Source organism: Micromonospora sp. NPDC049004, from assembly GCF_040649315.1.
Classification (GTDB): domain Bacteria; phylum Actinomycetota; class Actinomycetes; order Mycobacteriales; family Micromonosporaceae; genus Micromonospora.
In genome coordinates, this window is record NZ_JBEZFG010000010.1 from 213,434 (window position 1) to 326,494 (window position 113,061).

General features: G+C 73.0%; 109 protein-coding genes and 1 riboswitch (1 of these 110 running past the window's edge). Of the genes, 86 read left to right on the plus strand and 23 right to left on the minus strand.

Going from position 1 to position 113,061, the window contains the following annotated elements:
* Positions 1–101: 101 nt before the first annotated feature.
* Positions 102–617: a PaaI family thioesterase gene (locus AB0B97_RS27435; RefSeq protein WP_234583493.1), complete on the minus strand. Its 516-nt coding sequence runs from the start codon at positions 615–617 to the stop codon at positions 102–104.
* A gap of 55 nt (positions 618–672) precedes the next feature.
* Between AB0B97_RS27435 and AB0B97_RS27440 the strand changes: the two genes are divergently transcribed.
* Both AB0B97_RS27440 and AB0B97_RS27445 read left to right on the plus strand, forming a co-directional pair.
* The gene (locus AB0B97_RS27440) at positions 673–1,149 is read left to right on the plus strand and encodes a helix-turn-helix domain-containing protein (protein ID WP_357497650.1); all 477 of its coding nucleotides are present in this window, start codon (positions 673–675) and stop codon (positions 1,147–1,149) included.
* 392 nt (positions 1,150–1,541) lie between these two features.
* Positions 1,542–2,585 (plus strand): S1 family peptidase, encoded by a 1,044-nt coding sequence (locus AB0B97_RS27445; protein WP_357497652.1) that lies wholly within the window; start codon positions 1,542–1,544, stop codon positions 2,583–2,585.
* Between the two features lie 89 nt (positions 2,586–2,674).
* Here the strand turns inward: AB0B97_RS27445 and AB0B97_RS27450 are convergent, their stop codons facing one another.
* Positions 2,675–3,394, minus strand: a complete 720-nt coding sequence (locus AB0B97_RS27450) for a DUF998 domain-containing protein (protein ID WP_357497654.1) — start codon at positions 3,392–3,394, stop codon at positions 2,675–2,677.
* A 185-nt stretch (positions 3,395–3,579) separates the two neighbouring features.
* Between AB0B97_RS27450 and aspS the strand changes: the two genes are divergently transcribed.
* The 4 genes from aspS to AB0B97_RS27470 all read left to right on the plus strand — a co-directional run bounded on the left by aspS (position 3,580) and on the right by AB0B97_RS27470 (position 8,438).
* Positions 3,580–5,385, plus strand: a complete 1,806-nt coding sequence (gene aspS, locus AB0B97_RS27455; RefSeq protein WP_357497656.1) for an aspartate--tRNA ligase — start codon at positions 3,580–3,582, stop codon at positions 5,383–5,385.
* Between the two features lie 104 nt (positions 5,386–5,489).
* Complete coding sequence (locus AB0B97_RS27460; RefSeq protein WP_357497658.1) at positions 5,490–6,299, plus strand: sugar nucleotide-binding protein; 810 nt, start codon at positions 5,490–5,492, stop codon at positions 6,297–6,299.
* Between the two features lie 64 nt (positions 6,300–6,363).
* On the plus strand, positions 6,364–6,981 hold the full coding sequence (locus AB0B97_RS27465; protein ID WP_357497660.1) for a helix-turn-helix domain-containing protein: 618 nt from the start codon (positions 6,364–6,366) through the stop codon (positions 6,979–6,981).
* A gap of 173 nt (positions 6,982–7,154) precedes the next feature.
* Positions 7,155–8,438, plus strand: coding sequence for an MFS transporter (locus tag AB0B97_RS27470; RefSeq protein WP_357497662.1), 1,284 nt, complete (start codon positions 7,155–7,157; stop codon positions 8,436–8,438).
* A 92-nt stretch (positions 8,439–8,530) separates the two neighbouring features.
* Here AB0B97_RS27470 and AB0B97_RS27475 read toward each other — a convergent pair whose 3' ends face one another.
* Complete coding sequence (locus tag AB0B97_RS27475; RefSeq protein WP_357497664.1) at positions 8,531–9,271, minus strand: GNAT family N-acetyltransferase; 741 nt, start codon at positions 9,269–9,271, stop codon at positions 8,531–8,533.
* A gap of 140 nt (positions 9,272–9,411) precedes the next feature.
* Here AB0B97_RS27475 and AB0B97_RS27480 point away from each other — a divergent pair, with 140 nt between their 5' ends.
* The 8 genes from AB0B97_RS27480 to mltG all read left to right on the plus strand — a co-directional run bounded on the left by AB0B97_RS27480 (position 9,412) and on the right by mltG (position 19,636).
* The gene (locus tag AB0B97_RS27480; protein ID WP_007458297.1) at positions 9,412–9,624 is read left to right on the plus strand and encodes a hypothetical protein; all 213 of its coding nucleotides are present in this window, start codon (positions 9,412–9,414) and stop codon (positions 9,622–9,624) included.
* 75 nt (positions 9,625–9,699) lie between these two features.
* Positions 9,700–11,283, plus strand: a complete 1,584-nt coding sequence (locus AB0B97_RS27485) for a replication-associated recombination protein A (protein WP_357497666.1) — start codon at positions 9,700–9,702, stop codon at positions 11,281–11,283.
* A 2,306-nt stretch (positions 11,284–13,589) separates the two neighbouring features.
* The gene (locus AB0B97_RS27490) at positions 13,590–14,282 is read left to right on the plus strand and encodes a hypothetical protein (RefSeq protein WP_234588149.1); all 693 of its coding nucleotides are present in this window, start codon (positions 13,590–13,592) and stop codon (positions 14,280–14,282) included.
* 148 nt (positions 14,283–14,430) lie between these two features.
* Positions 14,431–14,895, plus strand: a complete 465-nt coding sequence (locus AB0B97_RS27495) for a DUF948 domain-containing protein (RefSeq protein ID WP_357497668.1) — start codon at positions 14,431–14,433, stop codon at positions 14,893–14,895.
* Positions 14,896–14,924: 29 nt separating this feature from the next.
* Positions 14,925–15,230 (plus strand): hypothetical protein, encoded by a 306-nt coding sequence (locus tag AB0B97_RS27500; protein WP_357497670.1) that lies wholly within the window; start codon positions 14,925–14,927, stop codon positions 15,228–15,230.
* Positions 15,227–17,905: an alanine--tRNA ligase gene (gene alaS / locus AB0B97_RS27505; RefSeq protein WP_357497672.1), complete on the plus strand. Its 2,679-nt coding sequence runs from the start codon at positions 15,227–15,229 to the stop codon at positions 17,903–17,905. The genes AB0B97_RS27500 and alaS overlap by 4 nt, the downstream gene beginning before the upstream one ends.
* Positions 17,906–17,978: 73 nt before the next feature.
* Positions 17,979–18,437, plus strand: a complete 459-nt coding sequence (gene ruvX / locus AB0B97_RS27510; protein ID WP_234588107.1) for a Holliday junction resolvase RuvX — start codon at positions 17,979–17,981, stop codon at positions 18,435–18,437.
* Positions 18,437–19,636, plus strand: a complete 1,200-nt coding sequence (mltG, locus tag AB0B97_RS27515) for an endolytic transglycosylase MltG (protein ID WP_357497674.1) — start codon at positions 18,437–18,439, stop codon at positions 19,634–19,636. Before ruvX ends, mltG begins: the two co-directional genes overlap by 1 nt.
* An 88-nt stretch (positions 19,637–19,724) precedes the next feature.
* Here mltG and AB0B97_RS27520 read toward each other — a convergent pair whose 3' ends face one another.
* A complete protein-coding gene (locus AB0B97_RS27520; RefSeq protein WP_234588109.1) occupies positions 19,725–20,216 on the minus strand; it encodes a peptidoglycan-binding domain-containing protein in 492 nt (163 codons plus the stop codon).
* Between the two features lie 155 nt (positions 20,217–20,371).
* Here AB0B97_RS27520 and AB0B97_RS27525 point away from each other — a divergent pair, with 155 nt between their 5' ends.
* The 14 genes from AB0B97_RS27525 (at position 20,372) to AB0B97_RS27590 (ending at position 36,632) form a co-directional block, all read left to right on the plus strand.
* The gene (locus AB0B97_RS27525) at positions 20,372–21,220 is read left to right on the plus strand and encodes a shikimate dehydrogenase (protein ID WP_357497677.1); all 849 of its coding nucleotides are present in this window, start codon (positions 20,372–20,374) and stop codon (positions 21,218–21,220) included.
* Between the two features lie 98 nt (positions 21,221–21,318).
* Complete coding sequence (locus AB0B97_RS27530; RefSeq protein WP_357497679.1) at positions 21,319–23,022, plus strand: glycosyl hydrolase; 1,704 nt, start codon at positions 21,319–21,321, stop codon at positions 23,020–23,022.
* A 224-nt stretch (positions 23,023–23,246) separates the two neighbouring features.
* Positions 23,247–25,184, plus strand: a complete 1,938-nt coding sequence (locus tag AB0B97_RS27535) for a hypothetical protein (RefSeq protein ID WP_357497681.1) — start codon at positions 23,247–23,249, stop codon at positions 25,182–25,184.
* Positions 25,185–25,279: 95 nt separating this feature from the next.
* A complete protein-coding gene (locus AB0B97_RS27540) occupies positions 25,280–25,831 on the plus strand; it encodes a DapH/DapD/GlmU-related protein (RefSeq protein ID WP_357497683.1) in 552 nt (183 codons plus the stop codon).
* Positions 25,832–25,916: 85 nt separating this feature from the next.
* Positions 25,917–27,422 carry a lipopolysaccharide biosynthesis protein gene (locus tag AB0B97_RS27545; RefSeq protein WP_357497815.1) on the plus strand — a complete coding sequence of 502 codons (1,506 nt, stop codon included), beginning with the start codon at positions 25,917–25,919 and terminating at the stop codon, positions 27,420–27,422.
* Positions 27,423–27,491: 69 nt separating this feature from the next.
* Positions 27,492–28,787, plus strand: coding sequence for an O-antigen ligase family protein (locus AB0B97_RS27550; RefSeq protein WP_357497817.1), 1,296 nt, complete (start codon positions 27,492–27,494; stop codon positions 28,785–28,787).
* Positions 28,784–30,433: a lipopolysaccharide biosynthesis protein gene (locus AB0B97_RS27555; protein WP_357497685.1), complete on the plus strand. Its 1,650-nt coding sequence runs from the start codon at positions 28,784–28,786 to the stop codon at positions 30,431–30,433. The genes AB0B97_RS27550 and AB0B97_RS27555 overlap by 4 nt, the downstream gene beginning before the upstream one ends.
* Positions 30,417–31,319, plus strand: a complete 903-nt coding sequence (locus AB0B97_RS27560; RefSeq protein WP_357497819.1) for a sulfotransferase domain-containing protein — start codon at positions 30,417–30,419, stop codon at positions 31,317–31,319. The genes AB0B97_RS27555 and AB0B97_RS27560 overlap by 17 nt, the downstream gene beginning before the upstream one ends.
* Entirely contained in the window at positions 31,316–32,578 is a 1,263-nt protein-coding gene (locus tag AB0B97_RS27565; protein WP_357497687.1) for a hypothetical protein, read from the plus strand. Before AB0B97_RS27560 ends, AB0B97_RS27565 begins: the two co-directional genes overlap by 4 nt.
* Positions 32,579–32,794: 216 nt before the next feature.
* Positions 32,795–33,271: a UDP-N-acetylglucosamine--LPS N-acetylglucosamine transferase gene (locus AB0B97_RS27570; protein ID WP_357497689.1), complete on the plus strand. Its 477-nt coding sequence runs from the start codon at positions 32,795–32,797 to the stop codon at positions 33,269–33,271.
* Between the two features lie 92 nt (positions 33,272–33,363).
* Complete coding sequence (locus AB0B97_RS27575; RefSeq protein ID WP_357497821.1) at positions 33,364–33,930, plus strand: glycosyltransferase; 567 nt, start codon at positions 33,364–33,366, stop codon at positions 33,928–33,930.
* Positions 33,927–34,847 carry a glycosyltransferase family 2 protein gene (locus AB0B97_RS27580; protein WP_357497691.1) on the plus strand — a complete coding sequence of 307 codons (921 nt, stop codon included), beginning with the start codon at positions 33,927–33,929 and terminating at the stop codon, positions 34,845–34,847. The genes AB0B97_RS27575 and AB0B97_RS27580 overlap by 4 nt, the downstream gene beginning before the upstream one ends.
* A 103-nt stretch (positions 34,848–34,950) precedes the next feature.
* Positions 34,951–36,129, plus strand: a complete 1,179-nt coding sequence (gene aroC / locus AB0B97_RS27585) for a chorismate synthase (protein WP_234588121.1) — start codon at positions 34,951–34,953, stop codon at positions 36,127–36,129.
* A complete protein-coding gene (locus tag AB0B97_RS27590) occupies positions 36,129–36,632 on the plus strand; it encodes a shikimate kinase (protein ID WP_357497693.1) in 504 nt (167 codons plus the stop codon). Before aroC ends, AB0B97_RS27590 begins: the two co-directional genes overlap by 1 nt.
* 57 nt (positions 36,633–36,689) lie before the next feature.
* Here the strand turns inward: AB0B97_RS27590 and AB0B97_RS27595 are convergent, their stop codons facing one another.
* Positions 36,690–37,418, minus strand: a complete 729-nt coding sequence (locus AB0B97_RS27595; protein ID WP_357497695.1) for an alpha/beta hydrolase — start codon at positions 37,416–37,418, stop codon at positions 36,690–36,692.
* A gap of 79 nt (positions 37,419–37,497) precedes the next feature.
* Here AB0B97_RS27595 and AB0B97_RS27600 point away from each other — a divergent pair, with 79 nt between their 5' ends.
* The 5 genes from AB0B97_RS27600 to nusB all read left to right on the plus strand — a co-directional run bounded on the left by AB0B97_RS27600 (position 37,498) and on the right by nusB (position 41,405).
* Positions 37,498–38,496, plus strand: coding sequence for a YafY family protein (locus tag AB0B97_RS27600; protein WP_357497697.1), 999 nt, complete (start codon positions 37,498–37,500; stop codon positions 38,494–38,496).
* A 10-nt stretch (positions 38,497–38,506) separates the two neighbouring features.
* Complete coding sequence (gene aroB / locus AB0B97_RS27605; RefSeq protein WP_357497699.1) at positions 38,507–39,583, plus strand: 3-dehydroquinate synthase; 1,077 nt, start codon at positions 38,507–38,509, stop codon at positions 39,581–39,583.
* On the plus strand, positions 39,583–40,014 hold the full coding sequence (gene aroQ, locus AB0B97_RS27610) for a type II 3-dehydroquinate dehydratase (protein WP_234588131.1): 432 nt from the start codon (positions 39,583–39,585) through the stop codon (positions 40,012–40,014). Before aroB ends, aroQ begins: the two co-directional genes overlap by 1 nt.
* A 399-nt stretch (positions 40,015–40,413) precedes the next feature.
* Positions 40,414–40,971: an elongation factor P gene (efp, locus tag AB0B97_RS27615; RefSeq protein WP_007458344.1), complete on the plus strand. Its 558-nt coding sequence runs from the start codon at positions 40,414–40,416 to the stop codon at positions 40,969–40,971.
* 23 nt (positions 40,972–40,994) lie between these two features.
* On the plus strand, positions 40,995–41,405 hold the full coding sequence (gene nusB, locus AB0B97_RS27620) for a transcription antitermination factor NusB (protein ID WP_193376622.1): 411 nt from the start codon (positions 40,995–40,997) through the stop codon (positions 41,403–41,405).
* Positions 41,406–41,479: 74 nt separating this feature from the next.
* On the opposite strand, the gene AB0B97_RS27625 is transcribed toward nusB, so the two are convergent.
* A complete protein-coding gene (locus AB0B97_RS27625) occupies positions 41,480–41,968 on the minus strand; it encodes a transcriptional regulator (RefSeq protein WP_007458348.1) in 489 nt (162 codons plus the stop codon).
* A 288-nt stretch (positions 41,969–42,256) separates the two neighbouring features.
* Here AB0B97_RS27625 and pyrR point away from each other — a divergent pair, with 288 nt between their 5' ends.
* The 15 genes from pyrR (at position 42,257) to AB0B97_RS27700 (ending at position 60,270) form a co-directional block, all read left to right on the plus strand.
* On the plus strand, positions 42,257–42,841 hold the full coding sequence (pyrR, locus tag AB0B97_RS27630) for a bifunctional pyr operon transcriptional regulator/uracil phosphoribosyltransferase PyrR (RefSeq protein ID WP_234588133.1): 585 nt from the start codon (positions 42,257–42,259) through the stop codon (positions 42,839–42,841).
* Positions 42,838–43,764 (plus strand): aspartate carbamoyltransferase catalytic subunit, encoded by a 927-nt coding sequence (locus AB0B97_RS27635; RefSeq protein ID WP_007458351.1) that lies wholly within the window; start codon positions 42,838–42,840, stop codon positions 43,762–43,764. The genes pyrR and AB0B97_RS27635 overlap by 4 nt, the downstream gene beginning before the upstream one ends.
* Positions 43,761–45,038 (plus strand): dihydroorotase, encoded by a 1,278-nt coding sequence (locus AB0B97_RS27640; RefSeq protein WP_357497702.1) that lies wholly within the window; start codon positions 43,761–43,763, stop codon positions 45,036–45,038. The genes AB0B97_RS27635 and AB0B97_RS27640 overlap by 4 nt, the downstream gene beginning before the upstream one ends.
* Entirely contained in the window at positions 45,038–46,249 is a 1,212-nt protein-coding gene (gene carA / locus AB0B97_RS27645) for a glutamine-hydrolyzing carbamoyl-phosphate synthase small subunit (RefSeq protein ID WP_357497704.1), read from the plus strand. The genes AB0B97_RS27640 and carA overlap by 1 nt, the downstream gene beginning before the upstream one ends.
* The gene (carB, locus tag AB0B97_RS27650; RefSeq protein ID WP_357497706.1) at positions 46,242–49,589 is read left to right on the plus strand and encodes a carbamoyl-phosphate synthase large subunit; all 3,348 of its coding nucleotides are present in this window, start codon (positions 46,242–46,244) and stop codon (positions 49,587–49,589) included. The genes carA and carB overlap by 8 nt, the downstream gene beginning before the upstream one ends.
* On the plus strand, positions 49,586–50,632 hold the full coding sequence (locus AB0B97_RS27655; protein WP_357497708.1) for a quinone-dependent dihydroorotate dehydrogenase: 1,047 nt from the start codon (positions 49,586–49,588) through the stop codon (positions 50,630–50,632). The genes carB and AB0B97_RS27655 overlap by 4 nt, the downstream gene beginning before the upstream one ends.
* A gap of 238 nt (positions 50,633–50,870) precedes the next feature.
* Entirely contained in the window at positions 50,871–52,145 is a 1,275-nt protein-coding gene (locus AB0B97_RS27660) for an adenosylmethionine--8-amino-7-oxononanoate transaminase (protein ID WP_357497710.1), read from the plus strand.
* 68 nt (positions 52,146–52,213) lie between these two features.
* Positions 52,214–53,050 carry an orotidine-5'-phosphate decarboxylase gene (pyrF, locus tag AB0B97_RS27665; RefSeq protein ID WP_357497712.1) on the plus strand — a complete coding sequence of 279 codons (837 nt, stop codon included), beginning with the start codon at positions 52,214–52,216 and terminating at the stop codon, positions 53,048–53,050.
* 178 nt (positions 53,051–53,228) lie between these two features.
* Positions 53,229–53,546, plus strand: a complete 318-nt coding sequence (mihF, locus tag AB0B97_RS27670) for an integration host factor, actinobacterial type (RefSeq protein ID WP_007458370.1) — start codon at positions 53,229–53,231, stop codon at positions 53,544–53,546.
* Between the two features lie 25 nt (positions 53,547–53,571).
* Positions 53,572–54,105 (plus strand): guanylate kinase, encoded by a 534-nt coding sequence (locus AB0B97_RS27675; protein ID WP_357497714.1) that lies wholly within the window; start codon positions 53,572–53,574, stop codon positions 54,103–54,105.
* A 64-nt stretch (positions 54,106–54,169) separates the two neighbouring features.
* Positions 54,170–54,433: a DNA-directed RNA polymerase subunit omega gene (rpoZ, locus tag AB0B97_RS27680; protein ID WP_007075826.1), complete on the plus strand. Its 264-nt coding sequence runs from the start codon at positions 54,170–54,172 to the stop codon at positions 54,431–54,433.
* 14 nt (positions 54,434–54,447) lie between these two features.
* Complete coding sequence (gene coaBC, locus AB0B97_RS27685; RefSeq protein WP_357497716.1) at positions 54,448–55,656, plus strand: bifunctional phosphopantothenoylcysteine decarboxylase/phosphopantothenate--cysteine ligase CoaBC; 1,209 nt, start codon at positions 54,448–54,450, stop codon at positions 55,654–55,656.
* A gap of 87 nt (positions 55,657–55,743) precedes the next feature.
* Complete coding sequence (gene metK, locus AB0B97_RS27690; protein WP_234588148.1) at positions 55,744–56,937, plus strand: methionine adenosyltransferase; 1,194 nt, start codon at positions 55,744–55,746, stop codon at positions 56,935–56,937.
* A 59-nt stretch (positions 56,938–56,996) separates the two neighbouring features.
* On the plus strand, positions 56,997–59,051 hold the full coding sequence (locus tag AB0B97_RS27695; protein WP_357497718.1) for a primosomal protein N': 2,055 nt from the start codon (positions 56,997–56,999) through the stop codon (positions 59,049–59,051).
* A gap of 235 nt (positions 59,052–59,286) precedes the next feature.
* Positions 59,287–60,270 carry an AAA family ATPase gene (locus AB0B97_RS27700; protein ID WP_234589692.1) on the plus strand — a complete coding sequence of 328 codons (984 nt, stop codon included), beginning with the start codon at positions 59,287–59,289 and terminating at the stop codon, positions 60,268–60,270.
* Between the two features lie 79 nt (positions 60,271–60,349).
* On the opposite strand, the gene AB0B97_RS27705 is transcribed toward AB0B97_RS27700, so the two are convergent.
* Positions 60,350–61,630 (minus strand): hypothetical protein, encoded by a 1,281-nt coding sequence (locus AB0B97_RS27705; RefSeq protein ID WP_357497721.1) that lies wholly within the window; start codon positions 61,628–61,630, stop codon positions 60,350–60,352.
* Positions 61,631–61,877: 247 nt separating this feature from the next.
* Between AB0B97_RS27705 and AB0B97_RS27710 the strand changes: the two genes are divergently transcribed.
* The 5 genes from AB0B97_RS27710 to AB0B97_RS27730 all read left to right on the plus strand — a co-directional run bounded on the left by AB0B97_RS27710 (position 61,878) and on the right by AB0B97_RS27730 (position 68,684).
* Entirely contained in the window at positions 61,878–64,361 is a 2,484-nt protein-coding gene (locus AB0B97_RS27710; RefSeq protein ID WP_357497723.1) for a tetratricopeptide repeat protein, read from the plus strand.
* An 83-nt stretch (positions 64,362–64,444) separates the two neighbouring features.
* Positions 64,445–65,713: a cytochrome P450 gene (locus AB0B97_RS27715; protein ID WP_357497725.1), complete on the plus strand. Its 1,269-nt coding sequence runs from the start codon at positions 64,445–64,447 to the stop codon at positions 65,711–65,713.
* Between the two features lie 45 nt (positions 65,714–65,758).
* Positions 65,759–66,319 carry a peptide deformylase gene (def, locus tag AB0B97_RS27720; protein WP_266249922.1) on the plus strand — a complete coding sequence of 187 codons (561 nt, stop codon included), beginning with the start codon at positions 65,759–65,761 and terminating at the stop codon, positions 66,317–66,319.
* Between the two features lie 5 nt (positions 66,320–66,324).
* The gene (gene fmt / locus AB0B97_RS27725; protein WP_357497727.1) at positions 66,325–67,251 is read left to right on the plus strand and encodes a methionyl-tRNA formyltransferase; all 927 of its coding nucleotides are present in this window, start codon (positions 66,325–66,327) and stop codon (positions 67,249–67,251) included.
* On the plus strand, positions 67,248–68,684 hold the full coding sequence (locus AB0B97_RS27730) for a transcription antitermination factor NusB (RefSeq protein ID WP_357497729.1): 1,437 nt from the start codon (positions 67,248–67,250) through the stop codon (positions 68,682–68,684). The genes fmt and AB0B97_RS27730 overlap by 4 nt, the downstream gene beginning before the upstream one ends.
* 117 nt (positions 68,685–68,801) lie before the next feature.
* On the opposite strand, the gene AB0B97_RS27735 is transcribed toward AB0B97_RS27730, so the two are convergent.
* Both AB0B97_RS27735 and AB0B97_RS27740 read right to left on the minus strand, forming a co-directional pair.
* Positions 68,802–69,692, minus strand: coding sequence for a septum formation family protein (locus tag AB0B97_RS27735; protein ID WP_234589718.1), 891 nt, complete (start codon positions 69,690–69,692; stop codon positions 68,802–68,804).
* Positions 69,693–69,776: 84 nt separating this feature from the next.
* Positions 69,777–70,667, minus strand: a complete 891-nt coding sequence (locus tag AB0B97_RS27740) for a septum formation family protein (RefSeq protein ID WP_357497731.1) — start codon at positions 70,665–70,667, stop codon at positions 69,777–69,779.
* 253 nt (positions 70,668–70,920) lie between these two features.
* Between AB0B97_RS27740 and rpe the strand changes: the two genes are divergently transcribed.
* The 7 genes from rpe to ribH all read left to right on the plus strand — a co-directional run bounded on the left by rpe (position 70,921) and on the right by ribH (position 77,125).
* On the plus strand, positions 70,921–71,601 hold the full coding sequence (gene rpe, locus AB0B97_RS27745) for a ribulose-phosphate 3-epimerase (protein WP_357497733.1): 681 nt from the start codon (positions 70,921–70,923) through the stop codon (positions 71,599–71,601).
* Position 71,602: 1 nt separating this feature from the next.
* Positions 71,603–72,559: a response regulator gene (locus AB0B97_RS27750; protein WP_357497735.1), complete on the plus strand. Its 957-nt coding sequence runs from the start codon at positions 71,603–71,605 to the stop codon at positions 72,557–72,559.
* A gap of 78 nt (positions 72,560–72,637) precedes the next feature.
* Positions 72,638–72,808: riboswitch (FMN riboswitch) on the plus strand.
* Between the two features lie 161 nt (positions 72,809–72,969).
* On the plus strand, positions 72,970–74,031 hold the full coding sequence (ribD, locus tag AB0B97_RS27755) for a bifunctional diaminohydroxyphosphoribosylaminopyrimidine deaminase/5-amino-6-(5-phosphoribosylamino)uracil reductase RibD (protein ID WP_234589740.1): 1,062 nt from the start codon (positions 72,970–72,972) through the stop codon (positions 74,029–74,031).
* Between the two features lies 1 nt (position 74,032).
* The gene (locus AB0B97_RS27760; protein ID WP_357497737.1) at positions 74,033–74,671 is read left to right on the plus strand and encodes a riboflavin synthase; all 639 of its coding nucleotides are present in this window, start codon (positions 74,033–74,035) and stop codon (positions 74,669–74,671) included.
* Positions 74,671–75,360: a nicotinamide riboside transporter PnuC gene (gene pnuC / locus AB0B97_RS27765; protein WP_234589744.1), complete on the plus strand. Its 690-nt coding sequence runs from the start codon at positions 74,671–74,673 to the stop codon at positions 75,358–75,360. The genes AB0B97_RS27760 and pnuC overlap by 1 nt, the downstream gene beginning before the upstream one ends.
* On the plus strand, positions 75,357–76,622 hold the full coding sequence (locus tag AB0B97_RS27770; protein ID WP_357497740.1) for a bifunctional 3,4-dihydroxy-2-butanone-4-phosphate synthase/GTP cyclohydrolase II: 1,266 nt from the start codon (positions 75,357–75,359) through the stop codon (positions 76,620–76,622). The genes pnuC and AB0B97_RS27770 overlap by 4 nt, the downstream gene beginning before the upstream one ends.
* A gap of 2 nt (positions 76,623–76,624) precedes the next feature.
* Positions 76,625–77,125 carry a 6,7-dimethyl-8-ribityllumazine synthase gene (gene ribH, locus AB0B97_RS27775; RefSeq protein ID WP_234589790.1) on the plus strand — a complete coding sequence of 167 codons (501 nt, stop codon included), beginning with the start codon at positions 76,625–76,627 and terminating at the stop codon, positions 77,123–77,125.
* 27 nt (positions 77,126–77,152) lie between these two features.
* On the opposite strand, the gene AB0B97_RS27780 is transcribed toward ribH, so the two are convergent.
* From AB0B97_RS27780 to AB0B97_RS27790, 3 genes are read right to left on the minus strand one after another with little or no spacing between them, the layout of a single operon-like run.
* Positions 77,153–77,896, minus strand: a complete 744-nt coding sequence (locus AB0B97_RS27780; protein ID WP_357497742.1) for an amino acid ABC transporter ATP-binding protein — start codon at positions 77,894–77,896, stop codon at positions 77,153–77,155.
* A gap of 2 nt (positions 77,897–77,898) precedes the next feature.
* Positions 77,899–78,744: an amino acid ABC transporter permease gene (locus AB0B97_RS27785; RefSeq protein ID WP_234589748.1), complete on the minus strand. Its 846-nt coding sequence runs from the start codon at positions 78,742–78,744 to the stop codon at positions 77,899–77,901.
* A complete protein-coding gene (locus AB0B97_RS27790; RefSeq protein ID WP_357497744.1) occupies positions 78,741–79,601 on the minus strand; it encodes an ABC transporter substrate-binding protein in 861 nt (286 codons plus the stop codon). Before AB0B97_RS27790 ends, AB0B97_RS27785 begins: the two co-directional genes overlap by 4 nt.
* Positions 79,602–79,734: 133 nt before the next feature.
* On the opposite strand from AB0B97_RS27790, the gene AB0B97_RS27795 reads away from it, so the two are divergent.
* The 10 genes from AB0B97_RS27795 to AB0B97_RS27840 all read left to right on the plus strand — a co-directional run bounded on the left by AB0B97_RS27795 (position 79,735) and on the right by AB0B97_RS27840 (position 88,893).
* A complete protein-coding gene (locus tag AB0B97_RS27795; RefSeq protein WP_234589761.1) occupies positions 79,735–79,998 on the plus strand; it encodes a phosphoribosyl-ATP diphosphatase in 264 nt (87 codons plus the stop codon).
* A gap of 45 nt (positions 79,999–80,043) precedes the next feature.
* The gene (gene hisG / locus AB0B97_RS27800; protein ID WP_234589783.1) at positions 80,044–80,889 is read left to right on the plus strand and encodes an ATP phosphoribosyltransferase; all 846 of its coding nucleotides are present in this window, start codon (positions 80,044–80,046) and stop codon (positions 80,887–80,889) included.
* Between the two features lie 170 nt (positions 80,890–81,059).
* Positions 81,060–81,533, plus strand: coding sequence for a PH domain-containing protein (locus AB0B97_RS27805; protein ID WP_355136426.1), 474 nt, complete (start codon positions 81,060–81,062; stop codon positions 81,531–81,533).
* A 390-nt stretch (positions 81,534–81,923) separates the two neighbouring features.
* The gene (gene infC / locus AB0B97_RS27810) at positions 81,924–82,571 is read left to right on the plus strand and encodes a translation initiation factor IF-3 (protein WP_357497747.1); all 648 of its coding nucleotides are present in this window, start codon (positions 81,924–81,926) and stop codon (positions 82,569–82,571) included.
* A 20-nt stretch (positions 82,572–82,591) separates the two neighbouring features.
* Positions 82,592–82,786, plus strand: coding sequence for a 50S ribosomal protein L35 (gene rpmI, locus AB0B97_RS27815; RefSeq protein WP_007458415.1), 195 nt, complete (start codon positions 82,592–82,594; stop codon positions 82,784–82,786).
* Between the two features lie 32 nt (positions 82,787–82,818).
* Complete coding sequence (gene rplT / locus AB0B97_RS27820; RefSeq protein ID WP_091087503.1) at positions 82,819–83,211, plus strand: 50S ribosomal protein L20; 393 nt, start codon at positions 82,819–82,821, stop codon at positions 83,209–83,211.
* 83 nt (positions 83,212–83,294) lie between these two features.
* Complete coding sequence (locus AB0B97_RS27825; protein ID WP_357497749.1) at positions 83,295–84,092, plus strand: RNA methyltransferase; 798 nt, start codon at positions 83,295–83,297, stop codon at positions 84,090–84,092.
* A 217-nt stretch (positions 84,093–84,309) separates the two neighbouring features.
* Positions 84,310–85,377: a phenylalanine--tRNA ligase subunit alpha gene (pheS, locus tag AB0B97_RS27830; RefSeq protein WP_357497751.1), complete on the plus strand. Its 1,068-nt coding sequence runs from the start codon at positions 84,310–84,312 to the stop codon at positions 85,375–85,377.
* A gap of 40 nt (positions 85,378–85,417) precedes the next feature.
* Complete coding sequence (gene pheT / locus AB0B97_RS27835; protein ID WP_357497753.1) at positions 85,418–87,967, plus strand: phenylalanine--tRNA ligase subunit beta; 2,550 nt, start codon at positions 85,418–85,420, stop codon at positions 87,965–87,967.
* A gap of 269 nt (positions 87,968–88,236) precedes the next feature.
* On the plus strand, positions 88,237–88,893 hold the full coding sequence (locus AB0B97_RS27840; RefSeq protein WP_357497755.1) for an NAD(P)H-dependent oxidoreductase: 657 nt from the start codon (positions 88,237–88,239) through the stop codon (positions 88,891–88,893).
* On the opposite strand, the gene AB0B97_RS27845 is transcribed toward AB0B97_RS27840, so the two are convergent.
* Genes AB0B97_RS27845 through AB0B97_RS27870 form a run of 6 tightly spaced genes read right to left on the minus strand, consistent with a single transcriptional unit; the run spans position 88,836 to position 93,959 of the window.
* Positions 88,836–89,372, minus strand: coding sequence for a hypothetical protein (locus tag AB0B97_RS27845; protein ID WP_357497757.1), 537 nt, complete (start codon positions 89,370–89,372; stop codon positions 88,836–88,838). The two genes, AB0B97_RS27840 and AB0B97_RS27845, sit on opposite strands and share 58 nt — an antisense overlap.
* Positions 89,362–89,754: a carboxymuconolactone decarboxylase family protein gene (locus tag AB0B97_RS27850; protein WP_357497759.1), complete on the minus strand. Its 393-nt coding sequence runs from the start codon at positions 89,752–89,754 to the stop codon at positions 89,362–89,364. Before AB0B97_RS27850 ends, AB0B97_RS27845 begins: the two co-directional genes overlap by 11 nt.
* 3 nt (positions 89,755–89,757) lie before the next feature.
* The gene (locus AB0B97_RS27855; RefSeq protein WP_357497761.1) at positions 89,758–90,963 is read right to left on the minus strand and encodes an MFS transporter; all 1,206 of its coding nucleotides are present in this window, start codon (positions 90,961–90,963) and stop codon (positions 89,758–89,760) included.
* Positions 90,964–90,970: 7 nt separating this feature from the next.
* The gene (locus AB0B97_RS27860) at positions 90,971–91,480 is read right to left on the minus strand and encodes an aromatic-ring-hydroxylating dioxygenase subunit beta (protein ID WP_357497763.1); all 510 of its coding nucleotides are present in this window, start codon (positions 91,478–91,480) and stop codon (positions 90,971–90,973) included.
* Entirely contained in the window at positions 91,477–92,796 is a 1,320-nt protein-coding gene (locus tag AB0B97_RS27865) for an aromatic ring-hydroxylating dioxygenase subunit alpha (protein WP_357497765.1), read from the minus strand. Before AB0B97_RS27865 ends, AB0B97_RS27860 begins: the two co-directional genes overlap by 4 nt.
* Positions 92,793–93,959, minus strand: coding sequence for a glycosyltransferase (locus AB0B97_RS27870; RefSeq protein WP_357497767.1), 1,167 nt, complete (start codon positions 93,957–93,959; stop codon positions 92,793–92,795). Before AB0B97_RS27870 ends, AB0B97_RS27865 begins: the two co-directional genes overlap by 4 nt.
* 650 nt (positions 93,960–94,609) lie before the next feature.
* On the opposite strand from AB0B97_RS27870, the gene argC reads away from it, so the two are divergent.
* Genes argC through argH form a run of 8 tightly spaced genes read left to right on the plus strand, consistent with a single transcriptional unit; the run spans position 94,610 to position 103,097 of the window.
* Positions 94,610–95,611, plus strand: coding sequence for an N-acetyl-gamma-glutamyl-phosphate reductase (argC, locus tag AB0B97_RS27875; protein ID WP_357497769.1), 1,002 nt, complete (start codon positions 94,610–94,612; stop codon positions 95,609–95,611).
* Between the two features lie 40 nt (positions 95,612–95,651).
* A complete protein-coding gene (argJ, locus tag AB0B97_RS27880; protein WP_357497771.1) occupies positions 95,652–96,824 on the plus strand; it encodes a bifunctional glutamate N-acetyltransferase/amino-acid acetyltransferase ArgJ in 1,173 nt (390 codons plus the stop codon).
* Complete coding sequence (gene argB, locus AB0B97_RS27885) at positions 96,821–97,726, plus strand: acetylglutamate kinase (RefSeq protein WP_357497773.1); 906 nt, start codon at positions 96,821–96,823, stop codon at positions 97,724–97,726. The genes argJ and argB overlap by 4 nt, the downstream gene beginning before the upstream one ends.
* The gene (locus AB0B97_RS27890) at positions 97,723–98,973 is read left to right on the plus strand and encodes an acetylornithine transaminase (protein WP_357497775.1); all 1,251 of its coding nucleotides are present in this window, start codon (positions 97,723–97,725) and stop codon (positions 98,971–98,973) included. The genes argB and AB0B97_RS27890 overlap by 4 nt, the downstream gene beginning before the upstream one ends.
* A complete protein-coding gene (argF, locus tag AB0B97_RS27895; RefSeq protein WP_357497777.1) occupies positions 98,970–99,905 on the plus strand; it encodes an ornithine carbamoyltransferase in 936 nt (311 codons plus the stop codon). The genes AB0B97_RS27890 and argF overlap by 4 nt, the downstream gene beginning before the upstream one ends.
* Positions 99,902–100,417: an arginine repressor gene (locus AB0B97_RS27900; protein WP_234588813.1), complete on the plus strand. Its 516-nt coding sequence runs from the start codon at positions 99,902–99,904 to the stop codon at positions 100,415–100,417. Before argF ends, AB0B97_RS27900 begins: the two co-directional genes overlap by 4 nt.
* A complete protein-coding gene (locus AB0B97_RS27905) occupies positions 100,414–101,616 on the plus strand; it encodes an argininosuccinate synthase (RefSeq protein WP_357497779.1) in 1,203 nt (400 codons plus the stop codon). The genes AB0B97_RS27900 and AB0B97_RS27905 overlap by 4 nt, the downstream gene beginning before the upstream one ends.
* 17 nt (positions 101,617–101,633) lie before the next feature.
* The gene (argH, locus tag AB0B97_RS27910) at positions 101,634–103,097 is read left to right on the plus strand and encodes an argininosuccinate lyase (protein ID WP_357497824.1); all 1,464 of its coding nucleotides are present in this window, start codon (positions 101,634–101,636) and stop codon (positions 103,095–103,097) included.
* Positions 103,098–103,140: 43 nt separating this feature from the next.
* Here argH and AB0B97_RS27915 read toward each other — a convergent pair whose 3' ends face one another.
* Together AB0B97_RS27915 and AB0B97_RS27920 are read right to left on the minus strand one after the other, a co-directional pair.
* Positions 103,141–103,494, minus strand: coding sequence for an MmcQ/YjbR family DNA-binding protein (locus AB0B97_RS27915; protein WP_234588815.1), 354 nt, complete (start codon positions 103,492–103,494; stop codon positions 103,141–103,143).
* A gap of 193 nt (positions 103,495–103,687) precedes the next feature.
* Positions 103,688–104,161, minus strand: a complete 474-nt coding sequence (locus AB0B97_RS27920) for a DNA-binding protein (protein WP_357497781.1) — start codon at positions 104,159–104,161, stop codon at positions 103,688–103,690.
* Positions 104,162–104,254: 93 nt separating this feature from the next.
* Between AB0B97_RS27920 and AB0B97_RS27925 the strand changes: the two genes are divergently transcribed.
* From AB0B97_RS27925 to AB0B97_RS27945, 5 genes are all read left to right on the plus strand, one after another.
* Positions 104,255–104,896 carry a DNA-3-methyladenine glycosylase gene (locus AB0B97_RS27925; protein WP_357497783.1) on the plus strand — a complete coding sequence of 214 codons (642 nt, stop codon included), beginning with the start codon at positions 104,255–104,257 and terminating at the stop codon, positions 104,894–104,896.
* Between the two features lie 89 nt (positions 104,897–104,985).
* Entirely contained in the window at positions 104,986–106,071 is a 1,086-nt protein-coding gene (locus tag AB0B97_RS27930; protein ID WP_357497785.1) for an exo-alpha-sialidase, read from the plus strand.
* Positions 106,072–106,347: a ubiquitin-like small modifier protein 1 gene (locus tag AB0B97_RS27935; RefSeq protein WP_357497787.1), complete on the plus strand. Its 276-nt coding sequence runs from the start codon at positions 106,072–106,074 to the stop codon at positions 106,345–106,347.
* 123 nt (positions 106,348–106,470) lie between these two features.
* Positions 106,471–107,613 (plus strand): LLM class flavin-dependent oxidoreductase, encoded by a 1,143-nt coding sequence (locus tag AB0B97_RS27940; RefSeq protein WP_357497789.1) that lies wholly within the window; start codon positions 106,471–106,473, stop codon positions 107,611–107,613.
* Entirely contained in the window at positions 107,610–108,308 is a 699-nt protein-coding gene (locus AB0B97_RS27945) for an FMN reductase (protein WP_357497791.1), read from the plus strand. The genes AB0B97_RS27940 and AB0B97_RS27945 overlap by 4 nt, the downstream gene beginning before the upstream one ends.
* Here AB0B97_RS27945 and AB0B97_RS27950 read toward each other — a convergent pair.
* Both AB0B97_RS27950 and AB0B97_RS27955 read right to left on the minus strand, forming a co-directional pair.
* Positions 108,238–109,119 (minus strand): universal stress protein, encoded by an 882-nt coding sequence (locus AB0B97_RS27950; protein WP_357497793.1) that lies wholly within the window; start codon positions 109,117–109,119, stop codon positions 108,238–108,240. The genes AB0B97_RS27945 and AB0B97_RS27950 overlap by 71 nt on opposite strands.
* A gap of 72 nt (positions 109,120–109,191) precedes the next feature.
* Complete coding sequence (locus tag AB0B97_RS27955; RefSeq protein WP_357497795.1) at positions 109,192–110,088, minus strand: universal stress protein; 897 nt, start codon at positions 110,086–110,088, stop codon at positions 109,192–109,194.
* A gap of 159 nt (positions 110,089–110,247) precedes the next feature.
* On the opposite strand from AB0B97_RS27955, the gene AB0B97_RS27960 reads away from it, so the two are divergent.
* The 3 genes from AB0B97_RS27960 (at position 110,248) to AB0B97_RS27970 (ending at position 112,870) form a co-directional block, all read left to right on the plus strand.
* Entirely contained in the window at positions 110,248–110,748 is a 501-nt protein-coding gene (locus AB0B97_RS27960; RefSeq protein ID WP_234588824.1) for a GNAT family N-acetyltransferase, read from the plus strand.
* A 9-nt stretch (positions 110,749–110,757) separates the two neighbouring features.
* On the plus strand, positions 110,758–111,399 hold the full coding sequence (locus tag AB0B97_RS27965) for a YgjV family protein (protein WP_234588825.1): 642 nt from the start codon (positions 110,758–110,760) through the stop codon (positions 111,397–111,399).
* Between the two features lie 127 nt (positions 111,400–111,526).
* Positions 111,527–112,870: a hemolysin family protein gene (locus tag AB0B97_RS27970; RefSeq protein ID WP_357497796.1), complete on the plus strand. Its 1,344-nt coding sequence runs from the start codon at positions 111,527–111,529 to the stop codon at positions 112,868–112,870.
* Between the two features lie 96 nt (positions 112,871–112,966).
* On the opposite strand, the gene AB0B97_RS27975 is transcribed toward AB0B97_RS27970, so the two are convergent.
* On the minus strand, positions 112,967–113,061 hold the 3' end of the coding sequence (locus AB0B97_RS27975; RefSeq protein WP_234588831.1) for a PaaI family thioesterase. Its footprint extends 289 nt past the window's final position; only the last 95 of its 384 coding nucleotides appear in the window; its start codon lies off the right edge, out of view — the gene reads right to left on this strand; it ends in the stop codon at positions 112,967–112,969.

The following is a 113,061-nucleotide window of genomic DNA, read 5'->3' on the forward strand; positions in this document are numbered from 1 at the left end:
AACCCCCTGTTGATAATTATTTTTTTGCCGCCACCCGCGGGGGTGGCGGGCAATAACTTCATGATCAACCGCCGAGAGGCCGCCGGAGAGCCCGGGGGTCTTCAGGGGGTTGGGGGGAGGGGGAAGAGGAGGCAGGTGCTTGTGGCGTGGGCTATCAGGCGGGCGTTCGCGTCGGTGAGGCGGGCTTCGGCCAGGGCCGTGCGGCGACCGCGTTGCAGTACCGTGCCCTCGCAGCGCAGCGTGCCGCTGTCGACGGTGACCGGGCGCAGGAACTTCACGTTCAGGTCCAGCGAGGTGTAGCCGATCCCGGCGGGCAGTGTGGTGTGCACGGCGCAGGCGGCGGCGGTGTCCAGCAGGGTCGAGATGACGCCACCGTGGACGGTGCCCAGCGGGTTGTAGTGGAACTCCTGCGGGACCAGCTCGACGGCGACTCGACCCTCGTCGGCCTCCATCCGCGCCATGTCGATCAGGTGCATCACCGGGGGCGCGGCCAGCTCTCCGGCGATCATCGCGCGGAGCAGGTCGAGGCCGCTGCGCCGACCGACCTGCGCGGCGTTGGCCGCCGGGTCGGACCAGGTGAAGGTACGGCTGCGCGCCGGCTCCTGGGTCTGAGTCATGGACGCAGCGTGGCAGGACGTTGCTGAGTCTGTCAATGAGACCTAGCCTGGTCGGATGAGACCCGCGGCACTGGACTGGTCGGTGGAGAACTGCACCATCGCCCGCGCGATGGAGATCCTCGGCGAGCGGTGGACCATGGTGGTGCTGCGCGAGGTGTTCAGCGGCGTGCGGCGCTTCGACGACATGCGGGTCCGCACCGGTGTTCCGCGCCAGGTTCTCACCAACCGGCTGGCCGTGCTCGTCGAGCGGGGGGTGCTACGTCGTGAGCCGTACCGGGAGCCCGGCAGTCGGCTGCGCCACGAGTACCGGCTGACGGAGAAGGGTCTGGCCCTCTGGCCGGTGCTGGTCGCCGTGCTCGGGTGGGGTGACCGGTACCTGGCCGACGCCGAGGGCCCGCCGTTGAGCGTGGAGCACCGCGACTGCGGCGCCCCGGTACGCGTCGAGCTGCGCTGCGCCGAGGGGCACCCGCTGGATGATCCCCGCGACGTCCTGCCCCGCCCAGGTCCGGGCGCGCGCCGCCGTACCCCCTGACGCCGTCCGCTCGTCCGCGTCGCCGTCCGCTCGTCTGCCGTCCGCGTCGCCGCCGTACGCCGGCCCCCCGCCGTGCTGCCCGATCCCGTGGTGATGCCGGCGTCGGGGCGCGGCGGGGGTTGTGGCGGCAACGGCGTCGGTCGGCAAGTGATGTCCGAAACGGATCCGGCGGTCCTCAGGGGTGTGACGGCAGGTGCCCCCGAGCGTGTCCACGGTGTTGCGGAGGTGTGACCGGAGCGGGTCGACGAATTCGGGCGAAACCAGGTCTTGTCAATGATCTTAAGTATGTGAATACTTCAGTTCACTCGGCCGGTTTTCGCAGATCGGCCGGGTCGCCCTCGGGTCAGCCACCCCCGGCCGGACCCGTCTCCCCCGCCCAGGAGGTTTGTTACATGCGACCCACGAGGTCCTCATTCCGCGTTGCGGCGACTGTTGCCGTGAGCGGAACCCTGGTCGTCGGCTCGCTCATCGGCGCACCCGCCCAGGCCGCCCCCGCCGCCTCGCCCGACGCCGCCGCAGCCCTCTCCGCTCAGCTCGGCGACCGCTCCGCCGGCTCGTACATCGACGCCAGCGGCAAGACCGTCGTCACGGTGACCGACGCCGCCGCCGCCCGCACGGTCAGCAAGGCCGGAGCGAGCGTCCGGTACGTCACCCGCGGCGCCGCGGAGCTCAACCGGGCCACCGCCGAGCTGGAGCGCTCGGCGAAGATCCCGGGCACCGCCTGGTGGAGCGACCCGATCACCAACCAGGTGGTCGTCTCCGTCGACAGCACCGTCACCGGCGCCAAGCTGGAGCGGGTCAAGGCCGCTGCCGCGAAGGCCAACGGCGCGGTCCGCGTCGAGGCCGAGGCCGGCGTGCTCAGCACCCGGATCTCGGGTGGCCAGGCCATCTACACCGGCGGCTACCGCTGCTCGCTCGGCTTCAACGTGCGCAGCGGCAGCACCTACTACTTCCTGACCGCCGGGCACTGCACCAACCTCGGCACCAACTGGTACTCGAACTCCAGCCAGACCACCCTGCTGGGCACCCGTACCGGCACCAGCTTCCCGGGCAACGACTACGGCATCGTGCGGCACAGCAACTCCGCGAACGCCGCCGGCAACGTCTACCTCTACAACGGCAGCTACCGGGACATCACCGGCTCCGGCAACGCGTCGGTCGGCCAGTCGGTGCAGCGCTCGGGCAGCACCACCGGCCTGCGCAGCGGCACGGTGTCCGCGACCAACGCCACGGTGAACTACGCCGAGGGTTCGGTCTCCGGCCTGATCCGCACCAACGTCTGCGCCGAGGGTGGCGACAGTGGCGGCTCGCTCTTCTCCGGCGGCACCGCGCTCGGCCTGACCTCCGGCGGCAGCGGTAACTGCAGCAGTGGCGGGACGACCTACTTCCAGCCCGTCACCGAGGCCCTGAGCCGCTACGGCGTCAGCGTCTTCTGATCGATTCACCGCCCGCGGGTCGCCGGAATCCTCCGGCGGCCCGCGCCGCGCGTCCGGGGCCTGCCGTCCGCCCCGCCGCCCGCGCCGCCTCAGGCGAGGCGATCCGGTCCGTCCGTGGGGAACAGGGGATCCGGCGGTACGACACCTGTCGCCGCCACGGCGGGCCCGAGCGGCGTGGCGCCGTCGCCGGCCCAGGCGAGGTGTGCCCGTCGGGCGGAGAGGACCGCCAGCAGCGGCCAGAGTGACACGCCCACGGCTGTCACCCGTTCGGCCAGGCCGGTCCGGGATCCGCTGGTCACCTCGAACGCGAACCAGCCGAAGAGGGCGAGCAGCACGATCGTGGCGCTCAGCGCCACGCCCCGCCGAAACGCCCAGGGCGGCTGCGGGGCGCCCGGATGTGCCGCGTCCGGACCACGCGGCAACCGCAGCGCCGACCCGGCCGGCCAGAGCGCCAACGCCAGGACGGCGATGGTGGCCGCGATGCCGTGGCTGAGCGATCCGCCGACCGCCGGCCGGGGAAAGGCGACAAGCGCGATGGTGGCCACGCCGCCGACGGCGAGCAGGAAGCGGCTGGGCAGCCCGGCCGCGTGCAGCACGACGGCGATCGCCAGGTAGCAGCAGCCCAGCAGCAGCAGCGCAGTGATCATGATCCACGAGTCGGTGGCGTCGTGCCCCGCCAGCTCGCTGATGGTGTCGCGGACCGGGTCGTACCCGGCCGGCTGCCGGGCGCCCGCGACCGTCCACCCGCCCACCAGCAGCACCGGCGCGGCCACCGCCGTGGCGACGCCCCAGTTTGGTACGGCGCGCATTCGGCCACGTTAACCGGCGCGACGGCCCGGCGAGCCGGGTTCGCCAGGCTGCCCACCGGCGAAGCGCGCGGCCCGCCGCCTGCTCACCTGCGAATCGTGCCGGCCTGCCGGGTGCCCCCGAGCGGGGCCGGCCACCCCTGACAGAATGCGGGTGAGGACTGTTCCACGATGAGGAGTTGCCAGCCGTGATCCGTACCCACAATGCCGGAAGCCTGCGCGCCGCGGACGCCGGCTCGACGGTGACGCTCGCCGGGTGGGTGGCCCGCCGGCGTGACCACGGCGGCGTCATCTTCGTCGACCTGCGCGACGGCTCCGGCGTGGTCCAGGTGGTGTTCCGCGAGGAGGACGCGCACGCGCTGCGCAACGAGTTCTGCGTGAAGGTCACCGGCGAGGTGACCCGCCGGCCGGCCGGCAACGAGAACCCGGAGCTGCCCACCGGCGAGGTCGAGGTGACGGCCGTCGAGCTGGAGGTGCTCTCCGAGGCCGCGCCGCTCCCGCTCCCGGTGGACGACCAGGTCGAGGCCGGTGACGACCTCCGCCTGCGGTACCGCTACCTGGACCTGCGCCGCAGCGGCCCGGCGAACGCGCTGCGGCTGCGCTCGCGCGCGAGCCACCTCGCCCGGGGCGTGCTGCACGAGCGGGACTTCCTGGAGATCGAGACGCCGACGCTGACCCGATCGACCCCCGAGGGCGCCCGCGACTTCCTGGTGCCCGTGCGGCTCCAGCCCGGCAGCTGGTACGCGTTGCCGCAGTCCCCGCAGCTGTTCAAGCAGCTGCTGATGGTCGGCGGCATGGAGCGGTATTACCAGATCGCCCGCTGCTACCGCGACGAGGACTTCCGCGCCGACCGGCAGCCCGAGTTCACCCAGCTCGACATCGAGATGTCGTTCGTCACCGAGGACGACGTGATCGACCTCGGCGAGGCGATCGTCTCGGCGCTGTGGAAGGACCTGGCCGGGCACGAGATCAACCGGCCGATCCCGCGGATCACGTGGCACGACGCGATGGCCCGGTACGGCTCGGACAAGCCGGACCTGCGCTACGGCGTGGAGCTGACCGAGCTGACCGACTACCTGCGCGGCACCGAGTTCCGGGTGTTCGCCGGCGCGATCGACGCGGGCGGCTACGTGGGCGCGGTCGTGATGCCCGGTGGCGCGGCGCAGAGCCGCAAGGAGCTGGACGGCTGGCAGGACTGGGCCAAGGCGCGCGGCGCGCGGGGTCTGGCGTACGTGGTGCTGGACGCCGAGACCGGCGAGGCGCGCGGCCCGGTGGCCAAGAACCTGTCCGCCGAGCACCTGGGCGGGCTCGCCGACGCGGTCGGCGCCAAGCCGGGCGACGCGGTCTTCTTCGCGGCCGGCACGAACGCCCGCGAGGCGCAGGAGCTGCTGGGCGCTGCCCGGGTCGAGATCGCCAAGCGGGCCGGCCTGATCGACGAGAGCGCCTGGGCGTTCTGCTGGGTGGTCGACGCGCCGATGTTCGAGAAGACCGACGAGGGTGGCTGGACGGCCGTGCATCACCCGTTCACCTCGCCGAACGCGGAGTGGGTGGACCGGTTCGAGGAGGCGCCGGACCGCGCCCTGGCGTACGCGTACGACATCGTCTGCAACGGCAACGAGATCGGCGGCGGCTCGATCCGTATCCACCGGGGCGACGTGCAGAAGCGGGTCTTCGACCTGCTCGGCATCACGCCGGAGGAGGCGCAGGACAAGTTCGGCTTCCTGCTGGAGGCGTTCAAGTACGGCGCACCGCCGCACGGCGGCATCGCGTTCGGCTGGGACCGGGTCTGCATGCTGCTGGCCGGCGCGGACTCGATCCGCGAGGTCATCGCGTTCCCGAAGACCCGGGGCGGTTTCGACCCGCTGACCGGTGCGCCGACGCCGATCACCGCCCAGCAGCGCACCGAGGCCGGCATCGACGCCAAGCCCAAGCCCGCGGCCACCCCGCACGCCGGCACGGCCGGCCCGGCAGCCCCGGTGGCCGACCCGGTCTGACCGCACCCCCCACTGCCCTTGCTTGGTTGATCAAGAGGTTTGCGTCATCATCGCCCCGCGAGATGACGCAAACCTCTTGATCATCGGTGGGGGAGTGGGCTGGGATGCGGGTGCTTGTTGTCGGGGGTAGCGGGTTTCTGGGCCGGGAGGTCTGTCGGCGGGCCGTCGGCGCCGGGTTCTCGGTCGTGGGGACGTACCACTGCGGGTCCGTCGGGGTGTCCGGCGTTGTCGGGCGGCGGCTGGACGTGACCGACCGCGCCGCCGTGCGCACGCTGGTCGCCGAGGTGCGGCCGGACACTGTGGTCGCGACCCCCTATCGGTACGACGACTGGGCGGTCACCGCCGACGGGGCCGCGTACGTGGCCCTCGCCGCCGCCGAGGTGGGGGCGCGGCTGGTGCACCTGTCCAGCGACGCGCTGCACGGCGGCCGTCCCACGCCGTACGCCGACGACGACCCGCCCAGCCCGGTCAACGCGTACGGGGCCGCGAAGGCGGCGGCGGAGACCGCCGTACGGGCGATCGACCCCGGTGCGGCTCTGGTGCGTACCTCGCTGATCCTGGGAGAGGGCAGCAAGCAGATCGAGCTCTGCCGCGAGGCGCTGGCCGGTCGGGCCGTCCTGTTCACCGATGAGTTCCGCTGCCCGATCGACGTCGGCGACCTGGCCGACGCCGTGCTGGAGCTGGCCTCTTCGTCGTACGCCGGGCTGCTCAACGTGGCCGGTCCGGACGCGGTCAGCCGGGCCGAGCTGGGTCTGCTGGTCGCCGAGCGGTTCGGTCTGGACGCGACGGGCCTGAAGACCACCACGGCCACCGCAGCCGGCGTGGTCCGCCCCAGCGACGTACGCCTCGACTCCTCCCGCGCCGCAGGTCTGCTCCGGACGCGACTGCGCGGGGTGCGGGAACTCCTGGCCTGACCTCATGCACACTTTCTATGCACAACCCTTGTGCATAGAAAGTGTGCAGAGATAGTGTGCAGTCATGGCGAATGACGAAGCGACCCCGCGGCCCGCCCCGCGCGAGGTGCGGATCGACAAGCGGCAGGTCCGGGTGCTCGCGCACCCGCTGCGGATGCGGCTGGTCGGCGCCCTGCGGGTGAACGGGCCCGCCACCGCCACCACGCTCGCCGAGCTGCTCGGCACCAACACCGGCGCGACCAGCTACCACCTGCGCCAACTCGCCGAGGTCGGGCTGGTCATCGAGGATCCCGACCGGGGCAGCGGACGCCAGCGCTGGTGGCAGGCCGCGCACGACGTCACGAGCTGGGAGCCGAGCGACTTCGACGACGACCCCGACGCCCGTGCCGCGATCGAGTGGATCCAGGGCAACCAGGTGCGCCTCCTCGTCGAGCACGCCGAGCGCTGGTTCGCCACCCAGCACGAGTGGTCCCCCGCCTGGCGGGACGCCTTCGGCATGGGCGACGTGTTCATGACCATCCCGCCGGACCGGCTGGAGGCCCTCAAGACGGAAGTGTGGGAGGTGCTGGAGCGGTACCACCGGGAGGCCGAGCCGGTCGACGTGGCCGAGCCCGCCGACCCGCAGGCCCGTCCGGTGCAGGTCTTCCTGGCCGCCTACCCGCTGCTGGACGGTCCCCGATGAGCGCGAGGAGTGAGCCGGGGTTGCGAGCCCCGCAGTCGCGAATGGAGGTGGCGTCGTGAGCGCGAGGAGTGAGCCGGGGTTGCGAGCCCCGCAGTCGCGAATGGAGGTGGCGTCGTGAGCGCGAGGAGTGAGCCGGGGTTGCGAGCCCCGCAGTCGCGAATGGAGGTGGCGTCGTGAGCGCGCTGACCGTACGCCAGGTCCGGCGTCGTTACCTCACCCTCTACGGTCTGCGCTGGCTGCCCACGGGGTTGATGATCCCGGTGATGATCCTGCTGATGCAGGAGCGCGGCCTTTCGCTGCCGCAGATCGGCCTGGTCGGCACCGCGCAGGGGCTGCTGGTGCTCGCGCTGGAGCTGCCCACCGGTGGGTTCGCCGACGCCCTCGGCCGCCGACCCGTCCTGCTCGCCGCCGGAGCGCTCAACCTCGCCTCGCTGGCGCTGTTCGCGGTGGCCGACTCGTTCGCGCTGTTCTTCCTGGTCTGGGCATTGCAGGGCGTCTACCGGGCCCTGGACAGCGGCCCGCTGGAATCCTGGTACGTCGACGCCACCCTGGCCGCCGACCCGCAGGCCGAGTACGAGAAGGGCCTCGGGTACGCCGGCACCGTGATCGGCGGGGCCATCGCGGGCGGTGCGCTGCTCAGCGGCGGCCTGGTCGCGCTCGGGCCGCTCGGGCCGGTCAGCGCGCTCACCGTGCCGGTGCTGGTCGCGATCGTCGCCCAGGCGGTCGCGCTGGTCGCGCTGCTGGTCCTGCTGGTCGAGGAGCGGCCGGCCACCGGGTTCGCGGCGGTGCGGGCGTCGGTGGTGCAGGCGCCCCGGATGGTCGGTCAGGCCATCGGTCTGCTGCGCCGTTCCCGGGTGCTGCTGGCCCTGGTGGCGGTGGAGCTGTTCTGGGGCTTCGGCATGGTCACCTTCGAGTCGCTGCTGCCGGTCCGCCTCGCCGAGGTGGTCGGCGACCCGGAACGCGCCGCCGCGCTGCTCGGGCCGGCCAGCTCGGCCGCCTGGCTCGCCAGCGCGGCCGGCGCGGCACTGACCCCGCTGCTGCTGCGCTGGTTCGGGGCGGCTCCGGGCGCGGCCCTGCTGCGCATCCTGCAGGGCGTCACGGTGGTCGGGATGGGGCTGTTCGCGGGGCCGGTCGGAGTGCTGGTGGCCTACCTGGCCTGCTACGCCGTGCACGGCGCGTCGAACCCGCTGCACAGTGGTCTGTTGCACCGCCAGGTCGACGGCCCGTACCGGACCAGCGTGCTCTCGCTGAACTCGATGATGGGGCAGCCGTCCGCAGCCCTCGGCGGGGTGGTCCTGACCGCGATCGCCGCCAGCGTCAGCGTCAGCGCCGCGATGGTGGTCGGCGCGGTGGTGCTGGCCGTCGCCGCGCCGCTCTACCTGCCCGCCTGGCTGGCCGGCCGTCGACCCGCTCCCGCCAGCGAGCCGACAGTGGCCCCGGTCCCCGCCGATCGGTAGCGAAGGGCGCTCACCGGCGCCCGGCGCCGAGGCCGCTCACCGACGCCCGGTGGCACGGCCGCTCACCGACGCCCCGGTGTCGGTGTGCGGCCTCAGCCGAGGCGGATCGCGGTGAGGGACAGGGCGTCGGTGAAGCCGAGCCGGCGGTACAGCCGCACCGCCTGGACGTTGTGCGGGTAGACGCCGAGCCCGACCGTGTCGTGCCGGGCCAGCAACGCCCGGGTCATGCCGGCGGTCAGCGCCGCGCCCAGCCCCCGGCCCCGCTGGTCGGGGGCGACGGTCAGGCCGGCCAGGAACCCGACGTCGCCCCGGCTGCGGTCCGCGCCGCACGCCACCAGGCGGCCGCCGTCCCGGATGCCGTACCAGTCGAGCACCCGGGGGTCGTCCGGGCGCGTGGTGGTGGTCGGGAACGCCTCGTCGACCAGCGCCGCGAGCGCCGGGCGGTCGGCGTCGGTGAGTCGTACGACCCGCTGCTCGTCCGGCTGCGCCGGCGGCGTCACGGTGGTCCAGTGGAACTCCCAGTCGACGAACTCGTCCACCGCCAGCCGGCCCGCCACCACGGCGGGGTCGAGCCGGGGCAGGTGCATCCGGTGCTCCGGCCGCAGCACCCCGTCGGCGACCAGCGCGGCGCAGATCTCCAGCACCGGCTCGACGGGGCCGATGGCGTCGGCGCCCAGCCCGCGCTCGGGCGGCAGCAACCACAGCACGGCGCCGTCGCGCCGGAAGCCGTGCGCCGGCACACCCGGCGAGAGCGAGTGCCGGACGAACGGGTGGTCACCGGCGGCGGCCAGGATGGCGGCTCGGTCGTGGATCGCCTGGTCGTCGATGATCATGACGTCAGCCTAGGAGCCGCCGTACCGGCGGCCGCGCCGGGTCCGCCAGCCCGCGTGCTGATCCACGGTGGAGATTGACGAGTCGACCGATTGGGTACATCACGCGCCGACCTACTGGGAACCCCCACCGGAGGACCGACATGCTCGCCATTCTCGCGGCCATCGTCTTTGGCTTCGCTCTGCTTCTCGACCTGCTCAACACCGACTTCGGCGCCCCCGACCTGTTCAACTGGAACACCCTCGTGCTCATCGGCCTGCTCCTGCTCTCGCTCTACCTGGCCGGCGTCGGCAGCGGCCCGCGCGGCGGTGGCGGCGGTCGCTGGTACCGGGGCCGTCGCCCCGGCCGTGGCTGACCGAGACCGATCAGCGGTGACCCGGCCCGCAGCGCGATTCCGGCGTTGCGGGTCGGGCCCGGTACTGTCTTCGTGATGGAGTCCGACGCTCTCTTCTCCCTCGGTGCGCCCACCGGGCCGCGCAGCGCGCCCGAGGGCCCCGCCGGTGTCGACGGCTTCACTCCGGTAGCGGACGATTCGCCCCTGCCCGTCCGCATGCGGCCCGCGAGCCTGGACGAGCTGATCGGGCAGGACCACCTGCTCGCTCCCGGCGCACCGCTGCGGCAACTGGTCTCCGGCGGCGCCGCGATGTCGGTCATCCTCTGGGGACCGCCCGGCAGCGGCAAGACCACCATCGCGCACCTGGTGGCCGCCGCCACCGACCGCCGGTTCGTCGCCATGTCGGCCCTCTCGGCCGGTGTCAAGGACGTCCGGGCGGTGATCGAGACGGCCCGTCGCCAGCGCCGTTCGGGCGGCCCGCAGACGGTGCTGTTCATCGACGAGGTGCACCGGTTCAGCAAGACCCAGCAGGATTCGCTGCTCGCCGCCGTCGAGGACCGTACTGTCACGTTGCTCGCGGCGACCACCGAGAACCCGTACTTCTCGGTCATCTCACCCCTGCTGTCGCGGTGCGTGCTGCTCACCCTGCAACCGCTCGACGACGACGCCGTACGCGGCCTGCTGCGCCGCGCGGTCACCGACGAGCGCGGCCTGGGCGGCGCCCTCACCCTGACCACCGACGCCGAGGACCACCTGGTCCGGCTCGCCGCCGGTGACGTCCGCAAGGCGCTTACCGCGCTGGAGGCCGCGGCGGCCTCGGCCACGGCGCTCGGCGCCGGGCGCATCGACCTCGCCACCGCCGAGCAGGCGGTCGACGTGGCGGCGGTGCGCTACGACCGCGACGGCGACGCCCACTACGACGTGGTCAGCGCGTTCATCAAGAGCATGCGCGGCTCGGACGTGGACGCCGCCGTGCACTGGCTGGCCCGGATGCTGGTGGCGGGGGAGGACGCCCGGTTCATCGCCCGACGGCTGGTCATCTTCGCCAGCGAGGACGTGGGCATGGCCGACCCCACAGCGCTGAGCGTGGCCACCGCCGCCGCGCACGCCGTGGAGTACGTCGGCCTGCCCGAGGCGCAGCTCAACCTGGCGCAGGCGGTGATCCACCTGGCCACCGCACCGAAGTCGAACTCGGCCACCACAGCGATCGGCGCGGCCATCGCCGACGTACGGGCCGGCCGGGGCGGTTCGGTGCCCCGCGGGCTGCGGGACGCGCACTACGCCGGCGCCCGAGGGCTGGGCCACGGCACCGGTTACCGCTACCCGCACGACGACCAGCGCGGCGTGGTCACCCAGCAGTACGTCCCGGACGACCTGGTGGGCGTCGACTACTACCAGCCCAGCCCGCACGGGGCGGAACGGTCGGTGTCGACACGGCTGCCGGTGCTGCGCCGGATCGTCCGCGGGCTGCCGCCCCCGCCCGCCCGCCCCGAAACCCCGACCGCCTCCTCGCCCGCGACAGCGGGCCCGTCGGTGGCGGCCCCGACCGCGGGGTCGGCGGTAACACCGCAGCCCGCCCCGGCGCTTGTCGGTCGGAACGGCCAACCGGCCGCGGAAGCGGGCGGTCCCCGCACGAAGCAGGACAGCGGCACGGACGCCGCAGGAGAGGGTCAACAGTGAGATCGCGTGGTGCGGACCGCCCCGACGAGGGCCCGGACGAGCGGCGTGATCCCCGCGCGAAGGGCCGCCGCTGGGGTCGAGGCCGAGCCGAGGCCGAGCCGGAGGAGCCGGTGGCCGGCGAGGAGTTCGGCTGGATCGACGACCTGCGCTCGGCCAAGCAGCAACGCGGCGAGCTGGGCCCGGACGGGGCACCCGCCGAGCCCGGGCCGCCGCGCACGGGCGCGTCGCCGCCGCCGGACGCGCCGCCCGGCCCACGCCGTCCAGACGCGGAGGCCGCCGGAACGCGCCGCCCCGTGGACGGCCCCTGGCCGGGCGAGGCGCCCCCGCCGGGTCGCCTCATGGACGCCCGCCCGCCCGCCGAGCGCGAGCATCCCGGCCGCCCACCCGCCGACCGCTCCCGGCCCGCCGTGCCGGCCGCGGGCCAGCCGGCGGCGCGTGGCGCCCAGCCGGTTCCCGGCACCGGCCCCCGCGCCGCCGCGCCACCCCTCGCGCCGCAGTCGACTCGCCCGGCCGGCGGTGACGCGGCGAGCCCTCCGGGGCCCCGCCCGACCACCGGCGCTCCGGTCCGACCGCGTCCGACAGTGGGACCGTCCGGCCCGCCCGCAGGGCCGGCGGCTGCGGGCCCTGCGGCCGGCCACCGCCCGGATGCCGTCGCCCCGACCGGGCGGGCGGAAGCGATGCCGCCGCTGCGCCGGCAGGACGCCGTGCCGCCGGGCCGCCGACCCGGGCCCGACCCGACCGATGGCGGCCGGCCGCTGACCGGTGACGGTCTGGCCGGCGGCCGACGTACGACCGGCCCCGTTCCCGATCCGGCGCGACCCACCGGGCCACCCGCCGCGCCCGGCCCCGCCCGGTTCGACGGGCCACCCACCGCGCCCGGCCCCGCCCGTTTCGACGCGCCGCCGCCCGGCGTCGCGCCGCAGGTCGCGGACGGGCTGCGAGCCGACCCCGCGATCGACAACGACCCGCGGACGGCCCGGCGTCGTCCCGGCCCGGTCGACCCGGGAGCGCCGGAGCCCTCCGGCCAGGCCCGCCCGGCCGGGGGCGGTCGCCGCCGTGCCGCCGAGCCGGACGCGCCGGTGGTGCCCCGATCGGGCAATGCCCCACCGATGCCGGAGGCGTCCACCGGACCCATCAGCGCCGGGCCCATCAGCGCCGGGTCCGCCAGCGCCGGGCCGGCCAGCGCCGGGTCCGCCAGCGTCACGTCCACCGACGGCACCGGCCGCCGTCGAGCGGTCCCCGACGACCAGGGCCGACGCGCGCCGACCGGCGGTGAGCCGCGGGCGGACCGCCCGGACCGTCCGGAGCGCCCGGCCGACTGGCTGCGTCAGGCTGGCCGGCTGCCGCACACCGACCCCGGCCTGCCGGTGGTCAACCGCCGCGGTGGCGATGCGCAGGCCCCGAGCGCCAACCGGCCCGTCGGCCACCGCACCGCCCCGCCGCCCGCCGGTGATCTGACCGATCGCTCCGGTGGCCCACTCGCCGTGCCCGATCCCGCCGCGGAACGCGCCGCCGGCCGTCGTCCCGTCGGGCCACCGGCCGACCCGGGCGCGGACGCTCCCACCGGTCGCCGGGCCGTCCGGCCCGGTGGGTCGGAGCCCACCGGAGAGCAGCCGAGCGGTCCCGTGCCCCATCCGCCGGTCGCCGGTGAGCGGCCCGTCGGTCGTCGAGCCGGTGCCGGGTCCGCCGCGGATCCGATCAACCGACGCCGCCGCCCGCCGGCGGAGTCCGGCCCCGACGGATCCACCGGTCGTCCGGGACCGGCCGACGACCCGTATGCCGGCCCCGCCGACGGCGGGCGACAGGCGCCGGTGCGGGGCGCCCGCTCCGCCCCGCCCGGGGGCCGGGCCCGACTCGCGCCCGGCGAGGCGCCGGTCTCCGGCGCCGGTCGCCGTGGTCCCGACGGTCCGCCCCGTCCCGGCGCAGGCACGCCCGAGCGGGGTGCCGCTCGCCCCGACGGCCCGGCTCGCGCGGCAGTCCCGCCGGGCGCCGGTCCGGACGGTCCGGCTCGCGCCGCCGTCCGCCCACCGGGCGTCGGGCAGCCGCCTGTCGGCGACGACCGGGCCGGCTCCGAGCACGCCGGCCCCGGATCACCCGTGGCCGCGCGTGCTGCCGCCCCGCGACCTGCGGACCGTGCCGCGGGTCGTGCCCTGCCGCCGCCCCGCGAGGCTGGCCGGCCCGAGCCCAGCGGTGTCGCCCCCGTGCCACCGGGCGGCCGGCCCGGCGAGCCCGCCGGTGTGGCCCGCGCCGCCGTCGTGGTGCCCGCCGCGACGGCGCCGGTCGCCGAACCGACCGACGGGCCCGCGCTGCGCGCGGCCGGTCAGGACGCGTCCGACGACGACGCCCCGGGTGCCCGTTCCGAGGTACGCCGGCAGTCACGCGAACGACGCCGGCTGCGGGTGGCCGTCCTGGCGCTGGTCAGCGTCGTGCTGCTCGGCGCGGTACCGCTCTTCTTCGGCGTCCGGACGCTGAGCCGGGACCCGGTCTTCGACAACCTGGACCAGCTCGGCGTGCCCGCGTGGGCCGCGACGAAGACTGTCGACGACGTCAGCGGCAGCCGCTGGTGTCTGCTCGACTGCCGGCTGCGCGAGCGCACCGTCACCTCGCAGAAGTCGCCGGAGGAGACGGCGAAGGTCTACGAGGCCGCGCTGCGCGAGGACGGCTGGCAGCCGTGGAAGGTCAGTCGCTGCCCGGAGCAGGAGACGAAGGGCAGCTACACGTGCTGGCGTCAGGACGAGTTGACCCTCGACCTGTGGGTACGGGCGCCGGCCTGCGTACCGCCACCGGTCGACGGGGAGCCGGCGATCGTGCCGTCTCCGGAGCCGTCGGCCGCTGCGGGAGACTGCGCCGGCTCGTTGGTGTCGGTGAAGGTGCGCAACGCGATCGACGACGAGCGGACCAGGCCGCAGCCCAGCACCGATCCGTCACTGACCGGAGAGGATCCGTTCCCGACGGTCAGCGGGGATCCGCTGAGCGACGTGACACCCTCACCGTCCTGAGCCGCGCTCCATCACGGACGGTAGGGTCTGGGGCTGGCGGGCCCGCCCGTGCCCGGCGACCGGTGACGGCTCGGTGGGTCCGGTGGGCACCAGGTTGTGCGTTCCGGGGACGTCGGGTCCGGCGGAAATCTGCTTGAGGAGGAGACGCGTGGGCGACTTTGGAGAGGTCGCGGCGCTGATCGCGGCGTGCGCGTTCGCGGTGCTGGTGCTCATCCTGACGCTGCCGATCCTGCGGCTGCGGCACACGGTGGACGCCACCACGCGAATGATCAACGACCTCAACGATCGGACGGCGCCGCTGCTCGACGACGTGAACACCACGGTGAAGAACGTCAACGTCGCCCTGGAGCAGGTGCAGACGTCGCTCGACGGCGTGAACCTGCAGCTGGCGAAGGTCGACACGATGACCAGCCACGCCCAGAACGTCACCGCCAACGTCGCGAACCTGGCCACCGTGGTCTCCGCCGCGGCCGCGAACCCGCTGGTCAAGGTGGCCGCGTTCGGCTACGGCGTGCGCAAGGCGGCCGCCGGCCGTCGGCACGCCGAGACCGAGCGTGAGGTGCGCGACACCATCAAGCAGCAGCGGCGGGCCGCCCGGCGCGGCAACCGCTGACCGGCCGGGCCAGCAGGAGGTAGCAAGACATGAGGCGGTTGTTCTGGCTCGGCATCGGTGTGGCCGTCGGCGTGATCGTGGTCCGCAAGGCGACCCGGACCGCGCAGGCGTACACCCCGGCCGGCATCGCCAGCACGTTGTCGGAATCCGCTGGCGGCCTGGTGGAATCGCTGCGTAGCTTCGTGGAGGACGTCCGGGTCGGGATGGCCGAGCGCGAGCAGGAGATCCACCAGGCGTTCGCCCAGGGCGAGGCGTTCGACGACCAGTTCGCCGAGCTGCGGGAAGACCCGCGGATCGGCGATCGAGACATTTTTCCGGAGGAACACCAGCGATGAAGACGGCGGAGATCAAGCGGCGGTACCTCGCGCACTTCGAGGCGAACGGCCACGCCGTGGTGCCGTCCGCTCCGCTGCCCGCCATCAGCGACCCGAACCTGCTGTTCGTCAACGCGGGCATGGTGCAGTTCGTGCCCTACTTCCTGGGCCAGCAGACCCCGCCGTACCGGCGGGCGGTGAGCGTGCAGAAGTGCATCCGTACCCCGGACATCGACGAGGTCGGCAAGACCAGCCGGCACGGCACGTTCTTCCAGATGAACGGCAACTTCTCCTTCGGCGACTACTTCAAGGCGGGCGCGATCCCGCTGGCGTGGGAGCTGTCCACGAAGCCGATCGCCGAGGGTGGTTACGGGCTGGATCCGGAGCGGATCTGGCCGACGATCTACCTCGACGACGACGAGGCGTACGAGATCTGGCGCTCGGTGGGTGTGCCGCCCGAGCGGATCGTCCGCCGGGGCAAGGCGGACAACTTCTGGTCGATGGGCATTCCCGGGCCGTGCGGTCCGTCGTCGGAGCTGTTCTACGACCGGGGCCCGGAGTACGGCCGTGAGGGCGGCCCGGCGGTCGACGAGGACCGGTACATGGAGTACTGGAACCTCGTGTTCATGCAGTTCGAGCGCGGTCCGGGCACCACCAAGGAGGACTACCCGATCCTGGGTGACCTGCCGGCGCAGAACATCGACACCGGCATGGGCCTGGAGCGGATGGCGTCGATCCTGCAGGGCGTCGACAACCTCTACGAGATCGACGAGGTCCGGCCGATCCTCGCCCGTGCGGCCGAGCTGACCGGCAAGCGCTACGGCGCGCACTCCGGGCACGTGGCCAGCGAGTCGCACCCGGACGACGTCCGGCTGCGCGTGGTCGCCGACCACGTACGGACCGCGCTGATGCTGATCGGCGACGGCGTGACCCCGAGCAACGAGGGCCGCGGCTACGTGCTGCGCCGGATCATGCGCCGGGCGATCCGGTCGATCCGACTGCTCGGGTGGCAGGACCGGGCGCTGCCCGAGCTGCTGCCGGTCGCGCGGGACTGCATGGCGCCGTCGTACCCGGAGCTGGCGACCGACTTCGACCGGATCGCGCAGTACGCGTACGCCGAGGAGGAAGCCTTCCTGTCGACGCTGCGTGCCGGGACGACGATCCTGGACACGGCGATCGCCGAGACCCGCACGGCGGGCGGCACGGCGCTGTCCGGCGCGAAGGCGTTCCAGCTGCACGACACGTACGGCTTCCCGATCGACCTGACCCTGGAGATCGCTGCCGAGCAGGGCCTCAGTGTCGACGACGAGGGCTTCCGGCGGCTGATGGCCGACCAGCGGACCCGGGCGAAGGCGGACGCGCAGGCCCGCAAGACGGGGCACACCGACGTGTCGGCGTACCGGTCGGTGCTCGACGCCGGTGGCCCGGTGACGTTCACCGGCTACAGCGAGGTGGCCCGCGAGTCGCGGGTGCGCGCGCTGCTGGGCGCCGACGGTCCGCGCCAGGCGGCGACCGAGGGTGAGACCGTCGAGTTGGTGCTGGACACGACCCCGTTCTACGCCGAGGGCGGTGGCCAGCAGCCCGACCACGGCGTCATCACGGTCGGCGACGGTCAGGTCGAGGTGCTCGACGTGCAGCAGCCGGTGCCCGGCCTGATCGTGCACCGGGCCCGGGTCATCCGGGGTGAGGTGCACCCGGGCGACACCGGCTACGCCGAGATCGACACCACCCGTCGGCGGGCGATCTCCCGGTCGCACACGGCCACCCACCTCGTGCACCAGACCATGCGCAACTTCCTCGGCGAGTCGGCCACCCAGGCGGGTTCGCTGAACGCGCCGGGCCGGCTGCGGTTCGACTTCAACACCCCGACGGGTGTGTCGCCGACAGTTCTGCGGGACGTGGAGCAGCAGGTCAACGAGGTGCTCCTGGCCGACCTTGAGGTGCACGCCTTCATCACCTCGCTGGACGAGGCGCGGCGGATCGGCGCGATGGCGCTGTTCGGCGAGAAGTACGGCGAGGAGGTGCGGGTCGTCGAGGTCGGCGACTACGCCCGCGAGCTGTGCGGCGGCACGCACGTGGCCCGCTCGGCCCAGCTCGGCCTCGTGAAGATCCTCTCCGAGTCGTCGATCGGTTCCGGTGTCCGCCGGGTCGAGGCGCTGGTGGGCATGGACGCCTTCGGCTTCCTGGCCAGGGAGCACCTGCTGGTCTCCCGGCTGGCCGAGCTGTACCGGGTGCCGAACGACCAGGTCGCGGACCGGGTGGAGCAGACGGTCACCCAGCTGCGGGACGCGGAGAAGGAGCTGGAGAAGCTGCGCGCCCAGCTGGTGCTGGGCGGGGCGGGGGCGCTCGCCGCGCAGGCCAAGGATGTGCGCGGGGTGGCGTACGTGGGCACCGAGGCGCCGGAGGGCGCGGCCGGTAACGACGTACGGACCCTGGCGCAGGAGATTCGCGGCAAGATCGATCCGGCACGGCCGGCGGTGGTCGCGGTGGCGGCCCGCGCGAACGGCAAGGCGTCGCTCGTGGTGGCGGTCAACGCGGCCGCCCGCAGTCGGGGCCTGGCCGCCTCTGACCTGGTGAAGGCGGCGTTCTCCGGGCGCGGCGGGGGCAGCCCCGACCTGGCCCAGGGTGGCGGCCTGCCGGCGGCCGAGGCGCCGAACCTGCTGCTCACCGTCGAGAAGGCGATCACCGAGGCGTGAGAGACGGTCATCGTCGACCAGGGCGGACCGATCGGTCCGCCCTGGTTCGTCGACAGGCGAAGGGTGACCGTCGGTGAGCGGCTTCACACGGGGCGTTCGCATCGGCGTGGACGTCGGTCAGGTGCGCGTGGGGGTGTCCCGGTCGGATCCGGACGGGGTGCTGGCGACGCCGCTGGTCACTCTCGCCCGCGATCTCACCGCCGCTCCGGACGCGGTGCCGAGCGACATTGCCCAGCTCGCGGCGCTGGTGGCCGAACATGAAGCGGTAGGCGTCGTCGTCGGCCTTCCGGTCAATCTGGCCGGCAGACACGGCCCCGCGGCGGTCGGAGTGAAGGCGTACGCTGACCGACTGGTCGATGTGATAGCGCCCGTACCGGTAACGCTTACCGACGAGAGGATGTCGACCGTGGTCGCTTCTCGTAGGCTTGCCGAACGTGGCGTCCGAGGTAAACGTCAACGTGCGGTTGTCGACCAGGCGGCCGCGGTGGAGATCCTGCAGAGCTGGCTGGACGCGCAGCGGAGGCGGACGTAATGATCGACGATCTGGATCTTGGGTTTGACGAGCCGGAGCGGGGTGAGAAGGGCCGGCACCGGCGCGGCTTCGTCCGTAAACGCAATGGCGGCTCCAGCTCCGGGGGGCGCGGCAAGACATTCCTCGCGCTGCTGATGGCCCTGCTCCTGTTGGGCGGCATCGGTGGCGGCGCGTTCTACGGGTTCGACCGGATCCAGAACTACTTCGTCACACCCGACTACGACGGCGCCGGGTCCGGCGAGATCACCGTCGAGATCAAGAACGGCGCGCTGATCGCCGACATGGCCGACGCCCTGGTGGCCGCCGATGTGGTGAAGAGCCAGAAGGCGTTCATCGAGGCCGCCGAGGCCAACTCGCGCAGCAAGAACATCCAGCCGGGCACGTACAAGCTGCGCAAGCAGATGAGCGGCGCGAGCGCCGTGACGGCGATGCTCGACCTGAAGAACAAGATCGTCAACGGGCTGACCATCCCCGAGGGCCGCACCAGCAAGAACATCTACAAGCTGCTCTCCGAGAAGACCAAGATCCCGGTCAAGGAGTTCGAGGCCGCCGCGAAGGACCCGGAGGCGCTCGGCGTTCCGGACTGGTGGTTCAAGCGCGACGACGGCAAGAAGGTCGTCAAGTCCGTCGAGGGCTTCCTCTACCCGGACACGTACGAGATCCCGCCGAAGGCCACCGCCGAGAGCATCCTCAAGCTCATGGTGGACAACTTCCTCTCGGTGACCGGCGAGATGAAGTTCGCCGACCGGGTGCAGAAGGAGCGCAAGGTCAGCCCGTACGAGGCGCTGATCGTGGCGTCACTCGCGCAGGCCGAGGCCGGTAACAAGGACGACCTCGGCAAGGTCGCCCGGGTGGCCTACAACCGGGCGTACGGCGAGTTCCCGTGCAACTGCCTGGAGATGGACGTCACGGTGAACTACTACCTGGAGTCGATCGGCAAGCCGACGAAGTCGTCCAAGCAGATGACGGCTGCCGAGTTGGACGACCCGAAGAACCCGTACAACCGCAAGCTGCCCGGCATGATCCCCACCCCGATCAACAACCCGGGCAAGCAGGCCCTGGAAGGGGCGATGGACACGCCGGTGGGTAAGTGGCTCTATTTCGTGGCGATCGACAAGCAGGGCCACTCGGCCTTCGCCGAGACGTATCCCGAGCACCAGCGCAACGAGGCCAAGGCCCGCGAGGCCGGCATCATCTGACGATTTCCCGACCGCGAAAAGGCTCCCTTCCCGATGCGGGGAAGGGAGCCTTTTCGTCAGCCCGGAAACACCATTTACGGTGCCGTTGTCAGTGGCTGGTGCCGGTCCACGAACCGGTGCGCGGGTTGAGGAACGTCCACACCCCGTTGCTGTTCTGCTTGCGCAGCGCGAACGTGCGGTTGTATCCGTAGTAGAAGTACCCGGTCTGGGTGCTGGTGTCGTAGCCGGTGTTGCGGTTGACCGCACCGTACGCCTTGCCCCAGGTCTGCGGGCCGACCGACCCGTCGACGCCGATGTTCATCACGTCCTGCCAGGTCCTGGTCTTGGCGGCGGTGTTGGAGCCGTACTCGCCGTCGATGAAGCTGGTGCCGACGGTGCCGCTGAGGTCGTCGGCCCAGATGATGGCCTGCCAGAGCCGCACGATGTTGCCGGCGCGCACACACGAGCTGGACGCGCACAGTTCGTGGTTGTCCGACCAGCTGCCGGCCGCGCTGTCCGCACGCGCGGGTGCGGCGGCCAGCAACGACATGCTGAAGGCCGCGGCAATCGCGATGAGGACGCGCAGAATCCGTTTGTTCATTGTTCCCCCCCTGTTTCCGATCGATCGTCCTGCGCCGAATGCTTTCACCGACGTCGATGGAACGTCAAGCGAACATCGTGGGCGCGGTCGGCGGCGGGTGGTGCGGTGATCGGTGCGGTGGGTAGGGTCGAGGCGACGTGTACGGGGGGCGGGACATGACGCGGACCGTGGTGGCCCGTCGGGCGGCGGTGCTCGGCAAGCCCATCGCGCACTCCCTCTCGCCGGTGATCCACACCGCCGGCTACGCCGCCGCCGGGCTGACCGGGTGGTCGTACACCCGAATCGAGTGCGCGGCCGCGGAGCTGCCGGCCCTGGTCGCCGACCTGGGCCCGGAGTGGGCCGGGTTGTCGGTGACCATGCCGGGCAAGGAGGCGGCGCTCGCCGTGGCCGACGCCGCGTCGCCGGTTGCCGTCGCCGTCGGCGCGGCCAATACGTTGGTACGCCGTCCGGACGGCTCCTGGTACGCGGACAACACCGACGTCGGCGGCATGGTCGAGGTGCTCACCGAGGCCGGGGTGCTGCCCGGCGCGGCCCTGACCGTCGTCGGCGCGGGGGGAACGGCCCGCGCCGCGCTGGCCGCCGCCGCGCGACTGGCGTGCTCGTCGGTGACGGTGGTGGCCCGCCGGCCCGAGGCGGTCGACGAGCTGCGCCCGGTGGCCGACGCCCTCGACGTGGCGCTGACGGCTGGCGCCTGGGCCGACGCGCCCCGGCACCTGGCCGTCGCCGACGTGGTCGTCTCCACGGTGCCCAAGGGTGTCGCCGACCCGCTCGCAGACGTGGTGACGTGGCGGCCGGGTGCTGTGTGTTTCGACGCGCTGTACGACCCGTGGCCGACACCGCTGGCCGCGTCCGCGCGTGCGGCAGGTCTGCGCGTGGTGTCCGGACTGGACCTGCTGCTGGCGCAGGCGGTCGGCCAGTTCGAGCAGTTCACCGGCGTTGCCGCGCCGGTCGGGGCGATGCGGGAGGCGCTGGCGGCGGCCCGCCGGAGCGCCTTTCTTAGCTGACGGTTAAGACGCGCTTACGGGAAACTGTCCTGCCCACGACATGCCCTGGTCGTCGATACGCTGCTCTCGGTTATCGCAGCAGACACAGGGAGTTCTCCTTGACCAGGCATGGACTGCACCGCATCACCCGGCTCCGCAACGGCCCCCGGCGCAAGGCGATCGCCGTCGGCGTGGTCGGCGGTGCGGTGGTGGCCGGCATCGTGGCGACAATGATGCCGCTGCTGGCCAGCGACGACCTGTCGATCCGCGCGGTGGCGGACACCACCGCGACGATGGTGTCGCAGGACGGCGACAACGCCACCAAGGGAACCCTCGCGACGTGTCCGGCGCGCTGCGACGGCAACCCGCGCGGCGGCCGGGAGGCGGTCGTCGAGTTCGCGGTGACCACTCTCCCCGCCGCCGCCGTCAACGTCCGGGCGACGCTGCGCATGCACGCCTGGCAGCAGTTCGCCGCCACGGTGACCGCGCACGCCTCATCGGTGAGCGCCCGCGAGGCGCGACCGGTCCCGGTGCAGGTGGGGACCGCGTTGGACACCGTGACCGGTGTGGCCAAGGGCATCAACGAGTGGGACGTCTCCAAGCTGGTCACCGGAAACGGCACCTGGACGGTGTCGCTCGCCCAGACCGGTCTGGAGACCCGTGTCTACTGGGCGTCGGTCGAGAACCGCAATCCCGATCTGCGTCCCAGCCTGGTGATCAGCTACGACCTCGGCAGCGGGCCGACGTCGGCGCCGACCACCAAGCCGGCGCCGCCCTCGCCGACCGTCGCGCCGACCACCGCCGCGCCCCGGCCCACGCCGACTGTCGCGCCGACCCGTACGCCGACCCCGACGCAGAGCCCCACCCTCCCGTCCGGCAAGTGCGGCCAGGTGTCCGACACGCTCGTGCCCTCCTGCGGCGCCTGGTGGGGGATGTACTCACCCGCTAACGCGGGCAGCGGCTGGGACCACGGCAAGGCGATCACCGACGTCGAGGCGCAGGTCGGGCGCAAGTTCGACATCGTGCACCGCTACCACGACTTCTCCAACGCCGGCAGCAACGGCGCCTTCCCCGACGCGTACGAGGCCCAGCAGATGCGCGAGGGCCGGCTGATGTTCTTCGCGTGGGAGTCCCGCGACTTCTCCGCCGGCACCACGCTGAAGTGGTCCGACATCTACGGTGGCCGGCAGGACGCCACGATCGACGCGGTCGCCGGTCGCATCCGCGACGCCAAGGTGCCGGTGTTCATGGGCTTCGACCACGAGCCGGAGGACGAGCCGGGCAAGGGCAGCGACGCCGACTTCGTCCGGGCCTGGAAGTACGTGTACGAGCGGTTCGCCAAGGCCGGCGCGGACAACGCCGTCTGGGTCTGGACGATGATGGGCTGGTCGGGGCACTACTCCCGGTACGCCGGCCTCTACCCCGGTGACCGGTACGTCGACTGGGTGGCCTACGACCCGTACAACTTCCACGTCTGCAACGGCAGCACCGTGTGGAAGAGCCCGAGCACCACTGTGGACGGCTTCTACCGCTGGCTCGACGAGAACGGCATCGGGGCCGGCAAGCCGCGGATGCTCGCCGAGTTCGGCACGAACTTCGACGCCAAGGACCCGGGTGCCAAGCAGCGCTGGTTCCAGGAGTTCCCGGCGGCCCTGAAGGCGCACCCGAAGATCAAGGCCGCCATCTACTTCAACTCGCCGGGCATGACCACCCGCACGGCGACCTGTGACATGACGATGAACCACGACGCCTCCGCGGTGGCCGGCTTCACCCAGGCCGGCAAGGACGCGTACCTGCGGCAGCCCACCGGAGGCAGCCGCTGACGAGATGACGACACCGTGACGACACGCGCCGTTCATCGAGGAGCAGCCATCTGATCCTCCGGCGTTCTGTCGGCTAGCAGATTCATGCACCGCCCAATCGGCGGATGCGCCTACCAGGCTGGGCGAGGCACGCTACCTCGGGTTCTCATCCATCTTGGAGGCGCAGCGTGCCCAAACTCTCGCACTCGTGGCGTTTGTCAGTACGACGTCGTACTCGGGCGGGGGTGGTCGCTCTGGCGGTCGTCGCCGCGGTGCTCAGCGTGCCCTCGGTGTCCTCGGCGGCAGTGGTACCGGTGCCCGAAACCGCGACCCTGGTGTCCGCGAATCCCAGCGACTCGACCCCGCACGCCCGTGACGGCGAGACCCGCGCCTTCGCGCAGGTCGGCAACACCGTCTTCGTCGGCGGCAGCTTCACGCAGCTCCGACAGACCGCCAGCTCCGCGTGGGTCACGCAGCGCTACCTCTTCGCGTACGACCGCACCAGCGGCACCATGTCCACGACCTTCCTGCCGGTGCTCGACGGCGCGGTCAACACGTTGCTCGCCGGCCCCGGCGGCACGTTGATCGTCGGCGGCGCCTTCAAGACCGTCAACGGCGTCTCCCGCAAGAACCTGGTCGCGCTGAACCCCGCGACCGGCGCGATCGTCGACAGCTGGGTCGGGCGCTCCGACGGCGGCGCCGTCCGCGACCTGGTCCTGTCGGGCAACTGGCTCTACGTGGCCGGCGCGTTCAACTGGCTCAACGGCACCGCGCACGCCGGCCTCGCCCGGCTCAACGCGACGACCGGCGCGATCGACCCGACGTTCGCCGTCGACGCCACCGTCGGACGCAACGGCACCTCGTCGTACGTGTGGACGATCGACGTCACGCCGGACGGCCACACCCTGGTGCTGGGCGGCAACTTCACGCTCGTCAACGACCTGCCGCGCAACCAGATCGCGCTCGTCGACCTCACCAGCACGCCGACGGTGCTGGACTGGAGCACCGAGAAGTACGTGTCGCCGTGCGCGTCCCCGGCCACGTTCGTGCACTACGTGCAGGACGTGAAGTTCGGTGAGGACGGCAGCTGGTTCGTGGTCGGCTCCAACGGCGGCGGTGGCTGGCCGACCGCCTACTGCGACGCCCTGGCCCGTTTCGAGACCCCCGCCCGGGGCGCCGGCCAGCTCGCCACCTGGCTCGACTTCACCGGCAACGACACCATCACCTCGGTCGAGGTGGCCGACAACGTCATCTACCTCGGCGGTCACTTCCGGTGGCTGAACAACCCGAACGCCAGCGACACCGCAGGCAACGGCGCCATCGACCGGCTCGGCATCGGCGCGGTCACCCCGGCCACCGGCCTTCCGGTCAACTGGAACCCGCGCCGCAGCGGCAGCGCCTCGATGCCCGCCGGCACCACCGCCTGGGGCTCCGCCGTGCCGGTGCTCTGGCGCGGCTCGGACGGCCTCTACTTCGGGCACAACTCGGACGGGATGGGTGAGGAGTACCACGGGCGGCTCGGCATGTTCCCGCTCGCCGGCGGGCGTACGTTCACCGCGAAGAACCCGCCGTCGGCGACCACCGGCAACCTCTACCTGGGCACCGCACCCGGCGCCGTGACCAAGGTGCCGTTCGACGGCGCCGCGCTGGGCGCCTCGACAGCGGTCAGCCAGCCCGCCTACACCGCGGCCGGCGCGACCTGGCGGGTCGACGACCGGATCTACTGGGCGCACACCGTCGCGGGTACGCCCACCGGCAGCCGGATCGACGTCTCGCTGTTCAACGGCGGCGCGATCGGGTCGCCGTGGGAGGCGTCCGGCTACAACGACTGGTACAACCCGGCGTTGCTGACCGGGGCGTTCTATCTCGACGGTCGGCTCTACTACACCCGCACCGGCACCAACAACCTCTACTACCGCTACTTCGAGATCGACGGCAACTACCTTGGCGCCACCGAGTTCGCGCTGCCCACCACGGGTGTCACCTGGTCGAGTGTGCGCGGCATGGCCTGGGTCGGCGGTCGAATCGTCTACGGTGCGACCGACGGCGCGCTGCGCAGCGTGCCGTTCGATCCGACGGCCGCGCCGACCGCCGTGGTCAACGGCGCCACGGCGACAGTCATCGCCGCAGCGACGCCCGAGTTGTCCTGGTCTACCCCCTCGATGTTCTTCTCCGTGCAGTAAGGGTCAACCGTTTGTAACTGAACATCGGTAGATTGTTCGTGTTGGGTCGGCGGCGGGAGCACCGTCGCCGGCCCCACGATGTGGGGGAGGGGTCGTTGGTCGGCGCCGCTGGCATCCGCGCGAAACGCGCCGTGCACCTGGTCTTCGCGCTCAAACGCGTGTGGTACAGGCTGCGCTACCGACGGCTCACGCTCGGCCGGGACGTGGAGATCCGAGGTCGGATCCGGCTGCGCCGGGGCGTACGGGTCAGCATCGGCGACCGGAGCCGACTCAACAAACTGGTCCGCTTCGCCGGCCCCGGCGAGGTGCGCATCGGCGCCGACTGCCTGCTCAACGCCACCTGGATCGGCACCTGGACGTCGGTGACGGTGGGAGACAGGTGCCTTCTGTCCGACTGCGAACTCCTCGACAACGACTTTCACAACCTGCCGCCCGGGCAGCGGCACGCCCCGCCCGGCCCGGCCACGCGGGCCCCGATCGTCCTCGAGGAGAACGTGTGGGTCGGCGCGCACGCCCTGGTCCTCAAGGGAGTCCGCGTCGGCCGGGACAGCGTCGTGGGCGCGGCGACGGTGGTGCGCGCGGACGTGCCACCGGGCGTCGTCGTCGTCGGCAATCCTCAACAGACGGTGAAGAAGTTCCATGACTGACACGACACCCGCCCCCTGGCCGCCGGACGGCCCGTCCGCCGGCACCGCCCGTGCCGTCACGCTCACCGACCTGCTGCGGGTGCCGATGCACCGGCTGCGACTGGTGGTAGCGGTAGCCCTGGTCGGCCTGCTCGCCGCCCTCGGCTACGTGCTGCTCGTCCCGGCGGCGGTGAGCGCGAACGCGGTGGTGGCGGTCCGCCCGGTGGTCACCGACGCCTTCACCCCCAGCGGCGCGGGCGCCGACCGCGCCGTCAACATGAACGTGGAGAGCGGCCTCGCCACCGGCACCCAGGTGGTCCAGCGTCTCGCCGACGCCACCGGCGGCGAGCCACGCGACATCCGCAACGCCCTCGAGGTCGAGGTGCCCACCGGCGGGCAGATCCTGCGCTTCACCTATCAGGCGTCCAACGCGCAGCGGGCGGTGCAGGGAGCCAACCTCGCCGCGCAGGCGTACCTCGACGTGCGGCGCACCATGTACGAGCAGCAGCGCGCCGAGATGCTGCGCTCCTACGACGCCAGCATCACCAAGGTCGCCGCCCAGCAGGCCGCCGTGCAGAAGCGGGTGAGCAGCGCCAAGGGCACCGCTGTCGGCGACGCCGCGCTTGCCGAACTGTCCGGAATCAACAACCAGCTCACCCAGCTCAACGCCGCCCGCACCGAGATCGCCGCGGTCGACGTCAATCCCGGCTGGATCACCCAGACCGCCGAGCGGGCACTGGCCACCTCCGCCGGGCACCGGCCGCTCTACCTGGTCGCCGGCCTGCTCGGCGGCGCGCTGATCGGTGTCGTGCTGGCGTACGTCTGGGAGTCGACCGACCGGCGGGTCCGCTCGGTCAGCGACGCTCGGGATGCCAGCGGCCTGCCGCTGCTCGGCACGGTGCGCCGGGCCGGTTTTCGGGGCAGCCCCCGGGCCGTCGACGCGGACATCCGCTACGTGGCGATGGCGGTGGCCGAGCGGGTCCGCCAACCGGCCCGGGTCGCGCTGGTCACCGCCCGCGAAGACGCCACGGCACTCACCGCCGGGCTGGCCGTGGCGCTCGCCGCGGACGGCCGGGAGGTCTTCGTGGCCGACGACAGCGGGCGCGTGGAGCGCCTGCGCGCCGTCGTCCTCGCCGACCGTGGGCGGCTGCCCATCGACCCGTCCCGGCCGCTGGTGCCCAAACCCCGACCGGCCGGCACGCCGAGCCCGGCCGGCGCCACCGCGGAGAGTCCGGCGCCTCGGCGGCCCTCCCCGCACCCGCCCGGCGCCCGCCCGTCCACCGACCCGGACGCCACGCTGACCCTGCCCCGGGTGGCGTCCGGCAACTCCGAGAACGGCCGGCCGGCGTCTGCGGACGAGGTGACCGTGGGGGTCGGCAGCGTCCGCTTCGGCACCTGGCGCCAGGGCGCGGACCACGGGCTGGTGCTGTTCAACGCCCCACCGGCGGAGTCCGACGAGCGTGGCGTGGCGGTGGCCCGCCAGGGCGGCGCCGTGGTGGTGGTCGAGCGGGACCGCACCCGCCAGAGTGATCTGCGGCGGCTCGTCGAGCGTCTGCGCGCCGCCGGGGTCACCCCGCTGGGCTTCGTGCTGACCCGCAACGGCCGGGCCTGATCCGTGTCGGTCACCCGCGCTCCGGCCACCGAGCCGCCACCCGGCGAGGCCGCCGCCCCCCTCGGGCCGGTGCCGCCGCCCCCACCCCCCGCCCGGCTGCCGCTCTGGCCGCTGGCGCTGACCTTCGGGCTGGTGCCGCTCTGGTGGTCGCTCGGGGCCTTCTACCTGGGCTGGCCGCTGCTGGGCGCGCTGCTGCTCGCGTTGCTGCTCACCCGGGGTCGGGTGCCACTGCCGCCGGCCGCCGGCATCTGGCTGCTGTTCCTGGCCATCGTGGTCGTCAGCGCCACCCAACTGGCCTCGCCGGCCTCGCTGCTGACGTTCGCCCTGCGGTTGGCCTTCTACCTGACCGCGCTGGTGGTCGGGGTCTACGTCTACGCCGCCGCCCGGGAACGCGCCGACCTGGTGGCGGTGCTCACCCCGCTCTGCGCGTTCTGGTTCGCGCTGGTGGTGCTGGGCTGGCTCGGGGTGCTGGTGCCCCGACTGGGGATGACCACCCCGATGGAGGTGCTGCTGCCCGGCGGAGTGGCCCGTACCCCGTTCATCCGGGACATGGTGCACCTGAGGACCGCGGAGTACAGCGAGCGCTCGCTCAACCCCATCTACCGGCCGGCCGCGCCGTTCTCGTACACCAACAACTACGGCAGCGCGTACGCCATGACCCTGCCCTGCGTGGTGGCGTACACGATGCTGCGCCGCCGGGGGCTGCTGCGCTGGATGCTGCTGGCGTCCCTGCCGCTGTCGCTGGCACCGGCGTTCCTCACGCTGAACCGGGCGATGTTCCTCAGCCTGGGCGCCGGGCTCGCGGTGCTCGGGGTGCGGGCCAGCCTGCGCGGCAACGTCCGGGTCGCCGCGTCCATCGTCGGCGTGGTCGTGATCGGCGCGCTGGCCACCCTCTTCATCCCGATCACCGACCTGATCAGCCAGCGCGTCGACTCCAGTGACACCAACACCGACCGCCTGTCGCTCTACACCGAGGTGATCCGCCGCGTACAGGATTCGCCGTGGCTGGGCTACGGCGCTCCGGTGAACGTGGACACGGTCTCCGCGGCCGCGCCGATCGGCACCCAGGGGCAGCTGTGGATGGTGTTGTTCAGCCACGGCGTACCGGCGCTGGTGTGTTTCCTGGGCTGGTTCGTCGCCGCCGCGGTGATCTGCGCGCGGGCGACCTCGGCGGCGGGGCAGTGGCTGGCGGTGGTGCCGGTGGTCTGCCTCGTGCAGGTCCCGTTCTACGGCATGGCCAACCAGAACCTGTCGGTCGCGTTCTTCGCTGTCGCCTTCGCCATGGCGCTCGCCGAACGGGAACGGCTGGCGAGCGGGCAGCGCCGACGCCTGCCGCGTCCGCCCGCTACGGCGGTGCCGGCATGACCGCCGCCACCCGACCGCCGGCCGGCGCCGGCTCCGACGGCCCGCACCGCTCGGGGGCGCTCGCCGAGAGCACCGTCGACATCGGCGCGGCGGAGACGCGCCGCAGCGCACGCAGCGGCGTGGCCGGGCTGCTCGGCGCCGCCACCAGCGGACTGTTCGGCTTCGTGCTGGCCGTGGTGATCACCCGGGGGTACGGGACGGCCGGCGCGGGCGCGTTCTTCGCCGCCATCGGCGTGGTCACCGTGGCCACCGCGGTCTGCACGCTGGGCGCGGAGACCGGTCTGATGTGGGCGCTGCCCCGGCGTCGTCTCGGTGTCCCCGGGGACGCGGCCCGGGTGCTTCCGGTGGCGCTGATCCCCCCGCTGCTGGCCGGGCTCGTGGTCGCCGGTGTCGGAGCGCTGAGCGCCGACGCGCTCGCCCCCCGACTCCTGCGGGGCTCGGGCGACGGCGGCCACGCGTTGCTCACGCTCACCTTCGCCGCCGTGCCGGTGGTGGTGGCGATGACGCTGCTGCTGGCCGCGCTGCGCTGCGTACGACCCATCCGCGCGTACGTCGGCGTGCAGTTCCTCCTGCTGCCGGTGGCCCGCCCGGCGCTGGTCGGCGCGGCCGCGCTGGCCGGCGGCGGCCTGCTCGCCGGGATGACCGGCTGGCTGGTCCCGGCGGCGCTGGCGCTGCTGGCCTGTCTCACCCTGGTGGCCGGCCCGCTCGGCCTGGGCCGGGGCGCGGCGCTGCGACCGGGCCGGGCCGACTGGTCGACGTTCTGGCGGTTCGCGCTGCCCCGGGCCGCCTCGGCGGCCATCGACGCGGGCAGCATGTGGGTGGGGGTGCTGCTGACGTCGGTGCTGGCCGGGCCGGCCGACGCGGGCGTGTTCGGCGCGGTCGGCCGGTACGTGCTGGCCGGCCAGCTCGCCATGCAGGGGTTGCGGGTGGCCGTGTCACCGCAGCTGTCCCGGCTGCTGGGCGGTGGTGAGCGGGCCGCCGCCGCGGCGGTGCACCGGCAGTTGACCACCTGGGGGCTGGTGCTGTCCTGGCCGGTGTACCTGCTGCTCGCGGTGTTCGCGCTCGCGTTCCTGCAACTGTTCGGCCCGGAGTTCACCGCGGGCGTGCCGGCGATGACTGTGCTCGCGCTGGCGATGCTGGTGAACACCGGTGTCGGCAACGTGCAGAGCCTGCTCCTGATGGGCGGGCGCAGTGGGCTGCACCTGGTGTCCACCCTGGCCGGGCTCACCGTGACCGTCTCGCTCGGGCTGTGGCTGATCCCCGGGCACGGCGCGACGGGCGCGGCACTGGCCTGGGCCGCCGGCATCGCCACCGAGAACCTCACGGCCGCCGCGTTCGCCCGTGCGGTGGTCGCCGAGCCGCTTGTCGACGCCGCGACGCTGCGCGCGGCGGCGGCCACCCTCGGCGGCGTCGGCCTCGCGGCGGCTGTCGGCGTGCTGGCCGGTGGGCGCGGCCTGCCGGGCCTGGCGGTGTCGCTGGGCGTGCTGCTGGCCGGTTGCGTCGGCTTGTTGACGTTGCCCCGGGTGCGCGCCGGCATCCGGGTGACCATGAGGCAGATCCGTGGATCCGACGACGCGGCCACGGCCGCCGGGTCGGCCCGGAATCGACGAGAGGCAGGTGAGGGCCATCGTGGCGTCCATCCGTGACCGGGTGAAGCAGTTGGTGCCGACCCAGGTGACCACCCGGGTGAAAGAGTCCCTGGTCGACTACGGGGTGCGCACCAGTGACCGGCGACCCCTGCCGGACTTCCTGATCATCGGCACCAAACGGGGCGGCACCACCTCCCTGTGGAACTACCTCATCCAGCACCCCCTGGTGCCCCGGCTCTTTCCGGCATGGAACACCAAGTCGGCGCACTACTTCGAGGAGCACTGGGGTCGCGGCGAGGCGTGGTACCGCTCGCACTTCCCGACCGAGCGGCACCGCGAGGCCCTCGCCAAGCGACACGGCGGGCCGGTCCGGGTCGGCGAGGCCGCCCCGCTCTACATGTTCCACCCGCTCGCCGCGCAGCGGGTCGCCGCGCTGATGCCGACCGTGAAGCTGATCGTGCTGCTGCGCGACCCGGTCGAGCGGGCGTACTCGCACTGGAAGGAGCGCCGCACCCACGGCATCGAGCCGCTGGACTTCGCCGCCGCGCTGGCCGCCGAGCCGGAGCGTACGGCGGGGGAGCGGGAGCGGCTCATCGCCGAGCCGGAGGCGTTCAGCGAGGCGTACGACTGGTACACGTACCGGGCGCGGGGGCGTTACCTGGAGCACCTGGAGCCGTGGCTGGAGCGCTTCGACTCCGAGCAGATCCTCTTTCTGCCCAGCGAGGACCTGTACCGCGACTCCCGCGCCACGTACCGGCGCACCCTCGACTTCCTCGGTCTGCCGCCGTACGACCTGCCGAACTTCAAGGTCTACAACGACCGGCGCTCCGCGCCGCTGGAGCCGGCGGTCCGCGCCGAGCTGACCGACTACTACCGCCCGTACAACGACGCGCTGCGTGAGCGGCTCGGGTTGGACCTCGACTGGGCGGACCGGGCGGCGTGAGCACCGGGGTCACCCCGGCCACCGATCCCCGGTCCCGGGTGGACGGGCTGGGCTGGGTGAGCCGCGCGGTGTTCCCGGACGACCGGGTCGGCCTGACGGTGGGTGGCGCGCTGCCGGCCGGGCATCGGGCGGTGGCCCGGTACGCGGTGGTGCCGTCGGTGGCCCGGGCCCGGTTCCTCGTGCCGCTGGGCGCACCCCGGGCCGGTGCGGCGTCGTTGCTGGCGTACAACGCGTTGCGGCCGCCGAAGGTGCGGGCGCTGCGGGCCGCGCTCGGTGGGCTGGCCCGGTTCGGCGGGGCGGGTCTGGCGCCGTTTCCGACGTTGACCGTGTCGGTGCCGGTGGGGGCGCCCGTGACCGAGCTGCTGCTCACCGAGCGGCTCGCCGACGCGCTGGGCGGTACGCCGCTGCTGGCGGCGTGCGGTGTCCGTCCGCCGGACCCGAACGTCAAACCGACCCTGCAACTGTTCACCGTCGACGGTCGTCCGCGCGGCTACGCGAAGATCGGCTGGAACGACGCCACCCGGGCGCTGGTCACCGCCGAGGCCGGCGCGCTGCGGGCGTTGCGCGCGGTCAGCGGCGTCGTCGACCATCCGGCGCCGCCGGGGCTGCTCACCGAGACGGCGTGGGCCGGTCAGGCGGTCGCGGTGATCGAACCACTGCCACCGGACGTACGAGGCGTGCCGGCCGACGACCCGCCGCGGATCGCGGCGTTGCTCGCGGTCGCCCGCCGCGGGGCCCCGGCCGGGGTCCCGCGAGCGCTGGGCTCCTCGACGTTCCTGACCCGGTTGGCCGCCCAGGCCGAGCGGGCCGCCACGGCCGGAGCGGCCGGGGCGCGGGCGGTCGCCGCGGTAGCCGCGCTGGCCCGCCGGCACGGCGACACGGCTGTCGAGTTCGGCCACTGGCACGGCGACTGGGTGCCGTGGAACCTGGGCACGCACGACGGCCGCCTCGTCGCCTGGGACTGGGAGCACAGTGGCCCGGACGTGCCGGTCGGCTTCGACCTGGCGCACGACGCCTTCCAGCGGTCGCTGGTGCTGCGCGCCGAACCGGCCGCGGTGGCGGCCGTGGCGGTGGACGGGCAGTTGGGTCGGCACGGTGCGCGGCTCGGCCTGGGCCCGGCACAGTGCCGGCTGGTGGCCGACGCGTACCTGCTGGAGATGTGGCTGCGGACGTGGCGGCTGGCGGACGCCGGCGCCGGGTGGAACGGCGCGCTGCATCCCGCACTGTTGGACGTCATCGAGAAACGACATAGCGACTGAACTGGAGAAAGCGCGACGCCGGGTGCGCGTCGTAGAGTGACGACAAAATGGCAGGTCGTGACGACGATCGATGGGCTGCGGGGCCGACAGTGGGCCTGACCATGCCGAGTGGAGATCGTCGCCGCGCTCCGGTCGCAGTATTCAGCGACCGGGAAACCTGTGATCTGCTTCTGCCTGGCGTGAATCGGAATTCCAAGCGAACTTGTGGGGAGTCGCGTGGACACGAACAACGACGACGAGTCGCCGGTGTTGCTGCTGGTGGGATCCAGCGGCGGCCACCTGGCCCAACTACTTGCCCTGCGGCCCTGGTACGAACGGTGGCGGCGCTGCTGGGTCACCTTCGACACCCCGGAGGCGGTGTCGCTGCTGACCGGTGAGGATCTGGTGCCGGCGCACCACCCGACCACCCGCAACGTGCCGAACCTGCTGCGCAACGCGCGACTGGCCTGGCGGGTGCTGCGGGGCCGGCGGGTCGCCGCCGTGGTCACCACCGGCGCCGGGGTGGCCGTGCCGTTCGTGGTGCTGGCCCGCCTGCGTCGCATCCCGACCGTCTACATCGAGGTGTACGACCGGATCGACACCCCGACGCTGACCGCCCGGCTCTGCCGGCCGTTCCTGTCCGCGATGCTCGTGCAGTGGGACGAGCAGCGCCGGCAGTATCCGGAGGCCATCGTCGTCGGGACTCTCCTGTGAGGCCGGAGACGGGCACGGCCCGCCGCGACACCGTTTCCGGCCCGTCCCGGCTGCCGCGCCAGCGCGACACCACTGACGTCGAGCAGACCCGGCTGCTCGTCGCGGTCGGCACCGACAAGCATCCCTTCGACCGGCTCGTGGACTGGGTGGCCCAGTGGCACGCGCAGGCCGGGCCGGTCGGGTTGACAGTGCAGCACGGACACACCGCGGCGCCGCCCCTGCCGGGCGCGGTGCCGTTCCTCGGTCACGACGCCCTGCAACAGGCGATGGCCGACGCGGACCTGGTGGTGTGTCATGGCGGCCCGGCGACGATCCTGGAGGCCCGCCGGCACGGGCACCTGCCCATCGTGGTGCCCCGCGACCCGTCGCTCGGTGAGCACGTCGACGACCACCAGCAGCTCTTCGCGCGCCGGCTCGGCGCGGCCGGGCTGGTGGCGCTCTGCGAGACCCGGGAGGCGCTGCACGACGCGCTCGCCGCCGGGCAGGCCGACCCGTCCCGGTACGCGGTCGCCGCCGACCCGGCCGCGCACGAGGCCCAGCGCGCGGCCGTCGCCCGGGTGGGGCAGATCGTGGACGACCTGGTGGCCCGCTCGGCCCGGCGCCGACCCCGCTGGCGGGCCTGGTCGCGATCCGGCCAGAGCACGGAGGAGACCCGATGATCCGACAGCCGAGCGTCAGCGTCGTGGTGCCCACGCGGGACCGCCCCGAGCTGCTGCGCGCCGCCCTCGCGGCGATCCTCGCCCAGGAGTACCCGGGCCGGATCGAAGCAGTTGTCGTGTTCGACCAGTCCACGCCCGACGAGTCGCTGACGGCCCTCGCCGGGCCGGACCGGGCGGTGCGGGTCATCAGCAACGGGCGCGCGCCGGGGCTGGCCGGGGCGCGCAACAGCGGCACCCTCGCCGCCGAGGGTGAGCTGATCGCGTTCTGCGACGACGACGACGAGTGGTTGCCGGGCAAGCTGGCCGCCCAGGTCGACGCCCTCGCCGCCGACCCGGCGGCCGAGTTCGTCTGCTGCGGCATCCGGGTCAGTTACGACGGGCACACCGTCGACCGGGTGCTCGACAAGGACCGGATCACCCTCGACGACCTGCTGCGGGACCGGTTGACCGAGCTGCACCCGTCCACCTTCCTGATCCGCGCGACGGCGCTGCGCGAGGGCTTCGGCCTGGTCGACGAGGAGATTCCGGGCAGTTACGCGGAGGACTACGAGTTTCTGCTGCGGGCCGCCCGCAGCGCGCCTCTGATCAACCTGCCGACGCCGGCGGTGCTGGTGCGCTGGCACAAGCGCTCGTACTTCGCGCAGCGCTGGGACACCATCTCCGAGGCGTTGCAGTGGCTGCTGCGGCGCTACCCGGAGTTCGCCACCCAGCCGGCCGGCGCGGCCCGCGTCGCCGGTCAGATCGCGTTCGCCCAGGCCGCCTCCGGTGATCGCCGGGGCGCGCTGCGCTGGGCGCGACGGACCCTGCGCAGCAATCCCCGCGAGCCGCGGGCCTACCTGGCGCTCGCGGTCGCCGGTCGCGTGGTCCGGGCCGACGCGGTGCTGCGCACCCTGCACAAACGCGGCCGGGGCATCTGATCCCCCGCGCGAAGCCGCCCTGCGGATGGTTCCGGCCGTCCGCAGGGCGGGACGAGGCGGGCAGCGCGACGCGCCCGTCGCGCGCCGTGACAGACTGACCGCTGTGTTGCGCTGGCTGACTGCAGGTGAATCGCACGGTCCCGCCCTCGTCGCGTTGATGGAGGGGGTGCCGGCCGGCATCGAGGTGAGCACCACCGAGATCGCGGGCGAGCTCGCCCGCCGTCGGCTGGGCTACGGCCGTGGTGCCCGGATGTCGTTCGAGCAGGACGAGATCGAGGTGATCGGCGGGCTGCGGCACGGCGTGACCCTGGGCAGTCCGGTGGCGATCCGGGTGGGCAACTCCGAGTGGCCGAAGTGGCGCACGGTGATGGCCGCCGATCCCGTCGACCCCGACGAGCTGGCCCGGCAGGCCCGCAACGCGCCGCTGACCCGCCCCCGGCCCGGCCACGCCGACCTGGCCGGCATGCAGAAGTACGGCCACCACGACGCCCGGCCGATTCTGGAGCGCGCCAGCGCCCGGGAGACCGCCGCCCGGGTCGCCGTCGGCACCGTCGCCAAGGCGTTGATCCGCCAGGCCCTGGGCATCGAGATCGTCTCGCACGTCGTCGAGCTGGGGCCGGTGGCCGCGAAGCCCGGGCTGCGCCCGACCCCGTCCGACGCCGACCGCATCGACGCCGACCCGCTGCGCTGCCTCGACCCGGAGGCCAGCGCCCTGATGGTCGCCGAGGTGGACGCCGCGAAGAAGGCCGCCGACACCCTCGGCGGCGTGGTGGAGGTCCTGGCGTACGGGGTGCCGCCGGGTCTGGGCAGTCACGTGCAGTGGGACCGCAAACTCGACGCCCGGTTGGCCACGGCGCTGATGTCGATCCAGGCGATCAAGGGCGTGGAGATCGGCGACGGGTGGCAGCAGGCCCGCTCCCGCGGCTCCGAGGCACACGACGAGATCATCCCGTCGGCCACCGGTGTCCGTCGGGTCACCGACCGGGCCGGCGGGCTGGAGGGCGGCATCACCACCGGCGAGCCGCTGCGGGTGCGCGCCGCCATGAAGCCGATCTCGTCGCTGAACCGTGCGCTGGCCACCGTGGATGTCGTCACGGGCGAGCCGGCGACCGCCATCAACCAGCGTTCCGACGTCTGCGCGGTGCCCGCCGCGGCGGTCGTCGCCGAGGCGATGGTGGCGCTCGTGCTGGCCGAGGCGGCCACCGAGAAGTTCGGCGGTGACTCGGTCGCCGAGATCCGCCGCAACCTGGCCGGCTACCTCGACGCGTTGGTCATCCGCTGATGGCGCCGGTGGTGGTCCTGGTCGGGGTGCCCGGTTGCGGCAAGACCACAGTGGGGCAGGCGCTCGCCGCCACCCTCGGCGTGGAGTTCCGGGACACCGACGCCGACATCGAGCAGTTGGCCGGCAAGACCATCCCGGAGATCTTCATCGACGAGGGTGAGGACCACTTCCGGGCCCTGGAGCGGGCCGCCGTGGCGGCGGCGCTCGCCGCCGGCACCGGTGTGCTCGCCCTCGGCGGCGGCGCCGTGCTGTCCGAGGAGACCCGGGCGGCCCTGGTGGGGCATCGGGTCGTGCACCTCTCGGTGGAGCTGCCCGACGCGGTGAAGCGGGTCGGGCTCGGCGCGGGCCGGCCGCTGCTGGCGATCAATCCGCGCGCCACCCTCAAGCACCTGATGGACCAGCGCCGGCCGCTCTACGCCGAGGTGGCCACCGAGACGGTGACCACCGACGGTCGGACGCCGGCGGCGGTCGTCGCCGAGATCGCCGCCCTGCTTCCGCGCTGACGCCGGCCCGCCCGTACCGGGCGGCCGGTGCGCCCGCCGCCCGGTGCGGGCCTTCGCTCAGCCGCGCGCGATCAGGTCGAGGACGTCGGCCAGCGCCTTCGGCTCGCTGAGCATCGGCCAGTGCCCGGTGGGCAGCTCGTGCAGCTGGCCGTCGGCCAGGCCGGTGAAGAACGGGTGCCCCTCGTCGATCATCTGCCGCACCACAGTCAGCGGGAACGTGCTCGCGACCAGCGCGGTCGGCACCGGGTGCCCACCCGTGCGGCGCACCGGATCGGTCGCCGTGCGCAGGGGCTGCGGGGTGGAGCGTTCGCGCAGGAGGGACAGCGTCGGCTCGTCCAGGCCGGCCAGGTTGGTCGGATCGGCCGTCGGGTCCCAGGGCGGCGGTGGCAGCAGGTGCCCGTCGCCGATCGCCGCGCGCAGCCGCTGCTGCTCCTGCGGCGGCACCGTGTCGAACTGCGCCGTGCCGTCCGGTAGCGGCCCGCTCTCCACGTAGACCACCCGGGCGATGCGGTCCGGGATGAGGTCGGCCGCCTGGGCCACCGGCATGCCGCCGCCCGAGTGCCCGACCAGCAGCACGTCGCGCAGATCCTCGACCTCGATCAACCGGACGATGTCGGTGGTGTGCGTCTCCAGGGTCACCTGTGGCCCCGCGAGGTGGTGGCGCTCGGCCAGCCCGGTCAGCGTCATCGGGTGGACGTCGTGCCCCTGCGCGCGTAGCTGACCAGTCACCTCCCGCCACGCCCAGGCGCCCAACCAGAACCCTGGCACCAGTACGAACGTCGCCATCTGTGGCTCCTTCTCTCGGTTACCGACCGACCGTACGATCGAAACCGGACAGGATCCGCCCGGTTTGAAGGAGTGACCCGTGTCTCATCCCGCCGGCCGGGTGCTGGCCCTGCTCGAGCTGCTCCAGGCCCGGCACCGGGCGACGGCCGGCGACCTCGCCAGCCGGCTCGGTGTGGACGAACGGACCGTGCGCCGGTACGCGGCCACCCTGGTCGAGCTGGGCATCCCGGTGCTCGCCGACCGGGGCCGGCACGGCGGCTACCGGCTGCATCCCGGGTTCAAGCTGCCGCCGCTGATGCTCACCGACGACGAGGCGGTGGCCGTGCTGCTCGGTCTGGTCGTCGCCGAACGGGTCGGGCTGGCCACCGAGCTGCCGGCCACCGCGACCGCGCTGGCGAAGATCCGCCGGGTGCTGCCGGCGGCGCTCGCCGACCGGCTGACCGCCGTGCAGGAGCACCTCGGCTTCACCCTGCGGCGGCCCGAACCCCAGGCGCGACCCGCGTCGGGCACCCTGCTGGCCCTGGCCGCGGCCGCCCGGCACCGGCAGCGGGTGAGCCTGGACTACCGCTCGTGGCGCGGTGAGCTGTCGCATCGTGACCTCGACCCGTACGGGCTGGTCTTCCACGCCGGCCGCTGGTACGTCACCGGCCACGACCACCGGCGCGGGGAGGTGCGCACGTTCCGACTGGACCGGATCGGCGCGGTCACCCCCGGCGCGGCGACGTTCACCGTGCCGGACGGCTTCGACGCGGTGGCGTGGCTGACCCGGTCGCTGGCGGGCGTGCCGTACCGGCACGAGGTGGAGGTGCTGCTGGAGACCGACCTCGTCGCCGCCCGGCGGCGCATCCCGGCCAGTGTGGCCGAGCTGACCGCCACCGGCGACGGGGTGCTGCTGCGGGCCCGGGCGGAGAGCCTTCCCGGCATGGCGGCGCTGCTCGCCGGGCTGGGTTGCGCGTTCACCGTGCGCCACCCGGACGCGCTGCGCACCGCCGTGGCCGAGCACGCGCGCCGGCTGGCCGACTGGGCCGCCCGGCCAGCAGGTGGACAGACGCCGTCGCCACGCCGTCCGCTGGACTAGGCTGCCGGCGATGGACGAGGTGACCCGGATTCCGGTCGGCGGCGAACGGCCGTATGACGTGCTGGTCGGGCGCGACCTGCTGGACGCGCTGCCCGGGCTGCTGCCCGGCGCGACCCGGGCGGCGGTGCTGCACACGCCCCCACTCGAGGCCCTGGCCGACGCGATCGGCGAACGGCTGCGCGCGGCAGGTGTCGAGCCGCTGCCGATCGAGGTGCCCGACGCGGAGTCGGGCAAGCAGATCGAGGTGGCCGCCGCCTGTTGGGACCGGCTGGGCGCGGCTGGTTTCACGCGTACCGACGCGGTGGTAGGCGTCGGCGGCGGCGCGGTGACCGACCTGGCCGGCTTCGTCGCGGCCTGCTGGTTGCGCGGCGTGCGCTGGGTGCCGGTGGCCACCTCGCTGCTGGGCATGGTGGACGCCGCGGTGGGCGGCAAGACCGGGATCAACACCGCCGCCGGCAAGAACCTGGTCGGCGCGTTCCACCCGCCGGTCGGCGTGCTGGCCGACCTCGCCACCCTGGACAGCCTGCCCGCCGTCGACCTGGCGGCCGGGCTGGCCGAGGTGGTCAAGTGCGGCTTCATCGCCGACCCGGTGATCCTGGATCTCGTCGAGCGTGACCCGGCGGCGGCCACCGACCCGCGCGGCCCGGTGACCCGGGAGCTGATCGAGCGGGCCATCCGGGTCAAGGCCGACGTGGTCGCCGGCGACCTGCGCGAGTCGGGCCTGCGGGAGGTGCTCAACTACGGCCACACCCTCGCCCACGCCATCGAGCAGGTCGAGGGTTACCGCTGGCGGCACGGCCACGCCGTCGCCGTCGGCCTGGTGTACGCGGCCGCGCTGGCCCGGCTCGCCGGCCGGCTGGACGTGCCGACCGCCGAGCGGCACCGCCGCACGCTGACCGCGCTCGGTCTGCCGGTGAGCTACCCGGCGGACGCCTGGGAGCGGCTGCTGGCCGTCATGCGGGTGGACAAGAAGGCCCGGGGCAGCAAGCTGCGGTTCGTGGTGCTGGACGCGCTGGCCCGCCCGGCGATGCTGGAGGGCCCGGACGACGCCCTGCTCGAAGCCGCCTACCGCGAGCTGGCGATCTGATGAGGGTGTACGTGTTGAACGGGCCGAACCTGGGCCGCCTCGGCACCCGGGAGCCGGCCGTGTACGGCTCGACAAGCTACGCCGACCTGGTGACGCTCTGCGAGACCACCGGCCGGGAGCTGGGGCTCGACGTGAGTGTCCGGCAGACCGACGCCGAGCACGAGTTGCTCGGTTGGCTGCACGCCGCCGCCGACGAGGGCGCCGCCGTGGTGCTCAACCCGGCCGCCTGGTCGCACTACTCGTACGCGGTGCGCGACGCCTGCGCCATGCTGCGCGGGCCGCTGGTGGAGGTGCACCTGTCCAACATCCACGCCCGCGAGGAGTTCCGGCACCACTCGGTGGTCTCCGCGGTGGCGACCGGGGTGATCTGCGGTCTCGGCATCGACGGCTACCGCCTCGCCCTGCACCACCTGGCCGCTCGCGTCGGCTGACCGCCCCGTCCTGAAGTTTCACCCACCGTAATGTCGTGGAATGTCGGCGGCGTCACCGATGGTGGTCGGCTCCTCGCCCGCTGAAGGGGAGCGCCCTGCTGCTTCGCGTCCTTTGCTCTGCTTCAACAGAGGAAACACGTGCCGTGAGCTGCTGATCTCTGCGATGGGTCGAGGTGGGGCGCCGATCATGGTGCGCCACGGACCGTGACTGTTGCCTCCGCTGAAGCAGAGCAAAGGACGAAGTGCGGGCGCCCGGTGGTGAAGCGGCGATGACGGAAAGTTATCAAGGGTAGGCGTCGGACGCCTGATTGCGCGGGTGGCGACCACGGCGGGTAACGCGTCTCGGCGCAGCTTGTAGACTTGCCAGGTCTGTCCGCCAATTGATGATCAAGGCAGGAAATGGCCTCCACCAACGACCTCAAAAACGGCCTGGTACTCAACCTGGACGGCGAGCTCTGGGCCGTCGTCGAGTTCCAGCACGTCAAGCCCGGTAAGGGTGGCGCGTTCGTGCGCACCACGCTGAAGAACGTGCTGTCCGGGAAGGTGGTCGACAAGACCTTCAACGCGGGCACCAAGGTCGAAACCGCGACCGTGGACAAGCGCACGATGCAGTATCTGTACGCCGACGGCGAGGACTTCGTCTTCATGGATCTGGAGACCTTCGACCAGATCACCGTGCCCGGCGGCACCGTCGGCGAGGCAGCCAACTACCTGCTGCCCGAGGCGGAGGCGACCGTCGCCCAGCACGAGGGTGTGCCGCTCTACATCGAGCTGCCCACCAGCGTCGTGCTGGAGGTCACCTACACCGAGCCCGGCCTGCAGGGCGACCGTTCGACCGGCGGCACCAAGCCGGCGACCGTGGAGACCGGCGCCACCGTGCCGGTTCCGCTGTTCATCACCACCGGTGAGAAGATCAAGGTCGACACCCGCGACGGCCGTTACCTCGGCCGCGCCTGATGGCTGAGGGTCCCAAGCAGCAGATGCCGGCACGCCGCAAGGCGCGCAAGCGGGCGCTGGACGTCCTCTACGAGGCCGACCTGCGGGACCGGCCGCCCGTCGAGGTCCTGGCCGGCTACCTCCAGCGCATCGAACAGCCCCGCCCGGAGCACCTGGGTTACGCGGTGGGCCTGATCGAGGGGGTCGCCGAGCACCTCAACCGCATCGACGAGCTGATCGCCAGCTACGCCGAGGGTTGGACGTTGGAGCGGATGCCGGTGGTCGACCGCAACCTGGCCCGGATCGCCGTCTACGAGTTGCTCTACGTCGACGAGATCGACGACGCGGTGGCGATCAGCGAGGCCGTCGAGTTGGCCCGGCAGATGTCCACCGACGATTCGCCGCGGTTCCTCAACGGCGTGCTCGGCCGCATCGCCGAGTACGCCACCCGCTGAGCGGCCCGCGTACCCGCACGACGAAGAAGGGCCCGTGCCATCGGCACGGGCCCTTCTTGCGGTGAAGCGACAGCTCAGGAGGCGAAGAACGCCCGGGGGTCGGCCACCAGCACGCCGTGCTCGGTGAGCCGCTCGATCAGACCCGACGGTGAGGCGTCGTAGACGATCGCGAGCGCCCGCAGGTCGTCGGCGCGGATGGAGAGCACCCGGCCGTTGTAGTCACCGCGCTGCTGCTGGATGGCGCGGGCGTAGCGGGCGACGTAGGCCAGGTCCTCGGAGGCCTCGTCGTAGAGCCGCTCCAGGTCCAGGACGATCTTGCTGGTGGGCTCGTGCCGGACGCCGCTGCCGTCGGGCAGCAGTTCCGAGACGGGCACACGGTAGAACTCGGCCAGCTCGGCCAGACGGGACACCGTCACGGCCCGGTCGCCACGCTCGTACGAGCCGACCACCACGGCCTTCCACCGCCCGTTCGACTTCTCCTCCACACCCTGCAGGGAGAGGCCCTGCTGCTGGCGGATGGAGCGCAGGCGTGCGCCCAGAGATTTGGCGTATTCAGAGGGCATTCGGACACTCCCAGTGCTGCTCGGGGTTCTCCCGTCGATCGCTACGGAGCGTGACGGTACGGGGAATGCGACACGTGGTCAAGTGGTCGTGACCTTACCGTTGGGGAGCACCGAGGGAGTTATCCCCATTTCGTCGGCCTGATCCAGTGGTCAGCAGCCGCCGTCCGTCGGCCTGGTGACCACTGGTAACGTGGCGTGAAGCCTCGGTCGGTCTGCTCGCGCTCACCGGCCGGAGGTGCCCGACATCCTTTAACGACCCGTCCCGTGAGGCGGGGAAGGAGGTCCGCCGTGGCATACCCACCGGCTGCCCGCTCGTCACCACCGCGACAACCCTCGGTGAAGGTGATCCTCGCCAGCGCCGACGTGCAGCGCGTGGTCGACCGCATCGCCCACCAGATCCTGGAGAAGACCCAGGGCGCCGCCGACACCGTGCTGCTCGGGATTCCCACCCGGGGTGCGCCTCTCGCGCGGCGGCTCGCCTCCCGGATCAGCACCTTCGAGGACGTCGTCGTCCCGGTCGGTGTGCTCGACATCACGCTCTACCGCGACGACCTGCGCCGGCACGCCACCCGCGCGATCGGCCCGACCCAGGTGCCCAGCGGCGGCATCGACGGCAAGCGGGTGATCCTCGTCGACGACGTGCTCTTCTCCGGGCGCACCGTGCGGGCCGCGCTCGACGCGCTCAACGACGTGGGCCGCCCGGCGTCGGTGCAGCTCGCCGTCCTGGTCGACCGCGGCCACCGCGAGTTGCCGATCCGCGCCGACTACGTCGGCAAGAACATCCCGACGGCGCTCGCCGAGAGCGTCAAGGTGACGCTCGCCGAGACCGACGGCGCCGACGAGGTCAAGTTGTACGGGGGAACCCACTCATGATCAGGCACCTGCTCTCCGGCGCGGACCTGGACGCCGACACCGCCACCGAGATCCTGGACACGGCCGCCGAGATGGCCACCGTCGCCGGCCGCGAGATCAAGAAGCTGCCCGCGCTGCGCGGCCGGACGGTGGTGAACCTCTTCTACGAGGACTCCACCCGGACCCGGATCTCGTTCGAGGCGGCGGCGAAGCGGCTCAGCGCCGACGTGATCAACTTTTCCGCGAAGGGGTCCAGCGTCGCCAAGGGCGAGAGCCTGAAGGACACGGCGCTGACCCTGCAGGCCATGGGCGCCGACGCGGTGGTCGTGCGGCACCCCGCCTCCGGCGCCCCGCACCGGCTCGCCAACTGGGTCGACGGGTCGGTGGTCAACGCCGGCGACGGCACCCACGAGCACCCCACCCAGGCGCTGCTCGACGCGTACACCATGCGGGCCCGGCTGGGCCGCCTCGCCGGCCTGTCGGTCGCGGTGGTCGGGGACGTGCTGCACTCCCGGGTGGCCCGCTCCAACGTCCTGCTGCTGTCCACCCTCGGCGCGAAGGTCACCCTGGTCGGTCCGCCCACCCTCATCCCCGTCGACATCGCCGGCGCCCTCGCCCCGGGCACCGACGTGTCGTACGACCTCGACGCCGTGCTGCCCGACGTCGACGTCGTGATGATGCTGCGGGTGCAGCGGGAGCGGATGAAGGACTCCTACTTCCCCTCCGCGCGCGAGTACTCCCGCCGTTACGGGCTGGACGGCCCGCGCATGCGCCGGCTGCCCGAGCACGCGATCGTCATGCACCCGGGCCCGATGAACCGGGGGATGGAGATCACCCCCGAGGTGGCCGACTCACCCCGCTCCACAATCGTCGAACAGGTCACCAACGGGGTCTCCGTGCGGATGGCTGTTCTGTACCTGCTGCTCGGAGGGAACAACCGGTGACCGCGTACCTCATCACCAGCGTGAGCATCGTCGGCGCCGCGCCGACCGACCTGCTGATCCGCGACGGCGTCGTCGCCGAGGTCGGTCCGGGGCTGTCCGCGCCGGACGCCGTGGTGGTCGACGGCGCCGGGCTGGTCGCCCTGCCGGGCCTGGTCGACCTGCACACCCACCTGCGCGAGCCCGGCCGGGAGGACGCCGAGACCGTCGAGTCCGGGTCCCGGGCGGCGGCGCTGGGCGGCTACACGGCGGTCTGCGCGATGGCGAACACCTCGCCGGTCGCGGACACCGCAGGCGTCGTCGAGCAGGTCTGGCGGCTCGGCCGGGAGGCCGGGCTGGTCGACGTGCAGCCGGTGGGCGCGGTCACCGTCGGGCTGGCCGGCGAGCGCCTCGCCGAGCTGGGCGCGATGGCCGACTCCGCGGCCCGGGTGCGGATCTTCTCCGACGACGGGCACTGCGTCGCCGACCCGTTGCTGATGCGCCGGGCCCTGGAGTACGTCAAGGCGTTCGACGGGGTCATCGCCCAGCACGCCGAGGAGCCCCGCCTCACCGAGGGCGCCCAGATGCACGAGGGTGAGGTCTCCACCCGGCTCGGCCTGATCGGCTGGCCGGCGGTCGCCGAGGAGGCGATCATCGCCCGGGACGTGCTGCTCGCCGAGCACGTGGGCAGCCGCCTGCACGTCTGCCACGTCTCCACCGCCGGCAGCGTCGAGGTGCTGCGCCAGGCCAAGGCCCGTGGTGTACGCGTCACCGCCGAGGTCACCCCGCACCACCTGCTGCTCACCGACGAGCACGCGGAGAGCTACGACCCGGTCTTCAAGGTGAACCCGCCGCTGCGCACGGCCGCGGACATCACCGCCCTGCGGTCCGCGCTCGCCGACGGCGTCATCGACATCATCGCCACCGACCACGCCCCGCACGCCGTGGAGGACAAGGAGTGCGAGTGGGCGTACGCCCGGCCGGGGATGCTCGGCCTGGAGACGGCGCTGTCCATCGCGCTCGACGTGTTCGGCCCCGAGTGGGACCTGATCGCCGAGCGGATGTCCCGCACCCCCGCCCGGATCGCGGGGCTGACCGGGCACGGCATCGACCCGGCGCCCGGCGTGCCGGCCAACCTGACAGTGATCGACCCGGCCGTCCGCCGCACCATCGAGCCGGCGGAACTGGCCAGTCGCAGTCGTAACACCCCGTACGCCCGCATGACGCTGCCGGGTCGCATCGTGGCGACCTTCCTGCGCGGCGAGCCGACGGTCCTGGACGGAAAGGCTGTCAAGTAATGGTCAAGCGCAGACCCGCGATCCTCGTCCTCGAGGACGGGCGCACGTTCCCCGGTGAGGCGTACGGCAGCGTCGGTGAGACCTTCGGCGAGGCGGTCTTCAACACCGGCATGACCGGTTACCAGGAGACGCTCACCGATCCGTCCTATCACCGGCAGGTGGTGGTGCAGACCGCGCCGCACATCGGCAACACCGGCGTCAACGGCGAGGACGACGAGTCCGGCCGGATCTGGGTGGCCGGCTACGTCGTCCGCGACCCGGCCCGGATCGGCTCGAACTGGCGGGCCACCGGCAGCCTGGAGGACCGCCTCGCCACCGAGGGTGTGGTGGGCATCAGCGGCGTGGACACCCGGGCGTTGACCCGGCACCTGCGCGAGCGGGGCGCCATGCGGGTGGGCATCTCCAGCGTCGAGAAGGACCCGCAGAGCCTGCTGGCCCGGGTCCGGCAGTCGCCGCAGATGGTCGGCGCGGACCTGTCCGCCGAGGTGACCACCGCCCAGCCGTACGTCGTCGAGGCGCTCGGTGAGAAGCGGTTCACCGTGGCGGCGCTGGATCTGGGCATCAAGCGCAACGTGCCGCGCCGGCTGGCCGCGCGCGGGGTGACCACCCACGTGCTGCCGGCCTCGTCGAGCATCGAGGACCTGCTGGCCACCGGCGCCGACGCGGTCTTCCTGTCGCCCGGCCCCGGCGACCCGGCGACGGCCGACGGCCCGGTGGCGCTGGCCCGGGAGGCGCTGCGGAGGGAGGTGCCGCTGTTCGGCATCTGCTTCGGCAGCCAGATCCTCGGCCGGGCGCTCGGCTTCGGCACCTACAAGCTGGGCTACGGCCACCGGGGGATCAATCAGCCGGTGCTCGACCGGGCCACCGGCAAGGTCGAGGTGACCAGCCACAACCACGGCTTCGCGGTCGACGTGTCGGGCCGCGAACAGCGGCTCGGCGCGGTCAAGGTGCCCGGTGCGGGGCAGGGCGCGGTGGTCCCCGACCAGGTGATTGACACCGACTTCGGCGGCGTGCGGGTGTCGCACGTCTGCCTCAATGACAACGTGGTCGAGGGGTTGCGGGCCGTGGACGTCCCCGCCTTCACCGTGCAGTACCACCCGGAAGCGGCAGCCGGCCCGCACGACGCCGACTACCTCTTCGACCGTTTCGCCGAGCTGGTCGAGGGCCGTGGCCTCGACCTGAATCGCAGTGAGGGCGCCAAGAATGCCTAAGCGGACCGATCTCAAGCACATCCTCGTGATCGGCTCCGGGCCGATCGTCATCGGGCAGGCCTGCGAGTTCGACTACTCCGGCACCCAGGCGTGCCGGGTGCTGCGCAGCGAGGGGATCCGGGTCAGCCTGGTCAACTCCAACCCCGCCACGATCATGACGGACCCCGAGTTCGCCGACGCCACGTACGTCGAGCCGATCACCCCGGAGTTCGTGGAGCTGGTCATCGCCAAGGAGCGCCCGGACGCGATCCTGGCCACCCTCGGCGGGCAGACCGCGCTGAACACGGCAGTCGCCCTGCACGAGGCCGGCGTCCTGGACAAGTACGGCGTCGAGCTGATCGGCGCGAACATCGACGCCATCAACCGGGGCGAGGACCGCCAGCTGTTCAAGGAGATCGTGGCGAAGGCCGGCGTACGCCTGGGCGTCGACGACCCGGCCGGGCTGGTGCCGCGCTCCCGGGTGTGCCACTCCATGGACGAGGTCGAGGCGACAGTCGCCGAGCTGGGCCTGCCGGTGGTGATCCGGCCGTCGTTCACCATGGGTGGCCTGGGCTCCGGCATGGCGCACACGCCCCAGGACCTGGCCCGCATCGCCGGCGACGGCCTGACCGCCAGCCCGGTGCACGAGGTGCTCATCGAGGAGAGCGTGCTCGGCTGGAAGGAGTACGAGCTGGAGCTGATGCGCGACCGGCACGACAACGTGGTGGTCGTCTGCTCGATCGAGAACCTCGACCCGATGGGCGTGCACACCGGCGACAGCGTCACCGTGGCCCCGGCCATGACGCTCACCGACCGGGAGTACCAGCGCCTGCGCGACCTGGGTATCGCCGTGCTGCGCGAGGTCGGGGTGGACACCGGCGGCTGCAACATCCAGTTCGCGGTCAACCCGGTCGACGGCCGGATCGTCGTGATCGAGATGAACCCGCGGGTGTCGCGCTCCTCGGCGTTGGCGTCCAAGGCGACCGGCTTCCCGATTGCGAAGATCGCCGCGAAGCTGGCCATCGGCTACACGCTCGACGAGATCCCCAACGACATCACGCTGAAGACCCCGGCGGCGTTCGAGCCGACCCTCGACTACGTGGTGGTGAAGATCCCCCGGTTCGCGTTCGAGAAGTTCCCCGGCGCGGACCCGGAGCTGACCACCACCATGAAGTCGGTGGGCGAGGCGATGAGCCTCGGGCGCAACTTCACCGAGGCGCTGAACAAGGCGATGCGCTCGCTGGAAACCAAATCATCTGGTTTCTGGACCGTCCCCGACCCGGCCGACGCGACGCGGGAGAACACCCTCGCCGCGCTGCGCGTCCCGCACGACGGCCGGCTCTACACGGTGGAGCGGGCGCTGCGCCTCGGCGCGTCGATCGCCGAGGTCGCCGAGGCGTCCGGCGGGATCGACCCGTGGTTCCTGGACCAGATCGTCGCGCTGATCGAGCTGCGCGCCGAGATCGTCGACGCGCCGGTGCTCGACGCCGAGCTGCTGCGTCGCGCCAAGCGGGCCGGCCTGTCCGACCGGCAGCTCGCCGCGCTGCGTCCGGAGCTGGCGGCCGAGGACGGCGTACGGACCCTGCGGCACCGCCTCGACGTACGCCCGGTCTACAAGACGGTGGACACCTGCGCGGCCGAGTTCGAGGCCACCACGCCGTACCACTACTCCACGTACGACACCGAGACCGAGGTCGTGCCGTCGGACCGGCCGAAGGTGCTGATTCTGGGCTCCGGTCCGAACCGGATCGGGCAGGGCATCGAGTTCGACTACTCGTGCGTGCACGCGGTCCAGGCGTTGCGGTCGGCCGGTTACGAGACCGTCATGGTCAACTGCAACCCCGAGACGGTCTCCACCGACTACGACACCGCCGACCGGCTCTACTTCGAACCGCTGACCTTCGAGGACGTCCTGGAGGTCTGGCACGCGGAGGACTCGTCCGGCCGGGCGGCCGGCGGGCCGGGCGTGGTCGGGGTGGTCGTGCAGCTTGGCGGGCAGACCCCGCTGGGGTTGGCGCAGCGGCTCAAGAACGCGGGCGTGCCGATCGTCGGCACCTCCCCGGAGTCGATCCACCTGGCCGAGGAGCGGGGCGCGTTCGGCGCGGTGCTGGCCCGTGCCGGGCTGCGCGCGCCGGCGCACGGCATGGCCACGTCCTACGACGAGGCCAAGGCGATCGCCGACGAGATCGGCTACCCGGTGCTGGTCCGCCCGTCGTACGTGCTGGGCGGGCGGGGCATGGAGATCGTCTACGACGACCCGACGCTGCGCGACTACATCGGTCGGGCCACCGACATCTCCGGCGACCACCCGGTGCTGGTGGACCGGTTCCTCGACGACGCCATCGAGATCGACGTGGACGCCCTGTGCGACGCCGACGGCGCGGTCTACATCGGTGGCGTGATGGAGCACATCGAGGAGGCCGGGATCCACTCCGGCGACTCGTCCTGCGCGTTGCCGCCGATCACCCTCGCGGGGTCGCACCTGGCCGAGGTCCGCCGCTACACCGAGGCGATCGCCCGCGGCGTCGGCGTGCGCGGTCTGCTCAACGTGCAGTACGCGCTCAAGGACGACGTGCTCTACGTCCTGGAGGCCAACCCGCGCGCGTCGCGGACCGTCCCGTTCGTCTCGAAGGCGACTGCCGTTCCGCTGGCCAAGGCCGCCGCCCGGATCGCGCTCGGCGCGACGATCGCCGAGCTGCGCGCCGAGGGCCTGCTCCCGGCGACGGGGGACGGGGGCACGATGCCCGCCGACGCGCCGATCGCGGTCAAGGAGGCGGTGCTGCCGTTCAAGCGCTTCCGGACCCGGGCGGGCAAGGGGATCGACTCGCTGCTCGGCCCGGAGATGAAGTCGACAGGCGAGGTGATGGGCATCGACACCAACTTCGGGCACGCCTTCGCCAAGAGCCAGTCGGCCGCGTACGGGTCGTTGCCGACCGCCGGGAAGATCTTCGTGTCGGTGGCCAACCGGGACAAGCGCGGCATGATCTTCCCGATCAAGCGGCTGGCCGACCTGGGCTTCGAGATCGTGGCGACCACCGGCACCGCCGAGGTGCTGCGCCGGCACGGCATCGCCTGCGAGCAGATCCGCAAGCACTACCAGGCGGGCGAGGGGGACGACGCGGTGTCGCTGATCCTGCGCGGCGACGTGGCCCTGGTGATCAACACGCCGCAGGGCTCGGGCGCCAGCGCCCGCTCGGACGGCTACGAGATCCGCAGCGCCGCCGTCACCACCGACATCCCCTGCATCACCACGGTTCCGGGCGCGGCTGCCGCGGTCATGGGCATCGAGGCGCGCATCCGGGGCGACATGCAGGTGCGCCCGCTGCAGGACCTGCACGCCACCCTCCGGGCGGCCCAGTGACCCTGTTCGAGCGGGTCGTGCGGCCGGGGTTGTTCCGTCTCGGCGGCGGCGACGCCGAGGCGGCGCACGAGTGGACGCTGCGGCGGCTGGCGGCGCTGTCGCGGCGTCCGGTGGCCCTCGCGGCCCTGCGGGCCCGCTACGCCGTTCAGGCGCCCCGCACGGTGTTCGGCGTGCGGTTCCCCAACCCGGTCGGCCTGGCCGCCGGCATGGACAAGGACGGCGCCGCGCTGGCGGCCTGGCCGGCGCTCGGCTTCGGCTTCGTCGAGGTCGGCACGGTGACGGCGCACGCCCAGCCGGGCAACCCCCGGCCGCGGCTGTTCCGGCTGCCGGCCAGCGAGGCCGTGGTCAACCGGATGGGCTTCAACAACGCCGGGGCCGCCGCGCTGGCCGCCCGGCTGGACGCGCTGCCGCGCCCCATCGGGGTGCCGCTGGGGATCTCGCTGGGCAAGTCCAAGGTGACCCCGCTCGACGAGGCGGTCGAGGACTACCTCGCCTCGTACCGGGCGCTGCGCGGGCACGGCGACTACTTCGCGGTCAACGTTTCCTCACCGAACACCCCGGGCCTACGGTCGTTGCAGGACCGCGCGCACCTGGACGCGCTGCTCGGCGCGCTGGTGGGGGAGAAGCCGGTGCTGGTCAAGATCGCGCCGGATCTGACCGAGGCGGCGATCGCCGAGCTGCTGGAGGTCTGCCTGGCCCGGGGCGCCGCCGGGGTGATCGCCACCAACACCACGCTGGCCCGTACCGGGCTGGCCACGGCCGACTCCGAACGCGGCGCCCAGGCCGGTGGCCTGTCCGGTCGACCGCTGACCGGGCGGGCTCGGGAGGTGGTCGCGTTCGTCCACCGTGAGACCGGCGGCCGGCTACCGATCATCGGAGTCGGCGGGGTGCTCGATCCGGACGACGCGGCGCGGATGTTCGATGCCGGCGCCGCCCTGGTGCAGCTCTACACCGGCTTCATCTACCGCGGCCCGGCCCTGGTGCGCGCCGCCGCCCGCGCGAGCGCCACCGCGGCGACACCGGATCCGGTCGCCGGCCGGTGAGCAGCCCTCGGCCCGGCGGCACCGCCGGGTCCGTGTGTCGGTCGGCCGAGGACCCCGACCGGTCACTGCCGCCTTTGCACTGCTTCAACCGAGGAGACAGTGGGCGTCCGATATCCGGACACCCACTGTTGCCTCCGCTGAAGCAGAGCAAAGGCGGATGGGGAGAGGTGCCGCCCGGCCGCGCGGCCCGTCGTCCGGCCCACCGCCTGGTCCGCCGTCCGGTCCGGAAGGAGCACGCATGACGCCCGAGGAGATTCTGGCCACCGACCGGGCGCACGTCTGGCACCCGTACGCCGCCCTGCCGCCGGCGAACCCGCCGTACGTGGTGCGGAGCGCCGAGGGCGTACGGCTGACCCTGGCCGACGGCCGCGAGCTGGTGGACGGCATGTCGTCCTGGTGGGCGGCGATCCACGGCTACCGGCACCCGGTGCTGGACGCGGCAGTGACCGACCAGCTCGCCCGGATGAGCCACGTGATGTTCGGTGGCCTCACCCACGAGCCCGCGGTGCAGCTCGCGCGGACCCTCGTCGAGCTGGCCCCGGAGGGTCTGGAGCACGTGTTCCTGGCCGACTCCGGCTCGGTGAGCGTCGAGGTGGCGGCGAAGATGTGCCTGCAGTACCAGCGGGCCGTCGGCCGGCCGCAGCGGCGCCGGCTGGCGACCTGGCGGGGTGGTTACCACGGCGACACGTTCCACCCGATGAGCGTCTGCGACCCGGAGGGCGGGATGCACCACCTCTGGGGTGACGTGCTGCCGCGGCAGATCTTCGCCCCGGTGCCGCCCGGCGGCTTCACCGACCCGCCGGACGAGGCGTACGTGGCGGCGTTGGTGGACACCGTCGAGCGGCACGCCGACGAGCTGGCCGCGGTGATCGTCGAGCCCGTCGTCCAGGGCGCCGGCGGGATGCGGTTCCACCATCCGGGTTACCTGCGGGTGCTGCGCGAGGTGACCCGCGCGCACGGGGTGCTGTTGATCTTCGACGAGATCGCGACCGGGTTCGGCCGTACCGGCGCGATGTTCGCCGCCGAACACGCCGGGGTGGCCCCCGACGTGATGTGCGTGGGCAAGGCGCTCACCGGGGGCTACCTGACCCTGGCCGCGACGCTGTGCACCGCCGAGGTCGCCCGGGGCATCTCCGCCGACGGCGTGCTGGCGCACGGGCCCACGTTCATGGGCAACCCGCTGGCCTGCGCGGTCGCCAACGCCTCCATCGGGCTGCTGCGGGCCGGGGACTGGGCGGCGCAGGTGTCCCGGGTCAACGCCGGTCTGCGCGCCGGCCTGGAGCCGCTGCGCGCCGCGCCGGGCGTGGCGGATGTGCGGGTGCTCGGGGCGATCGGGGTGGTCCAGCTCGACCACGAGGTCGACCTCGGCGCGGCCACCGCGGCGGCCGTCGAGCGGGGCGTCTGGCTGCGGCCGTTCCGCGACCTGATCTACACGATGCCGCCGTACGTCACCGACGACGCCGACCTGGCCCGTATCGCGGCCGGGGTGGCGGCGGCGGTGGCGGCCGGCTGAGCGGTCCCGGTCAACGAGTACGCCCCGAGGCGGTCCGCCGCCCGGACGAGTAGAGGGGAAGTGCACAGATGGAGAGCTTCGGCACCCGACTGCACCGGGCCGTCAGCGAGCGCGGACCGCTCTGTGTGGGCATCGACCCGCATCCCGGTCTGCTGGCCCGGTGGGGCCTCGCGGACGACGTCGACGGCCTCGAACGGTTCTCCCGGACCGTGGTGGAAGCGCTCGGTGACCGGGTTGCGGTGGTCAAGCCTCAGTCGGCCTTTTTCGAGCGATTCGGATCCCGCGGTGTGGCGATCCTTGAGTCAACTATCCGACAGTTACGAGAAGCCGGTTCGCTCGTTCTTCTGGACGTCAAGCGTGGCGACATCGGCTCAACGGTCAGCGCGTACGCCTCCGCGTACCTTGATCCATCCAGCCCGCTGTATGTCGACGCGGTCACGGCCAGTCCCTACCTGGGAGTAGGTTCGCTGGCGCCGATGTTCGAGTTGGCCGCCAAACACGGCGGCGGGGTCTTCGTGCTGGCCCTCACCTCGAACCCCGAGGGCGCGGCCGTGCAGCGGGCCCGCACGGCCGACGGGCGGACCGTCGCGCAGACCGTGATCGACGAGATTTCCCAGCTCAACAGGGGTGCGACCCCCCTCGGCAGCTTCGGTCTGGTGGTCGGCGCAACCATCGGTGACACCGGTCATGACCTCTCCGGCGTGGGGGGTCCGCTGCTCGCTCCGGGGCTCGGCGCGCAGGGTGCGGGCGCCGCGGATCTGCGCACCGTCTTCGGTTCCAGCCTCGCTTCGGTGCTCCCGTCGTACTCCCGGGAGGTCCTGTCGGCGGGACCGGACGCGGACGCCCTGCGGGCCGCCGCCGACCGGGTCTCGGCCGAGTGCCGGGCCGTTCTGGCTGCCCGGTGACTGACTGACGGCTCGGTCACTTTGCGATGATCATCGCGCGCCCACGTTGCCGAAAGCTCCGTTGACCGCTAGTTTTCCCCGCGCTGGGAACCACGGACCCCTTGGTTCACAGCGACACCACGTTTCACAGATGCGGCGGTGCGCCCCGCCCGCCGCGATAGGGACCTGAGGAGAACTGGTGCCGCTCCCGTCACTGACCCCCGAACAGCGCGCTGCCGCGCTCGAGAAGGCCGCGGAGATCCGCAAGGCCCGTGCCGAGCTGAAGGAGCAGCTCAAGCAGGGCAAGACCACCCTTGGTGCCGTCCTCGAGCGCGCCGAGAGCGACGACGTCGTGGGCAAGCTCAAGGTTTCGGCCGTCCTGCAGGCGATGCCGGGCATCGGCAAGATCCGGGCTACCCAGATCATGGAGAAGCTCAAGATCGCTGACAGCCGTCGCCTGCGTGGCCTCGGCGAGCAGCAGCGCAAGGCACTGCTTGGAGAGTTCGCCGCCAACTGAACCTGGCAGCGTGTAGAAACAAGCAGTGAGCACGGATGGCGAGACGCGCCCGGCGGCTCGGCTCACTGTCCTGGCTGGACCTTCGGGTTCCGGCAGGGAGAGTGTCGTCGAGCTCGTTCGGGCGCGTTTCCCGTCCGTGTGGATCCCGGTGCCGGCAACGACGAGGCCGCGCCGGGAGCCGGAGGTGGACGGTGAGCAGCGGGTCTTTCTCGCCCCGGCCGAGTTCGAGCGCCGGGTGGCCACCGGAGACCTGCTGGAGTGGTCCCGGATCGGCGCGTACCACCGGGGCACCCTCGACCCGCCGCTGCGCGCCCGGCTCGACGCCGGGCAGCCGGTCCTGCTCCCGCTCGACGTCCCCGGCGCCCGGCTGGTGCGGGCGCGAGTGCCCGCCGCGCGGCTGGTGCTGTTGATCCCACCCGGGCACCGACCCGACGCCGCCGTGGCCGCCGCCTTCGCGCACACCCTGACGCACGACCACACCGATCGGGTCGCCGACGAGCTGGTAGGCTTACTCGGTTCTTCTTATCCGGATCCGGCCTGGTCGCGTGTACGCGGCTGACGGCCGGCCGCCGTTGAGACTCAGCACCGCGTCCGCGCGGCTCGAAAGACGCAGAGGTTAATTCGTGGGATCCATCGCCAACCCCGAAGGCATCACCAACCCGCCGATCGACGAGCTCCTTGAGAAGACGACGTCGAAGTACGCGCTGGTCATCTTCGCCGCCAAGCGCGCGCGCCAGGTCAACGCCTACTACAGCCAGCTCGGTGAGGGCCTCCTGGAGTACGTCGGTCCGCTCGTCGAGACCACCCCGCAGGAGAAGCCCCTCTCCATCGCCATGCGCGAGATCAACGCGGGCCTGCTCACCGCCGAGCCGACCGACCAGCCGTAAGCCCGCACCCGTCGATGTCCGCCTCGATCGTCCTCGGGGTCGGCGGCGGCATCGCCGCCTACAAGGCGTGTGAGCTGCTGCGACTCTTCACCGAGTCGGGCCACCGGGTCCGGGTCGTGCCGACCGCGTCGGCGCTGAAGTTCGTCGGGGCGCCGACCTGGGCGGCGCTCTCCGGCCAACCGGTCGCCGACGACGTCTGGTCCGACGTGCACGAGGTGCCGCACGTCCGCCTCGGCAAGCAGGCCGACCTGGTGGTGGTCGCGCCGACCACCACCGACCTGCTCGCCAAGGCCGCCCACGGGCTCGCCGACGACCTGCTGACCAACACGCTGCTGACCGCCCGCTGCCCGGTGGTGCTGGCTCCGGCCATGCACACCGAGATGTGGGAGCATCCGGCCACCGTCGCGAACGTCGCCACGCTGCGGTCCCGGGGCGTGCGGGTCATCGAGCCGGCCGTGGGGCGGCTCACCGGCGCCGACACCGGCAAGGGCCGACTGCCCGACCCGGCGGAGATCTTCGCGGTCGCCCGCCAGGTCCTGGCTCGGGGCGGGTCCGCCCCCGCCGACCTGACCGGCCGCCGGCTGGTGGTCACCGCCGGCGGCACCCGCGAGCCGCTGGACCCGGTCCGCTTCCTCGGCAACCGCTCGTCCGGCAAGCAGGGCTACGCCTTCGCCCGGTCGGCTGTCGCCCGGGGCGCGCGGGTCACGCTCATCGCGGCCAACGTCTCCCTCGCCGACCCGGCAGGGGTCGACCTGGTCCGCGTCGGCACGACCGCCGAGCTGCGCGAGGCGACCCTGCAGGCCGCCGCCGAGGCCGACGCGGTCGTGATGGCGGCGGCTCCGGCCGATTTCCGACCGGCGACGTACGCGCCTGGCAAAATCAAGAAGTCGGACGACGGTGTCGCTCCCACCATCGAGCTCGTCACGAACCCGGACATCGCGGCGGAGCTCGGCCAGCGCAAGCGACCGGAGCAGGTGCTGGTGGTGTTCGCCGCCGAGACCGGCGACGCGGAGGCCAACGGCCGGGCGAAACTCGCCCGGAAGCGGGCCGACCTGATCGTGGTCAACGAGGTCGGTCCGGACCGGGTCTTCGGCGCCGACACCAACACGGTGACGGTCATCGGCGCGGACGGCTCGGTGAGCCGTCTGCCGGAGCAGGCCAAGGAGGCCGTGGCCGACACCGTGTGGGACCTCGTCGTGGCGCGGTTGGCCAACCGCTCCTGACGGGTGGAACAGCGCGCGACCGATCCCGACACCGGCCGCAGCGGTGACTAGACTGCCGCGGAACGACCTCACACGCTTAGGAGTGCCGTGACACGCCGCCTCTTCACGTCCGAATCGGTCACGGAAGGCCACCCGGACAAGATCGCCGACCAGATCAGCGACGGCATCCTCGATGCGCTGCTCGCCGAGGACCCGCACAGCCGGGTCGCGGTCGAGACCATGATCACCACCGGCCAGGTCCACATCGCCGGTGAGGTCACCACGAAGGCGTACGCCGACATCCCCACCATCGTCCGGCGCACCATCCTCGACATCGGCTACGACTCGTCGAAGAAGGGTTTCGACGGCGCGTCCTGCGGGGTCAGCGTCTCCATCGGCGCGCAGTCCGAGGACATCGCGCAGGGCGTGGACAACGCCTTCGAGCTGCGCACCGGTGCGTCGGAGAGCGCGCTGGACGCGCAGGGCGCCGGCGACCAGGGCATGATGTTCGGCTTCGCCTGCTCGGAGACCCCCGAGCTGATGCCGCTGCCCATCGCCCTCGCCCACCGGCTGGCCCGCCGGCTCGCCGCGGTCCGCAAGGACGGGACCATCCCGTACCTGCGCCCGGACGGCAAGACCCAGGTCACCATCGAGTACGAGGGGCTCCGCCCGGTCCGCCTGAACACCGTCGTGGTGTCCAGCCAGCACGCCGCGGACATCTCGCTGGAGTCGCTGCTCACCCCGGACGTGCGCGACTCCGTCATCGCGCCCGAGCTGGAGAGCCTCGGTCTGGACACCGAGGGCTACCGGCTGCTGGTCAACCCGACGGGCCGGTTCGAGATCGGCGGCCCGATGGGTGACGCCGGCCTGACCGGCCGCAAGATCATCGTCGACACCTACGGCGGGTACGCCCGGCACGGCGGCGGCGCGTTCTCCGGCAAGGACCCGTCCAAGGTGGACCGCTCGGCCGCGTACGCGATGCGCTGGGTGGCCAAGAACGTGGTCGCCGCCGGCCTGGCCGAGCGGTGCGAGGCGCAGGTCGCCTACGCCATCGGCAAGGCGCACCCGGTGAGCCTGTTCATCGAGACGTTCGGCACCGAGACCGTGCCGGTCGCCTCGATCGAGAAGGCCGTCTCCGAGGTGTTCGACCTGCGCCCGGCCGCGATCATCCGGGACCTCAACCTGCTCCGCCCGATCTACCAGCAGACCGCCGCGTACGGCCACTTCGGCCGGGAGCTGCCGGACCTGTCGTGGGAGAGCACCGACCGGGCCGCCGACCTCAAGTCGGCCGCGGGAGCCTGACCGCCACCAGGCGTAGCGACCGGCGACCCGCGGACGGGTCGCCGGTCGCGCGCGTCTGCGTGGACGTTCCGCTGGCGCACCTGGACCGGCCGTTCGACTACCTGGTGCCGGCCGAGCTGGCCGACGTGGCGGTGCCCGGCACCCGGGTGAAGGTGCGCTTCGCGGGGCAGCTGGTCGACGGCTGGCTGCTGTCGCGGGCGGACGACTCCGGGCACACCGGCCGGCTCGCCTACCTGGAGAAGGTGGTCTCGCCCGAGCCGGTGCTGGCCCCGGAGATCACCCGGTTGGCCCGGGCGGTCGCCGACCGGTACGCGGGCAACCTGGCCGACGTGCTCCGGCTCGCCGTGCCGCCCCGGCACGCCCGGGTCGAGAAGGAGCCCCACGAGCAGCCGTCGCCGGCGGCCGAGTCCGGCGCTGCCGGCGACGCGGTCGGCCCCGCCGTGCCGGGAGATCCCCCCGCCCCGCCGGCGACGACCTCCGCCCCGCCGGGGAAGGCCCCCTTCGTCCCGCCGGGGGAGGCCCCCGCGTCGCCGGCGACGGCCCCCGCCGTGCCGGGGGAGGCTGTCGACCCGCGCGGCTGGCGGGACTACCCGACCGGGCCGGCGCTGCTGCGGGCGCTCACCGACGGCCGGGCGCCCCGCGCGGTCTGGTCCGCGCTGCCCGGCGAGGACTGGGCCGCCCGCTACGCCGACGCGGTGGCCGCCACCGTCGCCGGTGGGCGCGGCGCCGTCGTCGTGGTCCCCGACGCCCGCGACCTCGACCGCCTCGACGCCGCCCTGACCGGCGTGCTGGGCCCGGGCCGGCACGTCAGCCTCTCCGCCGCCCTCGGGCCGGCCCGGCGCTACCGGGCGTTCCTCGCCGCCCGGCGCGGGCAGGTGCCGGTGGTCATCGGGACCCGGGCCGCGATGTTCGCCCCGGTGCCCCGGCTCGGACTCGTCGCCATCTGGGACGACGGTGACGACCTGCACTCCGAACCTCGGGCGCCCTATCCGCACGCCCGCGACGTGCTGCTCACCCGCGCGCAGCTCGGCGAGGCCGGCGCGCTGGTCGGCGGGTACGCCCGGACGGCCGAGGCGCAACTGCTGCTGGAGACCGGCTGGGCGCGGGAGGTGGTCGCCGACCGGGCGACGGTGCGGGCCCGGATACCGGCCATCGCGCCGACCGGTGACGACCCCCAGCTCGCCCGTGATCCCGGTGCGGCGACCGCTCGGCTGCCCAGCCTCGCGTGGACGGCCGCCCGTGACGCCCTGCGGGCGGGGTTGCCGGTGCTCGTGCAGGTGCCCCGGCGCGGCTACCTGCCCTCGATGTCCTGCGCCGACTGTCGTACCCCGGCCCGCTGCGCGCACTGCGCCGGGCCGCTCGCGCTGCCGTCGGCCGGCGGCACCCCCGCCTGCCGGTGGTGCGCCCGGGTCGCCGCGGCGTACGCCTGCCCGCAGTGCGGCGGTCGGCGGCTACGGGCCGCGGTGACCGGCGCCCGGCGTACCGCTGAGGAGCTGGGCCGGGCCTTTCCCGACGTGCCGGTGCGGACCTCGGGACGGGAGGAGGTGCTGACCGACGTGCCCGGCGGTGCGGCCCTGGTGGTCGCCACCCCCGGCGCCGAGCCGGTCGCCGAGGGCGGCTACGGCGCGGTCCTGCTGCTCGACTCGTGGGCCCTGCTGACCCGGGCCGACCTGCGGGCCGGCGAGGAGGCGCTGCGCCGGTGGCTGTCCGCAGCGGCCCTGGCCCGCCCGGCGCCGGCCGGCCGCGTGGTGGTGGTCGCCGACGGCGCGCTCGCCCCGGTGCAGGCGCTGCTGCGCTGGGACGCCGCCTGGTTCGCCGGCCGGGAGTTGGCCGAGCGCCGCGAGCTGGGTTTCCCGCCGGCGGTGCGGATGGCCAGCGTCACCGGCCCGGCCGAGGCGGTTGCCGACCTGCTCGCCGCGGCCCGGCTGCCCGGTGACGCCGAGGTTCTCGGGCCGGTGCCCGCTGACGAGGGGCGCGAGCGGATGCTGGTCCGGGTGCCCCGGGCGCGGGCCGCGGCGCTCGCCGAGGCCCTGCACTCGGCCGCCGGGGTGCGCACCGCCCGCAAGGCCGCCGACCCGGTTCGTCTCCAGGTCGATCCGCTGAGCCTGTTCTGACCGTTTTCCCCGGAGAGTGGGCCGCTCTCGCGGGCGGGCGGTACCCCGCCCGACGGGCGCCGCCCGCACACCGCGTCCGGCAAAGCGCTGGCGTCGAGGTGGTAGCATCGCCCGTCATGCTCGGGCGTACGACGGCCCCAGGTCACGGCACCGCCGAAGCGGGCGGGCCGGGAACGCGTCGGTCGGACGCGATGTCGATGATGTCAGGAAGCCGGTTATCAGGGGTGGACCAGTCGTGACCGTTCGACAATCGATCGTCTTCAACGGCGACCTCGGCAGCGGCAAGAGCACCGTGTCGGTGGAGATCGCCAAGCGGCTCGGGATGCGCCGGGTCAGCGTCGGTGACCTCTATCGGGAGATGGCGCAGCAGCGGCAGATGACAGCCCTGCAGCTCAATCTGCACGCCGAGCTGGACCAGGCCGTCGACGGTTACGTCGACCAGCTCCAGCGCGACATCGCCGCCTCCGGCGAGCATCTGATCATGGATTCGCGGCTGGCCTGGCACTTCTTCACCCACGCGCTCAAGGTGCACATGATCACTGAGCCGGGTGAGGCGGCCCGCCGGGTGCTGGCCCGCCCGTCCGGCCCGGCGGAGAGCTACGCCTCGCTGGATGAGGCGAAGGCCAAGCTCCGTGAGCGCAGCGAGAGCGAACGCAGCCGGTTCATCGTCCGCTACGGGGTGGACAAGGCGCGGCTGCGCAACTACGACCTGATCTGCGACACGACCCGAGCCTCCGCCGCCGAGGTGGTCGAGCACATCATCGCCGCGTACGAGGGCACGCTCGGCGCCGACGTGCTGCGCGACGGCCCGCCGCTGCTGCTGCTCGACCCGGCGCGGGTCTACCCGACCGAGGACATCGCGACGCTGCGCGGGCTCTGGGACAGCGAGTTCGTCGGCGACGTGGCCGAGGCCGGCGACGAGTCCCTGGAACCGCTGAAGATCGGCTTCACCGGGGAGTACTTCTTCGTCGTCGACGGTCACCGTCGGCTCAGCGCCGCCATCCAGAACGGTTTCTCCCTGGTCCCCGCCCAGCTGGTCGCCGAGGTAGACGAGCCGGTGGTGGGTGGGATGAGCGCCGTGGACTACTTCGCCGCGCAGGTGCGCCCCGGCCTGGTCTACGACTGGGAGGCGGCTCACAAGATCCAGTTGCCGCTGCCCGAGCCGGCGCTGCTCGGCGGCGACGCCGTGCTCGCCGCCGACCGGGGCGTCGGCGCCTGAGCCCAGCGCGGAACCGGACCGGCGCGCGGGGTGCGCGCCGGCCCGGCCGTCGGGTCGACCGACGGAACGCCCCGAGGCGTCAGCCCAGGACCACGCCCGAGGCGCCGACGCCGGCCATGCCGGAGAAGATGTCCTCGTAGTAGAACCGCCAGGCGCACACCCGCCCGGTCGGAACGTAGCCGGTACACGCCGTCGAGGTGTTGGTGTCGTCGATGGCGGTGTTGGTGCCGGTCGCCCAGACCTGGAGAGTGTTCGCCGCATTCACGATCTCCACCGGGCCCCCGCTGTCACCCTGACCGACACCGTTGGTGTGGGTGGTGTTCTCGGCCTGCACCTGGCCGCAGACCGTGCCGAAGTTCCGCACGTTGATGCACAGGTTGCGGGCCTTCACCTGGATCGAGCACCGGGTGCCGGAGTACGCGCCCGAGCTGCACACCCAGTTGCCGACCTGGCTGGCCTGCGCGCCGATCACCTGGTTGCTGAACTCGCTGACCACCGCGCCGGCCGCGTCGGTGCTGTTGTTGAAGACCCGGCCGCCGGAGCTGCCCGCGATGAGCAGGGTGTCGCTGCTGACGTTGCGGCTGGTGACGGTGCCGATGGTCTGCCCGGTCGGGTCGGCCGCCACCACGTTCAGGTTGGCGCAGTGCGCGGCGGAGAGCACCCGCGACACCCCGCCCGCGAAGACGCCGAAGCCGGTCGAGCAGCCGCCACCGGTCGCGGTGTTGCGCCACGCGGCGCCACCCCACCAGGGCGGACTGTCGTCCCACCGGGTGGCGGGCGCGGCGGCGACCCCGGTCTGCACGGTCACCGGAACGCCGGCCAGGGCCGTCGCGCCGAGCAGCCCGCTCTGCGTACCGACGAGCAGGCCGGCGCCGTCGGCGCGCGGCCCCACCGTGGTGATCCTGTCGCCGGCCGAGGCCCGCAGCCGGTCGGCCGCGACCATCAGCTCCCGCTGCGAGTACGCGGCGGGCAGCACCGTCGTCGCGACGGTGGCCCGGGCGTTGGCCACGAGGCGGGCCGGCGGCTCGCCCTTCCAGTAGACCTGGAGCTGGCGGGTGGTGGGATCGGCGATGATACCGGCGAAGCCGGAGTTCGCGCTGCGCTGCGCGGCGTTGGTGATCTGGGCGGCGGCGGTGTTCATCCGCTGCTGCAACTCCAGCAGCTCGGACCAGGAGGCGAAGCCGCCCGGCACCGCCGTGCTGTCGACGAACGATCCGGCGGTGGTGGCCTTGCCCTTCGGCGCGGCGGTGGCCGGTGCGCCGCTCACGCCCGCGACGAGCAGCGTGAGGCCGCACGCGGTGACGGCGATGCGACGCAGCATCGTCGTGGACCGTCGGGCGGTCGGGTGTGGACGGATCATCTGTACCCCTTCCCCAGGGTTTCGTGGCGCGGGCCGAACCCGCACCAGGGACGGTGGCACGAGACGTCGGTTCAGCATGGCGATCCTGGACGGGACTGGACACGGTCGGACACCGCCGGACGGGGGCAAAGGTCCGATGTGAACTGTCAGACATCGGCCGCCTCCTATCTAGCGGAGTGTGACCGCAATTAGCCTGCCCGTGTCGGCACCCGGGGCGGCCGGGTGACCGGTAGGGGGTGGGGGCCGCATGTCCGACCAACGGGTACCGTCCGGCGTTCGTCGAGCACCGCAGGGGCCGCCCGCGGCGTTCGACGTGGCCCGCGGCGGCGTCGAGGCGCAGACCCTGCCGGAGCTGGCCGGCCTGCTGCGCCAGCTGCGCCGCCGCGAAGCCCGGCAGCAGGGGGAGACGCAGCTGACGTACCGGCAGTTGGCGGCGAAGACCGGCTGGTCGCGCGGGATCATCGGGGAGTACTTCGCCGGCAACATCCTGCCTCCGCCGGAGCGGTTCGACGCGCTCATCCGGCTGCTCGGCGCGACCCCCGCCGAGCAGGGGGTGCTGGCCACGGCGCGGGACCGGATCGAGGAGCGACGTCGACGTGCGACCCGGGACCACGCCGCCACCGGCCGGGCGGGAGCCGGGGCCGTACGGGGCCGCAGCGGCGGGACGCGGGCCGCCCCGGCTCCGGCCCGCTTCCCGGTGCCCCGCCAACTGCCCCCGGCGCTGCCCGGATTCGTCGGACGTGCCGCCCAGCTCGCGCAGCTCGATCTCGCCTGTGCCGACCCGGACAGCGCCGGCGACGGCGGCCGGGCGCCGGCGACGGTGGTGACGCTGTCCGGCACGGCCGGGGTGGGCAAGACGACGCTTGCGGTGTACTGGGCGCACCGGGTCGCCGACCGGTTCCCGGACGGCCAGCTCTACGTCGACCTGCGCGGATTCGACTCCACCGGAACGGTGGTGACGGCCGTCGAGGCGGTACGGGGTTTCCTGGAGGCCCTGGAGGTGCCGCCCGAACGGATCCCCACCCACCTGCCCGCGCAGGTGGGTCTCTATCGCAGCCTGCTCGCCGGTCGCCGGATGCTGGTGCTGCTGGACAACGCCCGCGATGCCGACCAGGTCCGGCCGCTGCTGGTCGGCAGCCCGACCTGCCTGGTCCTGGTCACCAGTCGCAACCGGCTGGCCGGCCTGGTCGCCACCGAGGGCGCCCGGCCGGTCGGCGTCGACCTGCTCAGCGCCGCCGAGGCCTGGCAGCTGCTGGCCCGGCGACTCGGGGCCGAGCGGTTGGCGGTCGAGCCGCAGGCCGTGGACGAGATCATCGAGCGGTGCGCGCGGCTGCCGCTGGCCCTGGCGGTGCTCGCCGCGAGGAGTGCGGCGAATCCCGCGTTCCCCCTGGCCACCCTCGCCGCCGAGCTGCGCGGGGCGCCGCGTCCGCTGGACTCCTTCGACGGTGGCGACGCGGGCACCGACGTACAGGCCGTCCTCTCCTGGTCGTACCGGAGCCTCACGCCCGCGGCGGCCCGGCTGTTCCGGCTGTTCGGCTGCCACCCAGGCCCGGACATCGGGGTCGCCGCAGCGGCCAGCCTGGCGGGGCTGCCCCGGCAACAGGTGCCCCGACTGTTGACGGAGCTGGCCCACGCCCATCTCGTCAGCGAGCACGCTCCCGGCCGGTTCGGCGCGCACGACCTGCTCCGGGCGTACGCCGCCGAGCAGGCCGAGCGGCGTGAGCCGGCCGAGGCGCGGCGGGCCGCGATCCGGCGCGGGCTGGACCACTACCTGCACACCGCCCACGCGGCGGCGCTGCTGCTGCAGCCGGGTCGCGATCCGGTCACCCTGACGGCGGCCCCACCGGGCGTGGTGCCCGAGGAGATCACCGACCACGCTGAGGCGCTCGCCTGGTTCACCGTCGAGTACCCGGTGCTGCTGGCGGCCGTCGGGCACGCGAAACGCGCCGGGTTCGACGGCCACGCCTGGCAGCTCGCGTGGACGCTTGTGGACTTCCTGCAACGCCGGGGACGGTGGCCGGACCTGGCCGTCGCCCAGCGGACCGCCCTGGCCGGGGCGCGGCAGGCGGGGGACCGACTCGGGCAGGCCAACGCCCACCGCGACCTCGCCCGGGTGCTGTCCCGGCTGGGCCGGGTCGACGAGGCGGCGAGCAACTACCGGCAGGCCCTGGCGCTCTTCGGGGCGCTGGGTGACCACACCGGGCAGGCGCGTACCCACCGGGCGTTCGGCGCGATGCTCGACGGCCTCGGCCGGTACGCCGAGGCGCTGGACCACGTGCGGCGGGCTCTCGCGCTGTACCGGGACGCCGGCCATCTGGCCGGGGAGGCCAGCGCCCGCAACGCGGTGGGTTGGGCGCACGCCCAGCTCGGCCAGTACCGCCCGGCGCTCACCCACTGCGAGCAGGCGTTGGCGCTGCTGCGCCGGACCGGCGACCGGCACGGTGAGGCGAACACCTGGGACAGCCTCGGCTTCATCCACGCGCGCCTGGGCGACCACCGGGAGGCGATCCGCTGCTACGGGCGGGCGCTGCGGTTGTACCGGCGGATCAGCGACCGCTACGACGAGGCGGACACCCTCTCCCGGCTGGGCGAGAGCCGGCACGCGGCGGGGGACCCGGCCGGCGCGGCGCGTACCTGGCGGCGTGCCCTGGGCATCCTCGACGACCTCGGTCACCCCGACGGCGAGAGGGTCCGCGCCCTGCTGAGCCGGGCGGCGGCCACCCCGGGCTGACGCGCGTGCCGGGCGGGGGGATGCCGGCTGCCGGCGGCACCGGGATGATGGAGCCTCCGACGCATCGACGGGGGAGGCCAGTCATGGATGCTGCCGAGGCGCTCACACTGCTCATGTCGCCGCAGGGACGCGTCGATCCGTACCCGACGTACGAGCGGCTGCGCTCGCACGGCCCGGTGGTGCAGGCGTTGCCCGCCATGTACGTGGTGACCGGCTACCCGGAGGTCGACGAGCTGCTGCGCGACCCCCGGCTCGGGGTGCTCGACGACGCGCTGCGGGACCAGGTCTGGCCGAACTGGCGACAGAGCCCGGCGATCACGTCGATCGCCCGGTCCATGCTGCGGACCAACCCGCCCGATCACAGCCGGATGCGCCGACTCGCCGCCGGCGCGTTCAGCCCGCGCCGGATCGCCGGGATGCGCGACGTGGTGCGCGCCCAGGCCGAGGAACTGCTCGACGCGATGATTGCCCGCGCCTCGGACGGCGAGCCGGTCGACCTGCTGGCCGACTTCGCGTACCCGCTGCCGGTCGGGGTGATCTGCGCGCTGCTCGGCGTACCGGCGCAGGACCGGCCGCTGTTCCGCCGCTGGGCCGGCGACCTGACCGGGGTGCTGGAGCCGGAGATCACCACCGAGGAGCTGGCCGTCGCCGACGCGGGCGCCGCCGAGCTGCGCGACTACTTCGTCGAGCTGATCGTCGCCCGACGCCGGGCACCGGCCGACGACCTGACCACCGCGCTGGTCCAGGTGCACGACGCCGACGGCGCCCGGCTCACCGGTGACGAACTGCTGGCCAACCTGGTCGTGCTGCTGGTCGCCGGCTTCGAGACCACCACCAACCTGCTCGGCAACGGCCTGGTCGTGCTGCTGCGCCACCCCGGGGCCGCCGACGCGCTGCGCGCCGACCCCGGGCTCGCCCCGGCGTACGTCGAGGAGCTGCTGCGCTACGACTCCCCGGTGCAGCTGACCACCCGGACGAGCACCGCGCCGGTGCGCTGCGGCGGGCTCGACCTGCCGGCCGGCAGCACGGCGCTGCTGCTGCTCGGCGCGGCCAACCGCGACCCGCGCCGGTTCCCCGACCCGGGGCGCTTCGATCCGACCCGCGAGCAGGCGCATCCGCTGTCCTTCGGCGCCGGCCCGCACTACTGCCTCGGCGCCGGTCTGGCCCGGCTGGAGGCGCAGCTGGCGTTCCCGATGCTGCTGCGCCGCCTGCCCGAGCTGGCCCTGGCGGGGCCGCCCCGGCACCGGACCCGCCTGACCCTGCGCGGCTACGAGAGCCTGCCGGTGACGCTGGGCACACCGGCGGTGGCCGATCGAGGTACGCCGGCCGGGTCGCTCGGAGGCACTCCGTAGACTGGTACGGCACCGCTCGCCCACCTGCCGAAGGAGCCGTCCCGCGTGACCGTCCAGCCCATCCGTCTTTTTGGGGATCCGGTGCTGCGCACGCCGGCCGATCCGGTGGTCGACTTCGACGTTGAGCTGCGGAGGCTCATCGCCGACCTCACCGACACGATGCGGGGGCAGAACGGCGCCGGCCTGGCCGCGCCGCAGCTCGGTGTCAGCCTGCGGGTGTTCGCCTTCGACGTCGACGACGTGCTCGGGCACCTGGTCAACCCGGTGCTGGAGTTCCCCGACGAGGAGGAGCAGGACGGCCCCGAGGGCTGCCTGTCCATCCCCGGGCTCTACTTCGACACCAAGCGCCGGCAGAACGTCATCGCCAAGGGCTTCAACGGCTACGGCGACCCGCTGCAGATCGTCGGCACCGGGCTGATGGCCCGCTGCGTGCAGCACGAGACCGACCACCTCGACGGTGTGCTCTTCCTCGACCGTCTCGACGCCGCCGGTCGCAAGGAGGCCATGAAGGCCATCCGCCAGGCCGAGTGGTACGACGCCGCCGCGCCGCCGGTGGTCAAGGTCAACCCGCACGCCGGCGGCAGCCCGTTCGGTCTGGGTCGGTGACCGGGATGCGTGTGATCTTCGCCGGTACGCCGGCGGTGGCCGTACCCGCCCTGGCCGCCGTCGCCGCCTCCCGGCACGAGCTGGTCGCCGTGGTCACCCGGCCCGACGCGCCCGCCGGGCGGGGCCGTGGCCTGTCCCGCTCCCCGGTCGGCGCGTGGGCCGACGAGCACGGCATCGAGGTGCTCACGCCGGCCCGCCCCCGCGACCCGGAGTTCCTCGACCGGCTGCGCGAGCTGTCCCCGGACTGCGTGCCGGTTGTCGCCTACGGCGCGCTGGTGCCGCCGGCGGCCCTGGAGATCCCCCGGTACGGCTGGATCAACCTGCACTTCTCGCTGCTGCCCGCCTGGCGGGGCGCCGCGCCCGTGCAGCACGCGGTGCTGCACGGCGACGAGCTGACCGGCGCCAGCGTCTTCCAACTGGAGCAGGGCCTGGACACCGGCCCCGTCTTCGGCACCCTCACCGACGAGATCCGCCCCGGCGACACCTCCGGCGACCTGCTGGAGCGGCTCGCCGACTCCGGCGCCGGGCTGCTGGTGGCGGTGCTCGACGCGATCGCCGACGGCACCGCGCGGGCCGAACCGCAGCCCGCCGACGGGGTGTCACTGGCGCCGAAGCTGACCGTGGAGGACGCCCGGGTGCGCTGGAGTGACCCGGCCTTCGCCGTGGACCGGCGGATCCGCGCCTGCACGCCGGCCCCGGGCCCGTGGACGACCTTCCGGGACGAGCGGGTCAAGCTCGGCCCGGTCGCACCGGTGCCCGACGGCCCGGACCTGAAACCGGGGGAGCTGCTGGTGGAGAAGACCCGGGTGCTGGCCGGCACGGCCACCGTGCCGGTGCGCCTCGGTGAGGTCCGCGCCGCGGGCAAGCGCGCCATGGCGGCCACCGACTGGGCGCGCGGCGTCCGCGTCAGCGCCGGCGAGGGCCTCGCGTGACGGCCCCGGAGGGGACGCGTCCGTTCCGAGGCGGTTCGTCCGCCGGCCGCGGCGGCGACCGCCGGCCGACCCGGCCACCACTGGACCGGCCACGACGCGTGGCGTACGAGGCGGTGGCGGCCGTGCACCGCGACGACGCCTTCGCCAACCTGGTGCTGCCCACCATCCTGCGCGAGGAGGGGCTGTACGGCCGCGACGCCGCGTTCGCCACCGAGCTGACCTACGGCACCCTGCGCCACGTCGGCACGCTCGACGCGATCCTCAGCGACGCGTCCGGGCGGGACGTGGCCCGCATCGACCCGCCGGCGCGCGACGCGCTGCGGATCGGGGCGTACCAGCTGCTGCACACCCGGGTGCCCCCGCACGCCGCCGTGTCGTCGACGGTGGACCTGGTCCGCTCGGTCGCGCCGGGCGCCGCCGGGTTCGCCAACGCGGTACTGCGCGAGGTGTCCACCCGCGACATCGACGCGTGGGTGGCCAAGCTCGCCCCGCCGATCGAGACCGACCCGGTCGGGCACCTGGCGCTGGCGTACAGCCACCCGCAGTGGATCGTGCGGGCCTTCTCCGAGGCGCTCGACGGCGACCTGGGCGAGACCGCCCGGCTCCTGATCGAGGACAACGAGCGTCCCCCGGTGCACCTGTGCGCCCGTCCCGGCCTCATCGACCCGATCGAGCTGGCCGACCAGGTCGGCGGCGCCCCCGGCGCCTTCTCGCCGTACGCCGTCTATCTGCCCGGCGGTGCGCCGGGCGACGTGCCGGCGGTGGTCGACGGTCGCGCCCACGTCCAGGACGAGGGCTCCCAGCTCGTGGCCGCCGCGCTCGCCGACGCGCCGCTGGACGGCCCGGACGGGCGCTGGCTGGACCTGTGCGCCGGTCCGGGTGGCAAGGCCGGCCTGCTCGGCGCGTTGGCCGCGCAGCGCGGCGCCCGCCTGACCGCCGTGGAGGTGGCCGAGCACCGGGCCCGGCTGGTGTCCCAGGCGACCCGGGGTCTGCCGGTGACGGTGGTGGCCACCGACGGTCGTGAGGTCGGCGCCGACCCGAAGCTGCCGGAGGGCCACTTCGACCGGGTCCTGGTGGACGCCCCGTGCACCGGGTTGGGCTCGCTGCGTCGCCGGCCCGAGTCGCGCTGGCGCCGCCAGCCCTCCGACCTGCCGCCGCTGACCCGGCTCCAACGGGAGTTGCTGGGCGCGGCGCTGCGGGCGGTCCGACCGGGTGGGCTGGTCGCGTACGTCACCTGCTCGCCGCACACCGTGGAGACGCACGTGACGGTCACCGAGGCGGCTCGCCGCAGCGGCGTGTCGGTGGACTTCGTCGACGCCCGACCGTTGCTGCCGGCCGGCATGCCCGGCCTGGGCGACGGCCCCACCGTGCAGCTCTGGCCGCACCGCCACGGCACCGACGCGATGTTCCTCGCCGTCCTGCGCAAGGGCTGACCCGTCCTGCGCGAGGGCTGACCCGTCCTGCGCGAGGGCTGACCGCCGGCCCGCGTACGGGCTGAACGCGACACCGCACCCGGCCGAGCCGGCCGGGTGCGGTCGTGCCGGTCGGGTTCAGGTGACCGGGAGGCCCTTGTCTCCGGCGTTCTTCATCGAGCGGGTCAGGTTCCGGTCGCTGATCCAGAGGAAGCACTGCACGCCACGGTTGCCGTTGCGCCACTCCTGCTCGTACGGCTGGTAGTAGATCGTTCCGGCGCGGAAGTCGAGCTGCGAGTTGTCGGGCACCTTGGCGTACTTGGCCGTCACCGACTGGCACGCCCGGTGGGTGCGCTTGGTGGTGCGGTTGAACTCCGCGTAGCTGATGTCCGGGGCCTGCCAGATCCCGACGAACTCGGCGTGGTGCTTGGCGGTGCAGGACACCGCCACCATCTCCTCGATCTTGTCCTTGTCCAGCTTGGGGTTGAAGCAGCGGTACGCCAGCGGCGACGCGCCGGTCAGGGCGCCCCGCAGGCTGCCGGTGCGCAGGTCGACGGCGGTGTCGTCGATGCTGGCGATCTCGGTGACGTCACAGCGGTACCAGCGGGCCCCGCCGGCCCAGGCGGCCGGCGAGGGCAGTACGACGGCCAGCCCGAGGCGCCCGGAGCGCCAGTTGGCGCCGAGGGCCTTGTTGACCTCCGTCTCGCAGCCGGCCTGCGCGGCCCGCATGCCCACCGAGCCGGGCGGCGGAGGTGTGCCGCGGTCGGTGCCGGGGCCGGTGAGCGTGCCGACGTGCAGGGTCTCCACCCGGTGCGACTCGGCGCACTCCATCGGGTTGTAGCCGCTCAGGAAGCCGACCTGCTGGGAGGAGTGGTGGCAGACGCCGGCGGTGGGGACGAACTGCTGCGCCGCCACGGGCGCCGGCCAGTCGTCGATGAGGTCACTGTCGACTCCGGCGGGTGCGCCACAGCCGGTGAGCGCCAGGGCCACCGCCGCGCCCCCGGCAATCGCCGTCAACCACCGTCGCATCGTCGACCTCCCGCCGCTGGTGAGCTCCGGACGGCCCCCAGCCGGCCGGTAGCGCCACGGCGCAGCAGCATACGGCACCGGGACTCAGATCGCCGGCAGTCCCTCGGGGCCGACGCCGCGCATCGAACGGGTGAGTTTGCGGTCGTCGCTCCACAGGAAACAGCGCACCCCCCGGTCACCCTCCTCCCATTCCCGCTGCGACGGTGGGTAGTAGATGGACCCGGCCCGGTACGGCAGGTCGCTGTTGTTCGGCACGGCCGCGTACGTGGCGATCAACGCCATGCAGCGCCGGTGCGCCTGCTCGCCCGAGCGGGTGAACTCGGCCCAGCTCATGTCCCGTTCGGAGTAGACGCCGACGAACTCGGCGCGGTGCGGCTCGGTGCAGAGCACCGGGGCCATGTAGTTGAGGTTGTCGCCGATCAGCTTCGGGTCGAAGCAGCCGTGGGTCAGCGGGGTGTCGCCGATCAACGCGCCGCGCAGGCTGCCGACGCGGTTCACCGGCCGGGTGTTGTCGATGCTGTCGGTCTCGCTGAGGTCGCAGCGGAACCAGCGCGCCCCGCCGGTCCAGGCCGGGCCGCTGGGCAGCGAGAGCGTGAGGGTGAGCCGGGCCGTGTGCCAGTCGCCGCCGAGCACCTCCCGGGCCCGCTGGTCGCACTCGGAGCGGGCGGCGCGCAGCGCTGTCGAGCCCGAACCCGGTCGGGTGCCGGCCTGCGCGGCCGTGCCGGTGAACGTGCCGACGTGGATCGCCTCGGCGAGGTGGCTGCGGGCGCAGTCGACGGTCTCGTACGTGCTGGCCTGCACGACCGAGGTGATCCGGGGCAGGCAGGTGTCGGTGGCGGGGGTGAACGGCCGCGGAACCCGCAGTGCCGGCCAGTCGTCGGTGAGGTCACCGTCCGCGCCTCGCGCCGGCCCGCAGCCGGCCAGCAGCATCGTCGTGATGCCGATCAGCGCCAGCGCTGGAAGCCACCGTCGCATCGTCCGCCCTCCCGCGAGCTGGCGACCGGTCACCGCGCCCCGCGGCGCGACCCCGGCGGGCGTGCAGCCTACGGCACCGTCCCGCTTGGAGTGTCGTCCCGTTTGGGTCGATCGGCCAGCCACTGATGTCTGTTCGTCCGAATCGATGGCCCGGACCGGCTCATTCTGCACTACTGGTCACTGCTGGGTCACAGCGTGTCGGAGTTGGTGCCGTGCTGCGGGCGGCGGGTGGCCGCGTTCGTACACTGGCCCCGTGACCGTACCGCCGCCGATCGTCGCGCCGAGCATCCTGGCCGCCGATTTCGCCCGCCTCGCCGAAGAGGTCCGTGCCGTCGAGGACGCCGCGGACTGGTTGCACGTGGACGTGATGGACAACCATTTCGTGCCCAATCTGACCATCGGGCTGCCCGTGGTGCAGAGCCTGCGAGCCGCAACCACGATGCCGTTCGACGTGCACCTGATGATCTCCGACCCGCGCCGGTGGGCCCCGGGCTACGCCGACGCCGGGGCGTACAACGTCACGTTCCACGTCGAGGCGGCCGACGACCCGGTGGCCCTGGCCAAGGACCTGCGCTCGGCCGGCGCGAAGGCCGGGCTGGCCATCGACCGGGACACCCCGATCGAGCCGTACCTGGAGCTGCTGCCCAGCTTCGACACCCTGCTGATCATGACGATCAAGGCGGGCTTCGGCGGGCAGCGGTTCATCCCGCAGCTGTTGGACAAGGTCCGTGCCGCCCGTCGACACGTCGACGCCGGCCATCTGGAGCTGCGCATCGAGGTGGACGGCGGGATCGCCGCGGACACCATCGAGCAGGCGGCCGCCGCCGGGGCCGACGCGTTCGTGGCCGGCACCGCCGTCTACGGCGCCGCCGACCCGGCCGAGGCGGTCCGGCACCTGCGGGCTCTCGCGGAGCGCGCGGCGCCCGGGGCCTGAGGTGGAACCCGAGGTCGACCGCAAGGACATCATCCTCGTCGTCGACGACGACGAGGACATCGCCCGGTTCGTCGAGTTCAACCTGCGGCTGCACGGCTTCGAGGTGATCCACGCCAGTGACGGCCAGGAGGCCCTGGAGGTCATCGAGCGGCAACGGCCGGACCTGGCCGTGGTCGACCTCATGATGCCCCGCATCGACGGTCTGGAGCTGACCCGACGACTGCGCGCCGACCCGATGACCTCCGCCCTGCCGGTGATCATGTTGACGGCGAAGGGGATGACCGTGGACAAGGTCCACGGCCTCAGCGCCGGCGCCGACGACTACCTGGTCAAGCCGTTCGACACCGCCGAGCTGGTGGCCCGGGTGTCCTCGACGCTGCGCCGCAACAAGGAGTTCCGGGAGGTCTCCCCGCTGACCGGGCTGCCCGGCAACAGCCGGATCCGTCGGGAGATCAGCGACCGGGTCCGGCACGGGGTGGACTACGCGGTCGGCTACATCGACATCGACCGGTTCAAGAGCGTCAACGACCGGTACGGCTTCGTCCGCGGCGACGACTTCATCTCGGCGCTGGCCCGCAGCCTGCACCGGGCGGTGGTGGCGGTGGGTCTGCCGCCGGCCTTCCTCGGCCACGTCGGCGGCGACGACTTCGTGATCGTCTGCGCGCCGGACCAGGTCCGCCCGCTGACCTCCCGGGCGGTGGTCGACTTCGAGAAGTCCGCCGACACGCTCTACGACCCGACCGACCGGGAGCGGGGCTTCGTCGAGCTGAAGGACCGGCGGGGCACCATCCGCCGGGCGGCCCTGGTCACGCTGTCCATCGGGGTCTCCCTCTCCGACGCCGGCAAGCGGTTCACCGACCCCCTGGAGGCCATCGCGGTGGCCTCGGAGATGAAGACGGTCGCCAAGAGCCAACCCGGGTCGTACGTGGCGGTGGACCGGCGGCGCGGCGTCACCTGACGCGTGATCCCGCTGTGAAGTAGCTCGCCTGGATAAGGACACACCGCGTTCGGCGTGTAAGACTGCGAAGTACCCACCACGCGCTGGCGGGACTCGGTGAAATTCCGAACCGGCGGTGATCCACGGTCCAACCGTGGTCAGCCCGCGACCCGGACGGCTCTGCCGCCCGGTGGACCTGGTGAAAATCCGGGGCCGACGGTTGGGGGCGGTTCGTCCGCGCCCAGACAGTCCGGATGGGAGACAGCGCGCGGGACGGACGGGTCCGAGCCGGCCGCTGGCTTCAGCGTGCCGTGCCGCCCATCCGGGTCGGCTGTGCCGTACCCGGACTCCGCCGCCGCCTGCCCGCGGCCCATGCCGCCTCCCTGACCGCCCGCGCGCGGACCGGCGAGTGAGAGGGCAGGGAAAGGGCGATGGCCAGCGTCTCCGTCGATGAGGCGATGCGGCGTGCGATCGAGCTGGCGGCTCGCGGGCTGGGCACCACCAGCCCCAATCCGGTGGTCGGGTGCGTGCTGCTCGACGCCGACGGCGAGGTCGTGGGGGAGGGTTTCCACGCCTACGCCGGTGGGCCGCACGCCGAGATCGTCGCGCTGGCCCAGGCCGGCCCGCGCGCCGAGGGCGGCACCGCGGTCGTCACTCTGGAACCCTGCGACCACACCGGCCGCACCGGCCCCTGCAGCACCGCGCTCGTCCAGGCCGGGGTGTCCCGTGTCGTCATCGCCGTACCCGATCCGAACCCGGTGGCCTCCGGTGGCGCCGCCACGTTGCGCGCCGCCGGGGTCCAGGTGGATCTGGGGGTACGTGGCGACGAGGCCGAGGCCGGCAACGTCGCGTGGTTGACCTCGATGCGCCGGGGCTGGCCGTACGTCATCTGGAAGTACGCCGCCACGGTCGACGGCCGGTCCGCCGCCGCGGACGGCACCAGCATGTGGATCACCTCCGAGGCGGCCCGGATGGACGTGCACGCGTTGCGCGGCACCGTCGACGCGGTCGTCGCCGGGGTGGGCACCGTGCTCGCCGACGACCCCCGGTTGACCGCCCGCAACCTGCGTGACGGCAGCCTGGCCATCCGGCAGCCGCTGCGGGTGGTGGTGGACAGCTCGGGGCGTACCCCGGCCGACGCCCGGGTCCGCGACGGCGCCGCGCGGACGTGGGTCGCGACCGCGGCCGAGGTGGGTGCGGGCCCGGACGGCCGGGTCGACCTGTCGGCGCTGCTCGCGGCGCTGCACCAGCGCGGGGTTCGCGCGGTGCTGCTGGAGGGCGGCCCCCGGCTGGCCGGCGCGTTCCTGGCCGCCGGCCTGGTCGACAAGATCGTCGGGTACGTCGCGCCCCGGCTGCTCGGCGCCGGCCCCACCGCCCTGGTCGACGCGGGAGTGACGACCATCGCTGAGGCCATCGATCTGGAGTTCGTCGACGTTACGCAGGTCGGTCCGGATCTCCGGATCACCGCTTTGCCCCGCAAAAGGGAGGGCTGACATGTTCACCGGCATTGTCGAGGAGTTGGGGGAGATCGTCCGGGTCACCGCCACGGCTGACGATTCGGCGCTTGTCGCCGTGCGCGGCCCGTTGGTCACCTCGGACGCCCGCCACGGTGACTCCATCGCCGTCAACGGCGTCTGCCTGACGGTGGTGGACGCGGCCGACGGCATCTTCACCGCCGACGTGATGGGCGAGACCCTGCGCCGCTCGGCGCTGGGCGCGCTGCGGCCCGGCGACCCGGTCAACCTGGAGCGGGCAGCGGCACTGGGCAGCCGCCTCGGCGGGCACCTCGTGCAGGGCCACGTCGACGGTGTCGGCGAACTGATCTCGCGGGAACCGGCCGAGCAGTGGGAGACGGTGCGGTTCCGCCTGCCCGCCGCCCTGGCCCGGTACGTGGTGGAGAAGGGCTCGATCACCATCGACGGTGTGTCGCTGACCGTGGCCGAGGTCGGCGCGGACGAGTTCGCCGTCGGGCTGATCCCGACCACCCTGAAGCTGACCACGCTCGGCGCGAAGGGCGTCGGCGACCAGGTCAACCTGGAGGTCGACGTGGTGGCCAAGTACGTCGAGCGGCTGCTCGGCGCCCGGCTCACCGACGCCTCCGGGGCGACCCCGAGCACACCCGGGGTGGCCTGATGGGCCCCCTCGGCTGGCTGCTCGACGCCCAGGTGCAGGTGGCCGGCTCGCCGGTGCTGGCCCGGGAGATCGTCGGCAACGTGTTCGGGCTGGTCTCCGCGCTGCTCGGGCTGCGCCGGCTGGTCTGGGCGTGGCCGGTCGGCATGATCGGCAACGCGCTGCTGTTCACCGTCTTCCTCGGCGGGGTGTTCGCCACCCCGCAGGCCCACGACCTGTACGGGCAGGCCGGCCGGCAGGTGTTCTTCTTCGCAGTCAGCGTCTACGGCTGGTGGCGGTGGCGCCGCAACAGCCGCCTGGACGCCGACCACGCCGCGGTGCTGCCGCGCTGGGCCACCGGGCGGGAGCGGCTCGTGCTGCTGCTGGCCGCCGTCGTCGGCACCGCAGTCGCGTACCCGGTGCTCAAGGCGCTGGGCTCGTGGGGCCCGCTGCCGGACGCCTGGATCCTCACCGGCAGCCTGCTGGCCACCTACGGCATGGCCCGCGGCTGGGTCGAGTTCTGGCTGGTCTGGATCGCGGTGGACGCGGTCGGTGTGCCGCTGCTGCTGCGCGGCGGGTTCTACCCGTCGGCGGCCATGTACCTGGTCTACGGCGCCTTCTGCGCCTGGGGCTTCGCCGCCTGGTGGCGCACCTCGCGTGCCACCCGGCCGGCCGCCGCACTCCCGCCCACCTACACGGAGGCCGTCGCATGAGCAGCTTCGCCGATATCGACGAGGCGATCGCCGAGATCGCCGCCGGGCGGCCGGTGGTCGTGGTCGACGACGCCGACCGGGAGAACGAGGGCGACCTCATCTTCGCGGCCGAGCGGGCCACGCCGGAGCTGATGGCGTTCATGGTGCGCCACACCTCCGGGTACGTGTGCGTGGCGGTGACCGAGAGCGAGGCCGACCGGCTCGACCTGCCGCCGATGCACCACACCAACCAGGATCGGCGCGGCACCGCGTACACGGTGACGGTGGACGCCCGCGAGGGGATCAGCACCGGCATCTCGGCGGCCGACCGCGCGCACACCAGCCGGCTGCTCGCCGGCGCGGCGACCGACCCGACCGACCTGGCCCGGCCCGGGCACGTGGTGCCGCTGCGCGCCCGCGAGGGCGGGGTGCTGCGCCGACCCGGGCACACCGAGGCGGCGATCGACCTGACCCGGCTCGCAGGTCTGCGCCCGGCGGGCGTGCTCTGTGAGCTGGTCAACGACGACGGCACCATGATGCGATTGCCGGACCTGGAGAAGTTCGCCGCCGAGCACGGCCTCACGCTGATCACCATCGCCGACCTGACCGCCTACCGGCGGCGTACCGAGAAGCAGGTCGAGCTGGTCGCCGACGCCCGGATGCCGACGCGGCACGGGGTGTTCCGGGCGCTCGGCTACCGCGCCGAGCACGACCCGGCCGAGCACGTCGCGATGGTGCTCGGTGACCTCGGCGACGGTCAGGACGTGCTGGTCCGGGTCCACTCCGAGTGCCTGACCGGGGACGTGTTCGGCTCGCTGCGCTGCGACTGCGGGCCGCAGCTGGACGCCGCGCTCGCCCGGGTCGCCCGCGAGGGCCGGGGCGTGGTGCTCTACGTGCGCGGGCACGAGGGACGCGGCATCGGCCTGCTGCACAAGCTGCAGGCGTACCAGTTGCAGGACCAGGGACGCGACACCGTGGACGCCAACCTCGACCTGGGTCTGCCGGCCGACGCCCGCGACTACGGCACCGGCGCGCAGATCCTGTACGACCTGGGCGTGCGCTCGATGCGGCTGCTGACCAACAACCCGGCCAAGCGGGCCGGGCTGGAGGGCTACGGGCTCACCGTCACCGGCCGCGAGAGCCTGCCGGCCGGCGCGCACCCGGAGAACCTGCGCTACCTGCGCACCAAGCGGGACCGGATGGGTCACCTGCTGGACGAGTTGGACGAGGTGTCCGAGGCGCCGCTGGGGCGTCCGGTCGCCGACGACGAGATCGGAGCATGACGATGGCGGGTTTCGGCGAGCCGGGAGTCGAGGCGGTCGACGCCGCGGGGCTGACCGTCGGGGTGGTGGCCGCACGCTGGCACGGCGACCTGACCGACCACATGCTGGAGCGTGCGGTCGCCGCCGCCGAGGCGTGCGGGGCGCGGTCGGTGGTGGCGCGCGTCGCCGGCTCCGTCGAGCTGCCGGTCGTCGCCCAGGCCCTCGCCCGCCGCTGCGACGTGGTGGTCGCGCTCGGCGTGGTCGTGCGGGGCGCCACCGCCCACTTCGACTACGTGTGCCGGTCGGTCACCGACGGGTTGACCCGGGTGGCCCTGGACGAGGGCAAGCCGGTGGCGCACGGCGTGCTCACCGTGGAGACCATCGAGCAGGCCCGGGACCGGGCCGGGCTGCCCGGATCGGCGGAGGACAAGGGCTGGGCGGCGACAGTGGCGGCGCTCGACGCGGCCCTGGCCGTCCGGACCGTGGCCGCCGGCAACGCCCAGCGGGTCGGCTTCGGCGGCTGACGCCGCCGGCTCCGGTGCCGGCGAACCTCACAGGCGGCCGGCCTCGATGATGCGGCGCAGGAACTGACGGGTCCGGGCCTGCGTCGGCTCGCCGAGCACCTGCTCCGGTGGGCCGCTCTCGACGACGCGCCCCGCGTCGAGGAAGCACACCTCGTCTGCGACCTCCCGGGCGAAACCCATCTCGTGGGTGGCCAGCACCATGGTCATCCCGTCGGCCTTCAGGTCCCGGATCATCGTCAGCACCTCGCCGACGAGTTCCGGGTCCAGGGCCGAGGTGACCTCGTCGAGCAGCATCAGGCGGGGCGCGTTCGCCAGCGCCCGGACGATCGCCACCCGCTGCTGCTGCCCGCCGGAGAGCGCGTCCGGGTAGGCGTGCGCCTTCGCGCCCAGCCCCACCCGGTCGAGCAGGTCGCGGGCCTGGGCCTCGGCCTCGGCGCGGGCCCGCCCGTGCACCCGCCGGGGGGCGAGGGTGATGTTGTCCAGCACGCTCAGGTGCGGAAACAGGTTGTACGCCTGGAACACCATGCCGATCCGCCGGCGGACCCGGTCGGCGTCCACCCGAGGGTCGGAGATGTCCTCCCCGTCCAGCTCGATGGTGCCGTCGTCCACCTCCTCCAGGAGGTTCACGCACCGCAGCAGGGTGGACTTGCCCGACCCGGACGCCCCGATCAGGGCCACCACCCGGTGCTCGTCGACTGTCAGGTCGAGCCGGTCCAGCACCACGTGCCCGGCGAACTCCTTGCGCAGACCCCGGCAGCGCAGCAGCGCCATGGTCAGCCTCCCGACTGGCGACGGGCCGAGCGCAGCGTCACCCAGTCGGTGACGGCGATCAGCGGGATCGCGAGCAGCACGAACAGCACCCCGGCCACGACGTACGGCGTGTAGTTGAACGACTGGGCGGTGGCGATCTGCGCGGCGCGGACCGCGTCGATCGGGCCGGCGAGCGAGACCAGCCCGACGTCCTTCTGCAGGGCCACCACGTCGTTGAGCAGCGGCGGGGCCACCCGGCGCACGGCCTGCGGCAGGACGACGTGCCGCATCGTCTGCCGGTAGGTCAGGCCCAGCGAGCGGGCCGCGGCGAGCTGGCTGGGGTGCACCGACTCGATGCCGGCCCGGAACACCTCGGCCAGGTAGCCGCCGTAGGTGAGCACCAGCGCGAGCCCGCCGAGCACCAGCACCGACGGCATGCCCCGCAACCGCAGCCCGGGCACGCCGAGGGTGAGCAGGTAGAGCACGATGATCAGCGGCAGACCACGGAAGGTGTACGTGTAGCCGGCTGCCAGCGCCCGCACCGGGAAGAAGACCGGGCCGCGCAGGGTCCGCAGCACGGCGATCACCAGCCCGAGCAGCAGCGCGCCGGCCGCGCAGCAGACCAGCAGCCGGACGTTGAGCCAGAGCCCGTCCAGCACTGCCGGCAGCGCGTCGGCGCCGATCTCCGGGTCCAGGAACGACTGCCGGACCCGGTCCCAGCCCGGAGCGCCGGTCACGGCGACGACGAGCAACGTGCCGAGCGCCGCCGTGGAGAAGGCGGCGATCAGCACGCTGCGCAGGCTCTGCCGACGCCGGTACGCCGACCGGCGCAGCTGCGCCGCCGACGGGGTGTGCTCCCGCGGCGTCACTTCAGCTCGGCCGCCCCCGCCACCTGCGCGAGCCACTTCTGCTCCAGCTCGGTGAGCGTGCCGGCCTCGCTGAGCTGACCGACGGCGCCGCTGACGCAGCGGGTCAGCGGCGAGTTCTTGTCCAGCAGCAGCCCGAACGCCTCCGGTACGCCCACCTGCGGCACCTGACCGACGATCGTCGCGTCGGTGACCTCCGCGCCGGTGATGTAGAAGGCGGTCGGCAGGTCCACCACGAGCCCGTCGATCTGACCGTTCTGCAGAGCCTTTTTGGCGTCGTCGTTGCTGTTGTAGACCTGCGGCTTCGCGGTCGGCTTGATGACGTCGGTGATCGCCTGGTAGCTGGTCGTGCCGACCTGGGCGCCGAGCCGGGCGCCGCGCAGGTCGGCGAGCGTCGTCTTGCCGGCGATCTTGGAGGATTTCAGCGCGATGACGGTCTGCCGCACCAGGTAGTACGGGGCGGAGAAGTCCACCGCCTGCTTGCGCTCCTCGGTGACGGAGAACTGGTTGATGTCGAAGTCGAAGTTCTTGGGGCCGGGCGCGATCGCGGTGTCGAACTTGACCCGGGTCCAGGTGACGTCGCCCCGGGCGTAGCCCAGCTTGTCGGCCACCGCGTACGCGACGGCGGCCTCGAAGCCCTCGCCGCTGTCCGGCTTGTCCTGGCGGAACCACGGCTCGTAGGCCGGCTGGTCGGTGGCGATGGTGAGCTTGCCCGGCGTACGGGTGGGCAGGCTGTCCTTCGTGCAGGACGCCGAGGCGGTGACGGTGGGTGTCGGTTCCTCGTCCTGTGGCGCGCATCCGGCGGTGGCGACGACGGCGCCGGCGAGGGTGAGCGCGACAAGGTGTGAGCGGCTGGCCATGGCGGACAGCGTAGAGGTCCATGGGCGTCGATCGAAGATTTTCCCACCATGATGGTAGGGAATTGTCCGCCTGCTGGGTCGCGGTGGACCCGGACTCGGAGCGCCGGCCCGGCGGCTGGAAGAATCGCCTCCCGTGAAGACGTTCGAGGAGTTGTTCGCCGAGCTGCAGGCCAAGGCCGCCGCCGGCACCCCGGGCTCGGGCACCGTCGCCGCGCTGAACAAGGGCGTGCACTTCATCGGCAAGAAGGTTGTCGAGGAGGCGGCCGAGTCGTGGATGGCCGCCGAGCACGAGGGGCCGCAGCGCACCGCCGAGGAGATCTCCCAGCTGCTCTACCAGGTCCAGGTGCTGATGCTCGCCAGTGGTCTCGAACTGAAGGACGTCTACCGACATCTGTGAGTGCGCCCCGTCGTTGATCAGACCCGATCGAAGGAGCACTCCGTCATGTTGCGTGTCGCCATCCCCAACAAGGGCACCCTGGCCGAGCCGGCCGCCCAGATGCTGCGTGAGGCGGGCTACCGCCAGCGCACCGACCCCAAGGACCTCGTCTGCCGCGACGAGGCCAACGACGTCGAATTCTTCTACCTGCGTCCCAAGGACATCGCCACCTACGTCGGCTCCGGTGACCTCGACCTCGGCATCACCGGCCGGGACCTGCTGATCGACTCGGCCGCGCCCGCCGAGGAGGTCGTCGACCTCGCCTTCGGCCGGGCCACCTTCCGCTTCGCCGCCCGCCCCGACGACATCGCCTCGGTGCGGGAGCTGGGCGGGCACCGGATCGCCACCGCGTACCCGGGGCTGGTCGAGCGGCACCTCGACGAGGTGGGCGTCAAGGCCGAGGTGATCCGCCTCGACGGCGCCGTGGAGAACGCCGTACGCCTCGGTGTCGCCGACGTGATCGCGGACGTGGTGGAGACCGGCGCGACCCTGCGTCAGGCGGGCCTCGTGGTGTTCGGCGAGCCGCTGCTGCGCTCGTCGGCGGTGCTGGTCCGTCGCGCCGGCGCACCGGCGCACGCGCAGGCCGAGCAGTTGCTGCGCCGCCTGCACGGCGTGCTGGTGGCCCGCCGCTACGTGATGCTCGCCTACGACGTCCCGGCCGGTCTGCTGGACCGGGCCAGCGGGTTGACCCCGGGCATCGAGTCGCCCACCGTGTCGCCGCTGCACCGGGAGGGCTGGGTGGCCGTGCAGGCCATGGTGCTCCGCGACGACGTGCACCGGATCATGGACGAGCTGTACGACCTGGGCGCCCGCGCCATCCTGGTGACCAACATCCACGCCTGTCGCCTCTGAGCGCCCCGGGACCGCTGGAACGGGGGTGTCCGCCCGCCCGGGACACCCCCGTTTCGCCGATCTCGAGTGGATCACCCGCGCCGCGCCGGCACTGGCGCGTCGCGGGATGCTGAGTGGTGGCTCGGCGGGTGGTGCGTCTGCGGGGCGAGCACGGGTGGCAGACTGGTGGGGTGAGTGACACCGAGCTGGTCCGTCTCAAGCCCCGCCGCATCCGGGTGGTGTGCTGGTCGGCGGCGGTCGCGCTGGTGGTGGTGTTCGCCGTCGTTGCCACCTCGCTGAGCGGGCCGACCGGCGACGGCTACGGCAGCTTCCAGCGCGGCGATCAGATCGCCATGATCGGCCTGGGCATCTTCGGGGCGCTGGGTTTCCTGCTGTTCACCCGCCCCCGGGTGGAGGCGGACGCGCGGGGCATCCGGGTGCGTAACGTGATCAGCTCGTACGAGCTGCCCTGGGAGGTTGTCCGGGGGGTCCGTTTCGACAGGGGTGCGCCGTGGGCGAGCCTGGAGCTGCACGACGACGACCTCCTGCCGATGGTCGCCCTGCAGGCGGCCGACAAGGAGCTGGCAGTCGACGGGGTCCGTGCCCTGCGCCGGCTGCACGAAGCCCACCTCAACCGCCTCGCCCAGCGCGCCGCCGGCAGCTGACCCCGCCGCTCGGCGCCCGCCACCGTCGGCCCTGCTCCAGACGCGCCACTGTCGGCGCTGCTCACGGGCCGGGTGCCCGGTTTGGGGGCGAGCGAGGCGGCGGTGTATTGTTGTCGAGTCGACCAGGCTGTCTCCGCATGCGAGCAGACAGCCTTGAAAGCGGAGCGCCTGCTCCCACCCGAGTCGCCGCCACGGTGGCCGGGTCCGGTCACCGGTTCCGGGCACGTCCCGGTTCCGGACGTGTGATCCTGTGATCGCGCCGACCGGTCGAGCGGGCCCTGGCATGCGCCGGGGCCTTCTGCTTTCCGGGTCGGTTCCCACCCGGGAGCCGCAGGGGTCGGCGACAGAGCAGAAACGACTCGAGGAGGCCCCATCAGCGTCGAACCACGCGTGAACGAGCAGATCCGGGCACGTGAGGTCCGACTGGTCGGCCCCGAGGGTGAGCAGGTGGGCATCGTCCCGCTGGAGCGCGCCCTTCAGCTGGCCGCGGACGTCGATCTGGACCTGGTCGAGGTTGCGCCGATGGCGCGCCCGCCGGTGTGCAAGCTCATGGACTTCGGCAAGTTCAAGTACGAGAGCGCACTCAAGGCGCGCGAAGCGCGGCGTAATCAGCAGCAGACCGTCATCAAGGAAATGAAGCTCCGTCCGAAGATCGACCCGCACGACTACGAGACCAAAAAGGGTCACGTGGTGCGGTTCCTCAAGGCGGGCGACAAGGTCAAGGTGACGATCATGTTCCGCGGTCGCGAGCAGAGCCGCCCGGAGCTGGGTTACCGGCTCCTGCGCCGGCTCGAATCCGAGATCACGGACCTGGGATACGTCGAGGCCGCTCCGAAGCAGGACGGTCGAAACATGATCATGGTTCTCGCTCCGCATCGGGCCGTCAAGGCCTCCGCGGTCGCCGCTACGGCGTCCCGCGGTGCACCTCGGGACCGGGGGGCGGACGAGTCCGCGCCGGTCACCGATGAGACCGCGGCGGCCGGCGAGACCGCAGCAGCCGTTGACGGTGGCACCGCCACCGAGACCAGCGGCGAGTAACAGGGGAGAAGACGTTCCACATGCCGAAGATGAAGAGCCACACGGGTATGGGTAAGCGGGTCAAGGTGACCGGCAAGGGCAAGATCGTTGCCCAGCAGGCCGGCCTCCGCCACAACCTGGAGAAGAAGCCCTCCACCCAGACCCGCCGGCTGACCGGCACGGTCGTGCTGGCCAAGGCCGACGTCAAGCGCATCAAGAAGCTGCTCGGCCGCTGACGCGCGCCACCTTTACGTAAGAAGGAGTTGAGATGGCACGCGTCAAGCGGGCTGTAAACGCCCAGAAGAAGCGTCGTACCCTGCTGGAGACCGCGAGCGGTTACCGCGGTCAGCGCTCCCGCCTGTACCGCAAGGCCAAGGAGCAGGTGCTGCACTCGATGCAGTACGCCTACCGGGACCGTCGCGACCGCAAGGGCGACTTCCGGCAGCTGTGGATTCAGCGGATCAACGCGGGCGCCCGGGCCAACGGGATGACCTACAACCGTCTGATCCAGGGCCTGCGTCTGGCCGGCATCGAGGTTGACCGCAAGATCCTGGCCGACATGGCCGTCAACGACGCCGCCTCGTTCGCGGCGATCGTCGAGCTGGCCCGGGCCGCGGTCGCGGCCGAGGGCACCGGCGGCGCGGCGGCCCAGGCCGCCTGATCCCCACGCACCAGAGCGAGGCGTCTCCCGCGTCGGCACTGCCGTCCGGGGGGCGCCTCAATCGTGCCGGAGGAACACACACCATGGCCTTCACCCCGCGTACCCCCAGGGTTGTCGCCGCCCGCCGCCTGCAACGCCGCCGGGACCGCGACGCCGCCGGCCGTTTCCTGGCCGAGGGCCCGCAGGCGGTCCGCGAGGCCCTGGCCCGGCCGGGCGTGGTCACCGAGCTGTTCGGTACGCCCGCCGCGCTGGACCGGCACCCGGAGCTGGCCGCGACGGCGGCCCGCGCCGACGTGCCGGTCTCCGAGGTGACCGACGACGCGCTCGCCGCGCTGGCCGAGACCGTCGCCCCGCAGGGGCTGGTCGCCGTCTGCCGGCACCTCGACGTGTCGCTGGAGCAGGCCCTCGCCGGCGGCCCCCGGCTGGTGGCGGTGCTCGCCGAGATCCGCGACCCGGGCAACGCCGGCACGGTGCTGCGCACCGCCGACGCCGCCGGCGCGGGTGCGGTGGTCTTCGCCGGAGACGCCGTCGACCCGTACAACGGCAAGTGTGTGCGGGCCTCGGCCGGCAGCCTCTTCCACGTGGACGTGGTCCGCGCGCCCGACCCGGTCGCGGTGGTCGACGCGCTGCGCGCCGCCGGGCTGTCGATCTTCGCCACCACGGGGTACGGCGACGACGACCTGGACGACCTGACCGACTACGGCCGGCTTGTCGCGCCCACCGCGTGGTTGTTCGGCTCGGAGGCGCACGGCCTGCCCGAGGAGTTGACCGCCGCCGCCGACGCCCGGGTGCGGGTGCCGCTGTACGGGCGCGCGGAGAGCCTCAACCTGGCTGCCGCCGCGGCGGTCTGCCTGTACGCTTCAGCGAGAGCGCAGCGCTGACGGTGACCTTGTCGGCGCGACTGACAGCAGGGGAGAGCATCCGCCCATGAACGCGACACGGCGTTCGTTTAGCCAGCCCGCCGGTGTCGGCGGGCGGCGGGCCTGACCTGCTCCCTGCGCAACTCCTACCGGCGGGCTGCGGCACAGCCGCGCGTCCGTAGACTCGCCTAGCCGCCCGTGGAGGGCTGGCGCCGCCGTGAGGGAGTGCCCGTACGCCATGAGCTACCGCAACGATCCGTACGACCCGAAGCAGGTCGCCCTGCTCGACCCGGCCGCCCTGGCCGAGGCCGTCGCCGACGCCACGAAGGCGTTCACGGCCGCCGCCGACCCGGACGCGCTGGCCGCGCTGCGGTCGGTGCACCTGGGGGACCGGTCACCGGTCTCCCTCGCGCGCCGCGAGATCGGCGCGCTGCCGCCGGCCGCGAAGTCCGACGCCGGTAAGCGGGTCAACGAGGCCCGCCGGGCGATCGAGGCCGCGTACGCCGACCGCGCCGAGGTGGTGGAGCGCGAGCAGGCCGAGCGGGTGCTCGTCGAGGAGCGGGTGGACGTCACGCTGCCCTTCAACAGGCGTCCGCGGGGCGCCCGGCACCCGTTGAGCACCCTGATGGAGTCGATCAGCGACCTGTTCGTCGGGATGGGCTACGAGGTGGCCGAGGGGCCCGAGGTCGACCTGGAGTGGGTCAACTTCGACGCGTTGAACATCCCCGCCGACCACCCGGCGCGCGGGCTGATGGACACGTTCCACATCGCACCGGAGGGCTCCGGCCTGGTGCTACGTACGCACACGTCGACGGTGCAGACCCGCACGATGCTCAGCCGCAAGCCACCGATCTACGTGATCGTGCCCGGCCGCGTCTACCGCACCGACGAGATCGACGCCACCCACAGCCCGGTGTTCCACCAGGCCGAGGGTCTGGTGGTCGACAAGGGCATCACGATGGCGCACCTGCGGGGCACGCTGGACCACTTCGCGCGGGCGATGTTCGGGCCGGAGGCGAAGACCCGGTGGCGGCCGCACTACTTCCCGTTCACCGAGCCGTCGGCGGAGTTCGACGTGTGGTTCCCGGAGCACCGCGACGGCCCGCAGTGGGTCGAGTGGGGTGGCTGCGGCATGGTCAACCCGCGGGTGCTGCGCGCCTGCGGCGTGGACCCGGAGGTCTACTCCGGATTCGCCTTCGGCATGGGCATCGACCGGACCCTGATGGTCCGGCACGGGGTCAGCGACATCCGCCATCTCTTCGAGGGCGACGTGCGGTTCAGCCGCGCGCTCGGGACCGGGGCGTAGGCGATGCGGGTACGAGACACGGGAACGGTGGTCTGAAGTCATGCGAGTTTCTGTCAGTTGGCTGCGGGAGTACGTCGACCTCCCCGCCGACCTGCCCACCGGTGACCTGGAGCAGGCCCTGGTCGACCTCGGCATCGAGGTCGAGTCCGTGGTGGACCTGCGCGAGAGTGTCACCGGCCAGCTCGTCGTCGGCGAGGTGCGTGAGATCGAGGAGCTGACCGGCTTCAAGAAGCCGATCCGCTTCTGCCGGGTGGACGTGGGCGCAGCCAACGGCACCGGCGACCCGCAGGAGATCGTCTGTGGGGCGCGCAACTTCGCCGTCGGTGACCGGGTGGTGGTGATCCTGCCCGGCGGTGTGCTGCCCGGCGGGTTCGCGATCGGCGCCCGCAAGACGTACGGGCACAACTCGGCCGGCATGATCTGCTCGGCCAAGGAGCTGGGCCTGGGCGACGACCACTCGGGCATCATCGTGCTGCCGCCGGACGGGTCCGCCAAGCCCGGCGACGACGCGCGGCCCGTCGTGGGGCTCGACGACGTCGTGTTCGAGCTGGAGATCACCCCCGACCGGGGGTACGCGCTGAGCCTGCGCGGCCTGGCCCGGGAGCTGTCGCACGCCTTCGACGTGCCGCTGCACGACCCGGGGATGGCGCCCGCGCCGGGCGGCACGCCGACGCCGGCGTACCCGGTGGAGGTCCGCGACCCGGTCGGCTGCGACCGGTTCACCGCCCGCCTGGTCCGCGGCGTCGACCCGAACGCGCCCACCCCGTCGTGGATGGCTCAGCGCCTCGTCACCGCCGGCATCCGCAGCATCTCGCTGCCCGTCGACATCACCAACTACGTGATGCTGGAACTGGGCCAGCCGATGCACGCGTTCGACGCCGACCGGATCGCCGGGCCGCTGGTGGTCCGCCGCGCCGAGGCGGGGGAGAAGCTGACCACCCTGGACGGCGTCAACCGGGTGCTCACCGCCGACGACATGGTCATCTGCGATGACACGGGTCCGATCTCCCTCGCCGCGGTGATGGGTGGCGAGACCAGCGAGGTCGTCACCGGCGGCACCACGAACGTGCTCTTCGAGGCGGCCCACTGGGACCCGGCGATGGTCGGGCGCACGGCCCGCCGGCACAAGCTGTTCAGCGAGGCCGCGAAGCGCTGGGAGCGGGGCGTCGACCCGGCCGTGGCACTTGTCGCGCTGGAACGTGCCGTGCGGCTGCTCACCGAGCACGGCGGCGGCACGCCGAGCGCCGAGATCCTGGACATCGACCACGTCCGGCCGCGTACCCCGATCACCCTGCCGGCGGACCTGCCGACCCGCCGGGTCGGCGTCGAGTACCCGCCGGCGCGGGTCGTCGCCCTGCTGGAGCGGGTCGGCTGCACCGTCGCGCAGGGCGCGGACCGGTTGTCCGAGGACCCGGGCGCCGTGGGCGTGGCCAGCGGCGCGCAGGTGGCGCTGAGCGTCACCCCGCCGACCTGGCGACCCGACCTGACCGACCCGGCCGACCTGGTCGAGGAGGTCGTGCGCCTCGACGGGTACGACCGGGTGCCGTCGGTGCTGCCCACCGCGCCCCCCGGTCGCGGCCTGACCCCGCGCCAGCGTCGCCGCCGGGCCGTCGCCGGATCGCTGGCCGAGCGGGGGTACGTCGAGGTGCTCGCGCACCCGTTCGTGTCGCCGGAACTGGCCGACCAGCTCGGCCTGCCGGCCGACGACAGCCGCCGGCCCGCGGTGCGCCTGGCCAACCCGCTGTCCGAGGAGGAGCCGCTGCTGCGCACCACGCTGCTCGGCCCGCTGCTCGGCATCCTCAAGCGCAACCTCGGCCGGGGTCACCGCGACCTCGCCCTCTACGAGATCGGCGCGGTCTTCCACCCGCGCCTCGGCGCCGGCAGCCCGCCCGCCATGGGGGTGGACCGCCGCCCGACCGACGCGGAGTTCGCCGCCGCCGACGCGGTGGTGCCGGCGCAGCCGGTGCACGTCGCGGCGGTGCTCACCGGTGACCTCGACCCTGCCGGCTGGTGGGGCGCGGGTCGACCGGCCGGCTGGGCGGACGCCATCGAGACAGCCCGCGACGTGCTCGACGCCGCAGGTGTCACCGGCGAGCGGGTCGAGGTGCGGGCGGCCGAGTACGCGCCGTGGCACCCCGGCCGCTGCGCCGAGGTGCGCGTCGACGACGCGGTCGTCGGGCACGCCGGCGAGCTGCACCCGACGGTGGTGGCGGCGCTGGAGCTGCCCCGGCGCACCTGCGCGCTGGAACTCGACCTCGACGCGCTGCCGCCGACCCCGGTGACGCCCGCGCCGACGGTGTCCGGCTTCCCGCCCGCGTTGATCGACGTGGCCCTGGTGCTGGACGACTCGGTGCCGGCGGAGCAGGTGCGTCGTGCGCTGGAGGCGGGCGCCGGTGAGCTGCTGGAGGACGTCCGGCTGTTCGACGTGTACTCCGGCGCGCAGCTCGGCGAGGGTCGCCGGTCGCTGGCGTACAAGCTGACGTTCCGGGCGCCGGACCGGACGCTGACCGTCGAGGAGGCGGTCGCGGCACGGGACGCGGCGGTCGCCGTCGCGGCGGAGCGCCTCGGCGCGACGTTGCGCGGCGCGTAACGGGATCGGCCCGTCCCCACACCGCGATCGCTCTGCCGGCGCACCAACGATCAAGGCCCTGACCTGGTGGTTCACACCGGGTCGGGGCCTTTTTCGGGTAGGGCTGCGGCTGTTCGGCAGCCGGTAGGTTGCGGTGCAGGTGCCCGGGGGATCCGGTGGCCTGCCGCTATGCTTTGACAATCGTCAATTCCGTCTCCGGGTGCGGCCACCCGGGCGTCTCCCGGCGGCCGGTGCCGAGTGACGTCCAGCGGACCGGGGAGGCCCCTCGAATGAAGATCGTTGCGTTGTCCTGCACCCAGAAGCGTCTGCCGTCGATGACCGACGCGCTGCTGGAGGCGGCGGTCACCGGCGTCGTTCGGGAGATCGATGACGCGGAGATCCAGCGGATCCGGTTGATCGACCACCGCATCGCGATGTGTGAGGGCGAGGACACCTGCCTCGACCCCGAGGTGGGCCGGTGCACGATCGACGACGACTTCGAACGGGTCGTCGAGCTGGCCGAGGGCGCGCGGGGGATGCTGCTCGCCATGCCGGTGTACGCGGGCAACGTGCCCGCGGTGCTGAAGATCTTTCAGGAACGCCTGAAGAGCTCCATGAACGCGCGGCACCGTCCGCTCGGCAACCTGCTGGTCGGGACCATCGTCCATTCGCGCACGATGCTGACCGAGCCCGCCCTGGGCTCGCTGTTCCCGTGGTATCTGCGGCTCCGGAACAAGAACGTCGCCTCGGCCTGCTTCACCCAGAACGATCACCCCGACCTGACCCGCACCGCTGCGTTCGACCTGTGTGTGGCAGTGGGCCGACAACTCGGCATGTCGCTCGCCGGCAGCGGGTCGCCGGGCGACGACCGTCCGGCGCTGCCGTTGGTTCAGCCCTCGTCACGTCCGCGCTGCGGTGACCCGGTCGTGCCCTCTCCCGCCGCGTGACGAGACTCCGCGCGCCACGTGCACCCGTCGCCCGCCTGATCGCACGACACCGTGACGTCCGGCTCCACGTAGCGGGCGGCGATGGCGGTGTGGAGTTCCTGGCAGTACGAGCACGGTGACGAGAACGTGAGGACGACGCCGGCACGGGCGGCCTGTCGGCGGTAGCGCAGGATGCCGCAGTCGGCGTTGCGCAGGACGGTGCCCGAGGGCTCCGGCTCCCTGGTCACCGCCGAGTCGTACAGCAGCAGTTGACGCTGAAGCCGGGTCATGAAGTGGTCGGTGGCGGAGACCCCGGCGGGCCGCTGCTCTCGCAGCAGCTTGGCGGTGATCCGGGAGTTCGCCCGGATCCAGGCGGCCAGGCCTTCCTCGCCGTGCTCTCCCAGGATGAACTCCTCCGCTGCCGCCTGGGCCTCGAAGAACCGCTGGCGCCACAGGTCGACCTTCTCGGCCGGGTCGAAGGGGAGCGGCTCACCGGTCATCGTCGGCGGCCGTCCCGTTGTCGCCGTCCAGTTCGGCGAAGACCTCCTGGGCGACGCGCAGCCCGTTGTTGGCGACCGGCCAGCCACCGTAGTAGGCGAGCTGGATGATGACTTCGACGATCTTCTCCCGCGACATCCCGAGGTGCAGCGCCGCGCCGATGTGGCCGCGCAGCTCCCAGTCGGTGCGCGCCAGCGCGACAGCTGTCAACGCGACAAGTTCGCGCTCCTCGACGCTCAGGTGCGGACGCGTCCAGATCTCACCGAACAGGTGGTCGACAGTGATCCGCAGGAACTCCGGGTAGGAACCCGGGCGCGGCTCGCGGCCGAAGACCTGCTGAAACATGGCCTCACCCCGCTCGTGCCGGGTAGACGGCTGATTCATCGATCAACTCCTTCGGCTGGGTGCAGCGGTGGTCAACGTGCATGACGCCACGAGGGCGACGACCAGCAGCGCGGCGCCGCTGGCGAAGGCGGCGGGAACACTCACCCGCTCGGCGACGAACCCCACGACGACCGGCCCGACCACGGCGCCGACGTCGGTGCACATCGAGAAGGCGGCGACGCCACTGCCGGCCCGGCCGGCGACGACGTCACCGACCAGCGCGGCAGGTGCGGCGTTGAGCAGCGCCGAGCCCGCCGCGTACACACAGAGCAGGGCGACGAGCCAGGCGTACCGGTCCACGAACACCAGGGCGGTGATCGCCGCCGCGGCCACACCGGTGCCGGCGATCATGGCGGGTCGGCGGCCGGCCCGGTCGACCACCCGGCCGGCCGGCACGATCAGCAGCGCCTGGACGGCGGCGGAGATGGTGAAGGCCCACCCGACCCACGCCACGTCACGCAGCCACGCCACCACCACCACAGGGACCAGCGCGCTGCGCAGCCCGAACAGGACCCACCCCTGCGCCAGCGCGGCGAGGCAGGCCACCAGGTAGCGCCGATCCCGCAACAGGACCGGCAGGTCGACCACCGTACGGCCGAGCGCCGCCCCGGTGCTCCGGCCGGTGTCGAGCACCGCCAGGGTCAGCACCGCGGCGCCCAGCAACAGCGCCGCGTACGCCACGAACGGCGTGGACAGGGCGACGAGCGCGAGGAGCCCGCCCAGCGCCGGTCCGCAGATCCCGCCGAGCAGGAAGCCCGCCTCGAACACGGCGCTGGCCCGGCCCCGCTGGTCGGGCGGCGCGACGGCCAGGAGCATCGCCAGCGCGGACACCGAGAACAGCACCGAGCCGGCGCCGCCGAGCGCGCGGAACACGAGTAGCTGCCCGTAGGACCCGGCGAACGCCGTCAGGGCCGAGGAGAGCGCACAGAGCAGCAGGCCGGCGACCAGGACCCGCCGCTCCCCGAACCGAACCGCCAGCCGGCCGCAGAACGGGCTGGTGGCCAGCCGCATCATCGCGAACAGGGCGACGAGTAGTCCGATCCGGGTGGGCCCGGCCCCGAACGTCGCCGCGTACACCGGAAGCACCGGGAGCACCAGCCCCAGGCCGAGCATGACGCACCCGCCGACGACGCTGAGGACGTAGACCTCGCGCGGGAGACCCGGTGGGGCGGCGACGGGTGGGGCGCTGCCGGTGCCGGCCGCCTTCACAGGCCGGTCACAGGATAATGCTGAGCTTTCCATGCTCGACCAACGTCTCGTGGTCGAGCACCACGACCCGTCTCCGGATCCGGAACGACTCCCCGTCGACGACGAGCGCGAACCGGTACTTCCCGACGTACACGTCGGAGCGCCGGTGCCCGAACCGGTGGACGACGACATTCGCCACCACGTCGAGGTGCGTGCCCCGATCGATCAGCACCTCCACGTTGCTGATCATCCGATGCGTCCGCGAGCGGGGGTTCTCGCACCACACCTCACCGGCGAGGAGCTGTTCGACCCGCTGGCGCAGCCGGGCGGCGTCGTCGTCGATGAGCCCGAGCGCGTCGGCCTCGTCGCGTATGTCGGTGGCGGGCACCGAGTAGCGGATGTCGTCGGTCAGCATCTCGTCGTACCACTCGAGCAGGCGCCACTCGTCGAGCAGCCGCGCCTCGCGGAAGAGGAACTGGCTCACCCGGTGCCACAACCGCACCTGGGCCGTGTCGTCGACAGTCAGCTCGATGGTCATCGCACCTCCACCCCTTGCCGCTCCGCCCGCTGAACGACCTCGGGGTGCTCGTCGTCGCCGTACATCAGCCGGTCCCACTGGCGCCAGAACTCACGGGCCGGAAGCTCGTCGGTCGTCTCCGGGACGGCCTTGTTCATGCCGCGGGACAGGTCCGAGTAGCGGACCGCACGGTTGAGATAGCCCCGCTGACACGATTCGATGATCTCGATATCGTCGGGGGTGGCGAAGCCGGCGGGGCCGAGGAACGTCAGGTAGTGACTCTTGCGGAGCGCCCGGATGTCCGGATCCTCGTCCTTGGGGGCCAGGGCGACCGAGGTGATGGCCATCTGGCCGGCGCCGATCGGGTCGATCTTGCGGATGGTGATCGCGATCGCGTCGATGATCATCAGGTTGGGGAAGATCAGCAGCGCGCGGTTGGTGCCGGTGATCCGCTCGGCGCGTTCGGCCCCGAACCGGTCGACGAACCGTGCGGCGGTCGCCTCGATCCGTGGCCGGACCTCGGCGCCGAACATCGGCGTCCAGTACGCGAGCGGGCGGGCCGCCGCCGGCGGTAGCTCGTTGGCGCCGTGGCCCCACCCGAGCGCGCGGCCGAAGCCGCCCCGACGTCGTGGCGGCACCGATCCCAGCGACTCCATGTAGCCGACGTAACGCTTGTGCAGGGCCCGGAAGTGGTAGATGTCGACGCTGTTCTCCATCATGAGTTTCCAGTTCGCCCGCGCCCCGTGCAGTTGCGCGCCCTGGATCACCTCCATCCCGACCTCGGACTGGTCGTCGATCAGATCGAGGTACTCCGTCGCGCCCGCCAGGTACTCGGTCAGGGTGCGCGGCTGCCGGGGGTCGAAGGTGACGAACACGAAGCCGCGGTAACCGTCGCTGCGGTGCTGCGCGAGGCCGAAGTCGGCCTTGCGGAAGCTCGGCCCGTACCCGTCCGGGATCGGAACCCCGACCAGGTCGCCCCGGTTGGAGAACGTCCAGTCGTGGTACGGGCACCGGAACGACCTGGCCCGCCCGGCCGGCTGCGAGCAGATCAGCGCCCCCCGGTGCGGGCAGCTGTTCGCGAACACCCGGATCACCCCGTCGGATCCGCGCGCCATGACCACCGGACGCCCGCCGACGTCACGCGCGACGTAGGAACCCGGCGCGGGAACCTCCGACTCGTGCCCGACGTACAACCAGCAACGGTCGAAGATCCTGGTCATCTCCCGTTCGGCCAGGTCGTCGTCGGTGTAGGCGCGGCGATCCACCCGGAACGAGAGGCGCTCGCGATCGTCGAGCACGATCGGGTCGCCCACCGGCCACCGCAGTTCGGTACTCACCGCACGTCCTCTCGCCGTAGCGTCCTGACCGTGCCGACGACAAGCTCCGCCGTCCGTACCGCGGAATCGCCGCACTCCGGCTGCGCGGCGCGCAGCCGCGCCCGGTAGTCCCGGGCCGGATCGAGCAGGTCGGTGACCGCGCCGGCGACCGCCTGCGCGGTGACACCGGCTGGCTCCAGCGCCGTCCCGAAGCCCGCCCTCTCCACGAAGTACGCCTGAATCGGCTGGTCCACGGCCAGCGGGATCACCAGCATCGGTGTCGCCGCCCGGATCGACTCCGCCACGGAGTTGTAACCGCCGTGGGTTACGAAGACGTCGGCGCGTTCCAGCACCGCACGTTGCGGCAGATATCCAGCGGTGAGCACGTCGTCGGGCAGGGCGAGTTCCGCGGCGAGATCGCCCACCGCGGCGATCACCTGCGCGCCGGTCGCCGCCGCGCCGGTGACGACCATGCGCAGCAGGTCCGGCCGCCGGTAGAAGATCGTGCCGAAGGACACGTACACCAGCGGTCGGTCGGGGTCGATCCGATCCAGCGCCGGGAAGTCGACCTCGTCGCCGCGCGTCCCCGCCGCACCCGGCAGTCCCACCAGCCGCACACCGTCGTCAGTGACCGCGTCGGCCCCGACGAGGGCGGGAATCGTCGGCATCAGATTGAGAATCGGTGAACGCGCCGAATGGGTCCGGGTCGACCACCCCACCCCGTGCCGGGTCAGATACTCGCCGACCTGCTCGTCGTACGCCCAGCGGCCCCGTCGGTGCTCGCGCGGGCACACTCCCCCCAGGTTTGCCCAGATCATTCCGTACGGGATTCCGGAAGCCTCGGTGCCGACCATGGCCGACGCGGTGACCGGCAGCGAGTCGACGAGCACGAAATCCGCTGCCGTCGCGCGCAGCGCTTCACTCGTCTGTTTTGCCACCGGTGACGCCTGGAGCATCGGGCCGATGTTCGCCGGATCGCCGCTCCACGGCGCCATCTCGACCTGCCCGATCAGGTGGACCCGCGCCGTGCCGAGGGCTTGGCGGCGTTGCTCGTCGAGCACGCCCCCGTCGGCGGACAGCAACAACAGCGTGACCTCGCTTCCGGCGGCTCGGAGGGCGTTGACCACCGGAACGTACGGGTTGAGATGACCATGCTGCGTCGTGGTGAGAAGGGCGACGCGCATCAGCTCTCCGATCCATCGGGAAACGGCCGCAATCCGCCGCGGGCGGACGATAAGAGCCCTGCGGAGTGAAGGGAGCCATCGATTTGCAAAGCCTGCCCGGCGACACGATCGATGTCAATGCCTAGTGACTGCTTATCGTCTTTGACCGACGACCGGCAATGGGTCTCTCCGAGGCTGCGGAATGTTTGTCACCTGAGCGTTTAAGGTGAGTCTGAGTGGTTGGAGTGGCCGGTCTGTTTTCGGCTGTTGTGGACGGTCGATTCCGAGGCTCAGCGTCGATGGTGGTAAATGCCTTATACGGCCGGAAAGGGTGAGAGGGGAAGTCGACGTGCAATCCGTGGCGACTACGGGAGCCTCCGCCCGTTCCGTTGCCGTTCCACGCCGGACCTGCTCGGTGTGCAGAGGGTGGGCGCCCAGGAGCGCGACCGGCTTGCGCCCGGCCCCACCAGGGGCTCGGGCGCCCGGTGCAGGCTCAACGTCTCGAATCCGGCCCAGAGCGCACCCCGGTGCGCCCGGTCCCGGCTCTGCCGGCGGCCCGAAGGAGCCGGAAGTAGGGGTCCCTCTGTTCATTAGCATGCACTACTCTGCATGAACTTGCACTCATGAGTCGTCCTTGTTAATCTTTCCTGCATAGTCATGCGGAGGTGAGTATGGGGATCCGAGTCGCGGTCGCCGGAGCGAGCGGGTACGCCGGAGGCGAGCTGCTGCGCCTGATCGCCGGGCACCCGGAGTTCGACCTGGTCGCCGCCACCGCGCACAGCCAGGCCGGGCACCGCGTCGACGTGGTCCACCCGCAGCTCACCGGGCTCGACCTGGTGCTCGGCGAGACCGACCCGTCGACCCTGGCCGACGCCGACCTGGTCTTCCTGGCGCTGCCGCACGGCCAGTCGGCGGCCCTCGCGGCCCAACTGCCGCCCGAGGTACGCATCGTCGACCTGGGCGCCGACCACCGGCTGGCCGACCCCTACGCCTGGGCGCAGTACTACGGCGGCACCCACGCCGGGCAGTGGACCTACGGGCTGCCCGAGCTGCCCGGCCAGCGGGAGCTGATCGCCAGCTCCACCCGGGTGGCGAACACCGGCTGCTACGCCGCCGCGATCACCCTGGCGCTCGCGCCGCTGATCGCCGACGGCGCGGCCAGCCCCGCCGACGTCGTGGTGGTCGCCGCCTCGGGCACGTCCGGCGCGGGCCGGGCGGCGAAGCCGCACCTGCTGGCCAGCGAGGTGCAGGGCGACCTGTCGCCGTACCGGGTCGGCACCCACCAGCACGTGCCCGAGATCAAGCAGGCGTCCGGGGCGACCGCTCTGTCGTTCACCCCGGTCCTCGCGCCGATGCCGCGCGGCATCCTGGCCACGGTCACCGCCGTGCCGGCGCGCGGCGTCGACCCGCAGCAGGTGCTGGCGCAGGCGTACGCGGACGCGCCGTTCGTGCACGTGCTGGCGGAGGGACGCTGGCCGCACACCGCCGCCACGCTGGGTTCCAACTCGTGTCACCTGCAGGCCACCGTCGACGTCGACTCGGGTCGCCTGATCGTGCTCAGCGCACTGGACAACCTCGGTAAGGGCGCGGCCGGCCAGGCCGTGCAGAACGCCAACCTGATGCTCGGCCTGCCGGAGACGACGGGCCTGTCGATCTGGGGAGTGAGCCCGTGAGCGCGAGGGGTGCAGCAGTCGCGACGGAAAGGCAGGCGCCGTGAGTGTCACGACCCCTCGGGGTTTCCGGGCGGCCGGGGTGGCCGCCGGTCTGAAGGCCAGCGGGGGCGCGGACGTCGCCCTGGTGGTCAACGACGGCCCGGACGCCGGTGTCGCCGGTGTCTTCACCACCAACCGGGTCAAGGCCGCTCCGGTGCGCTGGAGCCAGCAGGTCGTGCAGGGCGGTGTCGTCCGGGCGGTGGTGCTCAACTCCGGTGGCGCCAACGCCTGCACCGGCCCGGCCGGCTTCCAGGACACGCACGCCACGGCCGAGCACACCGCCTCCGCGTTGAGCGCGGTCAGCCCACGGTTGCTCCTGGGCGCCGGTGAGGTGGCGGTCTGCTCCACCGGCCTGATCGGTGAGCGGTTGCCGATGTCGAAGCTGCTGCCCGGGGTCCGTACGGCCATCCGAGGTCTGTCGCGCGACGGCGGTCCGGCGGCCGCCGAAGCGATCATGACGACCGACACCCGGCCGAAGACCACTGTGGCGCGGGGCAGCGGTTGGACGGTAGGCGGGATGGCCAAGGGCGCCGGGATGCTCGCGCCGGGGATGGCCACCATGCTCTGCGTGCTCACCACCGACGCGGTGGCCGGGCCGGCGGCACTTGACGAGGCGCTGCGCGCGGCCACCCGGGTGACCTTCGACCGGGTCGACTCCGACGGTTGCATGTCCACCAACGACACGGTGCTGCTGCTGTCCAGTGGCGCGAGCGGCATCGAGCCCACCCCGGCCGAGCTGGCCGCCGCGGTCACGACGGCCTGCCACGACCTCGCCCAGCAGCTCATCGCCGACGCCGAGGGCGCCACCAAGCAGGTCGCCATCGACGTGGTCGGCGCCGCCGACGAGGACGACGCGGTCGAGGTCGGCCGCTCGGTGGCCCGCAACAACCTGGTCAAGACCGCGCTGTTCGGCAACGACCCCAACTGGGGCCGGATCCTCGCCGCCGTGGGCACCACCGCCGCCGCGTTCGAGCCGGACGAGGTGGACGTCGCGGTCAACGGAGTGTGGGTGTGCCGGGGTGGCGCCGCCGCCGAGGACCGCTCGAAGGTCGACCTCACCGGGCGGGACGTGACGATCCGCATCGATCTGCACGCCGGTGACGCGGTGGCGACGATCTGGACCAACGACCTGTCCCACGCGTACGTGCACGAGAACTCGGCGTACTCAACATGAGTCTCAGCGGTGATCTCACCCGCGCCCAGGTCAAGGCGGAGACGCTGATCGAGGCGTTGCCCTGGTTGGCGCGGTTCTCCGGCTCCACCGTGGTGGTCAAGTACGGCGGCAACGCCATGACCGAGCCGGCGCTGCAACGGGCGTTCGCGGCCGACATGGTGTTCCTGCGCTACGCCGGTCTCAAGCCCGTCGTGGTGCACGGCGGCGGTCCGCAGATCTCGGCCATGCTGGGCCGGCTCGGCATCGCCAGCGAGTTCCGGGGCGGCCTGCGGGTGACGACCGCCGAGGCGATGGACGTGGTCCGGATGGTGCTGGTCGGGCAGGTGGGCCGGGAGCTGGTCGGGTTGATCAACTCGCACGGTCCGTTCGCCGTCGGGCTCTCCGGCGAGGACGCGCGGCTGTTCACGGCGGTGCGCCGCCCGGCGTACGTGGACGGGCTGCCGGTCGACGTCGGGCAGGTCGGCGACGTCGAGTCGGTGGACGTGTCCGCGGTGACCGACCTCATCGACGCCGGCCGGATCCCGGTGATCTCCACTGTCGCGCCGGACGCGGACGGGGTCCTGCACAACCTCAACGCGGACACCGCCGCCGCCGCCCTCGCCGTCGCGTTGCGGGCCCGCAAGCTGGTTGTGCTCACCGACGTGGCCGGCCTGTACGCGGACTGGCCGGACACCACCAGCCTGGTCTCCGAGATCACCGCGGACGACCTGGCGAAGCTGCTGCCCAGTCTCGAGTCGGGGATGGTGCCCAAGATGGAGGCCTGTCTGCGGGCGGTGCGCGGGGGTGTGCCCGCCGCGCACGTCGTCGACGGCCGGGTGGCGCACTCCACGCTGCTGGAGGTCTTCACCTCGGAAGGGTTCGGAACGATGGTGGTGCTTCAGGACGGGATGGTCGGGGCATGAGCAGTCTGGCGCAACGGTGGACGCAGTCCATGATGGACAACTACGGCACGCCGCCGCTGGCGCTGGTCTCCGGCGCGGGCGCCGTGGTGGTCGACGACACGGGCCGCGAATACCTGGACCTGGTCGGCGGGATCGCGGTCAACGCCCTCGGTCACGCCCACCCGGCGGTGGTGGCTGCGGTGTCCCGGCAGGTCGCGACGCTCGGGCACGTCTCCAACCTCTACATCGCCGAGCCGCCGGTCGCCCTCGCGGAGCTGCTGCTGGCGCTCGCCGGCCGGCCCGGCCGGGTCTTCTTCGCCAACTCCGGCGCGGAGGCGAACGAGGCCGCGTTCAAGCTGTCCCGGCGCACCGGGCGCAGCCACGTGGTCGCCACCAACGGGGCCTTTCACGGTCGCACCATGGGTGCCCTCGCGCTGACCGGTCAGCCCGCCAAGGCCGACCCGTTCCGGCCGCTGCCCGGCGAGGTGACCCACGTCGACTTCGGCGACGTCGCCGCCCTCGAGGAGGCGGTCACCGACGCCACCGCCATGGTCATCCTGGAGCCCATCCAGGGCGAGAACGGTGTGGTCGTCCCGCCGGCCGGCTACCTGTCGGCAGCGCGGCGGATCGCCGACCGGCACGGCGCGCTGCTGGTGCTCGACGAGGTGCAGACCGGCATCGGCCGCACCGGGCACTGGTTCGCCCACCAGGCCGAGGGCGTGGAGCCCGATGTGGTGACCCTGGCCAAGGGGTTGGGTGGCGGGCTGCCGCTCGGTGCGACGCTGGCCTTCGGCCGTGCCGCCGACCTGCTCACCCCCGGCTCGCACGGCACCACCTTCGGCGGCAACCCGGTGAGCTGTGCCGCCGCGCTCGCCGTGGTGGCCACGATCGCCAACGAGGGGTTGCTGGACCACGTCAAGCGCGTCGGCGAACGGCTGCGTCGGGGCGTCGAGGCGCTGGGCCATCCGCTGGTCGACGGCGTACGCGGGGCCGGGCTGCTGCTCGGCGTGACCCTCACCGCGCCGGTGGGGCCGGTGCTCGCCGAGAGGCTGCGCGACGCCGGTTTCCTGGTCAACGCGGTGCAGCCGGGGGTACTCCGGCTCGCTCCGCCGCTGATCCTCACCGCCGACCAGGTCGACGCCTTCCTCGCCGCGCTCCCGGCGGCCCTGGACGCGACGGCCGCCGGCAGCGACCGGACGCCGGCCAGCACGACGACGCCGGCCACCTCCACGACGCCGACCACCACCACGACGGGAACGACCGCATGATCCGGCATTTTCTGCGCGACGACGACCTCTCGCCCGCCGAGCAGTCCAGCGTGCTCGACCTGGCGGCGCGGATGAAGGCCGACCGCTTCGGCCACCAGCCGCTGGCTGGCCCCCGCTCGGTGGCGGTGCTGTTCGACAAGCAGAGCCTGCGGACCCGGATCTCGTTCGACGCCGGCATCGCCGAGCTGGGCGGGCATCCCCTGGTCGTGGACACCCAGGTCACCCACTTCGGGCGGGGCGAGACGCTCGCCGACGCGGGCCGGGTGCTGTCGCGCTACGTCGCGGCGATCGTCCTGCGCACGCACGGCGACGACCGGATCGCCGAGGTGGCGAGCGGCGCGAGCGTCCCGGTGATCAACGCGCTCACCGACGGTTTCCACCCCTGCCAGCTGCTGGCCGACCTGCTCACCATCTCCGAGCGGTGCGGTGGCACGGCCGGCCGCACCCTCACCTACGTGGGCGACGGCGCCAACAACATGGCGCAGTCGTACCTGCTGGCCGGTGCGACGGCCGGGATGCACGTGCGGATCGCCGGCCCGGCCGGGTTCGCGCCGGACGAGGCGGTGGTGCGGCAGGCCGCCGGGATCGCCGCCGGCACAGGCGGCTCGGTACGGGTGCTGACCGACCCGGCCCAGGCGGTCCGCGACGCCGACGTGCTGGCCACCGACACGTGGACGTCGATGGGCCAGGAGGCCGACGGACTGGACCGGGTCACCCCGTTCCTGCCGTACCAGGTCAACAAGGAGCTGCTCGGCCAGGCCGCACAGGACGCGATAGTGCTGCACTGCCTGCCCGCCCACCGGGGTGAGGAGATCACCGACGAGGTGCTGGACGGCCCGCAGAGCGCGGTCTTCGACCAGGCGGAGAACCGGCTGCACGCCCAGAAGGCGCTGCTGACGTTCCTGCTCGCGGCGTCCGGGACGACGCGATGACCGCCCCGCTGACCCGCGCCGCCCGGCACGCCCGGATCGTGGAGCTGATCCGGGACCGGCCCGTGCGCTCGCAGACCGAGCTGGCCGACCTGCTCGCCGCCGACGGCGTCGGGGTCACCCAGGCCACCCTCTCGCGCGATCTGGAGGAGCTGGGCGCGGTGAAGGTGCGCGGCGGTGACGGCCCGGCCGTCTACCTGATCCCCGAGGACGGAAAGCGGCCGCTGCGCGATGCCGAGGCGGCGCCGGCCCGGCTGGTGCGGTTGCTGCGCGAACTGCTCAACGGGGTGGACGCCAGCGGCAACATCGCCGTGCTGCGCACCCCGCCGGGCGCGGCCCAGTACCTGGCCAGCGCGTTGGACCGGGCGGGCCTGCCCGAGATCGTCGGCACCATCGCCGGCGACGACACCATCCTCGTCGTGGCCCGCGAGGCCGTCGGTGGGGCCGCGCTCGGTGACAAGCTCGCCGGCTGGGCCCGCCGGGACGACACCGTTGAAGGGAACACCACGTCATGACCGAGCGGGTCGTCCTCGCGTACTCCGGGGGGTTGGACACCTCCGTGGCGATTCCCTATCTGGCCGAGCAGACCGGCGCCGAGGTGATCGCGGTGGCGGTCGACGTCGGGCAGGGCGGTGAGGACCTCGACGCGATCCGGCAGCGCGCCCTGGACTGCGGCGCCGCCGAGTCCGAGGTCGTCGACGCGCGCGACGAGTTCGCCGCGGACTACTGCGTGCCGGCGATCCGGGCGAACGCCCTCTACATGGACCGCTACCCGCTGGTGTCGGCGCTGTCCCGGCCGCTGATCGTCAAGCACCTGGTGGCGGCCGCGCGCAAGCACGGCGGGACGATCGTGTCGCACGGCTGCACCGGCAAGGGCAACGACCAGGTCCGGTTCGAGGTGGGCCTGGGCGCGCTCGCCCCCGAGCTGAAGATCATCGCCCCGGCCCGCGACTTCGCCTGGACGCGGGACAAGGCGATCGCGTTCGCCGAGGAGAAGGGGCTGCCGATCGACGTGTCGGCGAAGTCCCCGTACTCGATCGACCAGAACCTGTGGGGCCGCGCGGTGGAGACGGGTTTCCTGGAGGACATCTGGAACGCCCCGATCGAGGACCTCTACTCGTACACCGCCGACCCGGCGGAGCCCCGCGACGCCGACGAAATCGTGATCACCTTCGACGGCGGCGTGCCGGTGGCGATCGACGGTGAGACAGTCACCCCGTACCAGGCGATCCTGGAGCTGAACCGGCGCGCGGGCGCCCAGGGCGTGGGCCGGCTCGACATGGTCGAGGACCGCCTCGTGGGCATCAAGAGCCGCGAGGTGTACGAGGCGCCCGGCGCGATCGCGCTGATCACCGCCCATCAGGAGCTGGAGGCGGTGACCGTCGAGCGGGACCTGGCCCGGTTCAAGAAGAGCGTGGACCAGCGCTGGGGTGAGCTGGTGTACGACGGCCTGTGGTTCTCGCCGTTGAAGGACTCGTTGGACGCGTTCATCGACGACGCGCAGCGGCACGTCAGCGGCGAGGTGCGGCTGACCCTGCACGGCGGCCGGGCCACCGTCACCGGCCGGCGCTCCGAGGAGGGCCTGTACGACTTCGGGCTGGCCACCTACGACACCGGCGACACCTTCGACCAGACCCTCGCGAAGGGCTTCGTGCAGCTGTGGGGCCTTCCGAGTCGGATGTCCGCGGCCCGCGACGCCCGGCTGGGTGGCTGACGACCATGGGGACCACAATGGGCGGCGTGGACGACAAGAGCCTCACCGAGAACAGCGCCGGCACCAACCGGACGAGCCTGTGGGGTGGCCGGTTCGCCGGCGGCCCCGCGGAGGCGCTCGCCCGACTGTCGGTGAGCGTGCAGTTCGACTGGCGCCTGGCCCCGTACGACATCGCTGGTTCCCGGGCGCACGCCCGGGTCCTGGCCGGCGCCGGCCTGCTCGACCCGGAGGAGCTGGGCCGGATCCTGGCGGCCCTGGACGACCTGGAGGCGGCCTGCGCCTCGGGGGCGTTCCGGCCCACGGTCGACGACGAGGACGTGCACACCGCGCTGGAGCGGGGCCTGTTGGAGCGCCTGGGCAGCCTCGGCGGCAAGCTGCGCGCCGGCCGGTCCCGCAACGACCAGGTCGCCACGGACCTGCGGCTCTACCTGCGCGACCACGCGCGGGGGGTGGCCAGTCGCCTCGTCGAGCTGGCCGAGGCGTTGGTCGAGCAGGCCGAGCGGCACATCGACACCGCCGCGCCCGGCATGACCCACCTGCAGCACGCCCAGCCGGTCACCTTCGGGCACTGGCTGCTCGCCCACGTGCAGCCGCTGCTGCGGGACCTGGAGCGGCTGCGCGACTGGGACCATCGGGCGGCGATCAGCCCGCTCGGCGCGGGCGCGCTCGCCGGGTCCGGGCTTCCGTTGGACCCGGTGGCGGTGGCCAAGGAGCTGGGCTTCCGCACCTCGTTCGCCAACTCGATGGACGCGGTCGCCGACCGGGACTTCGTGGCGGAGTTCCTGTTCACCACCGCGCTGATCGGGGTGCACCTGTCCCGTCTCGGCGAGGAGGTGGTGCTCTGGACCTCGCACGAGTTCGGTTGGGTGGAGCTGGACGACGCCTTCGCGACCGGTTCGTCGATCATGCCGCAGAAGAAGAACGCGGACATCGCCGAGCTGGCCCGGGGCAAGTCCGGGCGGCTGGTCGGCGGCCTGATGACGGTGCTGACCATGCTCAAGGGCCTGCCGATGACGTACGACCGGGACATGCAGGAGGACAAGGAGCCCGCGTTCGACGCGGTCGACACCCTGGAGCTGCTGCTGCCGGCCCTGGCGGGGATGATCTCCACGATGACGGTCCGGGTGGACCGTCTCGTCGCCGCCGCCCCGGTCGGCTTCTCCCTCGCGACCGAGGTCGCCGACTGGCTGGTCCGGCGCAACGTGCCGTTCCGCGACGCGCACGAGATCACCGGCCGGCTGGTGGCGCTCTGCGCGGCCCGCGAGTGCGAGTTGGAGGACGTCTCCGACGCCGACCTGGCCGCGGTCAGCGAACACCTCGACCCGTCGGTGCGCGACGTGCTGTCGGTGCGGTCGGCGCTCGCGGCCCGGACCACCCCCGGCTCGACCGGCCCCGGCCCGGTCGCCGACCAGCTCGCCGCCGCGGCGGACCGGCTGGCCGGCTGGCGGGACTGGGCCACCGAGCGGGTCGTACCCCGCTGAGGTCGCCGTGGCGTCGGCGCCAGCCGCCGGCGCCACTGTCGGTTCAGGCCGTCGGGCGCTCCCGCTTGGGGAGCTTCGCCACCACCATGTCGTACGACGCGTCGACCGCCTCGGTCAGCTCGTCGCCGTCGATCCCGCCGTCGAGGCGCAGCGTGTTCCAGCCGGACCGGCCGATGTAGGCCATCGGGCGGGCGTCGTCGGGATGGCGGTGCAGCCACTCGTCGGCGATCTCCCGGGTCTGGCCGCACTTGATGCCGACAGTGGGTTTTCCGTCGCCGTTGCCGAGGAACGCGAAGATCCGGCTGCCCACCTTCACCACCTCGTCGCCCTCCCACGGCCGGTCCAGCCACGCTCCCGGCTTCGCCAGGCAGTACGTCAGCATCTCCGCGCGGTCCATGGGTGCCTCCTCGTCGTGCGCACAGTCTGCCCGCCCGGCCGCCCGCAGGCACGCCCTCGCCGATCTTGCACTTTCGGTCACCGAATCGTGAGGTACGCCCCTTATGCCGCGACAGAAAGTGCAAGATCGCGGGGTGGTTGCCGATCGACGGGGCGCGACGGTGTTGTCGTGGTTCGGTTGCGCGTCGCGGTCATTACTTCGCTGTTCGGGCGCGATCTGGTGATTCGGGCGCCTCGTGCGGGTTGGGTGTCGGCTCAGCGGAGCGGGCGGCCACCCGTTCGTAGCGTTGGCGGGCGGCCTGCGCGCTGCCCAGTCCCAGCCCGTACGCGATGGACTGCCAGGTCAACCCCCGGTCGCGGGCCAGCGTCAGCAGCCCGGCCTCCAGGGCGTCCAGCTCGGCGCGCACGTGCGGCAGCAGGGTCAGCGCGGCGGTGAGGTCGGCGGCGTCCACCGGTTCCTCGGTGGGCTCCCGATCCGCACCGCCGGCGGCGAGGGCGGTGACCAGGGCCACCGCCTCCCACGGGTCCAGCACGTACGGGTGGGCCCAGCGTCCCCGCCGGGCATCGGAGCCCGCGTGGCGTTCGCTGATGCGTTGCAGCGCCTCGTGGGTGCGGTGGGCGCGGGCCCGGGCCGGGTCGGGCGCGCTGAACAGCTCCTCGGTCGTCATGCTCCGAGCACACCCCATCAACGCGACATTGTCAACAGATTGTTGAAGCTCGGCGACGGGATGACCAGGATGTGGCCTGGGTACCGTTCGGGCATGGACGTCCTTCCGGATGATCACGCCGCCAACCCGGACCTCGGCGCGCTCGCGGACCTGCTCGCGGGTCCACTGCTGCCGGCCGCGCGGGGCCTGCTGGGCTGCCGGCTGTCCGCCGGCGGGGTCACCGTCCGGATCACCGAGGTCGAGGCGTACGCCGGCACGGCAGGTGACCCGGCCTCGCACGCCCACCGGGGCCGCACCGCGCGCAACGTCGTGATGTTCGGGCCGGCCGGGCACGCCTACGTCTACTTCACCTACGGCATGCACTGGTGCATGAACGTGGTCACCGGGTTCGAGGGGGAGGCCGCCGCCGTGCTGCTGCGCGCCGGTGAGGTGGTCGAGGGCCTGGACGCCGCGCGGGCCCGCCGGCCGGCGGTACGGCGGGACGTGGACCTGGCCCGGGGCCCGGCCCGGCTCTGCGCCACGCTCGGCATCGACCGCGCGGCGTACGGCGCGTACCTGCTCGGCGACGGCCCGGTCCGGTTGCGTCCGCCGGTCCGGCCGGTGCCGGCCGAGGCGGTGGTGGCGGGACCCCGGGTCGGCGTGACCGGCGCGCACGATCTGCCCTGGCGGTTCTGGCTCGACGGTGATCCGACGGTCAGCGCGTACCGGCGCCACGTGCCCCGCGTCCGGCGCTGAGGGCGGCTCCCGGCGTGTGGCCGTCAGGGTCTGTCGGGGGATGTGGCCATAATCACCCCATCTGCCCACCGACGGCTCGGAGGACCTCCATGGCAACGCTGCTCGCGATCGGCACCGCGAAGGGGTTGTTCCTCGCCACCAGCACCGACGATCGGCGCACCTGGGAGGTCAGCGGCCCGCACCACCCGCGGACGAGCGTCTACGCGGTGGCGATCGACACCCGCCCCGGCACCCCGCGGCTGCTCGCCGGGGTGACGAGCTCACACTTCGGCCCCAGCGTCGCGACAAGCGACGACCTCGGCGCGTCCTGGGACGAGCCCGACCACGCGCCTGTCGCGTTCCCGGCCGACACCGGCGCGAGCCTGGGGCGGGTCTGGCAGCTCACGCCGGGCGGCGCCGACGAGCCGGGCGTGGTCTGGGCCGGCACCGAGCCCTCGGCGCTGTTCCGCTCCACCGACGGTGGCCGCAGCTTCGAGCTGGTCCGCGCCCTCTGGGACCACCCGCACCGCCCGCACTGGCAGGCCGGGTTCGGTGGCCAGGCGGTGCACACGGTGCTGCCCCACCCGCGCGACCCGGCCCGGATGCTGGTCGCCATGTCCACCGGCGGCGTCTACCGTTCGCAGGACGCCGGGGCGAGCTGGGCCCCGGGCAACGTGGGCATCCGCGCCGCCGGCCTGGCCGACGAGTGGCCGGAGTTCGGCCAGTGCGTGCACAAGGTCGCGCGGGACGCCGGCAACCCCGAGCGGCTGTACGCGCAGAACCACTTCGGTGTCTACCGCTCCGACGACGACGGCCGCACCTGGTCGTCGATCGCCGACGGGCTGCCCAGCGACTTCGGCTTCCCGATGGTGTCGCACCCCGGGCGGCCCGGCATGGTGTGGACATTCCCGCTGGTGGCCGACGTCGAGCGGCACCCGACCGACCACCGCTGCCGGGTGTACCGCTCCGCCGACGCCGGTGACAAGTGGGAGCCGCTGTCGGTGGGCCTGCCCGAGGGCCCGTTCTATCCGGCGGTGCTGCGCGACGCGATGTGCGCCGACGACGCCACACCGGGAGGCGTCTACTTCGGCACCCGCTCCGGCGAGGTCTACGCCAGCCGGGACGAGGGCGACTCCTGGTCGCAGGTGGCCGCGCACCTGCCCGACGTGCTGTGCGTCCGGGCGGCGGTGGTCTGAGTGGTCACCGTGCTGTTGCCCGGCCCGCTGCGCGGCGAGGCCGGCGGCGCCAGCCGGCTCAGTGTCGACGCCTGCGGCACGCTGGGCGCGGTCCTCGACGAGCTCGCCGCCGATCATCCGCGGCTGGCTCGGCGGATCCGCGACGAGCGCGGCGAGCTGCGCCGGTACGTCAACGTCTACGTCGACGGGGAGGACTGCCGGCACTCCGGCGGGCTGGCCACACCGGTCGGCGAGGGCGCCCAGGTGCAGGTGCTTCCCTCGGTCGCCGGGGGCTGATTCCCGCGCGTGACCGGCGCCACTGCCAGGCCGGCCGCCGACGGAATAGTTGACTCGTCAAATAAGTTGTGAGCTGCGTCCGGGTACCACGACGGCATCCGGTTGACACGCGAGGAGCTGGTCATGCAGTTCGGAATCTTTACCGTTGGCGACGTCACCGTCGATCCGACCACCGGTCGGGAGCCGACCGAGCATGAGCGGATCAAGGCGATGGTCGCCATCGCCCTCAAGGCCGAAGAGGTCGGGCTGGACGTCTTCGCCACCGGTGAGCACCACAACCCGCCGTTCGTCCCCTCGTCGCCGACGACGATGCTCGGCTACATCGCGGCCCGCACCGAACGGCTGCTGCTGTCCACCGCCACCACGCTGATCACCACCAACGACCCGGTGAAGATCGCCGAGGACTACGCGATGCTCCAGCACCTGTCCGACGGCCGGGTGGACCTGATGATGGGTCGCGGCAACACCGGCCCGGTGTACCCGTGGTTCGGCAAGGACATCCGCGCCGGCATCCCCCTCGCGATCGAGAACTACGACCTGCTGCACCGGCTGTGGCGCGAGGACGTGGTCGACTGGAAGGGCAAGTACCGCACCCCGCTGCAGTCCTTCACCTCGACGCCCCGCCCGCTCGACGGCGTGCCGCCGTTCGTCTGGCACGGCTCGATCCGCAGCCCCGAGATCGCCGAGCAGGCCGCGTACTACGGCGACGGTTTCTTCGCCAACCACATCTTCTGGCCCAAGGAGCACACCCAGCGGATGGTCGGGCTCTACCGCCAGCGGTACGCGCACTACGGCCACGGCACCGCCGACCAGGCCATCGTCGGCCTGGGCGGCCAGGTGTTCATGCGGCGCAACTCGCAGGACGCGGTCCGGGAGTTCCGGCCGTACTTCGACAACGCCCCGGTCTACGGGCACGGGCCGTCGCTGGAGGAGTTCACCCGGGAGACCCCGCTGACCGTGGGCAGCCCGCAGCAGGTCATCGACCGCACGCTCGGCTTCCGCGAGTACGTCGGTGACTACCAGCGGCAGCTGTTCCTGATGGACCACGCGGGCCTGCCCCTCAAGACGGTGCTGGAGCAGCTCGACCTGCTCGGCGAGGAGGTCGTGCCGGTGCTGCGCAAGGAGTTCGCCGCCCTGCGCCCGGCGCACGTGCCGGACGCGCCCACGCACGCCTCGCTCGTCGCCGCCGCCGGTGGCGCGAAGGACAGCACCGTGCACGCCGTCGACGACGTGACGGGCAAGGCGCCGGAGGGGGCGACCCGATGACCCGCCGTACGCTCGCCGTGGTCTCGGCGGGGCTGAGTCAGCCCTCGTCCACCCGACTGCTCGCCGACCAGCTCGCCGGGGCGACCCGCGACGAGCTGGTCCGGCGGGGCGCCGAGGTGGAGTTGCGGGTGGTCGACCTGCGCGAGTACGCCCACGACGTGGTGAACAACATGCTCACCGGGTTCCCGCCGGCCGCGCTGCGCGAGGCCATCGACGCGGTGACCGGTGCGGACGGCATCATCGCCGTCACGCCGATCTTCAACGCGTCGTACAACGGGCTGTTCAAGTCCTTCTTCGACGTGCTGGAGGCCGAGTCGCTCGTCGACCGGCCGGTGCTCATCGGGGCCACCGGCGGCACCGCCCGGCACTCCCTCGCCCTGGAGCACGCCCTGCGCCCGATGTTCAGCTACCTGCGGGCGGTGGTGGTCCCGACGTCGGTCTTCGCCGCCCCGGAGGACTGGTCCGGTGGCACCGTCGACGGCGCCCTGCGCGGCCGCATCCGTCGCGCCGCAGGCGAGCTGGCCGACCAGGTCGAGTGCCGGCTGCCCGCCAGCGGCCCCGCCGACCCGTTCGCCCTCACCACCGATTTCCTGCAGATGCTCGGCGGGGGCGACGACGCTCCGGTCACCTCGGCGGGTCGTACGGATGCGCGACCAGCACCGGGCAGCGCGCGTGCTGAATCGCAGCCTGGCTGACCGAGCCGAGCAGCAGACCGGTGAACCCGTGCCGGCCCCGGGTGCCCACGACCAGCAGCGACGCGGTGTCGCTCGCCTCGATGAGCCCCTGGGCCGCGCCGGCCGCCCGGATCGGATGCTCCCGCACCACCAGATCGGGGTGCTCGGCCCGGACGGCCGCGGACGCCTCGGCCAACAGCCGCACCGCCTCCGCCTGGTACGCGGCCTGCGCCTCGTCGACCTCGTCCGGCAGCGGCCGGCCCCCGTCCAGCGGGCTGACATGCACGAGCACCAGCGGGACGTCTCGTAGCGCCGCCTCGGTGGCGCCGTAGCCCACGGCCAGCCGGGACGATTCGGACCCGTCCACGCCGACCAGCACCGGCGCGTCCGCGTCGATCGGCTGCTCGTCCGGTCGGATCACCAGGACCGGGCAGTGCGCGTGCGCGGCCACCTGCGCGCCGACCGAACCGAGCAGCAGACCCGTGAACCCGCCCAGACCGCGGCTGCCCACCACGACGAGATCCGCCCGTCGTGACTCCTCGACCATCGTCGCGCCGGGGCCGCCGGCGACCTGACGGGCCTCGACGTCGAGGCCGGGCCACCTGTCGACCAGGTCGGCCGCCGTCTTCTCCAACATCTGGCGCGACTCCTCGGTGGGCGCCGGCACCCCGAGGTCGTACGGGTTGAGGGGCACGCCGTAGCCGAGCGGGTGCAGGTAACCGTGCACCAGGAGCAGCGGCCGGGAGCGGAGCAGGGCGGCGCGGGCCCCGTGCTCCGCGGCGACGAGGCTGGACGGCGATCCGTCCACACCCACCACGACAGGTCGGTTCATCGGCTCTCCCAGGGTCGGTCGACTCATTGTCTGCGGCGCGGGGCCGGCGGTGGCGCCGAACGCGCCAGCCGGTCAGTGCCCGCCTTCCTCGGGGTGGTGCCGGACGATCGCGAGCGGACCGTGCGACTGGTGCAGGACCGCGTGGCTCACCGAGCCGAGCAGCATGCCGGCCAGGGTGCCCCGGCCGTGCCCGCCGACCACGGTGAGCTGGGCGGTGGCCGATTCGCGGACCAGCACCGACGCCGCCGCGCCGTACGCCACGTGGTGCCGCACCGGCACGTCCGGGTACCGCTGCGACCACCCCGCGAGGGACTCGGCGAGCACCCGCTCCTCGTCTTCGGCAAGCGTCTCGACGCCGTACGCCAGCGGCAGGATGTCGCCCGGCATGGTGGGGGTGGGGGTGATCCAGGCGTGTACGGCCACGAGTTCGGCGCCTCGCAGCGAGGCCTCCTCGAAGGCGAAGCCCAGCGTCTGCGCGGACAGGTCCGAACCGTCGACGCCGACCACCACCGGCCCGTCGGCCCGGACCTCGCCCTTGACGACCAGCACCGGGCAGTCCACGCGGGCGCAGACCTGCACGGCCACCGAGCCCATCAGCAGCTCCGCGAAGCCATCGAGTCCCCGGCTGCCGAGCACCAGCAGCGCCGCGTCCCGGGATTCGCGCAGCAGGACCGGCGTGGCAGGGCCGTCGACGACCGCGGCGGTGACGGCGAGGTCGGAGGCGGTCTTGTGGGCCTCGGTCACGGCGTCGGCGACGATCTGTTCGGCCTGCTCGCGAAGTCCGGCGTCGAGCACCGGGCCCTGCACGGGAATCAGCGGCATGTCGTAGAGCGGCCAGACGAACGCGTGCACCACTCGCAGTGGGCGGCCGCGGGTGGCGGCCTCGCGGGCGGCGACCCGCACCGCGTCCAGCGCCGTCGTCGAACCGTCCACCGCCACCACCACGGGGGCACCAGATCTGATGGTCATCACGTCCTCCTTCGTCCGTCTTCATCCTCATCCGGCGGCATCCGCGGGATCAGAGGCGGACGGCGGCCGCCGGGGGGCCGTTGGGCCCGTCCATCCGGCCTCTGGCCCCCACGGCGCGGGGGTCGCGACACTGTCGCAGTCGCTGCGTACCCTCGCCGGATGACCTCCGACGTGCGGCTGCGGCCGGTCCACGAGGACGACCTCGTGGAGTTCTTCCTGCACCAGCAGGACCCCGAGGCCAACCGGATGGCCGCGTTCGGCCCCAAGGACCCGTCCGACCACCGCGAGTTCGCCCGGCACTGGGCCCGGGTGCTCACCAACCCGGCGAACCGGGTCCGCACCGTCGAGGCCGACGGCGAGGTGGTCGGCTACGTCAGCGCCTTCCCGGTCGACGACCAGACCGAGGTCAGCTACTGGATCGACCCGGCCCGCTGGGGCCGGGGCCACGCCACCGCGGCCCTCGCCGCCCTGCTGCGCGAGCTGCCCCGGCCGGTGCACGCCCGCGCCGCCAAGGACAACGCCGCCTCCCTCGCGGTGCTGCGCAAGTGCGGGTTCGTGGTGGTCGGCGAGGATTCGGGGTACGCCAACGGCCGCGGCGCCGAGGTGCAGGAGTGGCTGCTGGAGCTGCCCGCCGACGCCCCTGACCTGGGCGGGCACTAGTCTCGCGGGGTGAACTGGTTGGATCTGGTCGGCTGGGCCGGCTCCGCGGTGCTGGTGTGGTCGCTGTTGCAGTCGCGCATCCTGCGGCTGCGCGCGCTCAACCTCGTCGGCTGCGTCGTGCTGATCGGCTACAACGCCGCTCTCGAGGTCTGGCCCATGGTGGGGCTCAACATCGTCCTCGCGGTGATCAACATCTGGTACCTGCGGGGGATGCTCGCGACCCGCCACGACGAGCAGACCTACCAGGTGGTGGAGGTCGGCGTCGGCGACCAGTTCCTGGCGCACACGCTGCGGATCCACGCACCGGACATCGCCCGGTTCAACCCCGACTTCCACTGGGATCCGGCCGCCGCCGACCGGTCGGCCTTCCTCGTGGTCACCGCTGACGAGGTGGTCGGGGTGGTGCTGTCGCACGCCGAGGCGCGCGGGGTCGCCCAGATCGACCTGGACTACGTGACCCCGAAGTTCCGCGACTTCACCCCCGGCGAGTTCGTCTACCGACGCAGCCGCCTCTTCACCGAGCGGGGCTTCCACCGGGTGGTCAGCCCGCCGGGCATGGTCGCTCCCTACTACCACCGGCTCGGCTTCCGCCCCCAGGGCGACTCGTACGTCCTCGACCTGCCCGCGTCACCGGCCACCGATTCCGCGTAGCGTCACCCGAGCAGGATTCGGCCAAGGCCGCACGGGGCACAGAAGCGCGTACGCCGGGCGGGCTCACCGACCGGCGGGCGCCGTGCGTACTCGCCGGTGCCACCACCTCCGAGGGAGCGAACCGGGCGTGCAGAGCTACGGGAGCCAACTGGCCCTGGTCGGGATCCTGGTCGTCATCAACGCGCTCTTCGCCGGCAGTGAGATGGCGCTGGTGTCGCTGCGGGACAGCCAGATCCAGCGGTTGGAGCGCACCAGCCGGGCGGGGCGGGTGCTGGCCCGGCTCGCCAAGGACCCGAACCGCTTCCTGGCCACCATCCAGATCGGCATCACCCTCGCCGGCTTCCTGGCCTCCGCCGCCGCGGCCGTCTCCCTGGCCAAGCCCCTCGTCCCGCTGCTCGGGATGTTCGGGAGCGCCGCCGAGACGGTGGCGATCGTGGTGGTGACCCTCGCGCTGACCTTCGTCACCCTCGTCTTCGGCGAGCTGGCCCCCAAGCGGATCGCCATGCAGTCCGCCGAGCGGTGGGCACTGCTGGTGGCCCGCCCGCTCGACCTGCTCGCCAGTCTCACCCGCCCGGCCGTCTGGGCCCTCGGCGCCACCAGCGACCTGGTCGTACGCCTGTTCGGGCTCAACCCGAAGCACCAGCCGGAGGAGATCGGCCCGGACGAGCTGCGCGACATCGTCGCCGGCAACCACGGCTTCACCAAGGAGCAGCGCACGATCATCGCGGGCGCCGTGGAGATCGCCGACCGGCGGTTGCGGGCTGTGCTCGTACCCCGGTTGCAGGTGTTCACGCTCGACAGCGGGACCACCGCGGAGGCCGCGCGGCTCGTGCTGGCCGCCACCGGGCACTCCCGGGCGCCGGTGGTGCGCCACGGCGGCCTGGACGACACCGCCGGTGTGATCCACCTGCGTGACCTGGTCGGCGTGCCCGACGACCGGCCGGTCGACGAGATCGCCCGCCCGCCGATGCTGCTGCCCGACTCGCTGCCGGTCGTGGACGCGTTGCGCCAGTTCAAGGCCGAGCGGCAGCACATCGCGCTGGTCGTGGACGAGCGCGGCGCGGTCGACGGCATCGTGACGCTGGAGGACATCCTGGAGGAGATCGTCGGGGAGATCTACGACGAGACCGACCGGGACGGCTACTCGGTGCGTCGCGAGCCGGACGGCGCGGTGGTGCTGCCCGGCACGTTCCCGGTGCACGACCTTCCGGACATCGGCGTCGAGCTGCCCTCGCGCCCGGCCGGTGACTACACCACAGTCGCCGGGCTGGTGCTGGCCCGCCTCGGGCACATCCCCACCGTCGCCGGGGAGGACGTCACCCTGGACGGCTGGGTGCTGACGGTGGCCGGCATCGACCACCGGGCCATCACCGAGGTACGCGTGAGCCGGGTCCCCGCCGAGGACGGCGACGACAACGGTGACGACGCCGACCAGTCGATCGAGCCGTTGCTGGACGAGGCCCGCAGCTGAGCACCCGTCGGGCGAGCGAGCGCACCACGCCGCCCGCCGCGCAGGCCGTGGGGTCGGCGTGGTGATCGCCGGGGTCGCCGCGGCCGGGCCCGACGGTCAGTCGCGGGACAGGTTCTGCAGCCGGACCTGACCCCGGGCGACCAACCGCTCGTCGGCGTCGCTGATCTCCACCTGCCAGAGCTGCTGGCTGC

Bases quoted from the DNA above. Each gene is read 5' to 3' on its own strand.
- AB0B97_RS27435 (WP_234583493.1), bottom strand. From the start codon at position 617: ATGACTCAGACCCAGGAGCCGGCGCGCAGCCGTACCTTCACCTGGTCC.
- AB0B97_RS27440 (WP_357497650.1), top strand. From the start codon at position 673: ATGAGACCCGCGGCACTGGACTGGTCGGTGGAGAACTGCACCATCGCC.
- AB0B97_RS27445 (WP_357497652.1), top strand. From the start codon at position 1,542: ATGCGACCCACGAGGTCCTCATTCCGCGTTGCGGCGACTGTTGCCGTG.
- AB0B97_RS27450 (WP_357497654.1), bottom strand. From the start codon at position 3,394: ATGCGCGCCGTACCAAACTGGGGCGTCGCCACGGCGGTGGCCGCGCCG.
- AB0B97_RS27460 (WP_357497658.1), top strand. From the start codon at position 5,490: ATGCGGGTGCTTGTTGTCGGGGGTAGCGGGTTTCTGGGCCGGGAGGTC.
- AB0B97_RS27465 (WP_357497660.1), top strand. From the start codon at position 6,364: ATGGCGAATGACGAAGCGACCCCGCGGCCCGCCCCGCGCGAGGTGCGG.
- AB0B97_RS27475 (WP_357497664.1), bottom strand. From the start codon at position 9,271: ATGATCATCGACGACCAGGCGATCCACGACCGAGCCGCCATCCTGGCC.
- AB0B97_RS27480 (WP_007458297.1), top strand. From the start codon at position 9,412: ATGCTCGCCATTCTCGCGGCCATCGTCTTTGGCTTCGCTCTGCTTCTC.
- AB0B97_RS27485 (WP_357497666.1), top strand. From the start codon at position 9,700: ATGGAGTCCGACGCTCTCTTCTCCCTCGGTGCGCCCACCGGGCCGCGC.
- AB0B97_RS27500 (WP_357497670.1), top strand. From the start codon at position 14,925: ATGAGGCGGTTGTTCTGGCTCGGCATCGGTGTGGCCGTCGGCGTGATC.
- alaS (WP_357497672.1), top strand. From the start codon at position 15,227: ATGAAGACGGCGGAGATCAAGCGGCGGTACCTCGCGCACTTCGAGGCG.
- mltG (WP_357497674.1), top strand. From the start codon at position 18,437: ATGATCGACGATCTGGATCTTGGGTTTGACGAGCCGGAGCGGGGTGAG.
- AB0B97_RS27520 (WP_234588109.1), bottom strand. From the start codon at position 20,216: ATGAACAAACGGATTCTGCGCGTCCTCATCGCGATTGCCGCGGCCTTC.
- AB0B97_RS27525 (WP_357497677.1), top strand. From the start codon at position 20,372: ATGACGCGGACCGTGGTGGCCCGTCGGGCGGCGGTGCTCGGCAAGCCC.
- AB0B97_RS27545 (WP_357497815.1), top strand. From the start codon at position 25,917: ATGCACCGGCTGCGACTGGTGGTAGCGGTAGCCCTGGTCGGCCTGCTC.
- AB0B97_RS27555 (WP_357497685.1), top strand. From the start codon at position 28,784: ATGACCGCCGCCACCCGACCGCCGGCCGGCGCCGGCTCCGACGGCCCG.
- AB0B97_RS27580 (WP_357497691.1), top strand. From the start codon at position 33,927: ATGATCCGACAGCCGAGCGTCAGCGTCGTGGTGCCCACGCGGGACCGC.
- AB0B97_RS27590 (WP_357497693.1), top strand. From the start codon at position 36,129: ATGGCGCCGGTGGTGGTCCTGGTCGGGGTGCCCGGTTGCGGCAAGACC.
- AB0B97_RS27595 (WP_357497695.1), bottom strand. From the start codon at position 37,418: ATGGCGACGTTCGTACTGGTGCCAGGGTTCTGGTTGGGCGCCTGGGCG.
- aroB (WP_357497699.1), top strand. From the start codon at position 38,507: ATGGACGAGGTGACCCGGATTCCGGTCGGCGGCGAACGGCCGTATGAC.
- aroQ (WP_234588131.1), top strand. From the start codon at position 39,583: ATGAGGGTGTACGTGTTGAACGGGCCGAACCTGGGCCGCCTCGGCACC.
- efp (WP_007458344.1), top strand. From the start codon at position 40,414: ATGGCCTCCACCAACGACCTCAAAAACGGCCTGGTACTCAACCTGGAC.
- nusB (WP_193376622.1), top strand. From the start codon at position 40,995: ATGCCGGCACGCCGCAAGGCGCGCAAGCGGGCGCTGGACGTCCTCTAC.
- AB0B97_RS27625 (WP_007458348.1), bottom strand. From the start codon at position 41,968: ATGCCCTCTGAATACGCCAAATCTCTGGGCGCACGCCTGCGCTCCATC.
- AB0B97_RS27635 (WP_007458351.1), top strand. From the start codon at position 42,838: ATGATCAGGCACCTGCTCTCCGGCGCGGACCTGGACGCCGACACCGCC.
- carA (WP_357497704.1), top strand. From the start codon at position 45,038: ATGGTCAAGCGCAGACCCGCGATCCTCGTCCTCGAGGACGGGCGCACG.
- carB (WP_357497706.1), top strand. From the start codon at position 46,242: ATGCCTAAGCGGACCGATCTCAAGCACATCCTCGTGATCGGCTCCGGG.
- AB0B97_RS27660 (WP_357497710.1), top strand. From the start codon at position 50,871: ATGACGCCCGAGGAGATTCTGGCCACCGACCGGGCGCACGTCTGGCAC.
- pyrF (WP_357497712.1), top strand. From the start codon at position 52,214: ATGGAGAGCTTCGGCACCCGACTGCACCGGGCCGTCAGCGAGCGCGGA.
- coaBC (WP_357497716.1), top strand. From the start codon at position 54,448: ATGTCCGCCTCGATCGTCCTCGGGGTCGGCGGCGGCATCGCCGCCTAC.
- AB0B97_RS27705 (WP_357497721.1), bottom strand. From the start codon at position 61,630: ATGATCCGTCCACACCCGACCGCCCGACGGTCCACGACGATGCTGCGT.
- AB0B97_RS27710 (WP_357497723.1), top strand. From the start codon at position 61,878: ATGTCCGACCAACGGGTACCGTCCGGCGTTCGTCGAGCACCGCAGGGG.
- AB0B97_RS27715 (WP_357497725.1), top strand. From the start codon at position 64,445: ATGGATGCTGCCGAGGCGCTCACACTGCTCATGTCGCCGCAGGGACGC.
- fmt (WP_357497727.1), top strand. From the start codon at position 66,325: ATGCGTGTGATCTTCGCCGGTACGCCGGCGGTGGCCGTACCCGCCCTG.
- AB0B97_RS27735 (WP_234589718.1), bottom strand. From the start codon at position 69,692: ATGCGACGGTGGTTGACGGCGATTGCCGGGGGCGCGGCGGTGGCCCTG.
- AB0B97_RS27740 (WP_357497731.1), bottom strand. From the start codon at position 70,667: ATGCGACGGTGGCTTCCAGCGCTGGCGCTGATCGGCATCACGACGATG.
- ribD (WP_234589740.1), top strand. From the start codon at position 72,970: ATGGCCAGCGTCTCCGTCGATGAGGCGATGCGGCGTGCGATCGAGCTG.
- AB0B97_RS27760 (WP_357497737.1), top strand. From the start codon at position 74,033: ATGTTCACCGGCATTGTCGAGGAGTTGGGGGAGATCGTCCGGGTCACC.
- pnuC (WP_234589744.1), top strand. From the start codon at position 74,671: ATGGGCCCCCTCGGCTGGCTGCTCGACGCCCAGGTGCAGGTGGCCGGC.
- AB0B97_RS27770 (WP_357497740.1), top strand. From the start codon at position 75,357: ATGAGCAGCTTCGCCGATATCGACGAGGCGATCGCCGAGATCGCCGCC.
- ribH (WP_234589790.1), top strand. From the start codon at position 76,625: ATGGCGGGTTTCGGCGAGCCGGGAGTCGAGGCGGTCGACGCCGCGGGG.
- AB0B97_RS27780 (WP_357497742.1), bottom strand. From the start codon at position 77,896: ATGGCGCTGCTGCGCTGCCGGGGTCTGCGCAAGGAGTTCGCCGGGCAC.
- AB0B97_RS27790 (WP_357497744.1), bottom strand. From the start codon at position 79,601: ATGGCCAGCCGCTCACACCTTGTCGCGCTCACCCTCGCCGGCGCCGTC.
- hisG (WP_234589783.1), top strand. From the start codon at position 80,044: ATGTTGCGTGTCGCCATCCCCAACAAGGGCACCCTGGCCGAGCCGGCC.
- rpmI (WP_007458415.1), top strand. From the start codon at position 82,592: ATGCCGAAGATGAAGAGCCACACGGGTATGGGTAAGCGGGTCAAGGTG.
- rplT (WP_091087503.1), top strand. From the start codon at position 82,819: ATGGCACGCGTCAAGCGGGCTGTAAACGCCCAGAAGAAGCGTCGTACC.
- AB0B97_RS27825 (WP_357497749.1), top strand. From the start codon at position 83,295: ATGGCCTTCACCCCGCGTACCCCCAGGGTTGTCGCCGCCCGCCGCCTG.
- pheS (WP_357497751.1), top strand. From the start codon at position 84,310: ATGAGCTACCGCAACGATCCGTACGACCCGAAGCAGGTCGCCCTGCTC.
- pheT (WP_357497753.1), top strand. From the start codon at position 85,418: ATGCGAGTTTCTGTCAGTTGGCTGCGGGAGTACGTCGACCTCCCCGCC.
- AB0B97_RS27840 (WP_357497755.1), top strand. From the start codon at position 88,237: ATGAAGATCGTTGCGTTGTCCTGCACCCAGAAGCGTCTGCCGTCGATG.
- AB0B97_RS27845 (WP_357497757.1), bottom strand. From the start codon at position 89,372: ATGACCGGTGAGCCGCTCCCCTTCGACCCGGCCGAGAAGGTCGACCTG.
- AB0B97_RS27850 (WP_357497759.1), bottom strand. From the start codon at position 89,754: ATGAATCAGCCGTCTACCCGGCACGAGCGGGGTGAGGCCATGTTTCAG.
- AB0B97_RS27860 (WP_357497763.1), bottom strand. From the start codon at position 91,480: ATGACCATCGAGCTGACTGTCGACGACACGGCCCAGGTGCGGTTGTGG.
- AB0B97_RS27870 (WP_357497767.1), bottom strand. From the start codon at position 93,959: ATGCGCGTCGCCCTTCTCACCACGACGCAGCATGGTCATCTCAACCCG.
- argC (WP_357497769.1), top strand. From the start codon at position 94,610: ATGGGGATCCGAGTCGCGGTCGCCGGAGCGAGCGGGTACGCCGGAGGC.
- argB (WP_357497773.1), top strand. From the start codon at position 96,821: ATGAGTCTCAGCGGTGATCTCACCCGCGCCCAGGTCAAGGCGGAGACG.
- AB0B97_RS27890 (WP_357497775.1), top strand. From the start codon at position 97,723: ATGAGCAGTCTGGCGCAACGGTGGACGCAGTCCATGATGGACAACTAC.
- argF (WP_357497777.1), top strand. From the start codon at position 98,970: ATGATCCGGCATTTTCTGCGCGACGACGACCTCTCGCCCGCCGAGCAG.
- AB0B97_RS27900 (WP_234588813.1), top strand. From the start codon at position 99,902: ATGACCGCCCCGCTGACCCGCGCCGCCCGGCACGCCCGGATCGTGGAG.
- AB0B97_RS27905 (WP_357497779.1), top strand. From the start codon at position 100,414: ATGACCGAGCGGGTCGTCCTCGCGTACTCCGGGGGGTTGGACACCTCC.
- argH (WP_357497824.1), top strand. From the start codon at position 101,634: ATGGGCGGCGTGGACGACAAGAGCCTCACCGAGAACAGCGCCGGCACC.
- AB0B97_RS27915 (WP_234588815.1), bottom strand. From the start codon at position 103,494: ATGGACCGCGCGGAGATGCTGACGTACTGCCTGGCGAAGCCGGGAGCG.
- AB0B97_RS27920 (WP_357497781.1), bottom strand. From the start codon at position 104,161: ATGACGACCGAGGAGCTGTTCAGCGCGCCCGACCCGGCCCGGGCCCGC.
- AB0B97_RS27925 (WP_357497783.1), top strand. From the start codon at position 104,255: ATGGACGTCCTTCCGGATGATCACGCCGCCAACCCGGACCTCGGCGCG.
- AB0B97_RS27930 (WP_357497785.1), top strand. From the start codon at position 104,986: ATGGCAACGCTGCTCGCGATCGGCACCGCGAAGGGGTTGTTCCTCGCC.
- AB0B97_RS27940 (WP_357497789.1), top strand. From the start codon at position 106,471: ATGCAGTTCGGAATCTTTACCGTTGGCGACGTCACCGTCGATCCGACC.
- AB0B97_RS27945 (WP_357497791.1), top strand. From the start codon at position 107,610: ATGACCCGCCGTACGCTCGCCGTGGTCTCGGCGGGGCTGAGTCAGCCC.
- AB0B97_RS27950 (WP_357497793.1), bottom strand. From the start codon at position 109,119: ATGAACCGACCTGTCGTGGTGGGTGTGGACGGATCGCCGTCCAGCCTC.
- AB0B97_RS27955 (WP_357497795.1), bottom strand. From the start codon at position 110,088: ATGACCATCAGATCTGGTGCCCCCGTGGTGGTGGCGGTGGACGGTTCG.
- AB0B97_RS27960 (WP_234588824.1), top strand. From the start codon at position 110,248: ATGACCTCCGACGTGCGGCTGCGGCCGGTCCACGAGGACGACCTCGTG.